117 protein-coding genes (2 of these 117 running past the window's edge) are annotated in these 109,739 nt (G+C 65.4%); 62 read left to right on the top strand and 55 right to left on the bottom strand.

The window, feature by feature from the left end:
* The 7 genes from IEX25_RS08585 to purC all read right to left on the bottom strand — a co-directional run.
* Window positions 1-1,200: the 5' portion of a glutamine synthetase family protein gene (locus IEX25_RS08585; protein ID WP_103171166.1), read on the bottom strand. 132 nt of this gene lie to the left of the window's left edge; the window shows 1,200 of its 1,332 coding nt (coding positions 1-1,200); it begins with the start codon at window positions 1,198-1,200; its stop codon lies off the left edge, out of view.
* Between the two features lie 3 nt (window positions 1,201-1,203).
* Window positions 1,204-2,028, bottom strand: a complete 825-nt coding sequence (locus IEX25_RS08580) for an ABC transporter permease (RefSeq protein WP_103171167.1) — start codon at window positions 2,026-2,028, stop codon at window positions 1,204-1,206.
* Entirely contained in the window at window positions 2,025-2,906 is an 882-nt protein-coding gene (locus IEX25_RS08575; RefSeq protein ID WP_103171168.1) for an ABC transporter permease, read from the bottom strand. The genes IEX25_RS08580 and IEX25_RS08575 overlap by 4 nt, the downstream gene beginning before the upstream one ends.
* A 45-nt stretch (window positions 2,907-2,951) precedes the next feature.
* Entirely contained in the window at window positions 2,952-3,674 is a 723-nt protein-coding gene (locus tag IEX25_RS08570) for a transporter substrate-binding domain-containing protein (RefSeq protein WP_103171169.1), read from the bottom strand.
* Between the two features lie 26 nt (window positions 3,675-3,700).
* The gene (locus IEX25_RS08565) at window positions 3,701-4,498 is read right to left on the bottom strand and encodes an ABC transporter ATP-binding protein (RefSeq protein WP_370463849.1); all 798 of its coding nucleotides are present in this window, start codon (window positions 4,496-4,498) and stop codon (window positions 3,701-3,703) included.
* Between the two features lie 81 nt (window positions 4,499-4,579).
* Window positions 4,580-4,819 carry a phosphoribosylformylglycinamidine synthase subunit PurS gene (gene purS, locus IEX25_RS08560; protein ID WP_103171170.1) on the bottom strand — a complete coding sequence of 80 codons (240 nt, stop codon included), beginning with the start codon at window positions 4,817-4,819 and terminating at the stop codon, window positions 4,580-4,582.
* Window positions 4,820-4,830: 11 nt separating this feature from the next.
* Window positions 4,831-5,592 carry a phosphoribosylaminoimidazolesuccinocarboxamide synthase gene (purC, locus tag IEX25_RS08555; RefSeq protein ID WP_103171171.1) on the bottom strand — a complete coding sequence of 254 codons (762 nt, stop codon included), beginning with the start codon at window positions 5,590-5,592 and terminating at the stop codon, window positions 4,831-4,833.
* 130 nt (window positions 5,593-5,722) lie between these two features.
* Here purC and IEX25_RS08550 point away from each other — a divergent pair, with 130 nt between their 5' ends.
* Complete coding sequence (locus tag IEX25_RS08550; RefSeq protein ID WP_103171172.1) at window positions 5,723-6,040, top strand: DUF1476 domain-containing protein; 318 nt, start codon at window positions 5,723-5,725, stop codon at window positions 6,038-6,040.
* A gap of 45 nt (window positions 6,041-6,085) precedes the next feature.
* Here IEX25_RS08550 and IEX25_RS08545 read toward each other — a convergent pair whose 3' ends face one another.
* From IEX25_RS08545 to IEX25_RS08535, 3 genes are read right to left on the bottom strand one after another with little or no spacing between them, the layout of a single operon-like run.
* Window positions 6,086-7,390, bottom strand: a complete 1,305-nt coding sequence (locus IEX25_RS08545; protein WP_103171173.1) for an MATE family efflux transporter — start codon at window positions 7,388-7,390, stop codon at window positions 6,086-6,088.
* Between the two features lie 9 nt (window positions 7,391-7,399).
* Complete coding sequence (locus IEX25_RS08540) at window positions 7,400-7,906, bottom strand: PaaI family thioesterase (RefSeq protein WP_370463848.1); 507 nt, start codon at window positions 7,904-7,906, stop codon at window positions 7,400-7,402.
* On the bottom strand, window positions 7,903-8,325 hold the full coding sequence (locus tag IEX25_RS08535) for a PaaI family thioesterase (protein ID WP_103171175.1): 423 nt from the start codon (window positions 8,323-8,325) through the stop codon (window positions 7,903-7,905). The genes IEX25_RS08540 and IEX25_RS08535 overlap by 4 nt, the downstream gene beginning before the upstream one ends.
* 133 nt (window positions 8,326-8,458) lie before the next feature.
* On the opposite strand from IEX25_RS08535, the gene IEX25_RS08530 reads away from it, so the two are divergent.
* From IEX25_RS08530 to IEX25_RS08505, 6 genes are all read left to right on the top strand, one after another.
* Window positions 8,459-8,839: a MerR family transcriptional regulator gene (locus IEX25_RS08530; protein ID WP_103171176.1), complete on the top strand. Its 381-nt coding sequence runs from the start codon at window positions 8,459-8,461 to the stop codon at window positions 8,837-8,839.
* A gap of 121 nt (window positions 8,840-8,960) precedes the next feature.
* A complete protein-coding gene (locus tag IEX25_RS08525; protein WP_103171177.1) occupies window positions 8,961-9,359 on the top strand; it encodes a MerR family transcriptional regulator in 399 nt (132 codons plus the stop codon).
* Window positions 9,360-9,363: 4 nt separating this feature from the next.
* Window positions 9,364-11,136: an acyl-CoA dehydrogenase C-terminal domain-containing protein gene (locus IEX25_RS08520; RefSeq protein WP_103171178.1), complete on the top strand. Its 1,773-nt coding sequence runs from the start codon at window positions 9,364-9,366 to the stop codon at window positions 11,134-11,136.
* Window positions 11,137-11,406: 270 nt separating this feature from the next.
* Window positions 11,407-12,048, top strand: a complete 642-nt coding sequence (locus IEX25_RS08515) for a glutathione S-transferase family protein (RefSeq protein WP_103171179.1) — start codon at window positions 11,407-11,409, stop codon at window positions 12,046-12,048.
* Window positions 12,045-13,256 carry an acetyl-CoA C-acetyltransferase gene (locus tag IEX25_RS08510; RefSeq protein ID WP_103171180.1) on the top strand — a complete coding sequence of 404 codons (1,212 nt, stop codon included), beginning with the start codon at window positions 12,045-12,047 and terminating at the stop codon, window positions 13,254-13,256. The genes IEX25_RS08515 and IEX25_RS08510 overlap by 4 nt, the downstream gene beginning before the upstream one ends.
* A gap of 14 nt (window positions 13,257-13,270) precedes the next feature.
* Window positions 13,271-15,454 carry a 3-hydroxyacyl-CoA dehydrogenase NAD-binding domain-containing protein gene (locus IEX25_RS08505; protein ID WP_103171181.1) on the top strand — a complete coding sequence of 728 codons (2,184 nt, stop codon included), beginning with the start codon at window positions 13,271-13,273 and terminating at the stop codon, window positions 15,452-15,454.
* Between the two features lie 87 nt (window positions 15,455-15,541).
* Here IEX25_RS08505 and proB read toward each other — a convergent pair whose 3' ends face one another.
* Together proB and obgE are read right to left on the bottom strand one after the other, a co-directional pair.
* Complete coding sequence (gene proB / locus IEX25_RS08500) at window positions 15,542-16,654, bottom strand: glutamate 5-kinase (protein ID WP_103171182.1); 1,113 nt, start codon at window positions 16,652-16,654, stop codon at window positions 15,542-15,544.
* Window positions 16,642-17,673, bottom strand: coding sequence for a GTPase ObgE (obgE, locus tag IEX25_RS08495; RefSeq protein WP_103171183.1), 1,032 nt, complete (start codon window positions 17,671-17,673; stop codon window positions 16,642-16,644). The genes proB and obgE overlap by 13 nt, the downstream gene beginning before the upstream one ends.
* A gap of 111 nt (window positions 17,674-17,784) precedes the next feature.
* Here obgE and IEX25_RS08490 point away from each other — a divergent pair, with 111 nt between their 5' ends.
* The 4 genes from IEX25_RS08490 to IEX25_RS08475 all read left to right on the top strand — a co-directional run bounded on the left by IEX25_RS08490 (window position 17,785) and on the right by IEX25_RS08475 (window position 22,616).
* On the top strand, window positions 17,785-19,185 hold the full coding sequence (locus IEX25_RS08490) for a protein adenylyltransferase SelO (RefSeq protein WP_103171184.1): 1,401 nt from the start codon (window positions 17,785-17,787) through the stop codon (window positions 19,183-19,185).
* A 90-nt stretch (window positions 19,186-19,275) separates the two neighbouring features.
* Window positions 19,276-19,962, top strand: a complete 687-nt coding sequence (locus IEX25_RS08485; protein WP_103171185.1) for an endonuclease/exonuclease/phosphatase family protein — start codon at window positions 19,276-19,278, stop codon at window positions 19,960-19,962.
* A gap of 69 nt (window positions 19,963-20,031) precedes the next feature.
* Window positions 20,032-21,306 (top strand): phosphopyruvate hydratase, encoded by a 1,275-nt coding sequence (eno, locus tag IEX25_RS08480; protein WP_103171186.1) that lies wholly within the window; start codon window positions 20,032-20,034, stop codon window positions 21,304-21,306.
* Between the two features lie 188 nt (window positions 21,307-21,494).
* Window positions 21,495-22,616: a TRAP transporter substrate-binding protein gene (locus tag IEX25_RS08475; RefSeq protein WP_103171320.1), complete on the top strand. Its 1,122-nt coding sequence runs from the start codon at window positions 21,495-21,497 to the stop codon at window positions 22,614-22,616.
* 114 nt (window positions 22,617-22,730) lie between these two features.
* Here the strand turns inward: IEX25_RS08475 and IEX25_RS08470 are convergent, their stop codons facing one another.
* Both IEX25_RS08470 and IEX25_RS08465 read right to left on the bottom strand, forming a co-directional pair.
* On the bottom strand, window positions 22,731-24,602 hold the full coding sequence (locus IEX25_RS08470; protein WP_103171187.1) for a TRAP transporter large permease: 1,872 nt from the start codon (window positions 24,600-24,602) through the stop codon (window positions 22,731-22,733).
* Window positions 24,599-25,243 (bottom strand): TRAP transporter small permease subunit, encoded by a 645-nt coding sequence (locus tag IEX25_RS08465; protein WP_103171188.1) that lies wholly within the window; start codon window positions 25,241-25,243, stop codon window positions 24,599-24,601. Before IEX25_RS08465 ends, IEX25_RS08470 begins: the two co-directional genes overlap by 4 nt.
* Window positions 25,244-25,662: 419 nt before the next feature.
* On the opposite strand from IEX25_RS08465, the gene IEX25_RS08460 reads away from it, so the two are divergent.
* From IEX25_RS08460 to IEX25_RS08440, 5 genes are read left to right on the top strand one after another with little or no spacing between them, the layout of a single operon-like run.
* A complete protein-coding gene (locus IEX25_RS08460) occupies window positions 25,663-27,264 on the top strand; it encodes a peptide ABC transporter substrate-binding protein (protein ID WP_103171189.1) in 1,602 nt (533 codons plus the stop codon).
* 9 nt (window positions 27,265-27,273) lie between these two features.
* Window positions 27,274-28,197 carry an oligopeptide ABC transporter permease OppB gene (oppB, locus tag IEX25_RS08455; RefSeq protein WP_103171190.1) on the top strand — a complete coding sequence of 308 codons (924 nt, stop codon included), beginning with the start codon at window positions 27,274-27,276 and terminating at the stop codon, window positions 28,195-28,197.
* Between the two features lie 3 nt (window positions 28,198-28,200).
* Window positions 28,201-29,127: an ABC transporter permease subunit gene (locus tag IEX25_RS08450; protein WP_188714691.1), complete on the top strand. Its 927-nt coding sequence runs from the start codon at window positions 28,201-28,203 to the stop codon at window positions 29,125-29,127.
* 1 nt (window position 29,128) lies between these two features.
* Window positions 29,129-30,115, top strand: coding sequence for an oligopeptide/dipeptide ABC transporter ATP-binding protein (locus IEX25_RS08445; protein WP_103171191.1), 987 nt, complete (start codon window positions 29,129-29,131; stop codon window positions 30,113-30,115).
* Window positions 30,112-31,137, top strand: a complete 1,026-nt coding sequence (locus IEX25_RS08440; RefSeq protein WP_103171192.1) for an oligopeptide/dipeptide ABC transporter ATP-binding protein — start codon at window positions 30,112-30,114, stop codon at window positions 31,135-31,137. The genes IEX25_RS08445 and IEX25_RS08440 overlap by 4 nt, the downstream gene beginning before the upstream one ends.
* 58 nt (window positions 31,138-31,195) lie before the next feature.
* Here the strand turns inward: IEX25_RS08440 and selD are convergent, their stop codons facing one another.
* Window positions 31,196-32,251, bottom strand: coding sequence for a selenide, water dikinase SelD (gene selD, locus IEX25_RS08435; RefSeq protein ID WP_103171193.1), 1,056 nt, complete (start codon window positions 32,249-32,251; stop codon window positions 31,196-31,198).
* Between the two features lie 97 nt (window positions 32,252-32,348).
* Here selD and hisF point away from each other — a divergent pair, with 97 nt between their 5' ends.
* From hisF to aat, 5 genes are all read left to right on the top strand, one after another.
* On the top strand, window positions 32,349-33,110 hold the full coding sequence (hisF, locus tag IEX25_RS08430; RefSeq protein WP_103171194.1) for an imidazole glycerol phosphate synthase subunit HisF: 762 nt from the start codon (window positions 32,349-32,351) through the stop codon (window positions 33,108-33,110).
* Window positions 33,107-33,421, top strand: coding sequence for a phosphoribosyl-ATP diphosphatase (locus IEX25_RS08425; protein ID WP_103171195.1), 315 nt, complete (start codon window positions 33,107-33,109; stop codon window positions 33,419-33,421). The genes hisF and IEX25_RS08425 overlap by 4 nt, the downstream gene beginning before the upstream one ends.
* 94 nt (window positions 33,422-33,515) lie before the next feature.
* The gene (accB, locus tag IEX25_RS08420) at window positions 33,516-34,025 is read left to right on the top strand and encodes an acetyl-CoA carboxylase biotin carboxyl carrier protein (protein ID WP_103171196.1); all 510 of its coding nucleotides are present in this window, start codon (window positions 33,516-33,518) and stop codon (window positions 34,023-34,025) included.
* Window positions 34,026-34,032: 7 nt separating this feature from the next.
* On the top strand, window positions 34,033-35,379 hold the full coding sequence (gene accC, locus IEX25_RS08415) for an acetyl-CoA carboxylase biotin carboxylase subunit (protein WP_103171197.1): 1,347 nt from the start codon (window positions 34,033-34,035) through the stop codon (window positions 35,377-35,379).
* Window positions 35,380-35,388: 9 nt separating this feature from the next.
* Complete coding sequence (gene aat / locus IEX25_RS08410) at window positions 35,389-36,018, top strand: leucyl/phenylalanyl-tRNA--protein transferase (protein ID WP_103171198.1); 630 nt, start codon at window positions 35,389-35,391, stop codon at window positions 36,016-36,018.
* Here aat and IEX25_RS08405 read toward each other — a convergent pair.
* From IEX25_RS08405 to IEX25_RS08385, 5 genes are all read right to left on the bottom strand, one after another.
* Window positions 35,985-36,335, bottom strand: coding sequence for a DUF2155 domain-containing protein (locus IEX25_RS08405; protein WP_103171199.1), 351 nt, complete (start codon window positions 36,333-36,335; stop codon window positions 35,985-35,987). The two genes, aat and IEX25_RS08405, sit on opposite strands and share 34 nt — an antisense overlap.
* On the bottom strand, window positions 36,332-36,796 hold the full coding sequence (mlaD, locus tag IEX25_RS08400; protein ID WP_103171200.1) for an outer membrane lipid asymmetry maintenance protein MlaD: 465 nt from the start codon (window positions 36,794-36,796) through the stop codon (window positions 36,332-36,334). Before mlaD ends, IEX25_RS08405 begins: the two co-directional genes overlap by 4 nt.
* Window positions 36,797-37,171 (bottom strand): NADH:ubiquinone oxidoreductase subunit NDUFA12, encoded by a 375-nt coding sequence (locus IEX25_RS08395; protein WP_103171201.1) that lies wholly within the window; start codon window positions 37,169-37,171, stop codon window positions 36,797-36,799. It abuts the gene before it with no gap.
* 147 nt (window positions 37,172-37,318) lie between these two features.
* Entirely contained in the window at window positions 37,319-38,584 is a 1,266-nt protein-coding gene (gene clpX, locus IEX25_RS08390) for an ATP-dependent Clp protease ATP-binding subunit ClpX (RefSeq protein ID WP_103171202.1), read from the bottom strand.
* A gap of 151 nt (window positions 38,585-38,735) precedes the next feature.
* Window positions 38,736-39,368 carry an ATP-dependent Clp protease proteolytic subunit gene (locus IEX25_RS08385; RefSeq protein ID WP_103171203.1) on the bottom strand — a complete coding sequence of 211 codons (633 nt, stop codon included), beginning with the start codon at window positions 39,366-39,368 and terminating at the stop codon, window positions 38,736-38,738.
* A 154-nt stretch (window positions 39,369-39,522) separates the two neighbouring features.
* Between IEX25_RS08385 and pth the strand changes: the two genes are divergently transcribed.
* From pth to IEX25_RS08370, 3 genes are read left to right on the top strand one after another with little or no spacing between them, the layout of a single operon-like run.
* Window positions 39,523-40,239, top strand: a complete 717-nt coding sequence (pth, locus tag IEX25_RS08380) for an aminoacyl-tRNA hydrolase (protein ID WP_103171322.1) — start codon at window positions 39,523-39,525, stop codon at window positions 40,237-40,239.
* 58 nt (window positions 40,240-40,297) lie between these two features.
* Entirely contained in the window at window positions 40,298-40,672 is a 375-nt protein-coding gene (locus IEX25_RS08375; protein WP_103171204.1) for a DUF2237 family protein, read from the top strand.
* Window positions 40,659-41,261 carry a DUF4893 domain-containing protein gene (locus IEX25_RS08370; RefSeq protein WP_158247934.1) on the top strand — a complete coding sequence of 201 codons (603 nt, stop codon included), beginning with the start codon at window positions 40,659-40,661 and terminating at the stop codon, window positions 41,259-41,261. The genes IEX25_RS08375 and IEX25_RS08370 overlap by 14 nt, the downstream gene beginning before the upstream one ends.
* 31 nt (window positions 41,262-41,292) lie before the next feature.
* On the opposite strand, the gene IEX25_RS08365 is transcribed toward IEX25_RS08370, so the two are convergent.
* From IEX25_RS08365 to rpsA, 7 genes are all read right to left on the bottom strand, one after another.
* A complete protein-coding gene (locus IEX25_RS08365; protein ID WP_103171206.1) occupies window positions 41,293-42,009 on the bottom strand; it encodes a hypothetical protein in 717 nt (238 codons plus the stop codon).
* Between the two features lie 59 nt (window positions 42,010-42,068).
* Complete coding sequence (gene trpB / locus IEX25_RS08360) at window positions 42,069-43,295, bottom strand: tryptophan synthase subunit beta (protein ID WP_103171207.1); 1,227 nt, start codon at window positions 43,293-43,295, stop codon at window positions 42,069-42,071.
* 47 nt (window positions 43,296-43,342) lie between these two features.
* Window positions 43,343-43,789: a GNAT family N-acetyltransferase gene (locus tag IEX25_RS08355; protein ID WP_188714690.1), complete on the bottom strand. Its 447-nt coding sequence runs from the start codon at window positions 43,787-43,789 to the stop codon at window positions 43,343-43,345.
* A complete protein-coding gene (locus tag IEX25_RS08350) occupies window positions 43,786-44,418 on the bottom strand; it encodes a phosphoribosylanthranilate isomerase (protein ID WP_103171209.1) in 633 nt (210 codons plus the stop codon). Before IEX25_RS08350 ends, IEX25_RS08355 begins: the two co-directional genes overlap by 4 nt.
* 3 nt (window positions 44,419-44,421) lie before the next feature.
* Window positions 44,422-44,841, bottom strand: a complete 420-nt coding sequence (locus IEX25_RS08345; RefSeq protein ID WP_103171210.1) for a LapA family protein — start codon at window positions 44,839-44,841, stop codon at window positions 44,422-44,424.
* A gap of 63 nt (window positions 44,842-44,904) precedes the next feature.
* Window positions 44,905-45,189: an integration host factor subunit beta gene (gene ihfB, locus IEX25_RS08340; protein ID WP_103171323.1), complete on the bottom strand. Its 285-nt coding sequence runs from the start codon at window positions 45,187-45,189 to the stop codon at window positions 44,905-44,907.
* A gap of 210 nt (window positions 45,190-45,399) precedes the next feature.
* Window positions 45,400-47,079, bottom strand: a complete 1,680-nt coding sequence (gene rpsA, locus IEX25_RS08335) for a 30S ribosomal protein S1 (RefSeq protein ID WP_103171211.1) — start codon at window positions 47,077-47,079, stop codon at window positions 45,400-45,402.
* Between the two features lie 283 nt (window positions 47,080-47,362).
* On the opposite strand from rpsA, the gene modA reads away from it, so the two are divergent.
* Genes modA through modC form a run of 3 tightly spaced genes read left to right on the top strand, consistent with a single transcriptional unit; the run spans window position 47,363 to window position 49,882 of the window.
* Window positions 47,363-48,100: a molybdate ABC transporter substrate-binding protein gene (modA, locus tag IEX25_RS08330; RefSeq protein ID WP_103171324.1), complete on the top strand. Its 738-nt coding sequence runs from the start codon at window positions 47,363-47,365 to the stop codon at window positions 48,098-48,100.
* Window positions 48,078-48,797: a molybdate ABC transporter permease subunit gene (gene modB, locus IEX25_RS08325; protein WP_188714689.1), complete on the top strand. Its 720-nt coding sequence runs from the start codon at window positions 48,078-48,080 to the stop codon at window positions 48,795-48,797. Before modA ends, modB begins: the two co-directional genes overlap by 23 nt.
* Window positions 48,794-49,882, top strand: coding sequence for a molybdenum ABC transporter ATP-binding protein (gene modC / locus IEX25_RS08320; protein ID WP_103171213.1), 1,089 nt, complete (start codon window positions 48,794-48,796; stop codon window positions 49,880-49,882). The genes modB and modC overlap by 4 nt, the downstream gene beginning before the upstream one ends.
* Here modC and IEX25_RS08315 read toward each other — a convergent pair.
* The 10 genes from IEX25_RS08315 to IEX25_RS08270 all read right to left on the bottom strand — a co-directional run bounded on the left by IEX25_RS08315 (window position 49,822) and on the right by IEX25_RS08270 (window position 62,924).
* Window positions 49,822-50,667: a metallophosphoesterase family protein gene (locus IEX25_RS08315; RefSeq protein WP_103171214.1), complete on the bottom strand. Its 846-nt coding sequence runs from the start codon at window positions 50,665-50,667 to the stop codon at window positions 49,822-49,824. The genes modC and IEX25_RS08315 overlap by 61 nt on opposite strands.
* Entirely contained in the window at window positions 50,664-51,614 is a 951-nt protein-coding gene (locus tag IEX25_RS08310) for a diacylglycerol/lipid kinase family protein (RefSeq protein ID WP_103171215.1), read from the bottom strand. The genes IEX25_RS08315 and IEX25_RS08310 overlap by 4 nt, the downstream gene beginning before the upstream one ends.
* Window positions 51,615-51,678: 64 nt before the next feature.
* A complete protein-coding gene (locus IEX25_RS08305) occupies window positions 51,679-51,879 on the bottom strand; it encodes a formate dehydrogenase subunit delta (protein ID WP_103171216.1) in 201 nt (66 codons plus the stop codon).
* On the bottom strand, window positions 51,869-52,693 hold the full coding sequence (fdhD, locus tag IEX25_RS08300) for a formate dehydrogenase accessory sulfurtransferase FdhD (protein WP_103171217.1): 825 nt from the start codon (window positions 52,691-52,693) through the stop codon (window positions 51,869-51,871). The genes IEX25_RS08305 and fdhD overlap by 11 nt, the downstream gene beginning before the upstream one ends.
* Window positions 52,694-52,696: 3 nt before the next feature.
* Window positions 52,697-55,603: a formate dehydrogenase subunit alpha gene (gene fdhF / locus IEX25_RS08295; protein ID WP_103171218.1), complete on the bottom strand. Its 2,907-nt coding sequence runs from the start codon at window positions 55,601-55,603 to the stop codon at window positions 52,697-52,699.
* Window positions 55,600-57,117, bottom strand: a complete 1,518-nt coding sequence (locus IEX25_RS08290) for a formate dehydrogenase beta subunit (protein ID WP_103171219.1) — start codon at window positions 57,115-57,117, stop codon at window positions 55,600-55,602. The genes fdhF and IEX25_RS08290 overlap by 4 nt, the downstream gene beginning before the upstream one ends.
* Window positions 57,114-57,590 carry a formate dehydrogenase subunit gamma gene (locus IEX25_RS08285; RefSeq protein ID WP_103171220.1) on the bottom strand — a complete coding sequence of 159 codons (477 nt, stop codon included), beginning with the start codon at window positions 57,588-57,590 and terminating at the stop codon, window positions 57,114-57,116. The genes IEX25_RS08290 and IEX25_RS08285 overlap by 4 nt, the downstream gene beginning before the upstream one ends.
* Window positions 57,591-57,677: 87 nt before the next feature.
* Window positions 57,678-58,565: a LysR family transcriptional regulator gene (locus tag IEX25_RS08280; protein ID WP_103171221.1), complete on the bottom strand. Its 888-nt coding sequence runs from the start codon at window positions 58,563-58,565 to the stop codon at window positions 57,678-57,680.
* Between the two features lie 18 nt (window positions 58,566-58,583).
* Window positions 58,584-61,706, bottom strand: a complete 3,123-nt coding sequence (locus tag IEX25_RS08275; protein WP_103171222.1) for an efflux RND transporter permease subunit — start codon at window positions 61,704-61,706, stop codon at window positions 58,584-58,586.
* A gap of 27 nt (window positions 61,707-61,733) precedes the next feature.
* On the bottom strand, window positions 61,734-62,924 hold the full coding sequence (locus IEX25_RS08270; protein WP_188714688.1) for an efflux RND transporter periplasmic adaptor subunit: 1,191 nt from the start codon (window positions 62,922-62,924) through the stop codon (window positions 61,734-61,736).
* A 202-nt stretch (window positions 62,925-63,126) separates the two neighbouring features.
* On the opposite strand from IEX25_RS08270, the gene IEX25_RS08265 reads away from it, so the two are divergent.
* Window positions 63,127-63,453 carry a DUF1330 domain-containing protein gene (locus IEX25_RS08265; RefSeq protein WP_103171223.1) on the top strand — a complete coding sequence of 109 codons (327 nt, stop codon included), beginning with the start codon at window positions 63,127-63,129 and terminating at the stop codon, window positions 63,451-63,453.
* Window positions 63,454-63,531: 78 nt separating this feature from the next.
* Window positions 63,532-64,281: a WecB/TagA/CpsF family glycosyltransferase gene (locus IEX25_RS08260; protein WP_103171224.1), complete on the top strand. Its 750-nt coding sequence runs from the start codon at window positions 63,532-63,534 to the stop codon at window positions 64,279-64,281.
* Here the strand turns inward: IEX25_RS08260 and IEX25_RS08255 are convergent, their stop codons facing one another.
* Complete coding sequence (locus tag IEX25_RS08255; protein WP_308421435.1) at window positions 64,282-64,935, bottom strand: sugar transferase; 654 nt, start codon at window positions 64,933-64,935, stop codon at window positions 64,282-64,284.
* 362 nt (window positions 64,936-65,297) lie between these two features.
* Here IEX25_RS08255 and IEX25_RS08250 point away from each other — a divergent pair, with 362 nt between their 5' ends.
* The 9 genes from IEX25_RS08250 to lexA all read left to right on the top strand — a co-directional run bounded on the left by IEX25_RS08250 (window position 65,298) and on the right by lexA (window position 74,142).
* The gene (locus IEX25_RS08250) at window positions 65,298-66,479 is read left to right on the top strand and encodes a toxic anion resistance protein (RefSeq protein WP_103171226.1); all 1,182 of its coding nucleotides are present in this window, start codon (window positions 65,298-65,300) and stop codon (window positions 66,477-66,479) included.
* Window positions 66,479-67,504, top strand: coding sequence for a DUF2927 domain-containing protein (locus IEX25_RS08245; protein ID WP_103171227.1), 1,026 nt, complete (start codon window positions 66,479-66,481; stop codon window positions 67,502-67,504). The genes IEX25_RS08250 and IEX25_RS08245 overlap by 1 nt, the downstream gene beginning before the upstream one ends.
* Before the next feature lie 55 nt (window positions 67,505-67,559).
* Complete coding sequence (locus IEX25_RS08240) at window positions 67,560-68,669, top strand: SPFH domain-containing protein (protein ID WP_188714687.1); 1,110 nt, start codon at window positions 67,560-67,562, stop codon at window positions 68,667-68,669.
* An 81-nt stretch (window positions 68,670-68,750) separates the two neighbouring features.
* Window positions 68,751-69,920 carry a TFIIB-type zinc ribbon-containing protein gene (locus IEX25_RS08235; RefSeq protein ID WP_440589942.1) on the top strand — a complete coding sequence of 390 codons (1,170 nt, stop codon included), beginning with the start codon at window positions 68,751-68,753 and terminating at the stop codon, window positions 69,918-69,920.
* A 13-nt stretch (window positions 69,921-69,933) separates the two neighbouring features.
* Window positions 69,934-70,845 carry a carbohydrate kinase family protein gene (locus IEX25_RS08230; protein ID WP_103171326.1) on the top strand — a complete coding sequence of 304 codons (912 nt, stop codon included), beginning with the start codon at window positions 69,934-69,936 and terminating at the stop codon, window positions 70,843-70,845.
* Between the two features lie 42 nt (window positions 70,846-70,887).
* Window positions 70,888-71,679 (top strand): indole-3-glycerol phosphate synthase TrpC, encoded by a 792-nt coding sequence (gene trpC, locus IEX25_RS08225; protein WP_103171230.1) that lies wholly within the window; start codon window positions 70,888-70,890, stop codon window positions 71,677-71,679.
* A complete protein-coding gene (moaC, locus tag IEX25_RS08220) occupies window positions 71,676-72,149 on the top strand; it encodes a cyclic pyranopterin monophosphate synthase MoaC (protein WP_103171231.1) in 474 nt (157 codons plus the stop codon). Before trpC ends, moaC begins: the two co-directional genes overlap by 4 nt.
* Window positions 72,146-73,324: a molybdopterin molybdotransferase MoeA gene (locus tag IEX25_RS08215; RefSeq protein ID WP_188714686.1), complete on the top strand. Its 1,179-nt coding sequence runs from the start codon at window positions 72,146-72,148 to the stop codon at window positions 73,322-73,324. Before moaC ends, IEX25_RS08215 begins: the two co-directional genes overlap by 4 nt.
* A 101-nt stretch (window positions 73,325-73,425) precedes the next feature.
* Complete coding sequence (gene lexA, locus IEX25_RS08210; RefSeq protein WP_103171327.1) at window positions 73,426-74,142, top strand: transcriptional repressor LexA; 717 nt, start codon at window positions 73,426-73,428, stop codon at window positions 74,140-74,142.
* 15 nt (window positions 74,143-74,157) lie between these two features.
* On the opposite strand, the gene hemC is transcribed toward lexA, so the two are convergent.
* On the bottom strand, window positions 74,158-75,090 hold the full coding sequence (gene hemC / locus IEX25_RS08205) for a hydroxymethylbilane synthase (RefSeq protein WP_370463845.1): 933 nt from the start codon (window positions 75,088-75,090) through the stop codon (window positions 74,158-74,160).
* 83 nt (window positions 75,091-75,173) lie between these two features.
* Here hemC and hemE point away from each other — a divergent pair, with 83 nt between their 5' ends.
* Window positions 75,174-76,202: a uroporphyrinogen decarboxylase gene (gene hemE / locus IEX25_RS08200; RefSeq protein ID WP_103171234.1), complete on the top strand. Its 1,029-nt coding sequence runs from the start codon at window positions 75,174-75,176 to the stop codon at window positions 76,200-76,202.
* Window positions 76,199-77,071, top strand: coding sequence for an EamA family transporter (locus tag IEX25_RS08195; RefSeq protein WP_188714685.1), 873 nt, complete (start codon window positions 76,199-76,201; stop codon window positions 77,069-77,071). Before hemE ends, IEX25_RS08195 begins: the two co-directional genes overlap by 4 nt.
* Before the next feature lie 6 nt (window positions 77,072-77,077).
* Here IEX25_RS08195 and IEX25_RS08190 read toward each other — a convergent pair whose 3' ends face one another.
* Together IEX25_RS08190 and hemF are read right to left on the bottom strand one after the other, a co-directional pair.
* Window positions 77,078-77,725, bottom strand: a complete 648-nt coding sequence (locus tag IEX25_RS08190; protein WP_103171236.1) for a LysE family translocator — start codon at window positions 77,723-77,725, stop codon at window positions 77,078-77,080.
* Window positions 77,716-78,570 (bottom strand): oxygen-dependent coproporphyrinogen oxidase, encoded by an 855-nt coding sequence (gene hemF / locus IEX25_RS08185; protein WP_103171237.1) that lies wholly within the window; start codon window positions 78,568-78,570, stop codon window positions 77,716-77,718. Before hemF ends, IEX25_RS08190 begins: the two co-directional genes overlap by 10 nt.
* 77 nt (window positions 78,571-78,647) lie before the next feature.
* On the opposite strand from hemF, the gene IEX25_RS08180 reads away from it, so the two are divergent.
* Window positions 78,648-79,067, top strand: a complete 420-nt coding sequence (locus tag IEX25_RS08180; RefSeq protein WP_103171238.1) for a hypothetical protein — start codon at window positions 78,648-78,650, stop codon at window positions 79,065-79,067.
* On the opposite strand, the gene IEX25_RS08175 is transcribed toward IEX25_RS08180, so the two are convergent.
* The 3 genes from IEX25_RS08175 to clpS are packed head-to-tail and all read right to left on the bottom strand — an operon-like array spanning window position 79,068 to window position 81,198.
* Window positions 79,068-79,874 (bottom strand): SDR family NAD(P)-dependent oxidoreductase, encoded by an 807-nt coding sequence (locus IEX25_RS08175; RefSeq protein ID WP_103171239.1) that lies wholly within the window; start codon window positions 79,872-79,874, stop codon window positions 79,068-79,070.
* Window positions 79,874-80,878 carry a class I SAM-dependent methyltransferase gene (locus IEX25_RS08170; RefSeq protein WP_229665103.1) on the bottom strand — a complete coding sequence of 335 codons (1,005 nt, stop codon included), beginning with the start codon at window positions 80,876-80,878 and terminating at the stop codon, window positions 79,874-79,876. Before IEX25_RS08170 ends, IEX25_RS08175 begins: the two co-directional genes overlap by 1 nt.
* Before the next feature lie 2 nt (window positions 80,879-80,880).
* Complete coding sequence (gene clpS, locus IEX25_RS08165) at window positions 80,881-81,198, bottom strand: ATP-dependent Clp protease adapter ClpS (RefSeq protein WP_103171328.1); 318 nt, start codon at window positions 81,196-81,198, stop codon at window positions 80,881-80,883.
* A 217-nt stretch (window positions 81,199-81,415) separates the two neighbouring features.
* Between clpS and IEX25_RS08160 the strand changes: the two genes are divergently transcribed.
* Window positions 81,416-83,059: a D-alanyl-D-alanine carboxypeptidase family protein gene (locus tag IEX25_RS08160; protein WP_229665102.1), complete on the top strand. Its 1,644-nt coding sequence runs from the start codon at window positions 81,416-81,418 to the stop codon at window positions 83,057-83,059.
* A 72-nt stretch (window positions 83,060-83,131) separates the two neighbouring features.
* On the opposite strand, the gene ccoS is transcribed toward IEX25_RS08160, so the two are convergent.
* From ccoS to IEX25_RS08140, 4 genes are read right to left on the bottom strand one after another with little or no spacing between them, the layout of a single operon-like run.
* Window positions 83,132-83,293: a cbb3-type cytochrome oxidase assembly protein CcoS gene (gene ccoS / locus IEX25_RS08155; protein ID WP_103171242.1), complete on the bottom strand. Its 162-nt coding sequence runs from the start codon at window positions 83,291-83,293 to the stop codon at window positions 83,132-83,134.
* Window positions 83,294-83,305: 12 nt separating this feature from the next.
* On the bottom strand, window positions 83,306-85,495 hold the full coding sequence (locus IEX25_RS08150) for a heavy metal translocating P-type ATPase (RefSeq protein WP_188714683.1): 2,190 nt from the start codon (window positions 85,493-85,495) through the stop codon (window positions 83,306-83,308).
* Between the two features lies 1 nt (window position 85,496).
* On the bottom strand, window positions 85,497-85,964 hold the full coding sequence (locus IEX25_RS08145) for a FixH family protein (RefSeq protein WP_103171244.1): 468 nt from the start codon (window positions 85,962-85,964) through the stop codon (window positions 85,497-85,499).
* Between the two features lies 1 nt (window position 85,965).
* Window positions 85,966-87,516 (bottom strand): RdxA/RdxB/FixG family protein, encoded by a 1,551-nt coding sequence (locus tag IEX25_RS08140; RefSeq protein WP_103171245.1) that lies wholly within the window; start codon window positions 87,514-87,516, stop codon window positions 85,966-85,968.
* A 168-nt stretch (window positions 87,517-87,684) separates the two neighbouring features.
* Here IEX25_RS08140 and IEX25_RS08135 point away from each other — a divergent pair, with 168 nt between their 5' ends.
* From IEX25_RS08135 to IEX25_RS08115, 5 genes are all read left to right on the top strand, one after another.
* Window positions 87,685-88,344, top strand: coding sequence for a glutathione S-transferase family protein (locus tag IEX25_RS08135; RefSeq protein ID WP_103171246.1), 660 nt, complete (start codon window positions 87,685-87,687; stop codon window positions 88,342-88,344).
* A 138-nt stretch (window positions 88,345-88,482) separates the two neighbouring features.
* Window positions 88,483-90,441, top strand: coding sequence for a DNA topoisomerase IV subunit B (gene parE, locus IEX25_RS08130; protein ID WP_188714682.1), 1,959 nt, complete (start codon window positions 88,483-88,485; stop codon window positions 90,439-90,441).
* 1 nt (window position 90,442) lies between these two features.
* Window positions 90,443-91,276, top strand: a complete 834-nt coding sequence (locus IEX25_RS08125) for a thymidylate synthase (RefSeq protein ID WP_103171248.1) — start codon at window positions 90,443-90,445, stop codon at window positions 91,274-91,276.
* A 3-nt stretch (window positions 91,277-91,279) separates the two neighbouring features.
* A complete protein-coding gene (locus tag IEX25_RS08120) occupies window positions 91,280-91,759 on the top strand; it encodes a dihydrofolate reductase (protein ID WP_103171249.1) in 480 nt (159 codons plus the stop codon).
* Window positions 91,760-91,777: 18 nt separating this feature from the next.
* Entirely contained in the window at window positions 91,778-92,206 is a 429-nt protein-coding gene (locus IEX25_RS08115; RefSeq protein WP_103171250.1) for a VOC family protein, read from the top strand.
* A 15-nt stretch (window positions 92,207-92,221) separates the two neighbouring features.
* Here the strand turns inward: IEX25_RS08115 and IEX25_RS08110 are convergent, their stop codons facing one another.
* On the bottom strand, window positions 92,222-92,722 hold the full coding sequence (locus IEX25_RS08110) for a MarR family winged helix-turn-helix transcriptional regulator (RefSeq protein WP_103171329.1): 501 nt from the start codon (window positions 92,720-92,722) through the stop codon (window positions 92,222-92,224).
* A 127-nt stretch (window positions 92,723-92,849) separates the two neighbouring features.
* A complete protein-coding gene (locus IEX25_RS08105) occupies window positions 92,850-93,140 on the bottom strand; it encodes a succinate dehydrogenase assembly factor 2 (protein WP_229665101.1) in 291 nt (96 codons plus the stop codon).
* An 85-nt stretch (window positions 93,141-93,225) separates the two neighbouring features.
* On the opposite strand from IEX25_RS08105, the gene IEX25_RS08100 reads away from it, so the two are divergent.
* Window positions 93,226-94,428, top strand: coding sequence for a pyridoxal phosphate-dependent aminotransferase (locus IEX25_RS08100; protein ID WP_103171251.1), 1,203 nt, complete (start codon window positions 93,226-93,228; stop codon window positions 94,426-94,428).
* Window positions 94,429-94,475: 47 nt separating this feature from the next.
* Window positions 94,476-94,859, top strand: coding sequence for a baeRF12 domain-containing protein (locus IEX25_RS08095; protein ID WP_103171252.1), 384 nt, complete (start codon window positions 94,476-94,478; stop codon window positions 94,857-94,859).
* 29 nt (window positions 94,860-94,888) lie between these two features.
* Here IEX25_RS08095 and IEX25_RS08090 read toward each other — a convergent pair whose 3' ends face one another.
* Entirely contained in the window at window positions 94,889-95,671 is a 783-nt protein-coding gene (locus IEX25_RS08090) for a 3-hydroxybutyrate dehydrogenase (protein WP_103171253.1), read from the bottom strand.
* 346 nt (window positions 95,672-96,017) lie between these two features.
* Here IEX25_RS08090 and IEX25_RS08085 point away from each other — a divergent pair, with 346 nt between their 5' ends.
* Genes IEX25_RS08085 through IEX25_RS08080 form a run of 3 tightly spaced genes read left to right on the top strand, consistent with a single transcriptional unit; the run spans window position 96,018 to window position 98,262 of the window.
* Window positions 96,018-97,796: an extracellular solute-binding protein gene (locus IEX25_RS08085; protein WP_370463844.1), complete on the top strand. Its 1,779-nt coding sequence runs from the start codon at window positions 96,018-96,020 to the stop codon at window positions 97,794-97,796.
* The gene (locus IEX25_RS20305) at window positions 97,793-97,921 is read left to right on the top strand and encodes a hypothetical protein (protein ID WP_256388064.1); all 129 of its coding nucleotides are present in this window, start codon (window positions 97,793-97,795) and stop codon (window positions 97,919-97,921) included. Before IEX25_RS08085 ends, IEX25_RS20305 begins: the two co-directional genes overlap by 4 nt.
* Window positions 97,921-98,262 (top strand): hypothetical protein, encoded by a 342-nt coding sequence (locus IEX25_RS08080; RefSeq protein WP_103171255.1) that lies wholly within the window; start codon window positions 97,921-97,923, stop codon window positions 98,260-98,262. Before IEX25_RS20305 ends, IEX25_RS08080 begins: the two co-directional genes overlap by 1 nt.
* 3 nt (window positions 98,263-98,265) lie before the next feature.
* Here IEX25_RS08080 and IEX25_RS08075 read toward each other — a convergent pair whose 3' ends face one another.
* Complete coding sequence (locus IEX25_RS08075; RefSeq protein WP_103171256.1) at window positions 98,266-98,592, bottom strand: YnfA family protein; 327 nt, start codon at window positions 98,590-98,592, stop codon at window positions 98,266-98,268.
* 115 nt (window positions 98,593-98,707) lie between these two features.
* Between IEX25_RS08075 and IEX25_RS08070 the strand changes: the two genes are divergently transcribed.
* Window positions 98,708-99,595 carry a cation diffusion facilitator family transporter gene (locus IEX25_RS08070; RefSeq protein ID WP_103171257.1) on the top strand — a complete coding sequence of 296 codons (888 nt, stop codon included), beginning with the start codon at window positions 98,708-98,710 and terminating at the stop codon, window positions 99,593-99,595.
* Here the strand turns inward: IEX25_RS08070 and xth are convergent.
* The gene (xth, locus tag IEX25_RS08065) at window positions 99,592-100,377 is read right to left on the bottom strand and encodes an exodeoxyribonuclease III (protein ID WP_103171258.1); all 786 of its coding nucleotides are present in this window, start codon (window positions 100,375-100,377) and stop codon (window positions 99,592-99,594) included. The genes IEX25_RS08070 and xth overlap by 4 nt on opposite strands.
* 64 nt (window positions 100,378-100,441) lie before the next feature.
* Between xth and IEX25_RS08060 the strand changes: the two genes are divergently transcribed.
* Complete coding sequence (locus IEX25_RS08060; protein ID WP_188714681.1) at window positions 100,442-101,014, top strand: hypothetical protein; 573 nt, start codon at window positions 100,442-100,444, stop codon at window positions 101,012-101,014.
* Here IEX25_RS08060 and IEX25_RS08055 read toward each other — a convergent pair.
* A complete protein-coding gene (locus IEX25_RS08055) occupies window positions 101,011-101,334 on the bottom strand; it encodes a HesB/IscA family protein (RefSeq protein ID WP_103171260.1) in 324 nt (107 codons plus the stop codon). The genes IEX25_RS08060 and IEX25_RS08055 overlap by 4 nt on opposite strands.
* A 78-nt stretch (window positions 101,335-101,412) precedes the next feature.
* Between IEX25_RS08055 and IEX25_RS08050 the strand changes: the two genes are divergently transcribed.
* From IEX25_RS08050 to IEX25_RS08020, 7 genes are all read left to right on the top strand, one after another.
* The gene (locus tag IEX25_RS08050; protein ID WP_188714680.1) at window positions 101,413-102,579 is read left to right on the top strand and encodes a deoxyguanosinetriphosphate triphosphohydrolase; all 1,167 of its coding nucleotides are present in this window, start codon (window positions 101,413-101,415) and stop codon (window positions 102,577-102,579) included.
* 76 nt (window positions 102,580-102,655) lie between these two features.
* Entirely contained in the window at window positions 102,656-103,078 is a 423-nt protein-coding gene (locus IEX25_RS08045) for an OsmC family protein (protein ID WP_103171262.1), read from the top strand.
* A complete protein-coding gene (locus tag IEX25_RS08040) occupies window positions 103,078-103,920 on the top strand; it encodes a transglutaminase-like domain-containing protein (RefSeq protein ID WP_103171263.1) in 843 nt (280 codons plus the stop codon). Before IEX25_RS08045 ends, IEX25_RS08040 begins: the two co-directional genes overlap by 1 nt.
* Window positions 103,921-103,975: 55 nt before the next feature.
* Window positions 103,976-104,872, top strand: coding sequence for a dihydrodipicolinate synthase family protein (locus IEX25_RS08035; protein ID WP_103171264.1), 897 nt, complete (start codon window positions 103,976-103,978; stop codon window positions 104,870-104,872).
* Between the two features lie 74 nt (window positions 104,873-104,946).
* Complete coding sequence (gene fumC / locus IEX25_RS08030) at window positions 104,947-106,341, top strand: class II fumarate hydratase (protein WP_188714679.1); 1,395 nt, start codon at window positions 104,947-104,949, stop codon at window positions 106,339-106,341.
* Window positions 106,342-106,405: 64 nt separating this feature from the next.
* A complete protein-coding gene (locus tag IEX25_RS08025) occupies window positions 106,406-106,597 on the top strand; it encodes a DUF4169 family protein (RefSeq protein WP_103171266.1) in 192 nt (63 codons plus the stop codon).
* Window positions 106,590-106,820, top strand: coding sequence for a ribbon-helix-helix domain-containing protein (locus IEX25_RS08020; RefSeq protein ID WP_103171267.1), 231 nt, complete (start codon window positions 106,590-106,592; stop codon window positions 106,818-106,820). Before IEX25_RS08025 ends, IEX25_RS08020 begins: the two co-directional genes overlap by 8 nt.
* Window positions 106,821-106,936: 116 nt before the next feature.
* Here the strand turns inward: IEX25_RS08020 and pheT are convergent, their stop codons facing one another.
* Complete coding sequence (pheT, locus tag IEX25_RS08015; RefSeq protein WP_103171268.1) at window positions 106,937-109,324, bottom strand: phenylalanine--tRNA ligase subunit beta; 2,388 nt, start codon at window positions 109,322-109,324, stop codon at window positions 106,937-106,939.
* 173 nt (window positions 109,325-109,497) lie between these two features.
* On the opposite strand from pheT, the gene IEX25_RS08010 reads away from it, so the two are divergent.
* A protein-coding gene (locus tag IEX25_RS08010) for a hypothetical protein (protein ID WP_103171269.1) crosses the window boundary here: on the top strand, window positions 109,498-109,739 show its 5' portion. Its footprint extends 1,000 nt past the window's final position; only the first 242 of its 1,242 coding nucleotides appear in the window; it begins with the start codon at window positions 109,498-109,500; the stop codon falls past the right edge of the window.

Below are 109,739 nucleotides of genomic sequence, written 5' to 3'. Positions count from 1 at the left end.
GGTGTGGAAGGCGTCTATCGCTTCGGCCCAAGTGGCGGGAAGCTGATCCAGGTGCTGGTCATAGGCATTCCCCTTGAAGGGTTCGGGCGCCTCAAGCTTTTCCAGCAAACCGTTCAACGCTGCCCCCAGGATCGCCGCGACGGTCAGGTATGGGTTCACATCGCCGCCCGCCACCCGATGTTCGATGCGCCGCGCCTTCGGACCCGATGACGGGATGCGGATCGCCGCCGTGCGGTTTTCATAAGCCCAGCCGATGCCGGTCGGCGCATGGGCATTGGGCACCAGCCGATCATAGCTGTTTTCATGCGGCGCGAACAGCAGCGTGGAACCCGGCATCGCGCGCAAGCATCCGGCCACGGCATGGCGCAGTTCGGCCGTGCCGTCTTCTCCGCCATTATCGAAGATGTTGCGGCCGTCCTTGTCGAGGATCGAGAAGTGCATGTGCATCCCGTTCCCTGAAAACGCCTCATAGGGCTTGGCCATGAAGCTGCCGGCGAAACCGTATTGGCGCGCGATGCCCTTGACCAGCATCTTGAACAGCCAGGTGTCGTCCGCGGCCTTCAACGGATCGGCCTGGTGCATCAGGTTGATCTCGAACTGGCCCGGCCCCGCTTCGGAAATCGCGGTATCGGCGGGAATGTCCATCGCCTCGCAGGCGTCGTACAGCGTGGTGAAGAACTGGTCGAAGGCGTCAAGCGCCTTGAGGCTGAGAACCTCGCCGCCGGTGCGGCGCTTGCCGGATCGGGGACTGGGCGGCACGCGCAACTGGCGGCCGGAATCGTCGATCAGGAAGAATTCCAGTTCGGTCGCCACAACGGGCGTCAGGCCGGCGGCCTGGTATCGTTCAACCACCCGCGCCAAGGCCTGTCGGGGATCGCCTTCATAGGGGCGGCCGTCGGGGTGGAACATCCAGATCGGCAGCAACGCGGTCGGTGCGTCCAGCCAGGGCATCGGCAGGAAGCCGCGTTCGGTGGGCAGCAGCAGCCCGTCGGGATCGCCTATCTCGAAGACCAGGGGGCTGTCCTCGACATCCTCGCCCCAGATATCCAGGTTGAGGACGGAATAAGGGAACTTGGTCCCTTCCTCGAGGATCTTGCTGGCATAGCGGGCGGGGATGCGCTTGCCGCGCGCGACCCCGTTCAGGTCGGCGGCAGCCACGCGGATGGTCTTGACTTCGGGATGTTCTTTCAACCAGTCCATGACTTACCGGATCACTTGCGGACGATAACGGATGCGCCGCGCCGCGCCGGGCAGGTGGCGGTTCAGGCGCCGGTTCACGATACCGAACAGGCCGATCAGCGCCAGGGTCGAGACGATGAAATAAAGCGCGACGATCGGATAGGCGATGAAGGGGTTGAAGGTCTGCCCCGCGAAATAGCTGGCATAATACAGGCTGTCGCCCCGCTGCTGAAAGGCCGGAAAGCCCGAAAAGAAGACCAGCGTGGTCGCGTGGAACAGGAAGATCGCCTCGTTCGTATAAGACGGCCAGGCCAGCCGCAGCATCGTCGGCCACAGCACGCGGCGGAACTTGGTCCAGCCGGTCATGCCATAGGCTTCGGCAGCCTCGATGTCGCCCTTGGGGACCGACATCAGCGCGCCGTGGAAGATCTGCGCGGAATAGGCGGCGGTGTTCAGCGTCAGCACGATCAGCGCGCCCGCCCAGGCCTTGGTCAGCCAGCTTGTCGCCACGGTGAAGCCGAAGATCTCGACCCCCGCGCGGGGCAGCATCACAAGGGCCTCGTAGGCCAGGAAGAACTGGATGAACAGCGGGCTGCCCCGGAACAGGAAGATGAAGCCCTCGGCGGGCTTGCGCAGCCAGGGGTTCGTGCTGGTCTTGGCAAGGGCAAGGCCAGTCGCCAGGAAGAACCCGAACAGCAGCGCAAAGAAGGCGAAATACAGGTTCCAGATCAGCCCGGATCCGATCAGGGTGAATTGCTGGCACAGCGTGAAGTCGCTGCGCGGCAGCAGCCGTTCGCCAAAGCCAAGCGACCGCAGGCCGTAATCCATGATCGTCTGCGCGCAGCTCACACGACACCTGCCTTGCGCTGCGCCTCGCCCGCCATGGTGGCCTGGCCTGCGGACAGGCGGCGGATCACCCGGTCAAGAACGCGTTCGGACACCCAGGTCATCAGCAGATAGAAGACCAGCACGGCCAGGAAGTAATACAGCCGCCAATCGGGATGCGGATAGGCAAAGGACGACGTCTTGGCCCCGCCCAGTTCGCGGGCCCAATAGACGATGTCCTCGATCCCCAGCAGGAACAGCAGGGGCGTCGCCTTGATGAGGATCATCCACAGGTTCGACAGGCCGGGCAGCGCATAGGTCCACATCTGTGGCACCAGGATCCGGCGGGTGACCTGTCGCTGCGTCATGCCGTAGGCCTCGGCCGTTTCAAGCTGCGCGCGGGGCACGGCCTGCATCGCGCCATACAGCACATTGGCCGCGAAGGCGCCGAAGACGACCGAGAAGGCGATCACGGCCAGCGTCATGGCATAGATGTCATGGACCCATTCGGGACTGGTGGACAGGGGCAGCTTGGCCGCCGCGCAGACGACGAAGTCGTTGCCCTGGCGCACCGGGGCGTCGCTGTCGCACAGCGCCTGATGCCGCAGCCACTCCAGGCCCTGATCCAGCGCGATCGGCACGAACAGGAAGAACACGATGTCGGGCACACCCCGTACCATCGAGGTATAGACCTTGCCGAACCACCGCACCGGCGCGATCCGCGACCGCGACGCCATCGCGCCGCCATAGCCGAACAGCAGCGCGATGGGCGCGGTAATCGCCAGCAGCAGCAGGACAACCCCGAAGCTGGCATAGAACAGCATATGCGTGCCCGTCGTCAGATAGCACGACAGCCAGGCAAGCCCGTCCAGCACCGAAGGGTCGCTGCAAAAGGAAAACATCATTCGTCCCGGTAAGGGCCGCGGGTCGTCCCGCAGCCCGTCAGATCATTCGTAGGTCTGCGCGTCGTCGCCGAAATGCTTGCGGATCAACTCGTTCAGGCTGCCATCTTCCTTCATCGCGGTGATGGCGGCGTCAAGTTTCTCGCGCAGTTCGGTATCGGACTGGCGCACGCCCACGCCGATGCCTTCGTCCAGGTTCACCTGTTCGCCGACAAAGACCAGGTCGTTGCTGTCCTCGACGAAGGGGCGCATCACCTCGTGGTCGCCGAAGCCCGCGTCGGCCTCTCCGTTGCGGACGGCGGCGAAGACCTGGTCGATGTTGGGGAATTCCAGCATGGTCGCGCCGGTTTCCGCGATATACGACGCCTGCACGGTCCCGGTCTGCACGGCGATCACGCCGCCTTCCAGGTCAACGCCATCCTGCAGCGCGACATAGGACGAGGGCGCGGGCGGAAGGTAATCCTGCGTGAAGGCGATGACGGCCTTGCGTTCCTCGTTGATGCTCATGGCGGCCATGATGGTGTCATAGTTCGACGACACCAGGTTCGGGATGATCGAATCCCAGTCGTTCTTGACCCAGGTGCATTCCAGTTCCGCGCGCCGGCACAGTTCGTCGCCCAGTTCACGCTCGAAGCCCGCGACCTCCCCCGCCTCGTTGATGAAGTTGTAGGGGGGGTATGCGCCCTCGGTCCCCATGCGGACGGTCTGGGCCATGCCCATGCCTGCGGTCAGCGCCAGGGCGGTCGCGGCAAGCAGCAGTTTCTTCATTCTTTCTCTCCTGTTGGACGTCTATTCTAATGCGCCATCGAGGCGCTGAGGAACTGGCGCAGCCGGTCGGTCTGCGGCGCGCCGAACAGCCGCTCGGGCGGGCCTTCCTCGGCGATCAGGCCCTGGTGCAGGAACACGACATGATCGCTGACATCGGCGGCCAGGCGCATGTCATGGGTCACGATGATCATGGTGCGATGTTCGGCGGCCAGATCCTTGATGACCCGCACGACCTCTTGCTGCAGTTCGGGGTCAAGCGCGCTTGTCGGTTCGTCGAACAGCAGCGCCTTGGGCTGCATGCACAGGGCGCGGGCGATGGCGGCGCGCTGCTGCTGGCCGCCCGACAGTTGCGCGGGCCAGGCATCGGCCTTGTCCCCGATGCCGACCTTGTCCAGCAGCGACCGGGCGCGGGCCTCGACCGTGGCGCGATCCTCGCGCAGGACGGTCACCGGCGCCTCCATCACGTTCTGCAGGATGGACATGTGGGACCACAGGTTGAACTGCTGGAAGACCATCGACAGGTTGGTGCGGAACCGCATCACCTGGGCACGGTCGGCAGGCACGCGGGCCATGCCCTGCCCCTTCCACCGGACCGGTTCGCCTTCGAAGCTGATCTCTCCGGCCTGGCTGTTTTCCAGAAGATTGCAGCAGCGCAGCAGCGTGGACTTGCCCGACCCCGAGGATCCGATCAGACTGACCACATGCCCGCGCGGCGCGGTCAGGGACACGCCCTTCAGCACCTCGACCTGGCCATAGGACTTGTGAAGCCCTTGGATCCGGATCACGGGCGCGGCGTCTTGCGGGCTGGCTTTATCGTTCATCATCGGCGCATTGGGCGATAATCCCGGCGCTTTTGCAACGGGGTCTGCGGGGCAACCTGCCGATAAACGCAGGTTGCCGCTGCGTCAGACGATCTCGACCGAGTATTTCTCGATCACGGTATTCGCCAGAAGCCCCTCGCACATCTTTTCCACCTCGGTCTTGGCCTGCGCCGCATCGGTCGCGTCCAGATCCAGTTCGATCACCTTGCCCTGGCGGACACCCGCCACGCCCTTGTGTCCAAGACCGCCAAGCGCGTGGCGGATCGCCTCGCCCTGCGGGTCCAGGACGCCATCCTTCAGCATGATCGTGACACGGGCTTTCATGGCGTCTTCCTTCAATTGATCGCGGTCGGCTTCAGGCTGGTGGTATTGGCGGGCATCAGGCCCAGGCGGCGCGCAACCTCGGTATAGGCGTCGGTCAGGTTGCCCAGGTCGCGGCGGAACACGTCCTTGTCCAGCTTCTGGTTGGTCTTCATGTCCCACAAGCGGCAGCTGTCCGGGCTGATCTCGTCGGCGACGATCAGGCGCATGAAATCGTTATCCCAGACGCGCCCGATCTCGATCTTGAAGTCGATCAGCTTGATGCCGACGCCATAGAAGACGCCCGACAGGAAGTCGTTCACGCGCAGCGCCAGCGACACGATATCGTCCAGATCCTGCTGGGTCGCCCAGCCGAAGGCAATGATGTATTCCTCGGACACCATCGGGTCGCCCAGTTCGTCGTTCTTGAAGCTGTATTCGACGATGGGACGCGGCAGCAGCGTGCCTTCCTCCAGCCCCAGGCGCTTGGACAGGGAGCCGGCGGCGAAGTTGCGCACGATCACTTCCAGGGGCACGATCTCCACCTGGCGGATCAGTTGCTCGCGCATGTTGATGCGGCGGATGAAATGATTGGGGACGCCGATATTCGTCAGCCCGTTCATGAAGAACTCGGAAAGGCGGTTGTTCAGGACGCCCTTGCCTTCGATCACGGCCTTCTTCTGCGCGTTGAAGGCGGTCGCGTCGTCCTTGAAGTACTGGACCAGCGTGCCGGGTTCGGTGCCTTCGTACAGGATCTTCGCCTTGCCTTCATAGATCTTCTTGCGGCGCGGTGCCATGGCGGGCGTCCTTTCGCATGTCCCTTATCCAAAGCGCCTTACCTCACAAGCGCACCCGGGGGCAATACGAGAGGCTTGCAAGCGGCCGTGGCCGGGATAACATCGGGGCCAAGACAACACGGAGGCCACGATGACCACCTTCGACGACCGCGAACGCGGTTACGAATCCAAGTTCGCGCATGACGCCAACCTGCGCTTCAAGGCCGATGCCCGCCGCAACCGCCTGCTGGGCGAATGGGCGGCCGGGCTTCTGGGCAAGACGGGCGACGACGCGCGCGCCTATGCGATGACCGTCGTGACCTCGGACTTCGAGGAGCCAGGCGAGGACGATGTGTATCGCAAGCTGGCGGCCGATCTGGAAGGCAAGGCGGGCGAGTCGGAAATCCGCACCAAGATGGCCGAACTGATGCAGGTCGCGCGCCACCAGATCATCGACGAAACGACGTGAAACCGCGCTGATCGTTCCAACAAGGGGGCCGGTCGGCCCCCTTTTTCATGCGGGCCGGGCCGCGGCTTCGGCGCGCGGATAGCGCAGCGCCATGGTCACGCCGCGCGACAGGTTCAGCACCATCAGCGCCGCCCACAGCCCATGGTTCCCCCAGACCGGCGGCAACAGCAGCACGGCGGCCAGGAAGGCCAGGGCCGACCAGATCATCGCCACCCGCATGTCGCGCGTCAGCGTCGCGCCGATGAAGATGCCGTCCAGCATCCAGGCTCCGACCCCGATCACCGGCGCAAGCCCCAGCCAGGGCAGATAGGCTCGCGCCTCGGCCCGCACCTCGGGGGATGTGGTCAGCAGGTCGATGATCGCGCCTCCGCAAAGCCAGAAGGCCAGCCCCAGGGCAAGCGCCCCTGCGACACCCCAGGCCGAGGCAAGGCGGGATGCCTGCCGCACCCCGTCCGGCTTGCGGGCGCCGACCGCCTGCCCCACCAGGCTTTCGGCGGCGAAGGCGAAGCCGTCCAGGGCATAGGCGGTGATCGACAGGAATTGCAGCAGCACCTGGTTGGCAGCCAGCGTCACGTCGCCCTGCCCCGCGCCCAGGAAGACAAAGCTGGTGAAGCTGGCCTGAAGCAGGACGGACCGGATCATGATGTCGCTGTTCACGCGTGCAAGGCGCGTCAGCTTGTCCCGCGCGAACAGCCCGGCCGCGTGCCAGCCCTGCGCCAAGGGCTTGCGGGTCATCCACAGCCCCAAGGCAAGCCCGCAATATTCCGACAGCAGCGTGCCGACGGCGACGCCGGGGACGCCCCATTCCAACCCCAGGACGAACCAGACTGACAGTACGACGTTCAGCCCGTTCTGGACCAGATGCAGCAAAAGCACGGATTTCGCCCGTTCCACCGCGATCAGCCAGCCGGTGATGGCATAAAGGGCGATGGTCGCGGGCGCCCCCCAGATGCGGATCGACAGGTAGTCGCGGGCCAAGGCCTCGACCGCGGCCGAGGTCGGGGCAATCCTGAACGCAGCCCAGAAGACCGCGCCCTGGATCAGGACGAAGCCCAGCCCCGCGGCCCCGGCTATCGCCAGCGCGCGCAGCAGATGCGCGCCGCTTTCGGCCCCCTGACCCGCGCCATGGCTTTGCGCCACAAGGCCCGATGTCCCCATCCGCAGGAAGCCGAAGATCCAATAGATCGAGGTTAGGATCACGGATCCAATGGCGACGGCCCCAATCGCCTCGGGCCGGCCCAGTTGCCCGATGACCCCGGTATCGACCAGTCCCAGCAAAGGCACGGTCGCGTTCGATATCACGATGGGCAAGGCGATCGCCAGAACCCGCCGGTTGGTCGGCCTGTCCATTCCGGCGGCCTAGCCTTGCGGCATCAGGAAATGGCCCGTCGCCTGCGCCATCAGCCGGGCGCGGTTGTCCTGCCATGCCTCGACCTGGACGCTGGCATAGCGCCGCCCCGACCGCACCACGCGCGCACGGGCATAGGCGTCGCGCGGCAGCCCGCTGCGCAGATAGTCCACGGTGAAGTCGATGGTCTTGGGCAGGCGCGGCGGTCCGGCCGCGACAGCCGCGTCGGGAACGGTGCGGCCGGACTCCATGTCCTCCCACATGGCGGCCCAGGCCAGTTCGATGATCGCGGTCGTTTCCAGGAACGCCGCCGTGACGCCGCCGTGGATGGCGGGCAGCATCGGGTTGCCGATCAGCTTTTCGTCATAAGGCAGGATCGCGGTCAACTCGTCCCCGCGCCGGTCGAAGCGGATGCCCAGCCATGTCAGATAGGGCACGCCGGACACAAGCGCCGCCAGGGCGGAATCGCGGCGGGACTTGATCCGGTCCAGGGGTTCGCGGCGGTCCATCGGCATCATCTTTCGACCGTGAAGGCGCCGGTGGCGGCGGCGACGGGATTGGCCTCGTCCTCGTCCAGGGCCACGGCCCGGACAAAGGCGACGGTCCGCGTCAGGTGATAGCACTCGGCCTTGGCCGTGATCCGCTGGCCCTTGGTGGCCGAGCGCATGTAGTCGATGCGCAGATCGATGGTCGCCGTCGAGGACGGACCCGACGGGTGCGACATCACCGCCGCCCCGCAACTGGTATCCATCAGCGCCGAAACCACGCCGCCATGAACCACGCCGCTGCGGGGATCGCCGACAAGATGTTCGGCCCAGGGCATGCTGATCGTGGCCGATCCCTTGCCCAAGGCATCGACCCGCATCCCCAGGGCGCGGGCATGGGGGATCGCCTCGATGAACTGCTGGGCGATTCGCGTCTGATCCGTCTCGGACATGCCTGTCTTCCCTGTGCCCCGGTCCATTGTCGCGCCACGCTATCCCCGACCGGCCCGCACGCTCAACCCCCGTCCCTTGCGCTTGGGCGCGCCAAGCGGATACCCTTGCGTCAGTTGCCACAGGAGGGGGCGGATGCCGGGCGAGCAGACGATCAGTTTCAAGGACATGTGCGCGCGCTTCGACGTCACGCCCCGAACGCTGCGCTATTACGAATATATCGAACTTCTGAACCCCCGGAAGGAAGGCCGCGCGCGCTTCTATGGACCGCGGGAAATCGCGCGCATGACCCTGATCCTGCGCGGCCGCCGGTTCGGCTTCTCGCTCGAGGAGATCCGGCAATGGCTGCTGATCTATGAACAGAAGGGATCGCGCGAACAGTATCAGGTCTGGCTGGATCTGGCCGACCGGCAGTTGAAGGTCCTGGATGAACAGATCGCCGACCTTCAGTCCGCCCGCACCGACCTGCAAGCCCTTCGTGAGACTGCGGCGCAGGAATTGAGCGACATGGGTTGACCCAGCGTCACGGTTGTCCTTGACTTCCCCTGTGACGCGGCGTCTTGCTTACGTTCGCGTCAACTTGCCCCTATATTGTGGTCAAGGACGGCAGACGGTGAATGAGGAGGAACCGCGATCCATGTCCGACGAGCTGATGACGATTCGCCAGATGTGCGATGCGTTCGGCGTAACCCCCCGCACGCTGCGCTTCTACGAGGCGCGCGAGCTGATCTTTCCCGAACGTCGCGGGCAGCATCGCCTGTATGACCGCCGGGACAGGGCACGCCTGACGCTGATCCTGCGCGGCAAGCGGTTCGGCTTCAGTCTCGAGGAAATCCGCCAGCTGCTCGAACTCTACGAGCCGGGCGGCACGAACAAGGCACAGATCGCCGCGACCATCTCGGTCGGACGGCAGCGCCTTGCCGACATGGAACGCCAATATGCTGAGCTGAGCGAGGCGATCGTCGATCTCAGATCCCAGCTTTCCGATGCAGAAACCCGTCTTGCCGCCGCGTCCAACGACACGACCACAGGGTAAAGCCATGACGATTTACATCCCGCCTGTCCGCGACATGCAGTTTGCGCTGCATGACGTGCTGAAGCTGTCGCAATCGGGCCTGCCGGGCCACGAGGATCTGGAACCCGAATTCACCGAGGCCATTCTTGAAGCTGCCGGCAAGCTGGCGGCCGAGGTTCTGGCGCCGCTGAATGCCGTGGGCGACAAGCAGGGCTGCCGGCTGGAGAATGGCGTCGTTCGCACCCCCGATGGCTTCGACCGGGCCTTCCAGGCGGTGAAGGAAGGCGGCTGGACTGCGCTTGACTGCGACCCGGAATACGGTGGCCAGGGGATGCCCTATGTGATGGGCGTCGCGACGGGCGAGATGTTCGTGTCGGCCAACATGGCCTTCAACATGTACCAGGGCCTGACCCATGGCGCCTATTCTGCGATCCACGCCCATGGGACGGACGAACAGAAGCAGACCTATCTGCCGAAGATGGTCGGCTGCGACTGGACGGGCACCATGAACCTGACGGAACCGCATTGCGGGACCGACCTGGGGATGCTGCGGACCAAGGCCGAGCCGCAGGACGACGGCAGCTATCTGATCACCGGGCAGAAGATCTTCATCTCGGCCGGCGATCACGACCTGGCGGAAAACGTCATCCACCTGGTACTGGCCAAGGCCCCTGGCGGGGGCGAGGGTACGAAGGGCATCAGCCTGTTCATCGTGCCGAAGTTCCTGGTGAACCCGGATGGATCGCTGGGTGAACGCAATGGCGTGACCGTCGGGAAGCTGGAAGAAAAAATGGGCATCCACGGCAACTCGACCTGCGTCATGAACTATGACGGCGCGAAAGGCTGGCTGCTGGGCGACCTGCACAAGGGGATGCGGGCGATGTTCACGATGATGAACGAAGCCCGGCTTGGTGTCGGCCTGCAGGGCTATGCCTGCGCGGTGCCCGCCTATCAGAACGCCGTCGCCTATGCCAAGGACCGCCTGCAGGGCCGCGCGGTCACGGGCCCCGTCAATGCCCAGGGCGCGGCCGATCCGCTGATCGTCCATCCCGACATCCGCCGTTCGCTGATGGACCAGAAGTCCTTCCTGGAAGGCGCCCGCATGCTGGCGCTGTGGGGGGCGCATCTGATCGACAAGGGCCACAATGGCGACGCCGATGCCGAAGGCCTCGTGTCCCTGCTGACCCCGGTGATCAAGGGCTTCCTGACCGACAAGGGCTTCGAGACGGCCGTGCTGGCCCAGCAAGTCTATGGCGGCCACGGCTATATCGAGGAATGGGGCATGTCGCAGTTCGTCCGCGATGCCCGCATCACCATGATCTACGAGGGCGCGAATGGCGTGCAGGCCCTGGATCTGGTGGGCCGCAAGCTGGCGCAGGACGGCGGCAAGCATGTCATGGCCTTCTTCGAGATGGTGAAGTCCTTTTGCAAGCGGCACGGCGAAAGCTCATTGGCCGCCGATTTCATCGCGCCTCTGAAGGCCGCGTCGAAGGATCTGCAAACGGCGGCCATGTTCTTCATGGAACGCGGCATGAAGAACCCCAACGACGCGCTGTCGGGCAGCTATGACTTCATGCACCTGTTCGGACACGTGACGCTGGGCTTCATGTGGGCGCAGATGGCCGTCGCCGCGCAAGAGGCGCTTGACGCAGGCAAGGGCGACGCAGCGTTCCTGAAAACCAAGCTTGCGACCGGACGTTACTACATGAAGCGGCAGTTGCCGATGACTGCGACGCATCTGGCGCGCATCCAGTCCGGCGCGGCCCCTGTCATGGAGCTTGAGGCAGAGGCATTCTGAAGCGGCGTGTGAGAAGGCAGGGTCGGAGTGGGTATTTGGACAACGAAGAAGCGGATGCGTCCCGGCCCCTCCTTCCTTCCGGTCGGTCCGGCATGTCTCAGCCAAGAACCGGGACGACTTCTCCGTTGACGGTCATCGGCTCCCCAGCCTGTACCGTAAGGCCATGATAAACGCCTTTAGATTGAAGAAGGGTTAATCCGCGCCTTCTTCGTTGCAAAAATACCCCGCGGGGGTCCGGGGGCGCGAAGCCCCCGGCGGTGGAGGAACAGGATGACCGCGCAACTCTGGTGCTTTGGCGAATCCGGCAATGCCTACAAGGCGGCCCTGACCATGGAACTGGCCGGCTATGACTGGACGCCCGTTTACGTGGACTTCTTCAACGGAGAGGCTCGCACCCCCGCCTTTCGGGCCATCAACCCAATGGGCGAGGTTCCGGTCTTCCGCGAGGGCGATTTGGTCCTGTCCCAGTCCGCCGTGATCCAGATGCATATCGCCGAACGCACCGGCAGGCTTCTGGGCAGCGACCGCAATGAAACCCTGCGTTGGCTGATGTTCGACAACCACAAGCTGTCCGGGCAGGCAGGTCCGGCGCGCTTTCTTCTGAACTTCCTGCCTGCGGACAGACGGCCGGTCGGGGCGGCGGAATATCTGCAAGGTCGGCTCAAGGCAGCCTACAGGGTGCTGGATGACCATCTGTCCTCGCGGGATTGGGTCGCCGACGCGGACCCCACGATTGCCGATGTCGCCTGCTGTTCCTATCTCTTCTATCCTGAGCCCTTCGGCTTTGACCGGAAGGACTGGCCCCATATCGACCGCTGGCTGGCCGCGATCGCCGACTTGCCCGGCTGGAAACACCCCTATGACCTGATGCCCGGCAATCCATCGGACCGGGCGCCCAAGGAGGACGCATGACCGACGCATTCATCTATGACGCCGCCCGCACCCCGCGCGGCAAGGGCCGCAGCGACGGCAGCCTGCACGAAGTCACCTCGCTGGCTCTGTCCGCCCGCCTGCTGAACGCCGTCAAGGACCGCAATGGACTGGAAGGCAACGCCGTCGAGGATGTGATCTGGGGCAATGTCACCCAGGTCAAGGAACAGGGCGGATGTCTGGCGCGCTCGGCGGTCCTGGCCTCGGATCTGGACGAACGCATTCCCGGCCTGTCGATCAACCGCTTCTGCGCAAGCGGGATGGAGGCCGTCAATCTGGCCGCGAACCAAGTCAAGGCGGGCGCGGGCAGCGGCTATATCGCCGGCGGCGTCGAGATGATGAGCCGCGTCCCCATGGGCAGCGACGGGGCGGCCATCGCCGTCGATCCGACGGTGGCGATGAACCAGTATTTCGTCCCGCAAGGCATCAGCGCCGACATCATTGCCACCGAATACGGCTTTACCCGCGAGGAAGCCGACAAGCTGGCCGTGGAAAGCCAGAACCGCGCCGCCCGCGCCTGGCAGGAAGGGCGCTTTGCCCGGTCCATCGTGCCGGTCAAGGACCAGAATGGGCTGACCATCCTGGACCATGACGAATACATGCGGCCCGGCACCACCATGGAGGATCTGGCCAAGCTGAAGCCCGCCTTCAAGGACATGGGCGAGGTGATGCCCGGCTTCGACAAGGTCGCGATGCTGAAATACCCGCATCTGGACCGGATCGAGCATATCCACCATGCCGGCAACAGCAGCGGCATCGTCGATGGCGCCGCCGCCATGCTGATCGGGAACGAGGAATTCGGCAAGGCCCATGGCCTGAAGCCCCGCGCCCGCATCCGTGCCACGGCCAAGATCGGCACCGATCCCACCATCATGCTGACTGGCCCGGTTCCGGTGACCGAGAAGATCCTGGCAGACAGCGGCATGTCCATCGGCGACATCGACCTGTTCGAGGTGAACGAGGCCTTCGCCGCCGTCGTGCTGCGCTTCATGCAGGCCTTCCAGGTCGATCCGGGCAAGGTGAACGTCAATGGCGGCGCCATGGCACTGGGCCATCCGCTTGGCGCGACAGGCGCGATCATCATCGGCACCCTGCTGGACGAGCTTGAACGGCAGGACAAGACCGTGGGCCTTGCGACGCTGTGCATCGCGTCCGGCATGGGCGCCGCCACCATCATCGAACGCGTCTGAGGGAGGCTGCGGACATGACTGACTTCATCATGAAAAAGGACGCCGACGGCGTCGCCGTCATCACCTGGGACGTGCCGGGCAAGTCGATGAACGTGCTGTCGCTGGAGGGTGCGGCCGAACTGGACGCCCTGATCGACGACGCGCTATCGGACGAGGCGGTCAAGGGCATCGTCATCACCAGCGGCAAGAAGGACTTTGCCGCCGGGATGGACCTCAATGTCATCGCACAGATGAAGGGGGGCGGCGCGCAGCAGGTCTTCGACGGGATCATGACGCTGCATCATGCCCTCCGCAAGATCGAGCGCGCGGGCATGGACCCCAAGACCCTCAAGGGCGGCAAGCCCGTGGCGGCGGCGCTGCCCGGCACGGCGCTTGGCATCGGGCTGGAACTGCCGCTGGCGACGCATCGCATCTTTGCAGCCGACAACCCCAAGGCCAAGATCGGCCTGCCCGAGATCATGGTCGGCATCTTTCCCGGCGGCGGCGGCACGATCCGCCTGTCGCGCAAGCTGGGCGCCATGGCGGCCGCGCCATACCTTCTGGAAGGCAAGCTGTCGGACCCGAAGAAGGCCAAGGCCGCGGGCCTTATAGACGAGGTGGTGGCCGATCCCGTCGCCGCTGCGCGCGAATGGGTGCTGAACGCCAAGGACGCGGATCTGGTCAAGCCCTGGGACCAGAAGGGCTACAAAATGCCAGGGGGCGAACCTTATCACCCGGCGGGCTTCATGACCTTCGTGGGCGCATCCGCCATGGTGAACGGCAGGACCATGGGCGTCTATCCGGCGGCCAAGGCGCTGCTTTCGGCGGTCTATGAAGGGGCGCAGGTGCCTTTCGATACCGCGCTCAGGATCGAGGCGCGGTGGTTCACCAATGTGCTGATGAACCCGTCCAGCACGGCGATGATCCGCAGCCTGTTCATCAACAAGGAGGCGCTGGAAAAGGGCGCGAACCGCCCCGAGGCACCGGACCGGTCGGTGAAGAAGGTCGGCATCCTCGGCGCCGGGATGATGGGCGCGGGTATCGCCTATGTCAGCGCCATGGCAGGCATCCAGGTGGTGCTGATCGACGCGAAGCAGGAGGCCGCCGACAAGGGCAAGACCTATTCCGAAGGCCTGCTGGACAAGGCCATCAGCCGCAAGAAATCGACCGAGGAGAAGAAGGCCGAGGTTCTGGGCCGTATCACCGCCACCACCGATTACGCCGCGCTTGAAGGCTGCGACCTGATCGTCGAAGCCGTGTTCGAGGATCCCGCCATCAAGGCCGAGGTCACGAAAAGGGCCGAGGCCGTGATCCCGCAGGACGCGATCTTCGCCACCAACACCTCGACCCTGCCGATCAGCGACCTGGCGAAGGCAAGCGCCCGGCCCGAGCAGTTCATCGGCATCCACTTCTTCAGTCCCGTGGACAAGATGATGCTGGTCGAGATCATCAAGGGCCAGCAGACCAGCCCGCGCGCGGTCGCCAAGGCGCTGGATTTCGTGCGCCAGATCCGCAAGACGCCGATCGTCGTCAACGACGCGCGGTTCTTCTATGCCAACCGCTGCATCATCCCCTATATCAACGAAGGCATCCGCCTGGTGGCCGAGGGGGTCAGCCCTGTGCTGGTCGAAAACGCGGCCAAGATGATGGGGATGCCGCTGGGTCCGCTGCAACTGGTCGATGAAACCAGCATCGACCTGGGCGTGAAGATCGCCAAGGCCACCCGCACGGCCATGGGGGATGCCTATCCCGACGGAAACGTGGACGAGGTGCTGTTCTGGATGGCCGACCAAGGCCGCCTGGGCCGCAAGTCGAATGCGGGCTTCTATGCCTATGGCGACGACGGCAAGCGGCAGGGTCTGTGGGACGGCCTCGCCGCGCGTTATCCGCAGTCGGACGATCAGCCGGACCTGACCACGGTCCAGCACCGGCTGATGTTCGTGCAAACCCTCGAAGCCGTGCGTGCCTTCGAACAAGGCGTGCTGGAGGACATCCGCGAAGGCGATGTCGGCGCGATCCTGGGATGGGGCTTCGCGCCTTGGACGGGCGGTCCCTTCGCCTGGCTGGACATGCTGGGCGCGGCCCGCGCGGTCGAGATCTGCGACAGGCTGTCGGCCGAACATGGCGAACGCTTCGCCGCCCCGCAGATGCTGCGCGACATGGCCGAAAGCGGGCAGTCCTTCTATGACCGCTTCGGCGCCGGCAAGAAGGCCGCCTGAACCATGCGAAACGCCCCGGCTGTTGTGGCCGGGGCTTGCCTTCATCCTGATGGGCAATCAGCCGTCGCCGCAGGCGAGGCGCGATCCCTACAAGGCCATGTCGTCGCGATGGACCAAGGCGGCGCGGCCGGTGTAGCCCAGGATCGCCTCGATTCGGTCGGACCGGTGGCCCGCGATGCGCCGCGCCTCGTCGGCGGTATAGCGGGTCAGGCCATTGGCCAGCGTCTCGCCCGAGGGGCCGGTGATCGCCACCGGATCGCCCCTGCCGAAATCGCCCACGATGGTGCGCACGCCCGCCGGCAGCAGCGACTTGCCCCGGCGTAGCGCCTCGACCGCGCCCTCGTCCACGACAAGCGCGCCCTTGGGCTTCATTGCGGCGATCCAGCGCTTGCGGGCAAGCTGGGGATCGCTTTCGGGCAGGAACCAGCTGCACCGCGCGCCACTCGCCACCGCCGATAGCGGGCGCATCACCGACCCTTCGGCAATCGCCATGGCGCAGCCCCCGGCAATCGCGGTGCGCGCGGCCATCAGCTTGGTCTTCATGCCGCCCTTGGACAGGCCCGATACCGGGTCGCCGCCCATGGCTTCGATCTCGGGCGTCAGGGCCTCAATCACTGGCAGGTGGCGGGCGGTCGGGTCGGTCTTGGGATTGGCGGTGTAAAGCCCGTCCACGTCCGACAAGAGCAGCAACTGGTCCGCGCCGCAGGTCACGGCAATCTGGGCGGCAAGACGGTCGTTGTCGCCAAAGCGGATCTCGTCCGTCGCCACCGTGTCGTTTTCGTTCACGATGGGCACGACGCCCAGGCCCAGCAGCGTCTGCATGGTCGCCCGGCTGTTCAGATAGCGACGGCGGTCAGCGCTGTCCTCCAGCGTCAGCAGCACCTGCGCGGTGGTCACGCCATGGGGGGCCAGCGCTTCCTCATAGGCGCGCGCCAGCCGGATCTGGCCCACGGCGGCGGCGGCCTGCGCCTGTTCCAGCGGCAGCGCGCCCCCCGGCAGGCCCAGCACCCGCCGTCCCAGCGCGATGGAGCCCGAGGACACCAGCACCACGTCGCAGCCCCGCCCGCGCCATAGGGCCACGTCGTCGCAAAGGCCGCGCAGCCAGTCGCCGCGCAAGCCCTGTTCGTCCACCAGCAGGGCCGAGCCGATCTTGACGACCAGCCGCCGCGCCTGCGTCAGCGATGGGCTTACGGCTGCCATGGCGCCTCGGGTTCGTCCTTGGCCTTGCGCCGCGTCGGCTCGATCTGCGTCCACAGCGCCCGCAGCACCTCGGTCACGCCCAGCTTGGCCACCCCCGACATCAGCAGCACCGGCCCGCCGATCTCGGCCTCCAGCGCGGCCCGACGTTCGGCGATGGTGTCGTCGTCTAGGGCGTCGATCTTGTTCAGCGCCGTCACGCGTGGCTTGTCCATCAGCACCGGGGAATAGGCCTCAAGCTCGGTCAGGATGGTGCGGGCGTCGGCCGCCACATCTTCCGAGGTTCCGTCCACCAGATGCAGCAGCACGTTGCTGCGTTCGACATGGCCCAGGAACTGGTCACCCAGGCCCCTGCCCTCGCTCGCGCCCTCGATCAGGCCGGGAATGTCGGCCATGACGAATTCGTATCCGTCGATGCCCACCACGCCCAGGTTCGGGTGCAGCGTGGTGAAGGGATAATCCGCGATCTTGGGCCGGGCGTTCGACACGGCGGCCAGGAAGGTCGATTTCCCGGCATTCGGCAGCCCCACCAGGCCCGCATCCGCGATCAGCTTCAGCCGCAGCCAGATGGTGCGTTCCACCCCCGGCTGGCCGGGATTGGCGTTGCGCGGGCTGCGGTTGGTCGAGGTCTTGAAATGCAGGTTGCCCCAGCCGCCATTCCCGCCGCGCGCCAGCAGCACACGCTGGCCGGGTTCGGTCAGGTCGGCGATGACGGTTTCCTCGTCCTCCTCCAGGATCTCGGTCCCGACGGGCACCTTGAGGGTGATGTCCTCGCCCGACTTGCCGGTCATCTGGCTGCCCATGCCGTGTTGGCCGGACTTGGCGAAGAAATGCTGCTGATAGCGGAAGTCGATCAGGGTGTTCAGGCCCTCGACCGCCTCGGCCCAGACATCGCCGCCATTGCCGCCGTCCCCGCCGTCGGGGCCGCCATATTCGATGAACTTCTCGCGCCGGAATGACACGCAGCCCGCGCCGCCGCCGCCCGAGCGGATATAGACTTTGGCGAGGTCAAGAAATTTCATGGGTCAGGCTCCTGTTCAAGGGAATGCGATACGCGCTTGGTTTCGGTCGTGCAAGGGCGCGGTCTGGCAATGCGGCAGACCCGCCCTATGTAAAGAACGAAGGAGACCCCGATGATCCACTTCGACAACAGCTATGCCCGTATGCCGGAAGGCTTCTTTGCCCGCGTGGCCCCTACGCCCGTGGCCGAGCCCAAGCTTCTGGCGCTGAACGAGGGGCTTGCGCGCAGGCTGGGCCTGGATGCCGGATGGCTCTCCGGCCCCGAGGGCGTGGCGATGCTGGCGGGCAATGCCGTGCCGCAGGGGGCGGACCCGATCGCCCAAGCCTATGCCGGCCACCAGTTCGGCGGCTTTGTCCCGCAACTGGGCGACGGCCGCGCGGTGCTGCTGGGCGAGGTCGTGGCCCCCGACGGCGCGCGCTTCGATATCCAGCTGAAGGGCAGCGGGCCGACCCCCTTCTCGCGCCGGGGCGACGGGCGGGCCTGGATGGGGCCGGTGCTGCGCGAATATGTCGTCAGCGAATTCATGCACGCGATGGGCGTGCCCACCACGCGCGCCTTGGCCGCCGTCGCAACCGGGGAAACGGTCTGGCGCGAAAGCGGCCTGCCGGGCGCCGTGCTGACCCGCGTGGCCGCCAGCCATATCCGCGTCGGGACCTTCCAGTATTTCGCGGTCCGGGGACAGGAAGACGCGCTTGCCGCCCTGACCGACCATGTGATCGCCCGCCATTATCCCGCGGCGAACGGCCCGCTGTCCTTGCTGGATCACGTCGTCGCCCGGCAGGCGGAAACCATTGCACATTGGATGGCGCTTGGCTTCATCCATGGCGTGATGAACACCGACAACATGGCGGTGTCGGGGGAAACCATCGACTATGGCCCCTGCGCCTTCATGGATGTGTATCACCCCGACACGGTGTTTTCGTCCATCGACCGGGGCGGGCGCTATGCCTGGGCGCAGCAGCCGCAGATCGCCGTCTGGAACCTGGCGCAGCTTGCCACCTGCCTGATCCCCCTGATGGGCGAACGCGACGCCGCCATCGAGGCCGCGACGAAATCGGTTCACGGCTTCGCGCCGATCTATCAGGCTGCCTGGCGCCGCCGCTTCGGCGAAAAGCTGGGCCTGACCGAAGCCGCCGACGTGCAACCCCTGGCCGAGCGCCTGCTGACCATGATGGCCCAGCAGCGTGCCGATTTCACCCGGGTTTTCGCCGGCCTAGCCGACGGTCGCGCGCGGGACGAATTCATCGACCGGGATGCCTTCGACGCCTGGGCGGCGGATTGGCAGGCCCAAGGCCCCGATCCGGACCTGATGCGTCATGCGAACCCGGTCCGCATCCCGCGCAACCACCGGATCGAGGAAGCCATCGCCGCAGCGGTGGCCGACGATCTTGGCCCCTTCCGCCGCCTGTTCGACGCCGTGACGCATCCGCGCGACGCGCGTTCGGAATGGGACGACCTGGCCCATGCGCCCCTTGCGGAACAGATCGTGCATCAGACCTTCTGCGGCACCTGATCAAAACGCGGGCACTGCGTCACCCATGACGCCCCAGGCCCTTGCGGCCACCCTGCCCCTGGCTATCCTGCGCCGATCACGAAAGGCGGCATGTTCTTGTTGAGACTGGCAAGCTACAATCTGCACAAATGCCGGGGCCTGACCGGCCCGCACGCGCCGGAACGCAACCTTGCCGTCATTGCCGCCCTGCGGCCCGACATCATCGCCCTGCAAGAGGTCGATTTCCGCCTGGGCGCCCGCCCCGAGGCCCTGCCCCGCCGGCTGATCCGCGAGGCCACCGGGCTGGTGCCCGCGAACATGGCGACGACGGGCGAAAACTCGCTTGGCTGGCACGGCCAGACCATCCTGATGCGCCCGGATCTGGCGGAACAGGCGGTGCTGCGCCGCCTGCCCCTTCCAGGGATCGAGCCGCGCGGGGCGGTGGTCCTGCGCCTGCCAAGACTGACGGTGATCGGGGTGCATCTGGGGCTTGCCCGGTCGTCGCGGCGCGCGCAACTGGCGCGGATCACGGCCCAGGCCGCGCGGATCGCGGACGACAACATCGTGCTGATGGGCGATTTCAACGAATGGCACGACAGCCGGGGGCTGGAATCGCTGGCGGGCTTTCGGGTCATCGCGCCGGGGCCGTCCTATCCAGCGCCCTTGCCGCAGTTCCGGTTCGACCGCATTGCCATGTCCCAGCACCTGACCCTGCTGCGTCAGGGCGTCTTTACCGGGGCCAATGCGCGCGACGCGTCCGACCACCTGCCCATCTGGGCCGAGATCGAGCAGCCCTGAAATTGCCGCTTTCGGCCTGACCCGGCGGCAGCTATGAAGGCGCCGACATCAGGCAACGGAGGGGCACCCATGACCGCCATCATCGACATCTTCGCGCGAGAGATCCTGGACAGCCGCGGCAACCCGACCGTCGAGGTCGACGTGACGCTGGAAGACGGCACGATGGGCCGGGCGGCCGTGCCCTCGGGCGCATCCACGGGCGCGCATGAGGCGGTCGAGAAGCGCGACGGCGACAAGGCCCGCTACATGGGCAAGGGCGTGCTGGAGGCCGTGGCCGCCGTGAACGGCGAGATCGCCGAGAACCTGATCGGCGAGGATGCGACCGAACAGCGCGCCATCGACGCAATGATGTGCGAACTGGACGGCACGCCGAACAAGGGCCGCTTGGGCGCGAACGCGATCCTGGGCGTGTCGCTGGCGGTGGCCAAGGCCGCGGCGGATGCGACGAACCAGCCGCTGTATCGTTATGTCGGCGGCACGGGCGCGCGGATCCTGCCGGTGCCGATGATGAACATCATCAATGGCGGGGAACATGCCGACAACCCTATCGACATCCAGGAATTCATGATCATGCCGGTCAGCGCGGACAACATCCGCGACGCCGTGCGCATGGGGTCCGAGGTGTTCCACACGCTGAAGAAGGAACTGTCGGCGGCAGGCCTTTCGACCGGGATCGGCGATGAGGGCGGCTTTGCGCCGAACCTGTCCTCGGCCCGCGACGCCCTGGACTTCATCCTGCGCTCGGTCGAGAAAGCCGGCTACAAGCCCGGCGACGACATCATTCTGGCGCTGGATTGTGCCTCGACCGAATATTTCAGGAACGGCAAGTATGAAATGGCGGGCGAGGGCAAGTCCCTGACCTCGGCCGAGAATGTGGATTATCTGGCCGCGCTGTGCGCCGACTATCCGATCCTGTCGATCGAGGATGGTTGCGCCGAGGACGACTGGGACGGCTGGAAGCTGCTGACCGACCGTCTGGGCGGCACCGTGCAGTTGGTCGGCGACGACCTGTTCGTGACCAATCCCGCGCGTCTGGCCGAAGGCATCGCCAAGGGCTGCGGCAATTCGCTGCTGGTCAAGGTCAACCAGATCGGCACCCTGTCGGAAACGCTGGACGCCGTGCGCCTGGCCGACCGGAACGGCTATACCAGCGTGATGTCCCACCGCTCGGGCGAGACCGAGGACGCGACCATTGCCGATCTGGCGGTCGCCACCAACTGCGGCCAGATCAAGACCGGCAGCCTTGCCCGGTCCGACCGGCTTGCGAAATACAACCAGCTGATCCGCATCGAGGAGATGCTGGGCGCCACCGCCGAATACGCAGGCCGCAGCATCCTGCGCTGATCCACACCCTTCGGGTCGCAGGGCCGTCCGCGTTCCGCGCGGGCGGCCTTATTTTTTGCGTGGCGGTGCCGCAGACTACTCGACAGACGGCAGACAAGCACTAAACTGCGACCCATTCGGGCCGGGAACCCGTGGGAGGCCATCCCGACAGCCCTATCGGAGGAGAGTTCATGAAAGATTCCAAGACGCTGCACCGCAGGTCGTTCCTGACAACGGCTTCGGTCGGCGGTGTCGCCGCCGCAGCCGGCGCCACGCTGGCAGCGCCCGCGATCGCCCAGGAGGCGCCCACCATCAACTGGCGCGTGGCGTCGTCCTTTCCGAAGTCGCTGGACACCATCTATGGCGGCGGAGAGGAGATCTCGGCGCGCCTGAAGGAAGCTTCCGACGGCAAGTTCAACCTGCAGGTCTTCGCCGCGGGCGAAATCGTGCCGGGCCTGGACGCCATCAACGCGGCAGGCGACGGCACCGTGGAATGCGCCCATTCGGTGGGCTATTACAACTGGGGCAAGGATCCGGCCTTCGCCTGCGGCGCCGACCTGCCCTTCACCTTCAGCGCGCGCGCCAAGGCTGCCTATAACTATCACGGCGGCGGCATCGACCAGTACAACCAGTTCCTGGAAACGGTCGGCCTTGTGGCCTTCCCCGCCGGCAACACCGGCGTCCAGATGGGCGGTTGGTACCGCAAGGAGGTGAACACCGTCGCCGACATGCAGGGCCTGAAGATGCGCATCTCGGGCCTGGCCGGGCGCGTGGTCGAGAAGCTGGGCGTCGTGCCGCAGCAGATCGCGGGCGGCGACATCTATCCGTCGCTTGAAAAGGGCACCATCGACGCCGCCGAATGGGTCGGGCCCTATGACGACAACAAGCTGGGCTTCCAGAAGGTCGCGCCCTATTACTATTACCCGGGCTTCTGGGAAGGCGGGCCGACGGTCAGCCTCTTCATCAACAAGGCCAAGTACGACGAGCTGCCCGCCCATTACAAGGCACTGCTGCGGACCTGCTGCCAGGCATCCGACCAGAACATGCTGGCCAAGTACGACTATCGCAACCCGAGCGCGCTGAAGGAACTGGCCGCGTCGGGCGCGCAGCTTCGCTCCTTCAGCGAAGAGATCATGAACGCGGCCTTCACCGCCGCGAACGAGGTCTATGCCGAGTTGTCCGCCCAGAACGAGCATTTCAAGCGGCAATACGAGGCGCAGTTGCAGTTCCGCGACGACTGGTACCTGTACAACCAGACGGCGGAATACACCTTCGATACCTTCATGATGATCCAGCAGCGCAACGGCAAGCTGGCCCCCACCCAGGGCTGAGATCGTTCTGACAGGACAGAACCGCCGCGGATCATCCGCGGCGGTTTTTTCATGGGCGCTTCCCAAAGAAAGCGACGGAAAGAAAAAGGCCGGGTCGAACCCGGCCTTTCGTTGTCAGTTGCTGCCGCCAAGACCCGGCGGCGGGCCGCCCAGGCCCAAGCCGCCGGGGGCGGGTGCCGGCTGCGGCTCGGCCGGGGCTGCGGGGGCAGGCGCGGCCGGTGCGCCAAGCCCCGGCGGAGGTGCGCCAAGGCTTGGGGGCGTGCCCCCCAGACCGCCCGACGGTGCCGTGGTGCCGCCGTCGGCGGGTGCTTGCTGGCCAAAGGGCGCACCCAGGCCGCCCAGCGATCCAAAGCCGCCGCTGCTGCCGCCCATCCCTCCGGCCGGGATTTCAAGCCGGATGTTCGATGTGTCCACCGGCGCCCCCTTGTAGTGCATGACCATGCCGGGGAAGGCGATCACCACGCCGATCATCACCAGCTGGATGCAGACGAAGGGCACGGCACCCCAATAGATCTGCCCGGTCCTGACCGGCGCCATGCGCTTCTTCGTGACCTTGTCGATGTATTCGCCCTTGGGCGCCACCGACCGCAGGTAGAACAGCGCAAAGCCGAAGGGCGGGTGCATGAAGGCCGTCTGCATGTTCACGCCCAGGATGACGCCGAACCAGATCAGGTCGATGCCCAAGGCCTCGGCCGCGGGGGCCAGCAGGGGCACGATGATGAAGGCCAGTTCGAAGAAGTCCAGGAAGAAGGCCAGCAGGAACACCATGATCGACACCACGATCAGGAAGCCGTATTCGCCCCCCGGCAGCGAGGTCAGCAGGTGTTCGACCCAAATGTGGCCGTTCACGCCATAGAAGGTCAGCGAGAAGACCCGCGCCCCGATCAGGATGAACATCACGAAGGCCGACAGCCGCGTCGTGGCGTAAAGCGCCTGGCGGATCACGTCCATCGACAGGCGCTTCTTGATGCCCGCCATGAACAGCGCGCCGACCGCGCCCATCGCGCCGCCCTCGGTCGGGGTGGCGATGCCCAGGAAGATCGTGCCCAGCACCAGGAAGATCAGCGCCAGCGGCGGGATCAGCACGATGATGACCTGCTGGGCCAGCCGCGACATCATGTTGATGCCGGTGGCCTTGTCCAGCAGCGCCACGACATAGATCACCGTCACCGCGATCACGAGGCCCCAGATCGGCGCGTCGGATGCATGGGCCGGACCCAGCCAGCGGGTCGTCAGCCAGAAGATCCCGCCCGCGACCGCCAGGGCCACGATCAGCGAGGTGACGCCCGACCCAAGGGTCCGCGCCTCTTTCGGCAGCGCGGGCAGATAGTGGGGCCGGATGATCGAGACCACGAAGATATAGAGCATGTAGAACCCGGTCAGCACCAGGCCGGGGATCATCGCGCCCTTGTACATGTCGCCCACCGACCGGCCCAACTGGTCCGCCAGCACGATCAGCACCAGCGACGGCGGGATGATCTGCGCCAGCGTCCCCGATGCCGCGATGGTGCCCGAGGCGATCCGCCGATCATAGCCATAGCGCAGCATGATCGGCAGAGAGATGAGGCCCATCGCGATCACGGATGCCGCGACGACACCGGTGGTCGCCGCCAGAAGCGCGCCCACGATGATCACAGCATAGGCCAAGCCGCCACGGATCGGGCCGAAAAGCTGGCCGATCGTGTCCAGAAGATCCTCGGCCATGCCGGATTTTTCCAGAACGATCCCCATGAAGGTGAAGAAGGGGATGGCCAGCAACGTCTCGTTTGCGACGACCCCCCCGAAGAAGCGGTCCGGCAACGCGCCAAGAAGCGGCCAGGAAAGGTTGATGGACCCGCCCGACAGCGGCGCAAGCTCCACCCCGATGACGAAGAACAGAAGGCCGTTCGCCGCCAGGGCGAAGGCGACGGGATAGCCGATCAGCAGAAAGACGATCAGCGAAACGAACATGATCGGCGCCATGTTCTGCGCGATGAGTTCCATCATTTGCGGGCATCCTCGCGCGTCTTGTCGACGGGAATGTCGGTCAGCGGGTGATTGGGATCGGCAAAGCCCGCCTGCTTCAACAGTTCCTCGTCCAGATCAAGCGGCGCGTGGTGGCCGGTGGGGGCGTTGTAATCGGGGATGATCCCACGCATCACGGCGATCTTCTTGATGATCTCGGAAATGCCTTGGAACAGCAGCAGCAGGAAGCCCGTGAACAGAAGCGCCTTGGCGGGCCAAAGGATCAGGCCGCCCGCGTTCATCGACATCTCTCCGGTGCGATAGGATCGCGCCAGCCAGGGCCAGGTCAGCCACAGCGTCAGCAGGACCATCGGCATCAGGAAGAAGATATGGCCCAGAAGCTCGATCCAGTGTTGCACGCGGCGCGACAAGGTGCCGAACAGGATGTCGATGCGGATATGTTCGTTTTCCAGCAGCGTATAGGCCGCGGCCAGAAGAAAGGCGCCGCCGTAAAGATACCATTGCAGTTCAAGCCAGGCATTCGACGAAACGCTGAACGCCTTGCGGATGATCGCGTTGATCGCGCTGACGAAGATCGCCAGCAGGATCAACCAGGATACATTCCTGCCGATCACGGTGTTGACGCGGTCGATGCCGCGCGAAAGGGCCAAAAGGCCGTTCATGAAGAAGTCTCCCCCAAGGGTCGGCCTTTTTTGGCCTTTTGACCGTTTGTTCGTTACTCGGCGGGTATGCGCGATGCAGAAAAACCGGTCAAGAATTTCGATGCCGGCGGAGCCTGTCGGCGGCGGCCGCTTGATCCGGCAGGCTGCCTGCACAGCCCCTGCTGCGATCAGGGTGCCATCGCCTCCCTCAGTGATTGCATGTGACGCCACGTCGCCACCATCGGCTGAACCGATCCAAGGGTCAGATTAATGACTGTTTTTCAGGTGCAAGCGTTTGGGCACGGCCCCATGCGCTGCCTGTTCGCTCACGCAGATGCAACCACCGCGCGCATGATCCAATCTTTACCCGCATCCATGTTCCGTTAGTCTGGGTGCCTTGCGCGCAAGCGAAAAGCCTTCATCGACAAGGGGAGACGCCGATGTCCAAGCTGTTCACCACAACCGCCCTTCTGGCCGCCCTGGCCCTGCCCGCCCAAGCTGTCCAGCCCGCCGAGGGCGAGACGCTGGCCGACAGCCAGACCTATACCTATTGGCTGCTGGATGCGATCAAGACGCTGGATCCGGCCAAGAACACCGATGTCGAAGGCTCGGACGTGCTGCGCCAGTTGTTCGAGGGGCTGATGAACGAGGACGCGACCGGCGGAATGATCCCCGGCGTCGCCGAAAGCCATACCGAAAGCGACGACGGGCTAACCCATACCTTCACCCTGCGCGACGCCAAGTGGTCGAACGGCGATCCGGTCACGGCGGGGGATTTCGTCTATGCCTGGCAGCGCGCGGTGAACCCCGAAACCGCGTCCGAATACGCCTGGTTCCTGGAACTGATGAACATCCGGAACGCCACCCAGATCATCGCGGGCGAAATGACGCCCGACCAGCTTGGCGTCCGTGCGGTGGACGACAAGACGCTGGAGGTCACGCTGACCACGCGCACCCCCTATTTCCTGAAGACGCTGTCCCACGCCACCACCTTCCCGGTGCCGCAAAAGGTCGTCGAACAGCATGGCGACGCCTGGACGCAGCCCGGCAACCTGGTCGGCAACGGCGCCTTCATGCTGGAAAGCCACAACCTTGGCGTGGACATCACCATGGTGAAGAACCCGAACTATTGGGATGCCGCAAACGTGGTGATGGAAACCGTGCGCGGCGTCACCGTGAACGACAACAATATCGGCCTGACACGTTACCTGGCGGGCGAACTGGACCGCGTGCAGATCCCGGCGGGCCAGTATCCGCGCCTGTCGCAGGAATATCCCGACCAGGCGATCTCGATCCCGTATTCCTGTTCCTATGCCTATGTCTTCAACGTGTCCGACAAGGGCCCCGAGGCGCTGAAGGACGTGCGCGTCCGCCAGGCGCTGACGCTGGGCCTGAACCGCGACATCATCGTGAACCAGGTGCTGCAAGGCGGCCAGAAGCCCGCCTATAGCTGGACCCATTGGGCGACCGAGGGCTTCCAGGCCCCGGATGCAGAAATCGCCACCATGACCCAGGAGGAACGGACCGAGAAAGCCCGCGCCCTGCTGACCGAGGCGGGCTATGGCCCCGACAATCCCCTGTCGCTGTCGCTGCAATACAACACCGACGAAAACCACAAGAAGCTGGCCATCGCCGCGCAGCAGTTCTGGAAGCCCTTGGGCGTGAACATCACGCTGAACAATGTCGAATGGAAGGTGCATACCGACCGGATGCAGAACCAGGATTTCGACATGGCCCGCTATGCCTGGTGCGCCGACTATAACGAGGCGACGACCTTCCTGGATTGGTTCCGCACCGACGGCTACAACTCGGGCAAGTGGTCGAACGCGGAATACGACAAGCTGATGGCGGATTCCAAGACGGCCGAGGATACCGCGCCGCTGTACAAGCGGGCCGAGGAGATCCTGGCCGAGGAAGTGCCCGCGGCCTTCGTCTATCACTATTCCAAGGTCGACATGATCAACCCGGCGATCAAGGGCATTCCCACGGAAAACGTAACGAATGCCTGGTATGCCAAGGATCTGTATCGGATCGCCCAGTAAGGCCCGCCCATGTTCGCCTTCATCCTGCGGCGGCTGGCGGTGGCGATCCCCACCTTGCTGGTGCTGATCGTGCTGTCCTTCCTGCTGATGCATCTTGCGCCCGGCGGGCCGTTCACCCAGGAACGCGCCCTGCCGCCGCAGGTGCTGGCGAACCTCAATGCGAAATACGGGCTGGACGACCCGCTGTGGCGCCAGATCTGGAACTATGTGTATGGCATCGTGGTCCATTTCGACTTCGGCCCCAGCTTCGTCTATCCCGACCGGACCGTGAACCAGTTGATCGCGGACGGATTCCCGGTGACGCTGACCTATGGCACGCTGTCCTTCCTGGCCGCGGTCCTTGTGGGCGTCACCCTGGGCTCGCTTGCCGCGATCCGGCAGAACAGCTGGCTGGACTATCTGGCGGTCGGCATCTCCATCGGCGCGCAGGTGCTGCCCAACTTCGTGATGGCACCGCTGCTGGTCCTGGTCCTGACCCTGTGGCTGGGCTGGCTGCCCGGCGGCGGGTGGAGCTTTTCGGACCCCTCGTTCTGGATCATGCCGGTGATCGCGCTGTCCACCAGCTACATGGCCTCCATCGCGCGGATCACACGGTCCTCCATGCTCGAGGTGCTGGGATCGAACCACATCCGCACCGCCCGGGCCAAGGGAATGCCCGAACGCCGCGTCATCCTGCGCCATGCGCTGCGCCCGGCGATGCTGCCGGTCGTCAGCTATCTGGGGCCGGTCTTCGTGTCGATGATCACCGGATCGGTCGTGATCGACATCTATTTCTCTACCGGCGGGATCGGCAAGGCCTTCGTGGACAGCGCGCTGAACCGCGACTACGCGGTGATGATGGGCGTTACCATCCTGGTGGGCGCGCTGACCATCCTGTTCAACCTGGTCGTCGATATCCTTTACGCCTGGATCGACCCGAAGATCCGGTACTAAGCCATGGTGATCGAACACGACAAGATGCGCTCGCTTGCCGCGCGGATGGCCCAGCCCGAGGTTCGGGGACGGTCCCCCTGGGCCGATGCCCGCCGCCGCTTTCTTCGCAACAAGGCGGCGATGGCGGGGCTGGTGATCCTGCTGCTGGTCGTGCTGTTCGCGATCTTCGGCAACCATCTGGCCGTCTGGTCGAACGAGGAGCTGGATTTCAGCGTCATGGGCCAGGTCGCGACCATGGGCCAGCCATCGCTAGAAAACGGGCATTACTTCGGCACCGACGATCTGGGCCGCGACCTGTTCGCGCGCACCGTCCAGGGCACGCAGGTCAGCCTGCTGGTGGGCCTTGTGGGGGCGGGCATCGCGGTGATCGTCGGCACGCTTTACGGCGCGGTGGCGGGCTATGTCGGCGGGCGCACCGACCAGGTGATGATGCGGACGGTCGATATCCTGATGTCGATCCCCTACATGTTCGTGCTGATCCTGCTGTTGGTGATGTTCGGGCGGTCGATGACCATGCTGTTTCTTGGCATCGGCCTGATTTCCTGGCTGGACATGGCGCGCATCGTGCGCGGCCAGACCCTGTCCTTGAAGAACCGCGAGTTCATCGAGGCCGCCCGCGCCACCGGCGTGTCCACCTGGCGCATCATCATCCGCCATATCGTGCCGAACCTGCTGGGCGTGGTCGCGGTCTATGCCACGCTGCTGGTGCCGCTCATGATCCTGACCGAAAGCTTCATCAGCTTCCTGGGCCTTGGCGTGCAGGAACCGCTGACCTCGTGGGGCGCGCTGATTTCCGAAGGCGCGGGCACCATGAGCTATGGCACCCTGTGGCAACTGGCCTTCCCGCTGTTCTTCTTCGTCATCACCCTGTTCGGCTTCTTCTTCGTGGGCGACGGGCTGCGCGACGCGCTTGACCCCAAGGAACGCTGACATGGCTCTTCTGGATATCCGCGACCTGTCGGTCCGCTTCCACACCCACGACGCCGAGGTTCACGCCGTCAACGATGTCAGCCTGACCGTCCAGCCGGGCGAGACGCTGGGCATCGTCGGCGAATCCGGGTCGGGCAAGTCGCAACTGGCCTTCGCGGTCATGGGCCTTCTGGCGCGCAACGGCCGTGCCTTCGGCAGCGTGCGGCTGGACGGGCAGGAAATCCTGAACGCCCCGCCCAAGGTCATCAACAGGGTCCGGGCCGAGAAGATCGCGATGATCTTCCAGGATCCGATGACCTCGCTGAACCCCTATATGCGCGTCTCGGACCAGATGGCCGAGGTTCTGGTCCTGCACAAGGGCCTGTCCAAGCGCGCGGCCGTGGCCGAATCCGTGCGGATGCTGGACGCGGTGCGCATTCCCGACGCCAAGGGTCGGGTGCGGCTTTATCCCCATGAATTCAGCGGCGGGATGCGGCAGCGGGTGATGATCGCGATGGCGCTGCTGTGCCGGCCCAAGCTGCTGATCGCGGACGAACCGACGACCGCGCTGGATGTGACGGTGCAGGCGCAGATCATGACGCTGCTGGCGGACCTGCAACGCGATCTCGGCATGGCGATGATGCTGATCACCCATGACTTGGGCGTCGTCGCCGGATCCTGTTCGCGGGTGGCGGTGATGTATGGCGGGCGCATCCGCGAACTGGGGCCGGTGGGTCCGGTCTTCGCCGATCCGGCCCATCCCTATACGCAGGGGTTGCTGTCGGCGATCCCGCGCATCGACACGGACGAAGGCGAACTGGCCGTCATCCCTGGACAGCCGCCCGACATGTCCCGCCCGCCGCAGGGCTGCGCCTTCCGGCCGCGCTGCGCCTATTGCCGCGACGACTGCGACAACCGCCCGCCGCTGGCGTCCTTTGCCCCCGACCGCTGGCGCGCCTGCTTCGCCCCGCTGGCGGAACTGCGCGCCGGAACGGAGAGCCGCCCATGACGACGCCCCTTCTTGACGTGCGCGACCTTCGCGTCAGCTTTCCCGTCCGGCAGGCGGGCGCGATGCCCTGGACGCGGCCCCGCCACCTTCATGCCGTCGGCGGTGTCAGCTTCACCCTGCAACCGGGCGAGACGCTGGGCGTGGTCGGCGAATCCGGCTGCGGGAAATCCACGCTGGCCCGCGCCCTGATCGGTCTTGTTCCCGCCACAGGCCGGGCCGAATGGCAGGGTGGGGCGGATCTGATCGGCCTGTCGGCGCGGCAGATGATGGCCTATCGCAGCCAGATCCAGATGATCTTCCAGGATCCGCTGGCCAGCCTGGATCCGCGCATGACCGTGGGCCAGATCATCGCCGAACCGCTGGTGACCCATCAGCCCGCTCTGCCCCGGTCCCAGGTTCGCGACCGCGTCAAGGCGATAATGGACCGGGTGGGCCTGCTGCCCAGCCAGATCAACCGCTATCCCCACGAATTCAGCGGCGGACAATGCCAACGGATCGGCATCGCCCGCGCGCTGATCGTGGAACCCCGGCTGATCATCTGCGACGAACCCGTCAGCGCGCTCGACGTGTCGATCCAGGCGCAGGTCATCAACCTGCTGATGCGACTGCAGGCCGATCTGGGCCTGTCGCTGATCTTCATCGCCCATGACCTGTCGGTGGTGCGCCACATCAGCGACCGTGTGATGGTCCTCTACCTGGGCAAGGTGATGGAGATCGCGCCCGCGCGAGACCTTTATGCCGATCCGCAGCACCCCTATACGCAGGCGCTGCTGTCAGCCGTCCCGGTGCCGGATCCCGCGCATGATCCCGCCGCGACCGTGGTGCCGCTGAAAGGCGACCTGCCTTCCCCCATGGACCCGCCCTCGGGCTGCGTCTTCCGCACCCGCTGCCCGCGTGCGGCACCCCGCTGCGCGGCCGAGGTGCCGGTCCTTGCCGGAGATCGCCACCAGACCGCCTGCCATTTCCCCGGCCCCTTCACGCCACAGGAAATCGTCCGCGCCCGCGCCACCGAAGCGGCCTGACCCGCCGCTTCTTCATCCAAGTATCCCTGCGAAAGGCATGGCGGACTTGCCCGCCAAGTCAGCCGACGACCATGTGCCCCGGCCCCTCGAAGGCGCGACCGATCACGGCGGCGTCTGCAAAGCCGTGGTCGGCAAAGATCGCCAGGGCGGCCTCGGCCTCAGCCTCGGCGCAGGCCACCAGCAGGCCACCGCTGGTCTGCGGATCGGTCAGCAGGGCACGATGGGTACCGGCAAAGCCCTGGGGCAGCACGACATCCGCGCCATAGCTGGCCCAGTTCCGCCCGGAAGCGCCGGTGACGTAGCCGGCGACAGCCAGATCGCCCACCCCCGGCAGCAGCGGCACGGCTGCCCAGTCCAGCCGCAACTCGCAACCCGATCCCCGCGCCATCTCAAGCGCGTGGCCTGCCAAGCCAAAGCCGGTCACGTCGGTCATCGCATGGACTCCTGGCAGCCGCGCCAGTTCCGGGCCAGGGGTGTTCAGCTTCGTCGTGGCCCCGACCATCGCACGATATCCATCATCCGACAGCGCGCCCTTCTTCAGCGCCGCGGACATCACGCCGACGCCCAGCGGCTTGCCCAGGATCAGGACGTCGCCCGGCTGCGCACCGCTGTTGCGCTTTACATGGGCGGGATCGACCAGCCCAAGCGCCACCAGGCCATAGATCGCCTCGACCGAGTCGATGGTATGGCCGCCGCCGATGGGGATGCCCGCCTCGCGGCAGGCCATGGCGCCGCCTTCCAGTATGCGGGCGATGGTTTCGCCCGACAGGGTGTTGATCGGCATTCCCACCAGCGACAGCGCCATGATCGGGGTGCCACCCATTGCATAAACGTCGCTGATCGCATTGGTCGCGGCAATGCGGCCGAAGTCCAAAGGATCGTCGACGATGGGCATGAAGAAATCCGTCGTCGCCACAAGCGCCTGCCGGTCGTTCAACAGGTAAACCGCCGCGTCGTCCGACGTCTCGATCCCCACCAGCAGCGCCTCGGGGACAGGCAGCATCGCCGTGCCGCGCAGCAAGCCCGTCAGCACGCCCGGCGCGATCTTGCAGCCGCAGCCGCCCCCGTGGGACAGGGATGTCAGGCGGGGTTCGGTCGTTTGCTGGTCGTCCATGGCAGTCTCCTTCGGTTCGCGCCACGCTATCACCGGCAGATCGGCTCTTCAACGAAGGCCCGTTTGCGCTTAGGACGGTGTCCGCAAGGAGAAGCCCATGCTCAAGACCCGCATCATCCCCTGCCTGGACGTGGCCGATGGCCGCGTCGTGAAGGGCGTCAACTTCGTGGACCTGATCGACGCAGGCGACCCGGTCGAGGCCGCCCGCGCCTATGACGCCGCGGGCGCAGACGAGATCTGTTTCCTGGACATCCACGCCACGCATGAAAACCGGGGCACGATGTTCGACCTGGTGACGCGCACGGCGGAACAATGCTTCGTGCCGCTGACCGTGGGTGGCGGCGTCAGGACGCATGACGATGTGCGGGCGCTGCTGCTGGCGGGCGCGGACAAGGTCAGCTTCAATTCCGCTGCCGTGGCCGATCCCGATGTCGTGGCCCGTGCCGCCGACCGATTCGGCAGCCAGTGCATCGTCGTGGCCATCGACGCCAAGACGGTCGCGGACGGCCGGTGGGAAATCTTCACCCATGGCGGCCGCAAGCCCACCGGCATCGACGCCGTGGAATTCGCCAAGCAAGTCGAGGCCAAGGGCGCCGGAGAGATCCTGCTGACCAGCATGGACCGCGACGGGACGCGCGCGGGCTTCAACATCCCGCTGACCCGCGCGATTGCCGATGCGGTGAACATTCCCGTGATCGCCTCGGGCGGGGTCGGCACGCTGGACCACCTGGTCGAGGGCGTGACCGAAGGGCGCGCCAGTGCCGTCCTGGCTGCATCCATCTTCCATTTCGGCACCCATACCATCGCCGAGGCCAAGGCCCACATGGCCGCCGCCGGCATCCCGATGAGGCTGACATGAGCGCGCTTCACGACCTGGCCGCCACCATCGCCGCCCGCAAGACCGCCGATCCCGACGGCAGCTGGACCGCGAAGCTGCTGGCCAAGGGCCCCGAGAAATGCGCCGAGAAATTCGGCGAGGAAGCAATCGAGGCTGTCATCGAGGCCGTCAAGGGCGACCGTGCCCGCCTGACCGCCGAGGCCGCCGACGTGATCTTTCACCTGCTGGTCATGCTGGCCGCCCGCGACGTCACGCTGGCCGATGTCGAAACGGAACTGGCACGGCGGGCGGGAACCTCGGGGATCGCGGAAAAGGCGTCCCGTCCGGCCTAGGCGGACAACCCTTCCCCTTGGCAGGGCTTGGAGTCTATAAGCGGGCAAATTGTTGCGGCAGGGCCGCGACCAAATAAACATGGCAGAGGACCGCATGAGCAACGATTCCCAGAACGGCAAGCATCACGAAGGCGACGTCGCTTTCATCCAGTCACTTGCGGAACTGTTGAATTCCAGCGACCTGTCCGAACTGTCGGTCAAGCGTGAATACGGCGAACATGACCGCCTGACGGTCAGCCTGTCCAAGCACGCCAGGCAGGTGACCTATGCCGCCCCCGTCGCGGCCGCTGCACCCGCCGCAGCGCCCCAGGCCCCGGCAGCTGCCCCCGCAGCCCAGCTTCCCGCCATCACCGAGGATCCGGCAAGCCTGCCGGGCGCCGTGACCTCTCCCATGGTGGGCACCGCCTATCTGTCCGCAGAACCCGGCGCCGCGCCCTTTGTCCAGATCGGTCAGGCCGTGGCCGAGGGCGACACGCTGCTGATCGTCGAGGCGATGAAGACCATGAACCACATTCCCGCCCCCCGTGCGGGCGTGGTCAAGCGCATCCTGATCGACGACGGCACCCCGGTCGAATTCGGCGCGCCCCTGATGGTCGTCGAGTGAGGCGCGGATGTTTGACAAGATCCTGATCGCCAACAGGGGCGAGATCGCCCTGCGCGTGATTCGCGCCTGCCGCGAGATGGGCATCGCGTCGGTCGCGGTTCATTCCACCGCCGACGCCGATGCGATGCACGTCCGCATGGCCGACGAATCGGTCTGCATCGGTCCCGCGCCCTCCTCGGCCAGCTATCTTTCCATGCCCGCCATCATCTCGGCCTGCGAGATCACGGGCGCGCAGGCGATCCATCCGGGCTATGGCTTCCTGTCGGAAAACGCGGCCTTCGTGCAGATGGTCGAAGACCACGGCATCACCTTCATCGGTCCCCGCGCGGAACATATCCGCATCATGGGCGACAAGATCACCGCCAAGGACACGATGAAGAACCTGGGCGTGCCCTGCGTGCCGGGCAGCGACGGCGGCGTCGATGACGTGGACCAGGCCAAGCGGGTCGCCGCCGGGATCGGCTATCCGGTCATCATCAAGGCCACCGCAGGCGGCGGCGGGCGCGGCATGAAGGTCGCCCAGGACGAGGCCGGCCTTGAGGTCGCCTTCCGCACCGCGCGGGCCGAGGCCAAGGCAGCCTTCGGCAATCCCGACGTCTATATCGAGAAATACCTGCAGCGTCCGCGCCACATCGAGATCCAGGTCTTTGGCGACGGCAAGGGCCGCGCGGTCCATCTGGGCGAACGCGACTGTTCCCTGCAGCGCCGCCACCAGAAGGTGCTGGAGGAAGCCCCTGGCCCCGCGATCAGCCCCGAGGAACGCGCGCGCATCGGCAAGATCTGCGCCGATGCCGTGGCCCGCATCGGCTATGCCGGCGCCGGCACCATCGAGTTCCTGTATGAAGACGGCGAGTTCTATTTCATCGAGATGAACACCCGCCTGCAGGTCGAACATCCCGTGACCGAGGCGATCTTCGGCGTCGATCTGGTGCGCCAGCAGATCCTGGTCGCCGCCGGGCAGGAGATGGAGTTCCGGCAGGAAGACCTGTCAATCCGCGGCCATTCCATCGAGGTCCGGATCAATGCCGAAAAGGTGCCGGGCTTCTCGCCCTGCCCCGGCCGGATCACCCAATACCATGCGCCGGGCGGGCTTGGCGTGCGCATCGACAGCGCGCTTTATGACGGCTATTCGATCCCTCCCTATTACGACAGCCTGATCGGCAAGCTGATCGTGCATGGCCGCGACCGGCCCGAGGCCCTGGCCCGGTTGCAGCGCGCCTTGGGCGAATTGATCGTGGACGGCATCGACACCACCGTGCCGCTGTTCACCGCGCTGTTGCAGGAACCCGATATCCGGTCGGGCAACTATTCGATTCACTGGCTGGAACGCTGGCTGGATCAGAAGTTCGGCTGAGCCTGGACCATGCTGACGCCCGCGCAATTGCTGCAAGGCTATGCGCAGGGCGTCTTTCCCATGGCCGAAAGCGCCCGCGATCCCCGGCTGTATTGGTATGACCCGCCGATGCGGGGGATCCTGCCCGTGGGCGGGGTCCATGCCTCTCGGTCGCTGCGACGCGACCTGCGCCGGGGCGGATGGTCGGCCCATCTGGACGGCAGCTTCAACGCGGTCGTGAACGCCTGTGCGGATCGGGGTACGACCTGGATCAATACCCCGCTGAAGAAGCTTTACCGCGACCTGTTCCGGGCGGGCTTCGCCCATGCCTTGGAGGTGCGACATGACGGCACCTTCGCGGGGGGTATCTTCGGCGTGACGCTGGGGGCGGCGTTCTTTGGGGAATCCATGATGTCGGCGCGGACGAACGGCTCGAAGATGGCCTTGCTGTGGCTGTCCAGCCACCTGGCACGCTGCGGCTTCACCCTGTTCGACACGCAGTTCCTGACGCCGCACCTGGAACGGATGGGCGGGCGAGAGATAACCCGCGACCATTATCGCCAGATGCTGGCCGATGCGCTGGGTCGGCAGGCGGACCTGCGGTCCTGCCGCCTGCCGTCAGCCGATCAGCTTTGGCAGGAAATCACCCATACGTCATAGCGGGCGTCGTCCAGGGCCGAGAGCGCCGGCGACGACGCGATCATCCAGCCGCTGAACAGGGTGACGTTCTGCGAAACATCGGCGATGGTCAGTTGCGCATAGGCATCCGAGCTGGGATCGCCCGCCGGATACCGGCATTCCCCCAGGCGGACCTGCAACCTGCCATAGCGGACTGCCTCCCCCACCAGGACGGGCAAATCCGTCGTCCGGCCCGATATCTTGTCCAATCCCCGAAGAAGGGCACCGTCCGCGCGGGCGACCTCTTGCGCGGCTGCCGGGGTGGTCAGGGCAGCGGCGAGCAACAGGGCGCGGATCATGGTTTTTCCCCGTCCCCAGCCTGGCTGTCCACGAATTTCATCATCAGCTGCAACAGGCTGACGGCGCCCTGCACGTCCTCGATCTCGTCGCCAGGGGCCAGATTGTCGGGGCTGCCGCCCGGCTGGATCTGGATATAGGCGCCACCAAGCAACCCATCCGACTGGATCAGCGCGGCACTGTCAGATGGCAGGGCAATATCCGCAGGAAGGCTCAGCCTGGCATCGGCCATGTAGGTGTCGGGGTTCAACGAGACGCTGGAAACCCGGCCCACGGGAACACCCGCCAGCCTGACCTCGGTCCCCACGGCCACGCCATCGACATCGGGAAAGGACGCCTTGACCTCATAGCCCGTTTCGCGGACAAATCCCTGGCCGAAACCCCACAACAGAAATCCTGCCGCGACCGCAAGCACCGCAGTGCCGGCCAGCATTTCCGCCCGATGTTCGGCAGCCGCCTTCATCTATTCCGGCTGCCAGGCATCATAGTCGCGGCGTGCGGGCTGGTCCGCCCGATACAGCGACCCTTCAGGGTAATAGGCGCCCTGCGTTCCCGTCATGTTTTCCTGATGGGGCTTTTCCCAGGGCTTGCGGGCCAGCGGAGCCTTGGTCGGCGGCTCGTCCCAGGTGTGATGCAGCCAGCCATGCCATTCCGGGCTAACCCGGCTGGCCTGCGATTCGCCGCTGTAGATCACCCAACGGCGCGATCCGTCCTTGTTCTGGTAGAAGACGTTGCCCTCGGCATCCTCGCCGACCTTGATGCCGTTCCGCCAGGTCCAGAACTGGGTATTGATGGTCTGGCTGTTCCACCAGGTCAGGGCGCGAAGCAGAAAGGACATGGGCTGGAACCTCTTATTCGTGGCTGGCGAACATATGACGCAAAGCGCATCGAAGATCCAGCCTGACTGATCTGCCACGCCCGAAGGTCAGGACCTGGCAGCAGTTGGCGTGACCCCAGGGGCGGCACTCCGCCTCTGGGTCAAGGCTCAGCCCGCCGAAGCTGCTTCCTTTTTCGGATCCGCATGGATCAGCAGGGGTTTGGCCGCGGCGTTGTCGACCGCCTCCTCGTTGACGACGACTTCCTCGACGCTGTCCATGCCGGGCAGTTCGAACATCGTGTCCAGAAGGATATCCTCCATGATGGACCGCAGGCCGCGTGCCCCGGTCTTGCGCTTGATGGCGCGCTTGGCGATGGCCTGCAGCGCGTCTTCCGTGAAGGTCAGCTGCACGCCTTCCAGATCGAAGAGGCGCTGATACTGCTTCACAAGCGCGTTCTTCGGCTTGGTCAGGATGATGATCAGCGCTTCCTCGTCCAGATCGGTCAGGGTCGCGATCACCGGCAGACGGCCGACGAATTCCGGGATCAGGCCGAATTTCAGCAAATCCTCGGGTTCAAGCTCCTTGAACAGTTCGCCCACGCCGCGGTCGTCGTTTTCCTTGACCGATGCGCCAAAGCCCATCGCCGTGCCCTTGTTGCGCTGCGCGATGATCCGGTCCAGCCCCGCAAAGGCGCCGCCGCAGATGAACAGGATGTTGGTCGTGTCCACCTGCAGGAATTCCTGCTGCGGATGCTTGCGGCCGCCCTGGGGCGGGACGCTGGCGACCGTGCCTTCCATGATCTTCAGAAGCGCCTGCTGCACGCCCTCGCCCGACACGTCGCGGGTGATCGAGGGGTTGTCGGACTTGCGGGTGATCTTGTCGACCTCGTCGATATAGACGATGCCGCGTTGTGCGCGTTCAACGTTGTATTCGCTGGCCTGCAGCAACTTCAGGATGATGTTCTCGACATCCTCGCCCACATAGCCCGCTTCGGTCAGGGTGGTCGCATCCGCCATGGTGAAGGGCACGTCCAAGATCCGGGCAAGGGTCTGGGCCAGCAGGGTCTTGCCGCAGCCGGTCGGGCCGATCAGCAGGATGTTCGACTTGGCCAGCTCGATATCGCCCTTGGCGCCGTGGTTCAGCCGCTTGTAGTGGTTGTGGACCGCGACCGACAGCACCCGCTTGGCATGTTCCTGGCCGATCACATAGTCGTCCAGGACCGCGCATATTTCCTTGGGCGTCGGCACGCCGTCGCCCGACTTCAACCCCGAGGATTTCGTCTCCTCGCGGATGATGTCCATGCACAGTTCAACGCATTCGTCGCAGATGAACACGGTCGGTCCCGCAATCAGCTTGCGCACCTCGTGCTGGCTCTTGCCGCAAAAGCTGCAATAGAGCGTGTTCTTGCTGTCACTGCCGGACTGGTTCGCCATCGTCCACGTTCCTTGATAGCCGCAGGTCTTTCAACCCGCAGGCGGCGCCGGTTGCCCTGTGCCGCATCTGAGTTGTCCGTGGCGAACAGGCCGCCACGGGTGTGTCCTTTATGTTAGGGTCGACGGAGGCCCGTCACAATCCCCAACAAGTCTATTTCTTCTCGGGTTCCGCCTTGCCGCGCGGCGCGACGACCTCGTCGATCAGGCCCCAGTCCTTCGCCTCCTCCGGCGACATGAAGCGGTCGCGCTCCAGCGCCTCCTCGACCTCGGCCAGGCTGCGGCCCGTGTGGGCCACATAGATTTCATTCAGGCGGCGCTTCAGCTTCTCGGTCTCGCGCGCGTGGATCAGGATGTCGGTGGCCTGGCCCTGGAACCCGCCCGAGGGCTGGTGGACCATCACCCGGCTGTTGGGCAGCGAATAGCGCAGCCCCTTTTCCCCCGCCGCCAGCAGCAGCGATCCCATGGATGCGGCCTGCCCCACCACCAGCGTGGAGACGCGCGGGCGGATATACTGCATCGTGTCATAGATCGACAGGCCCGAGGTCACGACACCGCCGGGGCTGTTGATGTACATGCTGATGTCCTTGTTCGGATTTTCCGCTTCCAGGAACAGCAACTGCGCGCAGATCAGCGTGGACATGCCGTCATGGACAGGTCCCGAGACGAAGATGATCCGTTCCTTGAGCAGGCGCGAGAAGATGTCATAGGCCCGTTCCCCGCGCGAGGTCTGTTCGACCACCATGGGGACAAGGGTGTTCATGTAGAATTCTGCCGGATCGGTCATCGTCTGTCCTTGCCTTGGATCCCTGCCTGCGCGATTCGTCAGGGCGCTGAACCCATCTGTTAGCCGCGAAAGGTTGACAGAGTCTTAGTAACGGGCAAGGTCCGCCGCAAGGCATGGAACGAAGATCGCCCTGATGCGGGGCCAGGAGGCAGGCGTGAAGCTGATCGTGGGACTGGGCAATCCCGGCGCGAAATACGCGGCGAACCGGCACAATATCGGCTTCATGGCCGTGGACAGGATCGCCGCCGATCACGGATTTTCGCCCTGGAAACCGCGCTTTCAGGGCCTGAGCGCCGAAGGCCGGCTGGGCGGTGCGCGCGTGACCCTGCTCAAGCCGCAGACATTCATGAACCTGTCGGGTCAATCCGTGGGCGAGGCGATGCGCTATTTGAAGCTGACCCCCGCCCAGGTGATCGTGCTGCACGACGAACTGGACCTGGCCCCCGGCAAGTGCCGCCTGAAGCTGGGTGGCGGGCACGCGGGTCATAACGGGCTGCGTTCGATCCACCAGCATATCGGCCCGGATTACCACCGGGTCCGGCTGGGGATCGGTCATCCCGGGCACAAGGACCGAGTGGCGGGCTATGTGCTCTCGGATTTCGCCAAGGCCGACGGCGACTGGCTGGACGACCTGCTGCGCGGCATATCCGACGGGGCAGAGGCCTTGGCCGCCGAGGACGGCACGAGGTTTCAGAACCAGGTCGCGGCCCGCACGCAGCCCGCCCGGAACAGCGGCACGATGCCCACCCCACCTGCCCCGGCCCAGTCTCCCCAGGTCCAGTCGCCCCCGGCCCCGCCAGCCAAGGCATCGCCGGACAGCCCTGCCAGCCTGGCCGACAAGCTGCGCCAGCTGACCGACCGCTTTCGCTGAGCCGGGGCTTGGCGGGCGTCCTGCGGGGCTGTAGCCTGCCAAGAGGGAGGATCGGGCAATGGAACCATCGCTGAACGTGCTGGGAACGCGGCTGGAACCGTGTTCGACAAAGCCGCTGACCGGGTTTTACCGCAATGGATGCTGCGATACCGGTCCAGGCGACACAGGCAGCCATACGGTCTGCGTGATCGTCGATGCGGAATTCCTGGCGCTATCGAAATATCTGGGCAACGACCTGTCCACGCCCCGTCCCGAATTCCGCTTCGACGGGCTGAAGCCGGGCGACCGCTGGTGCCTGTGCGCCGCGCGTTTCCTGCAAGCCGCACAGGAATTCGGGGCGCCGAAAGTCGTGCTGGAATCGACCCATGCGCGTGCCCTGGACATCATTCCCATCGAACTGCTGCGCGCCCATGCGGTCGATGCGCAGGGTTGAACTTCTGGCTCTTGCCGCGCTGCTGCTGCCGCTGCCGGTCCTGGCGCAGCCTCTGCCCGATGGGCCAGTGCCGCGCAGCGACGATCAGCGCAGGCTGTCCGAATACCACGCCGCGGCTGGAGAGGCGCTGCTGGGCGCCTTCGCGGTCGGTGATCCCGCGGATCTGGCCCTGTTGACGGCGGGCCTGGCCGGAGAGGCCCTTTCACCCGAGCGCGCGATCCAGGACATGGCCGGGGATTGGTCATGCCGGATGATCAAGCTTGGGGGTTTGCTGCCGATCACGGTCTACAGCCCTTTTCGCTGTACGATCAGCCCCGATGGCGGTTTTGAAAAGCTGACGGGGTCGCAGCGGACCAAGGGCAACATCCACCAGGACGGCGATCGGCTGATCTATCTGGGGACCGGGTTCGTGGCCGGTGACATGCCGCCATCATACGAGAATCTGCCGGCGCAGGTCGATCCGCAAGCCAGTCCGCAATTCATGCCCGAAATCGGCGTGGTAGAGATGGTTTCAGACAGGAAGGGGCGGGTCTTGTTCCCCGCCCCCTATCTTGAATCACGCTTCAACATTCTGCTGTTGAGCCGTTGAAAGAAATCCGTTTTTCGGTCCGGTCAACGAATCAGCCGTTGGACCCGGACCCGTCGGAACCGCCATCCGATCCACCACCGGAACCACCGTCTGAACCGCCATCGGAACCACTGTCCGAACCACTGTCCGATCCGCTGTCGGACCCGCCATCAGCGCCGCCGTCCGAGCCGTTGGCAGAACCGTCGGAACCACCGTCAGTCCCGGAACCAGGACTGCCCGTGTCGCCCCCATCGGCACCTTCTTCGCCCGTTCCGGATCCGTCATCACCGGTCCCGGCCTCTGCACCCTCCTCACCCTCGTTCCCGGCATCCGTGCCGCCGCTGCTGCCGCCCAGGACATCATTGGCGATATCGGATCCGCGATTGCTGGTGGCGTCGGGCTGTTCGCGCAGTTCGACCCCGTCGACCGATATCAGCGTGCCATTCGCGATGCTGTAGACCAGTTCGGTCGGTTGACCGTTGCGCTGCGCGCTGACGGTCATGATCGCCCCTTCGCGCAGGATATGAATGTTGGTGAACCCCTGAGACAGCAGCGTCTCGACCACGACCTGGTCGTTGTTGATCTGCTCTGGCAAGGGAAAGGCCGGGACGGCAACCGCCCCTACAGGGGGTTGGGGTTGCAGGGCGGGGTCCACGACAACGGCAGTATTGCCTCCGGGCGTTTCGACGACAGTCTGGGCCAGGGATGCGGTTGCCAGGAACAGGCCGGATGCGCCCGCAAGCGCAAGGCCAAGGGTCTTGTTGGACATGGTATCCTCCGATCATGCGGTCGGGGGACAAACCCCGTCCGCATGATCGTGGTTCCGCCTTAGGTCTTGATATCAAAGCCCAGATGCTTGGCGACGGTGAAGATGTCCTTGTCGCCCCGCCCGCACATGTTCATGACGATGATATGATCGCGCGGCAGGCCCGGCGCGATCTTCATCACATGCGCCAAGGCGTGGCTTGGTTCCAAGGCGGGGATGATGCCTTCCTGGGCGCAGCACAACTGGAACGCCTCAAGCGCCTCGGCGTCGGTGATGCTGACATATTCGGCGCGGCCGGTGTCGTTCAGCCAGGCATGTTCCGGCCCGATGCCGGGATAGTCCAGGCCTGCGCTGATCGAATGGCCTTCGAGGATCTGCCCGTCGTCGTCCTGCAGCAGATAGGTGCGGTTGCCGTGCAGCACGCCCGCGCGCCCGCCGGAAAGGCTGGCGCAGTGTTCCATCCGGTCATCGACGCCCTTGCCCCCGGCCTCGACGCCGATGATGCGGACATCCTTGTCGTCCAGGAAGGGATAGAACAGGCCCATCGCGTTTGACCCGCCCCCGATGGCGGCGATGATGGTATCGGGCAGACGGCCTTCGCGAGGCAGGATCTGTTCCTTGACTTCCTTGCCGATGATCGACTGGAAGTCGCGGACCATCGCCGGATAGGGGTGCGGGCCGGCCACGGTGCCGATGCAATAGAAGGTGTCGCGCACATTGGTCACCCAGTCGCGCAGGGCGTCGTTCATCGCGTCCTTCAGCGTGCCGCGTCCGCTGGTGACTGGCACGACCTCGGCCCCAAGAAGGCGCATCCGGAAGACGTTCGGCGCCTGCCGTTCCACGTCATGGGCGCCCATATAGACCACGCATTTCAGCCCGAAGCGCGCGCAGACGGTGGCGGTCGCCACGCCATGCTGGCCCGCGCCGGTTTCGGCGATGATGCGGGTCTTGCCCATGCGGCGCGCCAGCAGGATCTGGCCCAGCACGTTGTTGATCTTGTGGGCACCGGTGTGGTTCAGCTCGTCCCGCTTCATGTAGATCTTGGCGCCGCCCAGGTATTCCGTCAGCCGTTCGGCAAAGTACAGGGGCGATGGACGGCCGACGTAATGGGTCCACAGATCGTCCATCTGCGCCCAGAATTCGGGATCGGTCTTGGCGCGTTCGTATTCGGCTTCCAGGTCCAGGATCAGCGGCATCAGGGTCTCGCTGACGAAGCGGCCGCCATAGATGCCGAACCGGCCCTGTTCGTCGGGTCCGGTCTTGTAGCTGTTCACCAGATCATCGGCCATGGGATCGCCTTCACGGTTGGAATGGGTATTTGGACAACGAAGAAGCGTCAGAGCGTCTTCTTATATCCGATATGGCTGGGGGTGAAGCCCAGCCGGTCATAGAAGCGGTGCGCGTCCGTCCGCGCCCGGTTGGTCGTCAACTGCATCTGGGTGCAGCCGGCCGCCCTTGCACGTGCCTCGGCATCGGCCATCAGCTGGGCGCCGATGCCTTGTCCGCGCAGGTCGGATGCGACCCGCACGCCTTCGATCTGGGCGCGAAGGGCAGCGGCCACGGACAGGCCCGGAAGAAAGACGATCTGATAGCAGGCGATGATCCGGTCATCCAGCAGACCGACGACCAGATGGTTGCCGGTCTGGGCCTGCATGGCGTCGAAGGCAGCCAGATAGGGCCGCATGTCGGCCTTTTCCCGACCCTTTCCGAAAACGTCGTCGGCAAGCATCGCGACGACCGCAGGAACCTCGTCCCGTTTTGCCGCCCGGAAGCGGACCTTCATGACGCGGCGCTGATGAAGGCGCGGATCAGGGCTTCGTCCTTGACGCCGGGCTCGCTTTCCACGCCCGAGGACACATCGACGGCAGGCGCCCCGGTCAGGCGCACCGCCTCGGCCACGTTCTGCGCCGTCAGGCCGCCCGCGAGCATCCAGGGCCGCAGCCACTTGCGCCCGACCAGCAGGCGCCAGTCGAAGGACAATCCGTTGCCTCCGGGCAGGTCGGCATCCCTTGGCGGCTTCGCATCGACCAGCAGCATGTCGGCGACCAGACCGTAGTCGGTCAGCGCCGGCAGGTCAGAAGGATCGGACAACCCGACGGCCTTCATCACCGGCAGGCCGGTCAGGGACTTGATCCGGGCCACGCGGTCGGGGCTTTCGCTGCCGTGGAGTTGGATGATATCCAGGGGAACCTTTCCCAACACCTCGTCCAGCAGTTCGTCTGCGGGGTCCACGAACAGCCCGACCGACGCCACACCCACGGGAACATGGAAAGCCAGCCGGGCCGCTTCGTCCACGGAAACGGCACGCGGCGATTTCGGAAAGAAGACCAGCCCGACATAGCGCGCCCCGGCATCCGCCGCAGCCTCGATATGTTCGGGGCGACGAAGGCCGCAGATCTTGACCTGGGCCATCCCTCAGCGCCCGGCGGGCAGCGTCGTGCCGGGGGCGGGCTCGGCCGAGGCAATGGGACGCGCGGGTGTCGTGGCCCTGGGACGGTCCAGGATCGCCAGAACCTCGTCCTTGGGGGCGGCGTGACGGTGGCGCAGATGGCCCACCTCGTTTTCAAGGCGGGTGGCGCGGTCAGCCTGGGCACGGGCCTCGCGGCGGATATGGGCCTCTCGCAACCATTCCCAGACCAGGCCCGCCAGCATGCCCAGCGCGAACGCCAGGAAGATCACGAGGAACAGCGGCAGATCGACGGACCAGCGGCCGCCCAGGTATTGCCCGAAATTCGCAGGAAAGGCCGACAGTGTCACGATGTCACGGTTGGCCAGGGCCACCGCGATCAGGATGATCGCCAGTGCCGCCACGAAGATCAGTCGAAGAAAGCGCATGGGTTGTCCTTGGTTGCGGCGGCCGGATGCGGCGCGGTGTCCTTGCAGGGCCTTTTACGCCCTTCAGGCCTCTCCGTTCAACCGATCGCGCAACAGTTTTCCGGTCTTGAAAAAGGGAACGTATTTCTGATCGACATCCACGGCCTCGCCCGTCCGGGGGTTGCGGCCGGTGCGCGCGTCCCGCTTCTTGACGGAAAAGGCGCCAAAGCCGCGCAGTTCGACCCGGTCGCCCCGCGCCATGGCGTCGATGATTTCCTCGAACACGGTGTTCACGATCCGCTCGACGTCGCGCCGGAACAGATGCGGGTTTTCGTCAGCGATAAGCTGGATCAGTTCGGACCGGATCATCATCCCCCCAGGTGGCGTAACGGGCTAAACGGCATCGTTTGCTGAACTTGCGACAAGAAGGCAACGCAGGAAAAGGTTCCCAGTTTCATAGCGATGCCAGTTTTGCCCCCGCCTTGCAAGAGAGGTGAAATTCCCCTGCCCGTCCCGCAGGCACCAGAAAGCCCGCCCCGCATCTGCGGGACGGGCCATGTCAGGCAGTCAGCCGACCGATCAGCGGTCGCGGTTCAGCGCGGCGCCCAGGATGTCGCCCAGCGAGGCGCCCGAGTCGGACGAGCCGTACTGGTCGATGGCTTCCTTTTCCTCGGCGATCTCGCGGGCCTTGATCGACAGGCCAAGACGGCGGGTCTTGGTGTCGATGTTGGTGACGCGGGCATCGACCTTGTCGCCGACCTGGAAGCGCTCGGGGCGCTGATCCTGACGGTCGCGGGCCAGATCGCTGCGGCGGATGAACGACTTGACGCCGTTGTATTCCACCTCGACGCCGCCATCCTCGATCGCGGTGACCTCGACGGTCACGACCGAACCACGCTTCACGCCGTCAACGGCTTCGGCCATGTGTTCGTTTTCGATGGCCTTGATCGACAGGCTGATGCGCTCTTTCTCGACATCCACGTCCTGGACCACGGCTTTCACCACGTCGCCCTTGCGGAAGTCCTGGATCGCGTCTTCGCCGCGGGCATCCCACGAGATGTCCGACAGGTGGACCATGCCGTCGATATCGCCTTCGAGGCCCACGAACAGACCGAATTCGGTGATGTTCTTGACCTCGCCCTCGATGACAGTGCCCGAGGGATGGGCTTCGGCGAAGACTTCCCACGGGTTGCGCTGCGTCTGCTTCAGACCCAGCGACACGCGGCGCTTGGCTTCGTCGATCTCCAGCACCATCACTTCGACTTCCTGAGAGGTCGAGACGATCTTGCCCGGATGGACGTTCTTCTTGGTCCAGGACATTTCCGAGACGTGGACCAGACCCTCGACACCGGCTTCCAGTTCGACGAAGGCGCCGTAGTCGGTGATGTTGGTCACGCGGCCCTGGTGGACCGAGCCGATCGGGAACTTGTCGCCCACGGTATCCCACGGATCGGACTGCAGCTGCTTCATGCCCAGGCTGATGCGGTGGCTGTCCTTGTTGATCTTGATGACCTGAACCTTCAGGGTCTCGCCGATCGACAGGATTTCCGACGGGTGGTTGACGCGGCGCCAGGCCATGTCGGTGACGTGCAGCAGGCCGTCAACGCCGCCCAGGTCAACGAACGCACCGTATTCGGTGATGTTCTTGACGACGCCGTCCACGGTCTGGCCTTCGGTCAGGTTGGCGATGACCTCGGCGCGCTGTTCGGCGCGGCTTTCTTCCAGGATGGCGCGGCGCGACACGACGATGTTGCCACGGCGACGGTCCATTTTCAGGATCTGGAACGGCTGCTTCAGACCCATCAGCGGGCCGGCGTCGCGCACGGGGCGCACATCGACCTGCGAACCGGGCAGGAACGCAACGGCGCCGCCCAGATCGACCGTGAAGCCGCCCTTGACGCGGCCGAAGATGGCGCCTTCGACGCGCTCTTCATCGGCATAGGCTTTTTCCAGACGGTCCCAGGCTTCCTCCCGGCGGGCTTTCTCGCGCGAGATGCTGGCTTCGCCGCGGGCGTTTTCCACGCGGTCCAGATAGACCTCGACTTCGTCGCCAACCTTGATGTTGGGTTCTTCGCCGGGATTCGCGAATTCCTTGAGATCGACGCGGCCTTCCATCTTGTAGCCGACGTCGATGATGGCCTGTCCCGCCTCGATGGCGATGACGCGGCCCTTGACGACCGAACCTTCGTCCGGGGTGTCAATGTCGAAGCTTTCGTTCAGGAGGGCTTCGAATTCCTCCATAGTCGCTTTAGCGCACATATATGATCGGTTTCCTTTACGACGATTTTACTGGCCATGCGGTTGGCTCCGCCGGTCTTTATGGCTGCCTTCGGGAACGGCAAAGGGTCGCGGCATGACGCCCGACCCGTTCAGATGCGGCCTGTTCTGACCATCTCGCCCCTAAGACTGACCGCCATATAAGGGCGAAAAGCAGGAAACTCAACGCGAAAGTCACAAAACGGATATATCCATTGATAAGTACCGCTTGCAGGATCAGGATTGCAGGCGATAGGTTCGGGCGAACATATCGCCCGAGGTGCCGATGATCCGCCCCGCCCTTCTGCTTGCCCTGCTTGCCAGCCCGGCCATGGCAGATGACGTCACCGTCTTCGCTGCGGCCTCGCTGAAGAATGCCCTGGACGAGGTTGCGGCAGGGTTCATGCGCCAGACCGGCCATGACGTGACCATATCCTATGCCGGGTCGAACATCCTGGCCAAGCAGATCATCGAGGGGGCGCCCGCCGATCTGTTCATTTCCGCCAGCAAGGAGTGGATGGACCAGGTCGAGGAGGCGGGCATGGTTGAAAGGCGGGCCGATCTTCTGGGCAACCGCCTGGTGCTGGTCGCGCATGGCGCGGCGCAGCCGGTGCAGATTTCGCCCGATACCGATCTGGCCGGCCTGCTGGACGGCGGCAAGCTGGCCATGGCACTGGTCGATTCCGTTCCTGCCGGACAATACGGAAAGGCCGCCTTGGAACACCTTGGTCTGTGGGACGATGTCCGGGCCGATGTCGCGCAGTCCGACAACGTTCGCGCCGCCCTGGCCCTGGTCGCCACCGGAGAGGCGCCCCTTGGCATCGTCTATGCCACGGATGCGGCTGCCGAGGATGGCGTGACCATCGTGGGCGAATTTCCATCCGACAGCCACCCGCCGATCACCTATCCTGCCGCCTTGCTGACCGGCGCGTCGGACGATGCCGACCGGGCCTTTTACGACGCCTTGTCGGACAGCGCGGCAATGGCCGTCTTTGAACGGCATGGCTTCACGGTGCCGAACTGACGTGGCCGACTGGCTGACCCCCGAGGCATGGCAAGCCATCCGCCTGTCGCTGAAGGTGTCGCTGTGGGCGACGCTTGCCAGCCTGCCTTTCGGGATCCTGGTGGCCTATATTCTCGCCCGTTGGCGCTTTCCCGGCCATGGTCTGTTGAACGGGCTGGTGCATCTGCCGCTGGTGCTGCCGCCGGTCGTCACCGGCTATCTGCTGCTTCTGACCTTCGGACGGCGGGGCTGGGTCGGGCAATGGCTGGACCAGGTCGGCATCGTCCTGGCCTTTCGCTGGACGGGCGCGGCGCTTGCCGCCGCGATCATGGCCTTTCCGCTGATGGTCCGGGCCATCCGCCTGTCAGTCGAGGCCGTGGATCCCCGTCTGGAACAGGCGGCATCGACCCTGGGCGCGTCCCGTCCCTGGGTGTTCCTGACCGTGACCCTGCCCCTGATCCTGCCGGGCATCCTGGCGGGCGCGATCCTGGCCTTCGCAAAGGCCATGGGGGATTTCGGCGCGACGATCACCTTCGTCTCGAACATTCCCGGCCAGACGCAGACCGTGCCTTCGGCCATCTATGCCTTCCTGCAGGTGCCGGGGGGTGAAAGCGCGGCCGCCCGGCTGGTCCTTGCCGCCATCGCGGTCGCCTTGGGGGCGCTGTTCCTGTCGGAATGGCTGTCGCGGGCCGTTGCACGTCGGATCGGGGGGGCGTGATGCTGTCCGTCGCGCTGCGCCACCGGTTTGCGGATTTCACGTTGGACGCGGCCTTCGAAGCGCCGGACGGGTTGACGGCGCTGTTCGGGCATTCGGGATCCGGCAAGACCACGGTGGTCAATGCCGTGGCCGGGCTGCTGCGTCCCCATTTCGCCTGCATCACGGATGGGGACGCGGTGCTGACCGACAGCGAAGGGGGCATCTTCCTGCCGCCGCACCGGCGCGGCATCGGCTATGTCTTCCAGGACGCGCGGCTGTTTCCGCATCTGACCGTGCGGCAGAACCTGCTGTTCGGTCACTGGTTCACGGGCCGGGGGCGCAAGGCCGAACTGTCCCGTGTGGTGGACATGCTGGGCATCGGCGCGCTGCTGTCGCGCCGTCCCGCCGCCTTGTCGGGGGGCGAACGCCAGCGGGTGGCGCTTGGCCGCGCCATCCTGTCCCATCCCCGGATGCTGCTGATGGACGAGCCGCTGGCGTCCCTGGACCAGCCCCGCAAGGACGAGATCCTGCCCTATCTGGAGCGCCTGCGCGATCAGGCCGGGCTGCCGATCCTTTATGTCACCCACTCCCCGGCCGAGGTCGCGCGGCTGGCCACCACCATCGTCCTGATGGATCATGGCCGCGTCCGGGCATCCGGCCCTGCGGCGCAGATCATGTCAAACCCCGCGACCGCCCCGATGCTGGGCCTGGCGGATACCGGCGCCATCCTGACCGCCCGGATAAGGGGGCAGGATGCCGATGGGCTGACCTGGCTTTCGACCCCCGCCGGGCCGCTGTTCCTGCCCCAGGTCGCGGCGCCGGTGGGCCGCAGCCTGCGGCTGCGGATCCTGGCGCAGGACGTGATGATCGCGACCGTGCCCCCTCAGGGGATTTCAGCCCTGAACGTCATTCCCGCCATAATCCGCGACCTGACAGATGCCGAGGGCGGCGTGCTGGTGCGGCTGGACGCGGGCGGGCAGGCCATCCTGTCGCGGATCACCGCGCGTTCGGCCCGCAGCCTGGACCTGCATCCCGGCAAGCCGGTTCATGCCGTGCTGAAGGCTGTTTCCGTGGCGCCCGGCACGATCGGTTTTTCCGCCGGCTGATGGGCCAGCCAGACCCCGCTTTCGCGTGAAAAATATTCATGTTCGGGCGGATTGAACCCCCGGCCCATGGGCGCAATGTGGCGTTCGATGGTCAGGAATGTCCCTTCGATCTGCAGGACCGCGAATTCGTTCTGGCGGTCCGACAGCCGCCCGCACAGCGCGGTGCCCGCCTGCACCTGCAACAGCCCCGGATGCGCCGTCTGGTCCAGCATGGCGCCTGTCGCCCAGACATGCAGATGCCCCGACAAGGCGATCTGCGCCCCCGCGCGTTCCAGCCGCGCCAGGGCCTGGGGCGCGCGGCGCGACAGTTCCTTGTCCACCTGGGCCAGATGCTCCAACGGGTGATGCAGCGCCACGATGTTCATGCCGTTGGGATCAAGGCTGCCTTCCAGGCGCCGGATTTCGCCATTGCGGATGATGCCGCGCTGAACGGCACAGGGATCGACGCTGTTCAGGGACAGGACGCGAACCGGCCCGACCTCTCGGACCGGGGTCAGATCGGGGCCGACCGCATGGCGAAAGCCGCGCCAGGGCATGAGGAAACGGACCGGCAGGTTATACAGCGGCACGTCATGATTGCCGGGGATGACCAGCAACGGCGCCTGGATCCGTTCCAGAAAGGCAGCCCCCTGGGCATATTGCGAAGCGCGGGCGCGATGCGTCAGGTCGCCCGTGACGACCACAAGATCCGCCTGCGCGCCGTTCACGCGATCAAGCAGCGGTTCCACCAGATCCGGGCGGTGAAACCCGAAGTGCAGGTCGGACAGATGGGCGATGCGGATCACGCCTGCGCGTCCCTGGTCTTGTTGCTGCCATCCGCCGGAACCAGCACCCTCAGCGCGCCTTGGCGCACCTGGACATGGAACGGGCTTTCCATGCGCGTCTTTTCTCCGTCATGGGCGATCAGTTGCCGGGGCCTGTCGGTTTCGATGGTCAGGCTGTCGGTGACGATCAGGTCGAAATCGCTGTCCTTGGCGCTGAACCCGAAGGCCAGCCGAAGGGCCGACCGAAGCAGCGGCAAGGGCTTGCGCGCCTTGGCGATCAGAACGGCCAGGTTCCCGGCGCGGATCGCATCCGCCCCGTCCAGGCCGAAGGCCTCAAGCTGATAGGCGCTGCGGGCGATGAAGACCAGGGCCGTGGTGAACCGGCGTTCCCGGCCCTCGACGATCGCGGTCAGCCGCATCGGATTGCGCAGCCGGCGCATCGCCACCAGCACCGACCAATAGGCCGCCATCCGCGACCGGCCCCAGCGTTTGTAAATCCCTTCTCGGGTCTTCAGGATATGGGGGTAGGCGCCAAGGCTGACATTGTTCAGAAAGACCAGATCCCCGATCCGCCCGACGTCAACCGCACGAGGACGGGCATCCAGCAGGGTTTCAAGCCCTTCCTCGATGGTTTCACCCACGCCAAGATCGCGCGCGAAGTAATTGAACGTGCCCCCCGGCAAGACGCCCATCAGCGCATCCGTTTCCGCCAGGGCGCCCGCGACCGCGGACTGGGTGCCGTCGCCGCCCGCGGCGACGATGACGTCGAAGCCGTCCGCGACCGCCTGCCGGGCAAGGCGGCCCAACTGGTCGCCCTGACTTGTTTCACGCAATGCGAATTCGGCCACCCGATCCTGCAGGGCGGCGCGGATCGTGTCCGCCTGGTCGTCCTGCTTTCCCGATCCCCGGTTGCGGATCACGCACAGTCTGCAGGCTGAAAGATCGACCTTGTCGGCTGTATCGCGCATCTGCCACTCCGCTGCCTGTCACAGACAACACGGCGGGCCGCAGCGCGGTTTCACCCCCGCGACATCAAAGCCGCTGCGCCGCCTGTTCGACCGAGGGGCGCAGCCCTGTGCCCCCTGTCGCGATGTATGATTTCAACTGCTCGCGCATCCGAGGCTCCCAATAGTCCTTGAGATGGGCGGCGATCTTGTCGGGCGCGTCACCAGGCTGCGTGTCGAAAAAGGTGGCGATCTGGTTGGCCATGGTGACCATCTTCTCAGGCGACATCGGAAACCTCGGCGCGCAGCCGCTGGGGGTGGCAGAACAGGTCGAACCCCTCGCCGCGCGCAAAGGCGGCAAGGGTCAGGCCCGCGCCCTCGGCTAGGCGCAGGGCGTGCCGCGTGGGGGCAGAGACGGCGATCAGGATGGCGCAGCCCGCCATGACGCATTTCTGGACCATCTCGGTGGACACCCGGCTGGTCAGGACGATGGCGCCCTGCGCAGGGTCGATCCCTTGTCGCGCCATCGCCCCGATCAGCTTGTCCAAGGCATTGTGCCGGCCCACATCCTCGCGCGCCAGAACCACGCCCTGACCCGGCAACAGGAAGCCAGCCGCATGAACGGCCCGCGTCCGGTCATGCAGCGGCTGCCAGCCGCGCAGGGAGTCGGTGGCTGCGGCAATCTCCTGAACCGACAGGGCCGGACCGGCACCGGCCAGGCTGGGCAGCGACCGGACCGCAGCCTCGATGCTGTCGATGCCGCAAAGGCCGCAACCCACAGGTCCGGCCAGCGACCGGCGGCGGGCGGCAAGCTGGGCGCCGCGATCCTCGGCCAGCCACATCTGCGCCTCGATCCCCTTTTCATGGGCGATCACATCGCAACTGGCGATCTGGGCGGTGCCTGTCACGATCCCTTCGGTCAGCGAAAAGCCCATCGCGAAATCTTCGACATCCGCAGGTGTCGCCATCATCACGGCATGGGTCGATCCGTCATAGACCATGGCGATGGCCGTTTCCTCGGGCAGCGCGCGGGTCACCGCGACGCTGCTGCCGGGGCGATGATGAGTCGCATCCGTGGCCCCGAAGGGCTGTGGCAGGTCCATGTCCTACTCCGCGGCGGTCAGGATCCGCCGCGACCGCTCGGCCTGTTCGGCATAGCTTTCCTGCCATTCCGATGGACCGTTCGAGGGGCTGACCTGCACCGCCGTCACCTTGAATTCCGGGCAGTTCGTCGCCCAGTCCGAGAAATCGGTGGTGACCACGTTAGCCTGCGTCGAGGGGTGATGGAAGGTCGTATAGACCACGCCCGCCGCCACCCGGTCGGTCAGAACAGCCCGCAGGGTCGTTTCCCCCGCGCGGGATGCCAGCCGCACCCAGTCGCCATCGTTGATGCCGCGCTGTTCTGCGTCGTGGGGGTTGATCTCCAGCACATCCTCGGCGTGCCAGACGACATTCTCGGTCCGCCGGGTCTGCGCGCCGACGTTGTATTGCGACAGGATCCGCCCCGTGGTCAGCAGCAGGGGGAAGCGCGGGCCGGTGCGTTCGTCGGTCGCCACATATTCGGTGACCATGAAGTGTCCCTTGCCGGACACGAAGCCATCGACATGCATCAAGGGCGTGCCGTCCGGCACCTTCTCGTTGCAGGGCCACTGGACCGAGCCCTTCTCCTCCAGCAGTTCATAGGTGACGCCGGCGAAGCTGGGCGTGGTGGCGGCGATCTCCTCCATGATCTGGCGGGGATGGGTGTAATGCCAGTTCGCGCCCATGGCATTGGCCAGAAGCTGGGTCACCTCCCAGTCCTCGTATCCGTTGCGGGGGGCCATCACCTTGCGGACGCGGTTGATGCGGCGTTCGGCATTGGTGAAGGTGCCGTCCTTTTCCAGGAAGGTCGAACCCGGCAGGAAGACATGGGCGTAATTCGCGGTCTCGTTCAGGAACAGGTCGTGGACGATCACGCATTCCATCGCGGCAAGGCCCGCCGCGACATGCTTGGTATCGGGATCGGATTGCAGGATATCCTCGCCCTGGCAGTAAAGGCCCTTGAAGGTGCCCTCGACCGCCGCGTCCAGCATGTTCGGGATGCGCAGGCCGGGTTCGGGGTCGATCTCGCAGCCCCAGGCCTGCTCGAAGATCGCGCGGACATCGGGCAGCTTGACGTGGCGATAGCCGGGCAGTTCATGCGGGAAGCTGCCCATGTCGCAGGACCCCTGCACGTTGTTCTGGCCGCGCAGCGGGTTCACGCCCACGCCGGGGCGGCCGATATTGCCGGTCAGCATGGCAAGGTTCGCGATCCCCATCACGGTGGTCGAGCCCTGCGAATGTTCCGTCACGCCCAGGCCGTAATAGATCGCGCCATTGCCGCCCGCGGCATACAGACGCGCCGCCGCGCGCAGGTCGGCCGCGGGAACGCCTGTCAGCATCTCGACGTTTTCGGGCGCATGGCGCGGGTCGCTGACGAAATCGACATAGAACTGGAACTCGTCCCAGTCGCAGCGGGTGCGGATGAAGTCCTGGTCGAACAGCCCCTCGGTCACGATGACATGGGCCATGGCGGTGACGACCGCCACGTTGGTGCCGGGCTTCAAGGGCAGGTGGTAAGCCGCCTGGATATGCGGGGATCGCACGATGTCGGTGCGGCGCGGATCGACCACGATCAGCTTGGCCCCCTGGCGCAGGCGCTTCTTCAGGCGGCTGGCGAAGACCGGGTGTCCGTCGGTCGGGTTCGCGCCGATGACCATGACCACGTCGGCCTGTTCGACGCTGTCGAAGTCCTGCGTGCCGGCCGAAGTGCCGTAAGTTTTGCCCAACCCGTAACCGGTCGGCGAATGGCAGACGCGGGCGCAGGTGTCGGTGTTGTTATTGCCGAAGACCGCGCGGGTCAGTTTCTGTACCAGATAGGTTTCCTCGTTGGTGCAGCGGCTGGAGGTGATGACGCCCACCGACTTGCGGCCATACCTTTCCTGGATGCCCTTCATCCTGGCTGCGGCGAAGGACAGCGCCTCGGCCCATTCGACCTCCCGCCAGGGTTGGTCGATGGTCTCGCGGATCATGGGCTTCAGGATGCGGTCCTTGTGCTGGGCATAGCCATAGGCGAAGCGGCCCTTGACGCAGCTATGGCCCCGGTTCGCCTTGCCGTGCTTGTAGGGAACCATGCGCACCAGCTGGTCGCCGTTCAGTTCCGCCTTGAAGGAACAGCCAACGCCGCAATAGGCGCAGGTGGTGATGACGGACCGTTCGGGCGTTCCCAGTTCGATCACCGACTTTTCCTGCAGGGTCGCGGTCGGGCAGGCCTGCACGCAGGCGCCGCAGGACACGCAGTCCGAGGTCAGGAAGTCATCGCCGATGGCCCCCGCCTTGACACGGCTGTCGAAGCCCCGGCCTTCGATGGTCAGGGCAAAGGTGCCCTGCACTTCCTCGCAGGCGCGGACGCAGCGGGAACAGACGATGCACTTGGCCGGGTCATAGGTGAAATAGGGGTTGCTTTCGTCCTTGGGCGTGTAATGCGCATTCACTCCCACCCCGTCGCGCGGCGCGAAATGGTTGAGCAGCGTGTTCCCCTCGGGCGCCTTGTAGCGCACGTCGCGCAGGCCGACATTGCCCGCCATGTCCTGCAATTCGCAGTCGCCATTGGCCGCGCAGGTCAGGCAGTCCAGCGGGTGGTCGCTGATATAAAGCTCCATCACGCCCTTGCGCATCCGGCGCAGCTTGTCTGACTGGGTGTGGACGACCATGCCTTCCATCACCGGCGTGGTGCAGGACGCGGGCGTGCCGCGGCGGCCCTCGATTTCCACCACGCACAGGCGGCAGGAGCCGAAAGCCTCCATGTTGTCGCTGGCGCACAGCTTGGGGACCATGATCCCGGCTTCGGCTGCGGCGCGCATGACGGACGTGCCCTCGGGCACCGTCACGGCGATGCCGTCAACGCTGATCGTGACCGGCAGCCCGACCTTGGCGGGCGTGCCCATGTCGCGGTCGTCGCCCGGCGGGAATTGGGGGATGATGAAGTCTCTCATTCGGCTGCCTCCTGCAAGGTGGCGAAATCGTCGGGGAAATGGGTCAGGGCGGACATGACCGGAAACGGCGTGAAGCCGCCAAGCGCGCAAAGCGAGCCGTCCTTCATCGTCTCGCACAGGTCGGTCAGCAGCGGGATCGCGGCGGCGTCCCCTTGGGCGATGCGGTCGATGGTTTCCACCCCGCGCACCGCGCCGATCCGGCAGGGCGTGCATTTGCCGCAGGATTCAACGGCGCAGAACTCCATGGCAAAGCGGGCCATCCGCAGCATGTCGGCGGTGTCGTCGAAGACCACCAGCCCGGCATGGCCGATCAGCCCGCCGTTCCGGTCGAATTCCTCGTATCCCATCGGCGTGTCGAACTTCTCGACCGGCATATAGGCGCCCAAAGGGCCGCCGACCTGCACCGCCTTGACCGGGCGGCCGCTGGCGGTGCCGCCGCCAATGTCGTTCACGACCTCGCCCAGGGTCATGCCGAAGGCGGTCTCGAACAGCCCGCCGCGCTTGACGTTGCCCGCGATCTGCAGGGTCACAGTGCCGCGCGACCGGCCCAGGCCGAAATCGGCGTAATGCTGCGCGCCCTTTTCGAAGATCACCGGGACCGTCGCCAGCGAGATCACGTTGTTCACGACCGTGGGCCGCCCCAGAAAGCCTTGCAGCGCGGGCAGCGGGGGCTTGGCGCGCACGGTGCCGCGCTTGCCTTCCAGGCTGTTCAGCAGGCTGGTTTCCTCGCCGCAGACATAGGCGCCCGCGCCGGTGCGCACCTCCATGTCGAAAGCGCGGCCCGATCCCAGCACGTCGGGCCCAAGCAATCCCCGCTGCCGGGCGATCGTCACGGCCTGGGTCAGGATATGGATTGCGTCCGGATATTCCGACCGCAGATAGACATAGCCGCGCGTGGCGCCCACGCCCAGGCCCGCGATCGCCATTCCTTCGATCAGGGAAAACGGATCGCCCTCGATGATCATGCGGTCTGCGAAGGTGCCGCTGTCGCCCTCGTCGGCGTTGCAGACGATGTATTTCTGGGGGGCTTCCGCCTCGGCCACGGTCTTCCACTTGATGCCGGTGGGAAAGCCCGCCCCGCCACGTCCGCGAAGGCCGCTGTCGGTGACTTCCTGCACGATCTGCGAACCGGTCATTCCGATGGCGCGGCGCAGGCCAACCAGACCACCATGGGTTTCGTAGTCGTCCAGATCCAAGGGGTCGATCACGCCGCAGCGGGCAAAGGTCAGCCGGGTCTGGCGGGCGAACCAGTCGATGTCCTCGACCCGGCCCAGGCCGTTCAGCTTGCCGTCCAGCAGGTCGGGCACCTGGTCAGGGGTCACGTTCCCGTAACCGATCCGACCTTCGGGCGTGTCGATCTCGACCAGAGGTTCCAACCAGACCATGCCGCGCGTGCCGTTGCGGACGATCCGCACATCCAGACCACGCGCCTTGGCCTCGCGCGAAATCGCGTCGGCCACGTCGTCCGCGCCAAGCGCCTTGGCGGCGCTGTCCAGGGGGACAAAGATCTTCATGCGCCCACCTCGGCCAGGATGCGGTCCATGCGGGCGTCATCGACGCGGCCCACCACGCGCCCATCCACCATCGCGGCGGGGGCGCAGGCACACATGCCAAGGCAATAGACCGGTTCCACCGTGACCGCGCCATTGGGCGTGGTGTCATGCCAGCCAATGCCCAGCTTTTGCAGGGTGGATTCTGCCAAGGCATTGGCGCCCATGGACTGGCAGGCCTCGGCCCGGCAGATTTTCAGGACATGGCGGCCGGCAGGCCGGCTGCGGAAATCGTGATAGAAGCTAATGACGCCATGCACCTCGGCCCGGCCCAGGTTCAGGATATCCGCCAGGACCGGCACGGCAGCCTGCGGCACGAAGCCCCAGGTGTCCTGCAACGCGTGCAGCATCGGCAGAAGGGGCCCTTCCATCGAGGAAAGCGGAGCAACGACCCCGCGGATTTCCTCCTCGGAGGGGGCTGGCGCATTGGAATGCATCGGCTGGCCTTTCGACGAACGTTCTTCGTCATCAAATCAGGCGGACCATCCGCAAATCAATATCGTTGTTCCGTCAGTCGATAGAAATCATCTATCGCCGGCCATGCGCCGTGCCTCTGCCAGCAACGCCTCCAGGACGGGGGTGTGCGGCTCGCGCCAGGGCGCCACCAGACCCACCGCATGGCTGGCCCCTGCCCCGTCCAGCGGGATCATCCGAAGGGGTTTGCCCTCTGTCAGGAAGGCCGCAATGTCCTCGGGCAGGATGGTGATCCAGCCGCCTTCCAGCACATGCGCAACCAGCACGACGGTGGAACTGGATTCAACCGTGGCCTGGGGGGTCACGCCCGCCTCGATCAGGTTGCGGTTGATGATGCGGCGGTTCTGCATGTCGCTGGTCAGCAGGCACATCCGATGCCCTGACAGATCGGCCCAACCCACCCGGTCCTGACGGGCCAGAGGAGAGCTTTCGGCGCAGACCAGCATGTAGCGTTCGTCGTAAAGCCGCACCGTGCTGACGCGGCCCAGCGGTTCGTTGTCCAGATAGGAAATCCCCGCATCCACGGTCAGATCGTCGATCATCTGCAGGATCTCGACCGAGGTGCGCGACAGGATCGTCATGCCGACATTGGGATGCGCGGCGCCGAAGCGGGCGCTGATCCGCGCGGCCCAGGTTAGGGCCGTGGGGATGACCGCGATGCGCAACTGGCCCGACAAGCCGTGACGGGTGGCCCGCATCTCCTCTCGCAACTGCCGGGTATCGCCGACGATGCGCCGTGCCCAGACAAGCGCGGATTGCCCCTCGGGCGTCAGCCCGCCGAAGCGCGAGCCGCGAAAGATCAGCAGGACGCCAAGCTGTTCCTCAAGCTGCTTGATGCCCGCCGACAGGGTGGGCTGGGTGATACCCAGGCTTTCGGCGGCGCGACCGAAATGGCGTTCCTTGGCGACGGCCAGGAACATCTCCAGCTTGTCGATCATGCCGCCCCCCTTGCGGGATCACTGTGCAGGCGCGGCCTGCGCTTCGTCAAACTTGTCCTTGCGGCCCAGCAGACGACGCATCAGCACATAGAACAGCGGCGCGAACAGGATGCCCATCACGGTCGAGGCGATGGTCCCGCCGATCACCGTGGCGCCGATGGCGTTGCGGCCGTTGGCCCCCGCGCCCGTGGACAAAAGCAAGGGCAGCACGCCAAGCGTGAAGGCGATCGAGGTCATGATGATCGGGCGGAACCGCTGGCGCGCGGCCTCGACCACGGCCTTGAACAGGGGCACGCCGGCTTCGGACTGTTCGCGGGCGAATTCCACGATCAGGATCGCGTTCTTGCCCGTCAGGCCGATCACGGTCAGCAGGCCCACCTGGAAGAAGACGCCGTTGTCGAAGCCGCCAAGGTAGGCGCCGACAAGCGCGCCCAGCACGCCGATGGGCATGACCAGGATTACCGCCAGGGGGATCGACCAGCTTTCGTAAAGCGCGGCAAGGCACAGGAACACCGCCGCCAGCGACAGCGCGTAAAGCAGCGTCGTCTGGTCGCCCGATTCACGTTCCTCCAGCGACAGCCCGGTCCAGGCCACGGCAAAGCCGGGCATCTGGGCCACCAGCCGTTCGACCTCGGCCATCGCCTCGCCGGAACTGACGCCGGGCGCGGGGCTGCCCTGGATCTGCATGGACGGGATGCCGTTATAGCGGTTCAGGCCCTGCGGACCGAAGGTCCAGTCCCCGGTCGAGAAGTTCGAGAAGGGCACCAGGCCGCCCATGGCGTTCCTGACCCGCCATTTGTCGAAGTCGCTGGGGTTCGACCGCGAATCCGGTTCGCCCTGGACATAGACGCGCTTGATGCGGCCCCGGTCCACGAAGTCGTTGACGTAGCGGCCCGTCCAGGCGATCTGCAAAAGGTTCGCCACGTCGGTCGCCGTGACCCCCATCGCGCCTGCCTTGCGCCAGTCGATGTCCAGGTTGAACTGCGCCGCATCCTCCAGCCCGGATGGCCGGGCCTGAGCGATCAGCGGGCTTTGCGCGGCCATGCCCAGGAACTGGTTCCTCGCCTCGAGCAGTTGTTCATGCGACTGCCCGCCGCGCGCCTGCAGATAGAAGTCGAAGCCCGAGACGTTGCCAAGCTCGATCACGGAAGGGGGCACGATGGGAAAGACCATCGCGTCCTGGATCTGGCTCAAGGCGCCGAAGGCCCGGCCCGCGACGGCCTGCACCGATTGCTCGGGGTTGGGGCGGTCCTTCCAGTCCTTCATTCGCACGAAGGCGATGCCGACGTTCTGGCCCTGCCCCGCGAAGCTGAAGCCCACCACGCCGAACATCGAATCGACCGAATCCTTTTCCTGGGTCAGGAAGTAATCCTGCACCTGGTCCACGACGGCGGCGGTGCGTTCGGCGGTGGCCCCGGTCGGGCCCTGGATCAGGACGAACATGATGCCCTGATCCTCGTCCGGCAGGAAGCCTTCGGGCGTGCGCAGGAACAGCAGGACCATGGCCGCGCCGATGGCCGCATAGACCAGCAGCATCTGCAGGGGACGGCGCACGATCCAGCCGACCGCCCCGGTATAGCCATTGGTGGTGCGGTCGAAGTTGCGGTTGAACCAGCCGAACAGACCGCGCTTGCTGTGATGGTCCTTGGACCGCAGCAGCGTCGCGCAAAGGGCGGGGGTCAGGGTCAACGCCACCAGCACCGAAAGCCCCATGGCCGAGACGATGGTGATGGCGAACTGCTGATAGATCACCCCGGTGGAGCCGCCGAAGAAGGCCATCGGGACGAACACGGCCGACAGGACCAGGGCAATGCCGACCAGTGCGCCGGTGATCTGGCCCATGGACTTGCGCGTGGCCTCTCGCGGCTCGAGGCCCTCCTCCTCCATGATCCGCTCGACGTTTTCGACCACGACGATGGCGTCGTCCACCAGCAACCCGATGGCCAGCACCATCGCCAGCATGGTCAGCGTGTTGATGCTGAAGCCGAAGGCCGCCATGATGCCGAAGGTGCCCAGAAGCACGATGGGAACGGCCAGCGTCGGGATCAGCGTCGCCCGCCAGTTCTGCAGAAAGACATACATGACGATGAAGACCAGCACGATCGCCTCGATCAGGGTCTTCACCACCTCCTCGATCGAGATCTCGACGAAGGGCGAGGTGTCGAAGGGGATCACATAGTCCACACCCTCGGGGAAGAACTCGGCGAACTCCTCCATCCGCGCCTTGACGCGTTCGGCGGTATCCAGCGCGTTTGCGCCGGGCGCCAGGGACAGCGCCATGCCCGACGACGGCCGCCCGTTGTAATTGGCCAGCGTGGCATAGCTTTCCGCGCCGATCTCGACCCGGGCCACGTCGCGCAGCAGGACCAGGCCGCCGTTTTCCTCGGCCCGCAGGACGATCTGGCGGAAGTCCTCGGGCGTGGACAGCAGCGATTGCGCCGTAACGGTGGCGTTCAGTTGCTGCCCCTCGACCGTGGGCAGGTCGCCGAAGGCCCCGGCCGAGATCTGCGTGTTCTGCGCCGACACCGCCGCCACCACGTCCGAAGGCGCGATCTCATAGGCGGCCAGCTTGTCGGGATCCAGCCAGATGCGCATGGCATAGGGCGCCCCGAAGACCTGGACGCTGCCCACGCCTTCCACCCGGGACAGATCGTCCACCAGGTTCGAGAACATGTAGTCCGACAGGTCGGTCTGGTCGTAGTTTTCATTGCCGATCAGGCCGATGACCATCAGGAAGCCGGCGGTCGATTTCTCGACCACGACGCCCTGGCGCTGCACGGGTTCGGGCAGCAGGGGCGTCGCCTGGGACAGCTTGTTCTGGACCTGCACCTGGGCGATGTCCACGTCGGTCCCGGTCTCGAAGGTCAGCGTGGTGGACGACGACCCTGCCGAGGTCGAACTGGACGAGATGTAGCGCAGCCCGTCCAGGCCGGTCATCTGCTGTTCGATGACCTGCGTCACCGTGTTCGAAATCGTTTCGGCCGAGGCACCGGGATAGGTCGCGCGGATCGTGACCGAGGGCGGCGCGATCTGCGGATATTGGGCCACCGGAAGGGTCAGGATCGACAGGATGCCGATGCCCATGATGATGATCGAGATCACCCAGGCGAAGACCGGACGGTCGATGAAGAAACGGGCCATGATCTGTCGCGCCTTCGCTTTGTGGCGTCAGTTGGTGGATGCGGCTTCGGCCTGGGGGGCCGTCTGGTCGGCGGACGCGGTGGCGGCATGTTCCGCGCTGCCGCGTTCCTGGGGCGTCACCGGCGCGCCGGGCGCGATGCGCTGCACGCCCGAGACGATGATGCGGTCGCCTGCGGCCAAACCCTCGGTCACGACCCAGTCGCTGCCCTGGTCCTGCGCGATCTCCAGCGGGCGTTCCTCGACCACGTTCTGATCGTTCACGACCATGGCGACGGGACGGCCGCGCCGGTCTCGGCTGACACCCTCTTGCGGGGCAAGGATCGCGTCCTGCAACTGCGCCTGGGGGATATCGGCCTGAACGAACATGCCGGGCAGCAGCAGCCCGTCGGGATTGGCGAATTCCATCCGCAGTGTGATGACCCCGGTCGTTTCGTCCACATAGGGTTCTGCGGCGGTCATCGACCCGGTATGTTCATAAACGCTGCCATCGGCCAGGCGCAACGTCACGGTACGGTCCACGCCTTCGGGCAGCGCGGCATTGGGGCCCATCCGCTGCCACCGGATGATTTCGGCGGCCGATTGGGTCACGTCCACGCGCACCGGATCAATGCGGCGGATCACCGCCAGCGGACTGGCCTGGCCGGCGGTGACAAGGGCACCGTCACTGACCTGGGCAAGGCCGATCACGCCGTCGATGGGCGCGGTGATGGTCGTGCGGTCCAGGTCGATCTGGGCTGCCAGCAACTGCGCCTCGGCCGCCTTGACGGCGGCTTCGGCCGCATCGCGGGCGGCGATGGCCGTGTCCTGCGTCTGTTCGCTGGCGACGCGCCTGTCACGCAGGGCCACGACACGCTCGGCCTCTCTGCGTGAGGCATCGGCCTGGGCCTGGGCCTGGGCCAGGGAAGCCTGGGCCTGGGCCAACGCCGCTTCATAGGTGCGCGGGTCGATACGATAAAGCGGATCGCCCGCCGAAACCTGGCTTCCTTCCTCGAACAGGCGTTCGACGATCAGGCCGCCGACCTGGGGCCGCAGCTCCGCCTCGGCCGAGGCAACGACGCGGCCGGGCAGGCTTGACGTCAGGGTGATGTCCTGCGGCTGCAGGGTAACGACCGTGACGGCGGGGGGCGGCATGTCGCCGCCGGGCGCCTGGGCCGAGGCGCCAAGGGGGGCAGCCGCGACCATGCCGGCAAGAACAAGGAGTCGAGTCAGCGTGGCCATGCTGTCCGTCCGTTTGGATGAATAAACCGAAACCGGCGCCTGCCCTTCGCGCAAGGCAGTCTTTCGCCGCCGCACACGCTATCGTCAAGCGACGTGAAGGACAACGGGGTCAATGCGTTTTTGCGCGCCGGAACACGGCGTGCTTGCCTGATGCCCGTGCGGCAGGCAATCTGTCCCCGCAGTCAAAACGGGAGGGTTTTGCATGGCTGCCTATCTGATCGCCGACGTGACCGTCACCGAGGATTCCTGGGTGCCCGAATACGCCGCCCGCGTCCACGAGATCGCGGCCCGGCATGGCGGGCGCTATCTGTCGCGGTCCGGCAACATCGACACGCTTGAAGGAAAACCCTTGGGCAACACTCTGGTCGCGCTGATCGAGTTTCCGTCGAAAGAGGCCGCCCGCGCCTTTGCAAGCGACCCCGAATATGCCCCCTTCTCCCAGGCCCGCAAGGCGGGCAGCATCAGCAATTTCCACCTGATCGACGACACCGACCTGGCGGGCGGCATCCCCTATTTGCCGAAAGGTTGAACCGTCCGATTGCAGCGGCGGCGCAAAGCTGCAAGGAACGGTCGCGGTCATTCGGGGCCGTGCCAGGCGGGAACAGTCATGCAGTTTTCTTATGGTTCGTCGGTCATTCGGGTAAACATGCCCGATCATGCTGCGCTGCTGGCCGAAATCACCCGCCGCCTGCGCCGGGGCGAAGGTTTTGCCCTGGCGACCATCAACCTGGATCATCTGGTCAAGCTGCGGCAGGACGCCCGCTTCCGCGAGGCTTATTCACGCCAGGATCTGGTGGTGGCCGATGGCAATCCGATCGTCTGGCTGTCGCGGCTTGCCCGCAATCCGGTCGGGCTTGTGACGGGATCGGATCTGGTGATCCCCTTGGCGCAACTTGCCGCAGCCGAGGATGCGGGCCTTGCCCTTGTGGGAACGACCGAGGAAGCCCTGGACGCTGCTGCGACCGAAATCCAACGCCGCGCGCCAGGTTGCCGGATCGTGGCCCGGATCGCCCCGCCCATGGGCTTTGACCCGGACAGCGACGCGGCACGCGATCTGCTGATGCAGGTCCAGGACAGCGGGGCGCGGCTGTGCCTCCTGGCGCTTGGCGCACCCAAGCAGGAACGGCTGGCGGCGCGCGGTCGGTCCCTCGTGCCCGGTATCGGCTTTGCATCCATCGGCGCAGGGCTGGACTTCCTGGCAGGGAACCAGCGGCGTGCGCCGGAATGGGTCAGGCGGATCGCGATGGAATGGGCCTGGCGGATGCTGTCCGCCCCCAAGCGGCTGGTGCCGCGATATGCCCGCTGCGCCGCGATCCTGCCGTCCGAGGCGGTGGCGGCGTTGCGTCAGCGCCGCTGATCAGCAGCCCGTGCGGCCCAGCACCACGGACACCGTGCGCACAAGGATCGCCACGTCGCCAGCGAAGGACAGGCTGCGTTCATAGCGGTCGTCATACCAGGCGCGGGCTGCGAAGGTGGTCTTGTTACGCCCTGCCGTCTGCCAGAACCCGGTGATCCCGGGACGAAGCTTGTAATAACCATCGCCCGGATACATCGCCTGCTGGTCGGGCATCATGGGACGGGGCCCCACCAGGCTCATGTCGCCGGTCAGGACGTTCCACAACTGGGGCAGTTCATCCAGCGAACTGGCGCGCAGCATCCGGCCGAACCGTGTGACGCGGGGATCGTCGCGCAGCTTCTGCGTGCTTTCCCATTCCTGCCGTGCCTCCGGGTTCTGCGCCAGATAGGCGTCCAGCCGCTGATCGGCATCATGGACCATGCTGCGCAGCTTCCACATGCGGAAAATCCGCCCTTCGCGGCCGACGCGCTGCTGCGAGTAGAACGGGTTCCTGCCATCCAGCAGGACAATCAAGGCCAGAAGCACAACAAGCGGCAGGACGACCGGGGATGCCAGGACCACCAAAATCACATCCAGCGGCCGCTTGACCAGGCTGCGATACAGCCAGGTGCTGGATGCTTCGATCGAGGGAACGGCCGCAACATTGGCCAACACGACAGACCGAGACTTGACTGACATATTTACCTGCACTGAACACTAATAAAAACATGCCCTCGAAACCCCGAGGACGACAATCGGCAACAGGCAAAGATTAGCATCCGGACCGCCGGAAGAATATGCATAAAATTTGAAATGGTCGCAGAAAGACCTGACATTTTAGACAGGTACCCGGATGATCCTGCTTAACGCGCCTGCGCGGTGGCGTCGTCTTGATCCTGTTTCCCTGCCGCGCGAATCGCGCCAGTGACCCCTTGCACTGGCTGTGCATTTTCGGCTTCACTTGGTTGAACCGCGCCGCATCGGACCTATGCTGTGCTGCGACAAGCCTGTCCGCGACAGGGACAAGGAAGGAAGCCATGACCGACGAAACCCGCCGCCGGGCCGAGGAAATCCGCCGCGAAATCGAAACGGTGACTTCGGCGCCATTGCCGCAGCCCCAGGCCGACCCCTTGTCGGTCCGCGCCGCCGATCCGCAATTGACGGCCGAGATCCGCCGCCGCATGGACGAAATCGACCTGGGCGACAGCGGCTCGATCGTGCGCTTCGGCACCCGCGCCCAGGCGGGCCTTCAGGAAATCAGCCAGAAGATGCTGGCCGATGTCAAAAGCAAGGACGTCGGTCCGGCGGGCGAAAGCCTGCGCAGCATCGTCACCACCATCCGCGGCTTCTCGACCTCGGAACTGGACATGCGGCGGACGCGAAGCTGGTGGGAAAAGCTTTTGGGCCGGTCGGCGCCGTTCGCGAAATTCGTCGCGAACTATGAACAGGTCCAGACCCAGATCGACCGGATCACGGTGGAACTGGAACGTCATGAACAGACGCTTCTGAAAGACATCAAGGCGCTGGATCTGCTGTATGACCACACGCTGAACTTCTATGACGAACTCGCGCTGTATATCGCCGCGGGCGAGGAGAAGCTGCGCGAACTGGACAGCACCGCCATCCCCGAACTGGAAGCCCGTGTCAGGGCCGCCCCCGAGGAGGATCAGGTCATCCAGGCCCAGGCCCTGCGCGACCTGCGGGCGGTGCGCGACGATCTGGAACGCCGGGTCCACGACCTGAAGCTGACCCGGCAGGTGACGATGCAGTCCCTGCCCTCGATCCGGCTGGTCCAGGAGAACGACAAGTCGCTGGTGACGAAGATCAACTCGACCCTGGTGAACACTGTGCCGCTGTGGGAAACGCAGCTTGCCCAGGCCGTGACGATCCAGCGCAGCGCCGAGGCCGCGCGGGCCGTCAAGGAGGCCAGCGACCTGACCAACGATCTGCTGACCCGCAATGCCGACAACCTGCGACAGGCGAATGTCCAGATCCGCACCCAGACCGAGCGCGGCGTCTTCGACATCAACTCGGTCAAGGCCGCGAATGCCCAGCTGATCGCCACGATCGAGGACAGCCTGCGCATCGCCGACGAAGGCCGCGCCCGCCGCGCCGCTGCCGAAAGCGACCTGACCAAGATGGAGGCGGAACTGCGCGACACGCTGGCCCGCGCCACCGCGCAGCGGCAGGTGACGACGCCGGGGACGCCCGCACGGTGATGAAGCACGCAAGCGGACGGAAAGCTGTTCTATCCCTGCTGGGATTGCTGGTTCTGACGGCCTGCCAGGCGCCCGAACCCGCACCCCCGCCCGAACCTGCGCCGCGGCCTCTTGCGCGGCCTGCCGGACTTGAACCCTCGCAGGAAGCCTTGCGCAAGGCCCGCGCCGAACGCAACCGCGCGGCCAACGCCGCCGCCGCCGAGGCGCTTACCCAGGCCAGCATGGTCAGCACCGCGCAACGGGAGTTTTATGCCCGCGCCGAACGTGCCCTGCTTGACCAGGGCCGTTTGCGCCGCGACCGGGTGCCCCAAGATGCACCCATCGACGCCGATACCTTGACCCGGAACTTCATCGCCATCGCCTTGCGGGACGAATACGGCACCACCGGCATTCAACCGGGCAGCAAAGGGTCTCCGGCGCCCCTGCGTCGCTGGCAGGATCCGGTCCGCCTGCAGATCGAATTCGGGCAGGTCGTGGATGTCGCCACCCGCCGTGCCTATCGGGTCGAGGTCAGTCAGTTCGCCCAGAGACTTGCGCAGGCGACCGGCCACAACGTGTCGCTGACCGACAGTCGCGGCAATTTCATCGTCATGGTTCTTTCCGACGACGAACGCCGCGCCATCGGACCTCGTCTTGCACAACTGGTGCCGGGCATTCCGCCGAACGACATCGTCGTCATGCAGAACCTGGACGCCGACAATTTCTGCACGGTCTTCGCCTATTCGCGCGGTGCCGTCCCGGTCTATTCCAACGCCGTCGCCCTGATCCGGGCCGAGTTGCCGCCCCTGCTGCAAAGTTCCTGCATCCACGAGGAACTGGCGCAGGGCATGGGGCTTGCCAATGACAGTCCCCAGGCGCGCCCCTCGATCTTCAACGACGATGAGGAATTCGCCCTGCTGACCCGGCATGACGAATTGCTGCTGCGGATCCTTTACGACCGGCGCCTGCGTCCGGGCATGTCCGCGTCCGAAGCGGAACCCATCGTCCGCCAGATCGCAACCGAATTGCTGGCGCAAAGCATCTGACTTGCGCCACGCAGGGGCGTGGCCGCATAAGAGGGAACATCCGGCGGAGGCGATCATGGCGATTTTCGACATACTCGGCGGCGAATTCATCGAGGTCATCGAATGGACCGACGACACCCGCGACACGATGGTCTGGCGCTATCCGACCGTCGGCAACGCCATCAAATATGGCGCCAAGCTGACCGTCCGCGAAGGGCAGGCCGCCGTCTTCATCCATGAAGGCCAGCTTGCCGACAGCTTCGGTCCCGGCCTCTACATGCTGGAAACCAACAACCTGCCGATCCTGACGCGCTTGCAGCATTGGGACCACGGCTTCCGCAGTCCCTTCAAGTCCGAGATCTATTTCGTCAGCACGACGCGCTTCAACGACCTGAAATGGGGCACGCGCAACCCGATCATGGCGCGCGACCCCGAATTCGGTCCGGTCCGCCTGCGCGCCTTCGGCACCTATTCGATGCGCGTGACCGATCCCGCCCGCTTCATGACCGAGATCGTCGGCACCGACGGCGAATTCACCCGCGACGAGATTTCCTTTCAGATCCGCAACGTCATCGTTCAGGAATTTTCCCGCGTGATCGCCGGGTCCGGCATCCCGGTCCTGGACATGGCCGCGAATACGGACCAGTTGGGCAAGTTGGTCGCCCAGGCCATCGAGCCGACGATCGCGGCCTATGGCCTGTCGATACCCGAATTCTATATTGAAAACATCAGCCTGCCCCAAGAAGTCGAGAAGATGCTGGACAAGCGCACCTCGATGGGAATTCTGGGCGATCTGGACCGCTTCGGCCAGTATGCGGCAGGCGAGGCGATGGTGAACGCCAGCCAGAACCCCGGTACGGCGGGCGCCGGAATGGGTGCGGCCATGGGCGCGGCTATGGGCATGGGAATGACCCGGCCCGCGACGGGACCTTGGGGCAGCGTCCCCCAAGCTGGCGCCACGCCGCCACCCCTGCCCGGCCAGACCGGCACCGTCTGGCATGTCGCGCTGAACGGCGCGGCACAGGGGCCGTTCGACCTGGCGGGCCTGGAACGCCTGGCCACCGAAGGCCGCTTCGGGAACGAGACGCTTGTCTGGACACCCGGGCAGGACGGCTGGCGCAAGGCGGGTGACATTCCGGAACTGGGCAGGCTGTTCCCGACGATGCCGCCGCCGCTACCCGGCTGATCCATGCCGACGCCGCGGGCTGAACACCGCTATCCTTGCGAACAATGCGGGGCCAGTCTGCGTTTCCAGCCCGGCCAGCAGATGCTTGTCTGTGACTGGTGTGGACACAGGCAGGCCATCGGCGACGGCCCTGGTCGGGCGCCCGCACGCCAGACGCAAGGCGGTGCCGAAGGTGCCGACGCCATCCTGGCCGATCCTGAAACCGGCCGGGCGCTGCAATGGGACGCGGGCCACAAATCCCCCGATCTGGTCGAGATCCCCCTGGACCAGGGGCTGCGGCTGGACGCCGGGTCGGATCTGGCGGAGACCGTCCGGCTGCTGTCCTGCCCGAACTGCGGCGCGCAGGTCGAGATCGGCACCTCCATCCACTCGAACGTCTGCCCGTTCTGCGCCACGCCCGCCGTCACCGACACCGGCTCCAGCCGCAAGATCAAGCCCCAGGGCGTGCTGCCCTTTCTGCTGACCGAGGATCAGGCCCACAAGGCGATGCAGGACTGGCTGGGCGGATTGTGGTTCGCGCCGTCCGGCCTGACCGCCTATGCCCGGCGGGACCGACGGATGCGCGGCATCTATTCGCCCTATTGGACCTTCGATGCCCGCACCCGGTCGCATTATGTCGGTCAACGCGGCGATTATTATTATGAAACCGTCTGGGTCACGCAGCAGGTCAACGGCCGCAGCCAGCAGGTCGCGCGCCAGGTTCGCCGCACCCGATGGCGCCCGGCATCGGGCCAGGTCGCGCGGGATTTCAACGACGTTCTTGTGCTGGCCTCGGCATCGCTGCCGCGCAGGTTCGTGGACGGGTTGATGCCTTGGGATCTGTCCCACCTGCGCCCCTATCGGCCCGACTACCTGGCGGGCCTGGAAGCCGAAGCCTATACGATCCCGCTGGCCGAAGGTCACAAGACGGCAAGGGCGGAAATGGCCGGCGTGATCCTGAACGACGCCCGCCGCGACATCGGCGGCGACGAACAGCGCGTCGATCACATCCAGACCACCCATGCGGACGAGACGTTCAAGCACATCATGCTGCCGATCTGGACGGCTGCCTATCGCTATAACGCCAAAAGCTATCGCTTTGTCGTCAACGGCCAGTCGGGGCGGGTCATGGGCGAACGTCCCTGGTCGATCTGGAAAATCGCGGCGGCCGTCATTGCTGCTCTGGTTGCGGTAACGGCTTTCCTGTATCTGGCCGAGGCAGGGGGCTATATCGACCTGCATATGGACGATGTCGTCATCCAGGGTTTTTGATCGGGAGGGGATGATGATCCTGTGCGCGGGCGAATCGCTGATCGACATGGTGCCCGAAGACGGGGCGTTTCGTCCCCTGGCGGGCGGTTCGGTCTATAACACGGCCATTGCGCTTGGCCGCCTGGGCGAAGACGCCGCCTATCTGTGGCCGATCAGCCGTGATCCGTTTGGCGACGTGTTGCTGCGCCCCCTGTCCGAGGCAGGGGTGAACACCGACCTTTGTCCGCGCACGGACCGGCTGACGACGCTTGCCCTTGTGACGCTGACCGGGGGCGAGGCGCGCTATTCCTTTTATGACGAAGGCTCGGCCGGACGGATGCTGAAGCCCGACGACATCCCGGCCCTGCCTGAAGACATCCAAGCCATTTTCGCCGGCGGCATCAGCCTTGTCCCCGACCCTTGCGGCGCGGCCATCGAGGCGCTGATCGAAAGGAACGGCGACCGACTTCCGGTGATGCTGGACCCGAACATCCGCCCCTTTTTCGTAACCGATGCCGATGCCTATCGCGCGCGCCTTGCCCGCCTGATCGCGCGGGCCGATATCGTCAAGCTGTCGGGCGACGATCTGGAATGGCTTTATCCGCACGAAACCCCCGAAGATGCGGCTCGCAAGGTGCTGGAACAGGGTCCACGCCTGGTGCTGCAAACCGGCGGGGCTGCGGGTGCGCGGGCCCATTGGTCGGGAGACCCCGTCGTGGCACCTGCCATCCGCACGACGGTTGCTGATACCATCGGCGCGGGCGACACATTCAATGCGGGCGTTCTGGCAAGCCTGCGCCGTCAAGGCGTCCTGTCCAAGGCAGGACTGGCCGCCATCACGGCCGAACGGATCGCTGCCGCCCTGACGCTGGGCGCCCAGGCTGCCGCCATCACCGTTTCGCGGCCGGGTGCCAATCCGCCCTGGGCGCACGAAATGCCGGCCTGAACGCCCTTCCCGAAGCGCGCAAGCGGCGCTAGAACCGTTCGCATGAATATTCTGGACAAGATCAAGGCCTACAAGCTGGACGAGATCGCCGCCGCCAAGGCTGCCCGTCCCCTGGCCGATGTCGATGCTGCTGCACGCAACGCATCGCCCCCTCGCGGTTTTGCCCGCGCCCTGGCAGCCAAGGCTGCGACCGGTCCGGCACTGATCGCCGAAATCAAGAAGGCCAGTCCGTCCAAGGGACTGATCCGGCCCGACTTCGATCCTCCGTCGCTTGCACAAGCCTATGAGGCCGGAGGGGCGGCCTGTCTGTCGGTGCTGACGGATGGCCCCAGCTTCCAGGGTGCTCCTGAATACCTGACCGCTGCGCGAGAGGCTTGTTCGCTGCCTGCCCTTCGCAAGGATTTCCTCTATGACACCTATCAGGTGGCCGAGGCGCGGGCTTGGGGGGCCGATTGCATCCTGATCATCATGGCCTCGGTCGATGACGGCCTTGCGGCAGAACTTGAAGACGCAGCTTTCGGCTGGGGCATGGACGCCCTGATTGAGGTTCACGATGGCGCCGAACTGGATCGCGCGCTGCGATTGAAGTCGCCGCTGATCGGCATAAACAACCGCAATCTCAAGACCTTCGATCTGTCATTGGATGTAACGCGCGAACTTGCCCCGCGCATTCCCGCGGATCGCGACATCGTCTGCGAAAGCGGCCTGTTCACCCCTGCCGACCTTGGCGCGATGATGCAGGTGGGCGCCCGGCGCTTCCTGATCGGCGAAAGCCTGATGCGTCAGGCCGACGTGACCTCTGCGACACGGCATATCCTGGATGTCGCCGCATGAGCCTGACGCATTTCGATGCCTCTGGCAAAGCCCACATGGTCGATGTTTCTGACAAGGCCGTCACCGCGCGCGAGGCCGTGGCCGAAGGCTGCGTCACGATGCTGCCCGAGACGCTTGCCCTTGCCCAGGGCGGCGCAGCCAAGGGTGACGTGATGGGCGTGGCCCGGCTGGCCGGGATCATGGCCTCCAAGCGCACCGCCGACCTGATCCCGCTATGCCATCCCCTGCCGATCACCAAGGTTTCGGTCGATCTGGTCCCGGACCCGGCCTTGCCCGGTATCCGCGTCACCGCAACTGTCCGCACCACCGGCCAGACCGGGGTCGAGATGGAGGCGCTGACTGCCGTGTCCGTGGCCTGCCTGACCGTCTACGACATGCTGAAGGCTGCGGAAAAATCCATGGCCATCGGCAACATCCGTCTTGTCCGCAAAAGCGGTGGCAAGTCAGGGGATTACGAGGCTGACCTGTGATAACGGTGGAAGAGGCTCTGGCCCAGGTTCTGTCGCTGGCGCCGATGCCGGTGCCCGAGCTGGTGCCCCTTGATCAGGCATGGGGCCGCGTCCTGTTGGAACCCGCGATCTCGCGGATGACGCAGCCGCCCTTTGCAGCTTCGGCCATGGACGGCTATGCCATCCGTTCCTGCGATATCGGCCAACCGCTGACCGTCATCGGAGAGGCTGCCGCAGGACATCCCTATGCAGGGCCAGCAGTCGCGGGCATGGCCGTCCGGATTCTCACCGGGGCGCCTGTCCCGGATGGATACGACCGCGTGATCATGCAGGAAAATGTCCTGCGCGAAGGTGACCTGATCACGATCACGGATCCTGCAGGCGGGAACAACATCCGCCCGGCAGGAGACGATTTCCGGAAAGGCGACCAATTTGCACCCGGACGCCGGTTGCGCGCGGCCGATATTGCCCTGCTGGCCGCGATGAACATTCCTGCCGTCACCGTTTCCGCCCGCCCCCGCATCGCGATCCTTGCAGGAGGGGACGAACTGGTGTCACCCGGCACCGCCCCTGACCCCGGTCAGATCATCAGTTCGAACGACTTGGCCATCGCCGCCCTCGCCCGTCAATCGGGCGGAGAGGCGCAGATCCTTCCCATCGCACGGGATACCGAGGACAGCCTTCGCGCAGGGTTCGCAGCGGCCAAGGACGCCGATCTGCTTGTCACGATTGGCGGCGCTTCGGTCGGAGATCACGATCTGATTGGCAAGGTCGCCGCGGAACGGGGGCTGGACCTTGCCTTCCACAAGATCGCCATGCGTCCGGGAAAACCCCTGATGGCAGGCAAGCTGAACGGAAAGCCGATGCTGGGCCTTCCGGGAAATCCCGTCTCCGCAATAATTTGCGGAATGTTGTTCATGCAACCTCTGATCGCCGCTATGCAAGGATTGGATGACTCTCGACCCTTGCTGAAAGCACGGTTGGCCCAGGATCTTCCAGCCGAAGGAAACCGGCAGCATTATCTGCGCGCTGCCCTTCAGGATGGGGATGACCTGCCCTTGATCCGTCCCTTCCCCAGCCAGGATTCGGCGCGGTTGTCGTTGATGGCCCGCGCGGATGCCCTGTTGGTGAGGCCTGCGAACGATCCGCCTCGGGTCGCGGGGGATATCGTCGATTTCATGCCCCTGTCCGGCTGAGGATTAACTAAATTTTCAGTTCCTTATGCTCTGTTTGTTGACGCGATTCAGCTTGTGCGATAGAACAGAAAAGGAACAAGAAGATGCCGGGGATGAATGCGATGCTGACGAAAAAGCAGATTCAACTGCTGGATTTCATTCAGAAGCGCATGGCCCGCGATGGCGTGCCGCCGTCCTTCGATGAAATGAAGGAAGCCTTGGACTTGCGGTCGAAGTCCGGGATCCACCGGCTTGTCACGGCGCTTGAGGAAAGGGGCTTCATCCGCCGCCTTCCCCATCGGGCACGTGCCCTGGAAATCGTGCGTCTTCCCAATGCCCTGCTGGCCGATGCCGAAGTCGAGTCCGCTGCCTCCAAGCAAGGCTTCACGCCGCGCGTTGTGTCGTCAGCCAAGCCCCCGCGGCCCCGGGGGGCGATCACCATCGCCGACAGTCCCGCGGTCGAACTGCCGCTGATGGGCCGAATCGCCGCGGGTGTGCCGATCGAGGCGATTTCAGAGGTGTCGCATCATGTCGCCGTCCCCGGCACCATGCTGTCCGGACGCGAACATCACTATGCACTCGAGGTGCAAGGCGACTCGATGATCGAGGCCGGGATAAACGACGGGGACGTGGTGGTGATCCGGGAACAGGACACGGCCGATAACGGCGACATCATCGTGGCCCTGGTGGACGGCAGCGAAGCCACGCTCAAGCGTTATCGCCGCCGTGGGGGCATGATCGCGCTGGAAGCGGCGAACCCGACCTATGAAACCCGTATCCTGCCCGAGGATCGGGTGCGCATCCAGGGGCGCCTTGTCGGATTGATCCGCAGCTATTGATCCGGGCCTCACGCCTCAAAGATGGTCGAAGAACCCTTCGCCTGCCCGGGCCAGAAGTTCTTCGGCAAGATCGGCCCCCATTGCGGGTCCCTCGCTTACGCTGCCCTCTCGGTGACCGCTGATGGCGGCCGAGCCATCGGGCCGCAGGATCTCTCCCCGCAGCAGCAGGCTGTCCTCGCGAAGTTCGGCCAGACCGGCGATGGGTGTCTGGCACGATCCGTCCAGTCGAGCCAGGAACGCCCGTTCAGCATTGATGCGGTGGCCGGTTTCGACATGATGAATGGCCGCCAACAGTTCGGCTGACAGGCTGTCGCCTGCCCGCCTTTCCACGCCGATGGCGCCTTGCGCGACTGCAGGAAGCATCTCGGCCGGATCAATCGGGTCGCGCGCCACATGCAACATTCCCAGGCGCGACAGCCCCGCCATCGCCAGGAACGTCGCCACCGCGACGCCTTCGTCCAGCTTCTTCAGCCGCGTCTGGACGTTGCCGCGAAACTCGACCAGTTGCAGGTCCGGGCGGCGGTGGGCCAGTTGGGCCCGCCGTCGCAGGCTGGAGGTTCCGACAACCGAACCGGCCGGAAGAGCTCCGATCGACTGGACCTGCGGGCTGACAAAGGCATCGCGCACGTCCTCGCGCGGCAGCAGGCAGTCGATCACCAGTCCATCGGGCTGCAGCGTCGGCATGTCCTTCATGGAATGCACGGCGATGTCAATCTCGCCCGCGATCAACGCGTCCTCGATTTCCTTGGTGAACAGGCCCTTGCCGCCGATCTCCTTGAGAGGGCGGTCCAGGATCCTGTCGCCGGTGGTCTTGATCACGACGATCTGGAAAGCCTCGGGCGGCAGGCCATGGGCAGCGGCCAGCCGGTCCCGCGTCTCGTGCGCCTGGGCAAGCGCCAGCTTCGAGCCGCGCGTTCCGATTTTCAGGGGGCGTGTTTGGTCAGGCATCTGCATCATGACCCCGGCATAGCGACAGCGGGGCAGCTTGACAACGCCCCCCGCCTCGCCTTGAACGGGCCGCAGGAGGCCCCATGACCAAACTTCTCTTGCGTGCCCTGGCTGGCGAAAGCCTGTCCACCCCGCCGATCTGGATGATGCGCCAGGCCGGACGCTACCTGCCGGAATACCGCGCGACACGGGCGCAGGCCGGGGACTTTCTGTCCTTGTGCTACAACCCGGACCTTGCGGCCGAGGTGACGTTGCAGCCGATCCGCAGGTTCGGCTTCGACGCGGCGATCCTGTTTGCGGATATTTTGCTGGTTCCGCAGGCGCTTGGCGCGGATGTGTGGTTCGTCACGGGAGAAGGGCCGCGCCTGTCCACCATCACCTCGGCCGGCGATCTGGCGCGCCTGAAACCTGCCGATGCGATCCATGACCGCCTTGCGCCCGTATACGAGACGCTTCGCATTCTGACCCGGGAATTGCCTCGGGAAACCACGCTGATCGGCTTTGCCGGCGCGCCCTGGACTGTCGCCACCTACATGGTCGCCGGGCGCGGCACGCCGGACCAAGCCCCCGCCCATGCCTTAAAAGAACAGGACCGTGCGACCTTCACCGCGTTGATCGACCGCATCACCGATGCCACGATCCTCTACCTGTCTGCCCAGATCGAGGCGGGGGCCGAGGTCGTCAAGCTGTTCGACAGCTGGGCAGGCAGCCTGAAAGGCGCCGATTTCGATGATTTCGCCGTGGCCCCTGCGCGCCGGATCATCGCCGCGCTGAAGGAACGCCATCCCGACATTCCCGTCATCGCCTTCCCGCGAGAGGCGGGCGAACGCTATGTCGGTTTTGCGCGGGCGACCGGGGCCGATTGCGTGGCCCTGGATAATTCTGTCGATGTCGATTGGGCCGCGCGGCATGTGCAGACCGACGGCTGCGTGCAGGGCAACATGGACCCGCGGCATATGGTCACGGGCGGACCCGCCCTGGTGGCCGAGGCTCAGCGCATCACCCGCGCGCTGCGGGGCGGGCCGCATGTGTTCAACCTGGGTCACGGCATAACGCCGGACGCCAATCCCGATAATGTCGCCGCGATGATCGAGGCTGTCCGCAGCGCATGATCTGGGTCGCGGCCACGCTGATCGCGGCCACCGCGCAGACCGCGCGCAACGCCGCCCAGGCGGGGCTTACGCGGCAGATCGGCACCTTGGGGGCGACCGCCGTGCGGTTCGTCTTCGGCTTTCCCTTCGCGATCCTTGCCCTGGGCCTGACCGCGGTCTGGGTGCCGATCCCCCGGCCTGACGCGGCGGTTCTGGGGTGGGCCGCGCTTGGCTCCATGGCGCAGATCGCCGCGACCGCGCTGATGCTGGTCACGATGCGCGGCCAAGGGTTCGGCGTGGCCACGGCCTTGATGAAGACCGAACCGGTGACGCTAGCCTTGATCGGTGCCGTCTTGCTGGCCGAACCGCTTGGCCTGTCCCGGCTGGGCGCCATCGGCTTGGCGACGCTGGGCGTGGTTCTGGCATCCGGCGCGACCTGGTCCCGCATGGCCTGGAAGCCGATGGCCACGGGGATCCTGTCGGGCGCGCTGTTCGGGCTGTCTGCCATCGGCTTTCGCGGCGCGTTGCTGGCGCTGCCCGACGGAAGTTATGGCATCCGCGCGATCACGATCCTGGCGATTACGCTGGGACTTCAGACTGTCGCCATGGCGGCATGGCTTGTGCTGTACGACCGCCCTGCCCTGGCCGGGATCATGGCGCAATGGCGGGTTTCGCTGGTTGCCGGGCTTCTGGGCGCCTTTGCATCGCTGTTCTGGTTCATCGGCTTTGCCCTGACGCCTGCCGCCAATGTCCGAACCCTGGCCCTGGTCGAGGTCGTCATGGCGCAGGCACTGTCAGGCCGGGTATTCCGCCAAGCCGTCGCGCCGCTGCAACTGCTGGGAATGGGGCTGATCCTGGCAGGTGTCGGCTGGTTGCTGGCAGCGACGTGACACCCGTCAGGCAGCGGTCTTGAACGCAAGCCAGACAGCCACCCCGACCAGCATCAGTGACAGGATGCGCCGGGCAAGTTTTTGCCGCCGGGGATCGGCCAAGGCCTTGCTGGCAGTGCCGGCTGCGGTCACGATCCCCGCATGGATCGCCGTGGCGATCAGGACATAGATCAGCGACAAGGCGATCGCCTGAGGCATCACCGGGTGTTGGGGCGACAGGAAACCCGGCAGGACGGCGACATACAGGGCAAACGCCTTGGGGTTCAGCAGGTTCGTCACCAACCCGCGCCGGAAAAACCGGCCAAGGCTTGATCCGCGCGCAGCATGTTCCGGCGATTCTTCCGCGCCGCGCCAGCCGTCCCAGGCAAGCCACAGCAGATAGCCCACTCCGCCCCAGCGAAGGATCTGCCAGGCCCAGGCCGAGGCGGCAACCGCCGCACCCACCCCCAGGGCCGAGGCAAGCCCCACCGCCAGCAGGCCCAGGGCCACGCCAGCCACCGCCGCATAACCGGCGCGCCGCCCGTCGCCGACCGCCAGGATCGCCAGATAGGCCATGTTCGGACCGGGCGTGATCTCCATCAGGATCGAGGCCAGGACAAAGCCCCACAAGGCCGCTGGTTCGATCCCCGCGGGCAAATGCTGGATCAGATCCATTTCGCCAGGGGCGGCAGGCTCATCAGGACGGCATCGGCGTTGTGGCCGGTTTCCAACCCGAACTTGGTGCCCCGGTCATAGACAAGGTTGTATTCCGCATAAAGCCCGCGATGGATCAGCTGCGTATCGCGGTCTTCATCGGTGAAGGGGCGGTCCATCCGTGCCTCGGCCAGGGGCAGGAAGGCCGGCAGGAAGGCCTCTCCTACAGCGCGGGTGAAGGCGAAATCGGCCTGCCAATCGCCGGTGTTGAGGTCGTCGAAGAAGATGCCGCCCACGCCCCGCGCCCGGCCGCGGTGGGGAATGAAGAAATAGTCGTCGGCCCAGGCCTTGAAGCGGTCGTAATATGCGGCGTCGTGGGCGTCACAGGCGGCACGCAGGGTCGCGTGGAAATGGGCGGTGTCGTCGGCGTATTCGATGCAGGGATTCAGATCGGCCCCGCCGCCGAACCACCAGGCGCCGGGTGTCCAGAACATGCGCGTGTTCATGTGGACCGCCGGCGCATGGGGATTCTGCATATGCGCGACAAGGCTGATCCCCGAAGCCCAGAAGCGCGGGTCGGCGTCGATGCCCGGCACCCCGCGCGAGGCCATGGCGGCCTGGGCACGGGGGGCAAGGGTGCCGTGAACCTCGGACCAGTTGACGCCGACCTTTTCAAAGACACGGCCACCGCGCATGACCGACATCAGCCCGCCGCCGCCATCGTCGGCACGGGCAGTGGGCAGCACCTCGAAACGGCCCGGCATGGCACTGCCTGGGCCGCGATCCTCCAACGCCTCGAACGCTGCGACGATACGGTCGCGCAGGGTGCGGAACCAAGCGGCGGCAATGCGGCGTTCCTGTTCCATCGGCCTTCTCCAAACTTGATTTGCCACTCAGTTGGCGCGGCGTTAGCATCCGATAACCTGCTGTAAAGAGACCCGCCATGACCCGCAACACCGCCCTTGCCGCGACGCTGGCCCTGCCCTTCCTGGTGGCCGCCTGTGGCACGCCCCAGGAACGCTGCATCAGCAACAATACCAGCGAATACCGCACCGTCAGCAGCCTTCTGGCCGAGGTCGAGGGAAACCTGGCACGCGGCTATGCATGGGAGGAACGGCAGGTCGTGCGCGACCGCCTGACCCAGTGTCGCACCGTCTGGCGCGACAAGGACGGCAACAGGGTCGTCGGATACGAACCCTGCTGGCGCGATTACGTCGACACCCAACGCTATCGGGTTCCCATCGACCCGGCGGCAGAGGAACGCAAGCGCGACAACCTCGCCGCGCGACAAGAGAAGTTGCGCGGCAGGGCCGAAGCCGTCGTCCAGGCCTGCCGCGCCGCCTATCCCGAAGAACAGGGCTGATCAGACCGTCTGCACCGCCACGCGGTCGGCCAGGCTGCGCCCTCCGTCGACGGTCACGATCTGGCCCGTCACGAAGCGCGACGCATCGCTGGCCAGATACAGCACGGTATCGACCAGTTCGTCGGCCGGCGCGATGCGGCCCATGGGCGTTGCGGCAATGATGCGGTCGCGCAGGCCCGGCTTTTCGCGCAGCGAGTCCTGCAACTCATGGGACATCACGCTGCCAAAGCGGATGCCGTTCACGCGAATCCGGTGCGGCGCAAGGGCCAGGGCCATCCCGCGCGTCGCCTGTTCCTGTGCCGCATAGGCGATGGAATAGCCCAGCATGGTAGGAACCGGATGAAGCGCCGCAAGGGTCGAGACATTGACGATCGTGCCAGCCGTGCCGTCTTCGGGATCGGCCTCGGCCTGCTTGATCATGCGCTTGGCGACGATCTGCGTCATCCGCAGACCGGCCATCATGTTCTGGCGCAGCAATTGTTCCAGCACGTCCAGATCGGTGTCCAGCGGGTCCGACGCCTTGACCAGCCGATGCGCGTTCACCAGGATATCCACCCGGTCAAAGGCATCCAGCGTGGCCGACAGCAGGTTGGCGGTCGCCAGCTTTTCCGACATCCGTCCCGAAAAGCTGCGCACATGCGGGTCCCGTTCGTCGTAATCCGACATCGCCGTGGCCAATGCGCTTTCGTCCGTGTCCGCGAACATCACATGGGCGCCGCGTTCCACGAAGGACCGCGCGATGGCCAAGCCGATGCCGCGCCCGGCGCCGGTGACGATGGCCGTCTTGCCCTGGATCGACAGGCCCATCAGCGCCGGGCCTTGCGTGCTGCTCCGCGCCCGGCGCCCGTCGCCTCGATCACCTTGAAGCGGTTATCACCCTTGACCTCGGCCACCTGGCCAAAGTGCTGCGCAAGAACGGTTTCATAGGGCAGGTGCCGGTTCGCCACCATCCACAGCCGCCCCGCGCCGGTCAGAAGCCGCGCGGCTGCGGCGATGAAATCGGCACCGATGCGCGGATCGGCCACCCGCCCCTCGTGGAACGGCGGGTTCATGATGACCCCGTTCACGGGCTCGGACAGCGTGAAGTCCCGCGCATCGGCCCAATGAAACCGCGCACGCGGATCGGCGATGTTGTCGCGTGCGGATTCCAGCGCGGCATGATCCGCCTCGACCAGATGGATGACCTCGATCCCGGGACGGGCAAGGGCCTGCGCAGACAGCCATCCCCATCCCGCGCCCAGATCGACGACACGGGTCGGCATCCTGTCGGGCAATGCGGCAGCCAGCATGGCCGATCCCGGATCCACCCCGTCGGCCGAAAACACGCCGGGCCGGGTCACGAAACCCGGCGCGACTTCGTTGGCACGGGCCGTCCAGTCGGAAGGCAGCCAGTCACCTGAAGGCACTGTCAGGCGAAAGATCTTGCCATGCGCCTTGCTGTGCACCTCATCCACGGGCGCAAGGGCACGCATCTCTCGCAACACCGAATCGATGCCGTCGGTCTTTTGCCCGTCGATCCACAACGCAGCGCCGGGCGCCAAGCGGGACGCGGCATCGGCGATGCGGGCCCGCGCCTCGGTCTTGGATCGTGGCAGGATCACCAGAACCGCATCGAAACGGCCATCGACAACGGGGGCCACCTGAAACCCGCGTGCGGCCAAGGCGCGGTGATCGGGGAAATGACCCTGCTGGATACGCGTGCGGCCCGGATCCAGGGGCGACAGATCGTCCGCCCCCCGTGCGCCGATCACCAGAAAATCCCCTTCGGGAAGGCCATCCGAAAGGGCCAGGGCCAGACGAGTCGTTGTCACTGTTATTCTTTTTCCATCGTGCATTGCAGCGGGTGCTGCTGGCGTCGCGCCAGTTCCATCACCTGCGCGACCTTGGTTTCGGCGACCTCGTGCGAAAAGACACCGACGACCGCCACGCCCTTGCGGTGGACGGTCAGCATGATCTCGATCGCCTGGGCATGGGTCATGTTGAACAGCCGTTCCAGCACATGCACCACGAATTCCATCGGCGTGAAATCGTCATTCAGCATCAGCACCTTGTACATCGGTGGACGCTGCGTGCGCGTGCGGGGTTTGACGGCCAGTTCGATATGGTCGTCGGGTCCGTCGCCGTCTGTCATCCAGTGCGCCATGCTGTCCGGTCTGGTCATGCTGATCCTGTTACGCAAGCAATATAATCCATTTCACGCCCGATGAAACCCCGGCCAGGGTTGAGAGAGGACAGCAAAATACACCAAATGAACGGTTACATGACCGTGAATGCCGTGCTATTATCCGAATATTAAGCAAGGGCATGCGACAAACGACATGCCGTCCCGAGGCAGAGAGACCGCGACAGTGATCCGTATTACCCAAGCAGCCCGGCTGTGGGCTATTCTTCTGCTGGCCGTATTGGCTCCGGCGACGCTTTCGGCGGCACCCTTCGCCGCCTATGTGATCGACGCGCGCACGGGCCAGCCGATCTACAAGCAAAACGAGGATACGCGGCTGCATCCCGCGTCCCTGACCAAGATGATGACGCTCTACATGGCCTTCACGGCCGTGGAACGGGGGCAAGTCAGACTGGATTCGCAATTCCCCGTTTCCAGCAATGCTGCGGCCGAACCGCCGTCGAAGCTTGGCCTGCGTGCCGGGCAGCGGATCGAACTGCGCTATCTGATCCGCGCCGCCGCCATCAAGTCGGCAAACGACGCCGCCACCGCCATCGGCGAAGGCCTTGCGGGATCCGAGGAAGCCTTTGCCCAGCAGATGACCCAGATGGCGCGTGCCCTGGGGATGCGGAACACGAATTTCCGCAACGCCCACGGCCTGACCCAGGAAGGGCATTATTCGACCGCCCATGACATGACGATCCTGGGGCGGCGCCTGTTCTATGATTTCCCGCAGTATTACAACATCTTCTCGCGTCGTTCGGCGGATGCGGGGATCGCGCAGGTATCCTCGACCAACAAGCGGTTCCTGGATGCCTATGAAGGCGCGGACGGCATCAAGACGGGCTATACCCGCGCGGCGGGCTTCAACCTGACCGCATCGGCGCAGCGCGGAAACAAGCGGCTGGTCGCCACCGTCCTGGGCGGCACTTCGACCGCGCATCGCAACCAGGTCATGGCGCAACTGCTGGACGCGGGCTTCAGCCGCGTGCCGAATCGCGTGCGCGAAGTCCGGCCCGAGGCACCGCGCCTGCTGGCGCAGCGGGTCGTGCGCCGCGCCCAGGTCGCACCTTCGGCAGCCGCGACCGCGCCCGAGCCGCAGCGGCTGGTGCTTTCGGCCTCGGCCCCGCCCGTGCGGGTCAGCCGCCCTACCCTGGCATCGACGGCAGCCGTGGTCGAAACCGCGCCCGAGGCCGCGCCGGTGGGCGGGCTGTCCCTGACCGCAAGCGCCCGTCCCGTCAGCCGCCGCGCACCCGTCGCCGTGGCAGAGGCGCCGGCCGTCGAGACCGCGCCCGTGCCGCAATCGGCCAGCCTGGCCGCGCCGGTCCTTGCCGCTTCCGCCCGCCCGGTTCCGGCGCCACGTTCGCGCCCCACGGCCAGCATCGCCGCGCCCCAAGCCGTCAATCCAGGGGCAGAGCCTGAAGCCATCGCCCGTGCCGTGGCCGAGGCCGTGCCGCAGGACGGGGGCGCTTCAATGTCCCTGCTGGCCTCGCCCGCGCCGAAGCCGCGTTCGGAAACGGTCATCCTCGCCGCCATGGGCGAAGGCGACCTGGCCGACCCCGAGGCTTTGGAGATCGTGTCCCGGCCGTCCAACAGCGGTCGCGGCTGGGGCGTGACGCTGGGCATGTTCAAGTCCAAGGCCGAGGCCGAAAAGTTGCTGCTGCGCAGCGCCTTGCAGGATGGCGCGATCCTGGGCGGGGCACAGCGCCATGTCGCGGATACCAAGCGGGGCTTTCAGCCAAGCTTCGCGAACCTGACCAAGGCCAATGCGGAACTGGTCTGCGAACGCTTCATCAGCCGGTCCCAGGAATGCCAGGTGGTCGGGCGCTGAACGCCCGCCATCACCTTGACATGAAGAAGGGGCGGAGTGATCTCCGCCCCTTCTTCATGTCTGCCGGTGCCCTCAGTCCGGCTTGGGCCGGTCGTCCCACTTGTCGCTGAGGATGCGTTCGGCATCGCCCTTTGGATCCTCGAACTGACGCGACCGTAAGGCCCAGATGAAGGCGACAAGCCCCGCGGCGCCAAGGCCCAGCGATACCGGAATCAGGATGGACAGGATTTCCATGACGTTTCCTTTTCAATCCCGCAGCCGCAGCGCATTCAGCGTCACCGTAATCGAGCTGAGCGACATTGCCAGGGCCGCGATCAACGGCGTCACCATGCCCGCCACCGCCAGGGGCACCGCCACGATATTATAGGCGATCGAGATCGCGAAGTTTTCCTGGATGCGGCGGGTGGCACGGCGCGCCGTCGCGACCGCCTCGGCTACGGGCACAAGGTCGCTGCCGGTCAGCACCATGTCGCTTGCCACCCTTGCGGCGTCAAGGGCGCTTGCCGGCGAAATCGACGCATGGGCGCGCGCCAGCGCCGCCGTGTCGTTCAGCCCGTCGCCCACCATCAGCACGCGCGCGCCACCGGCGGCAAGATCGGCCACCATGGCTTCCTTGCCTTGAGGATCGACGGAGGCATGGAAATCCGTGATGCCAAGGCGCGCCGCCAGATCCGCAACGGCGGCCTGCCTGTCGCCCGAGATCAGCACGACCCGCAACCCCGCCTTGCGAAGCATGGCCACGCAATCGGCAGCCCCTGGGCGCAGTTCGTCGGTGAATTCAAGCCGGACCGGGGCATGGCCTTCCACTGCCAGCCAGGCCGCACTGGTGGGACGTTCCTCATCGTCCGCCAGGCCCAGCCAGTCGGCACGGCCCAGCCGGATCATCCTGCCCCGCCAATGGGCCGAGACGCCAAACCCCGGATGTTCGGTCACATCCGTCAGATCGGCAGCCGGGTGATCGGCCAAGGCGGCAGCCAGGGCCGCCGACAAGGGATGGGCGGAAGCCAGCGCCATGGCGCGGGCAACCGGACGCAAGCCGGTGGGCAGCGGATCGGCGCTGACCAGCGTGGGACGGCCCAGGGTCAGGGTGCCGGTCTTGTCGAAGACGACCGTATCGACCTCGGCCAGACGCTCGAGGGCGGTGCCGTCCTTGATCAGCAAGCCGCGCCGGAACAGCCGTCCCGATGCCGCCGTGGCGACCGCCGGAACTGCCAGGCCAAGCGCGCAGGGACAGGTCACGATCAGCACCGCCGCCGCGATGTTCACCGCCAGGCGCAGATCGCCGGTGGCCCAGATCCAGCCTGCGAAACTGCACAGGGCCATGAGGTGAACACTGGGCGAATAAAGCCGTGACGCGCGTTCCGCCAGCGATGTATAGCGCCCGCGTGCGGCCTCGGCGGCCTCGACAAGGGCGGTCAGCCGCGCCAGCGAGGAATCGCGGCCGGCCGCCGTCACGCGCAGGGTCAGGGGACCGGTCAGGTTCACCTCGCCCGCCGACAGCATCTGGCCGGGCGCCGCCAGCACGGGCAGGGTCTCGCCCGTCAACAGGGCGCGGTCGATCTCGGACCGGCCCTCGGTGATCTCTCCGTCGGCGGGGATGCGCGCGCCGGGGCGGATGCGGATCAGGTCGCCGGGGCGCAGGCTGGCCACGGGCACGGTCTGTTCTGCGCCATCGACCAGCAGCGTGGCGCGCGGAACCTCCAGCGCGGTCAGTTCGGCTGCGGCGGACCGCGCGATGGCGCGGGTGCGGTGATCCAGGTAACGGCCGATCAGCAGGAAGAAGCAGAGCATCGCCGCCGCGTCGAAATAGGCGTGATGGCCCGACTGCATCGTTTCATAGACGGAAATGGCGCTTGCCAGGATCAGCGCCAGCGAAATCGGCACGTCCATGCCCAGCCGTCCGACGCGGATCGCCGCCCATGCGCTGCGGAAGAAGGGCTGGCCCGCGAAGAACACCGTGGGAAGCGCGATGGCGCCGCTGATCCAGTGGAACAGGTCGCGCGTTGCGGATTCGGCCCCGGACCAGACCGCGACCGACAGGATCATGATGTTCATCATGGCAAAGCCCGACACGCCGATGCGCATCAGCAGGTCGCGGCCCTGCCGGTCGGCGGTGGTGGCCGACAAGGCGTCCGGGTCAAGCTCGTGGGCCTCGTATCCCACGCCAGCCAGGACAGGGATCAGGTCGTCGGCGTTCAGGCCCGGCGCATCCACGGTGACGCGGCGCAAGGTCAGGTTCACGCGCGCCGCCCGGACGCCCGGATGCGCGGTCAAGGCGGTTTCCACATCGGTGATGCAGGTTGCGCAATGGGCGGTCGGCAGGGAGAGGATCACCGTTCCCTGCGCCACGTCGGCCCGGTGCGCCAGACGTTGCGCCAGGGGCGCCGCGTCGCAGGCGGGACAGGCGCTGAAGCCGGATGCGGTCAGGTCGGTCATGTCAGTTCGCCCCGGATCTTGCGATATGGTCCAGCCGCTGCCGGAATGCCGTGCCATCGGGCGCGACCGCCTGGACGTGGATGTTCCAGGCCCCCGGCTCCAGCTTCAGCGGCGCGCGATAGATGCCGCCGCCTGCCTGTTCGAACTGGGGCGTCACATCGTCACGCTTGTGCGTGGGCCGCCCGATGGTGGCCGAGAAGTCGAGCAAGATGGGATGTGCGCCGGTGGCGTCCACGATCTCGATCACGATCTGCCCGCCGTCATAGCCGGCCTTCGCGGTCCAGCCCAGGTTCTGCTGGGCCGCACGCTCACGGTCGAACTGCTGCGAGGCGACGTAGCTGTTCTTGACCTCCAGCCCCGGAAAGCTGCCGACGGCCAGAAAGGCCATCACAAGATTGACGGCGATGATGACGCCGAAGGCCGACAGCGTGATGAAAAGGACATGACGTCCGGTAAGTTCCCTGGTCATCCTATTCACCCTTTCCGTGAAAGATCGTGCCGACCGATGCGGTCGTGCCGTCAACCTCGTCCCGGACGACCAGGTCAAGCTGTGTCGTCGCCTGGGTCGCGATCTCGGACCCGGCCGGCGCGGTGATGTAAAGCCTGCGGCTCAGCGTCTCGTCCGCGGGAACCTCGGCGATGGCGGAAGGCGCGCCCTCGACCGCGACGACAAGGCCGTCGGCGCCCTCGACCGCGAAGCTGAAGCTGCGGGCGTCGTGCTGCTTGTTGCGCAGGCGTACTTCATAGGTGTTGCGGATGGCGCCGTCCGACATGGTCACGAACAGCGGATTGCGCACCGGCGAGACGTTGAGGTCAAAGGGCGAGCGCACGAACAGCGCGACGATCAGCGCGACCCCGATCCCGGCCCACAGCGTGAAATACAGGATCGTGCGCGGCCGGAAGATATGCCGCCAGACCGATTTCGGCTGCGCGCCTGCGCGTTCGGCGGTCTCGTCCCTCAGCGCCATATAGTCGATCAGCCCGCGCGGCTTGCCGATCTTGTCCATGATCTCGTCGCAGGCGTCGATGCACAGCGCGCAGGTGATGCATTCCATCTGCTGTCCTTCGCGGATGTCGATGCCCATCGGGCAGACGTTCACGCAGGCCAGGCAGTCGATGCAGTCGCCCGCCGAATTGACGGGGATCGGACCGCCGACGCCGGTCGGGACGCCGGGATAGGGAACGGGCGGATACTTGCCCCCGGCGGCGGGACCTGCGGCATGGCTTTCCGCCTCGGCCTGGAAGGCCACGGCCGCGGGGCGGTGGCGCACGTTGGTCTTGCCGCGCGGCTCGCCCCGCCATTCGCGATAGGCGACGGTCAGCGTGTCCTCGTCCATCATCGCCGCCTGGATGCGCGGCCAGGGACAGGCATAGATGCAGATCTGTTCGCGGGCAAAACCCCCGAACAGGAAGGTCGTCCCCGTCAGGATCGCCATGGTGATATAGGCGACAGGATGGGCTTGGCCGGTCAGCAGGTTGCCCAGCAGCGTCGGCGCATCGGTGAAATAGAAGATCCAGGCCCCGCCGGTCATCAATGCGATCACCAGCCAGACGGCCCACTTGGCCAGCCGCAGGCGGATCTTCTGCGCGTCCCATTGCTGACGATGCAGGCGGATGCGGGCGTTGCGGTCGCCCTCGATCCAGCGTTCCACCAGGATGAACAGGTCGGTCCAGACCGTCTGCGGGCAGGCATAGCCGCACCACACGCGTCCCAGGGCACTGGTGAACAGGAACAAGCCCAACCCCGCCATGACCAGAAGGCCCGCGACGAAATAGAATTCGTGCGGCCAGATCTCGATCCAGAGAAAGAAGAACCGCCGGTTCGCCAGATCGACCAGGACGGCCTGGTCGGGCATGGTGGGACCACGATCCCAGCGCAGCCACGGCATGACGTAATAGATCGTCAGGGCCACCGCCATGACAATCCATTTGAGGTTCCTGAACCGCCCCTTGACGCGTTTCGGAAAGATCGGCTCCCGCTTGGCGTAAAGGCTGGGGTGGTCCAATTCGGAATTGGACATTGTAAGAATCGCTCCTGTTTCGCGACACCCGGTCTAGACCGGCCCGAAGGGCGATTCCTTGACCTGCATCAAACGACAGGGTCCGGCCACGCCTTGCGCAAGCCGCGGATCATCGCGCTTTCCGCCGGTCCTGCGCTGACGTAACCTGCGCCCAGGAAGGAGCTTTCCATGCTGACCATTCACGGCGTCACCCGTTCGCGCGCCTCTCGCATCATCTGGCTTTGCCACGAAATCGGGCTGGAGTTTCGCCAGGTTCCGGTCATCCAGGCCTATCGTCTGGCCGACCCGGACGCGCCGGATGCCCCCTTGAACACCCATTCCCCCGAATTCCTTGCCCTGTCCCCCGCCGGAACCATCCCGGTGATCGAGGATGACGGCCTGGTCCTGGGCGAATCCCTTGCGGCGACCCTGTATCTGGCGCGCAAGTACGGCGACGATCTTGGCCCGGCCGACCTGGCCGAGGACGCGCTGATGATGCAGTGGAGCTTTTACGCCGCCACCAGCGTCGAACCGGACGCCCTGACGATCCTGTTCCTGCACGCGCCGTCGCGCCTGCAATCGGGCGACGACCAGGCGATCGTTGCGAATGCCGCCGAACGGCTGATCCGCCCGCTGAAGGTGATCGAGCCGCATCTGTCCACGCACGAACATCTGGTCGGCGGACGATTTACCGTGGCGGACCTGAACCTGGCCGAGGTTCTGCGCTATGCCCAAGGTTACGGGGAACTGATGAGCCAGTTTCCGGCCGTCATGTCCTGGCTGGAACGATGCCAGTCCCGCTCGGCCTTCCGCAGGATGTGGGAGGCACGGCTGGCGGAACCCGAGTGAGATTGAAACGGACACAGGAACATCCGATATGGTGCACATATCCCGTCGGCGCGCTGCAACGCGGCCCTGTTCGGCGGGACTGGCCTTGACCCCGCCAGCATGAGATAGTCCCCCAACCAAGAACAAGAGCAGAACCCGATGGCCGACGACCTTCTTTCCGCAGTCGATGCGACCGACAGCTATTCCGCCGCCTCCATCGAGGTGCTGGAGGGGCTGGAGCCTGTGCGCAAGCGTCCCGGCATGTATATCGGCGGAACCGACGAACGCGCACTGCATCACCTTGTGGCCGAAATCCTCGACAACTCGATGGACGAGGCGGTGGCAGGCCATGCCAGCCGGATCGAGATGGAGTTGCTGGCCGATTACAGCGTGGTCGTGCGCGACAACGGCCGCGGGATTCCCATCGACCCGCACCCGAAGTTTCCGGGCAAGTCCGCGCTGGAAGTAATCCTCTGCACGCTGCACGCGGGCGGCAAGTTCTCGGGCGATGCCTACCAGACCTCGGGCGGCTTGCACGGGGTCGGCGCGTCCGTGGTGAACGCGCTGTCGGACAGCATGATCGTGCAGGTCGCGCGCAACAAGGAACTGTTCGAGCAACGGTTTTCGCGCGGCATCCCGCAGGGTCCGGTGGCCAGGATCGGCGCGGCCCCCAACCGGCGCGGCACCACCGTCACCTTCCATGCCGACGAGGAGATCTTCGGCCATCACCGCTTCAAGCCCGCGCGGCTTCTGAAGATGGTCAAGTCCAAGGCCTATCTGTTCAGCGGCGTCGAAATCCGCTGGAAGTCCGAGATCGACGACGGCGAAACCCCGCGCGAGGCGACCTTCCATTTCCCCGGCGGCTTGGCCGATTACCTGTCCGAAACGCTGCACGGCGCCAGCACCTATGCCGACCGGCCCTTCGCGGGCAGCGTCGATTTCCGTCGCCAGGGCGCGCCGGGCAAGGTGGATTGGGCGATCAACTGGACGCCCTCGCGCGACGGCTTCATCCAGTCCTATTGCAACACCGTTCCCACGCCGGAAGGCGGCACCCACGAGGCTGGCTTCTGGTCGGCGATCCTCAAGGGCGTGCGGGCCTATGGCGAACGGATCAACAACAAGAAGGCCGCGAACATCACGCGAGAGGATTTGCTGACCGGCGGCTGTGCGCTTGTGTCCTGCTTCATCCGAGAGCCGGAATTCGTGGGCCAGACCAAGGATCGCCTTGCCACGACCGAGGCCGCGCGCCTTGTCGAAAACGCCGTGCGCGATCATTTCGACACCTGGCTTGCGGCCGACACGAAGTCGGCGGGCGCGATCCTGGACTTCCTGATCCTGCGGGCGGACGAACGCCTGCGCCGCAAGCAGGAAAAGGAAACCGCCCGCAAGACGGCCACCAAGAAGCTGCGCCTGCCGGGCAAGCTGGTCGATTGCAGCGCCACCAGCCGCGACGGGACCGAGTTGTTCATCGTCGAAGGCGACAGCGCGGGCGGGTCGGCCAAGATGGCGCGCGACCGCACCAACCAGGCGCTGCTGCCGCTGCGGGGCAAGATCCTGAACGTGCTGGGCGCGGCCTCGACCAAGATGGGGGCGAACCAGGAAATCAGCAATCTTTGCCAAGCACTTGGCGTCGGAATGGGATCCAAGTTCAAGGTCGATGACCTGCGCTATGACAAGGTCATCATCATGACGGACGCCGATGTGGACGGCGCGCATATCGCCAGCCTGCTGATGACCTTCTTCTTCACGCAGATGCGGCCGCTGATCGACAAGGGGCACCTGTACCTGGCCTGTCCGCCGCTTTACCGCCTGACTCAGGGGGCGCACCGGGTCTATGTCGCGGATGATGCGGAAAAGGAACGGATGCTGGCCAAGGGCCTGGGCGGACGCGGCAAGATCGACGTGCAGCGCTTCAAAGGCTTGGGCGAGATGGACGCCAAGGATCTCAAGGACACGACGATGAACCCCAAGACCCGCAAGCTGATCCGGGTCAGCATCGACGATGACGAGGGGGGCGAGACCGGCGACCTTGTGGAACGCCTGATGGGCAAGAAGCCGGAACTGCGCTTCGAATACATCCAGGAAAACGCCCGCTTCGCCGAAGAACTGGACGTCTGAGATGCAGCAATATCACGACGCCCTGCGCATGGTTCTGGAACAGGGTCTTGAAAGCACCGACCGGACGGGCACCGGCACGATCAGCCATTTCGGGCTGCAATGCCGTTACCGCCTGTCGGACGGCTTTCCACTGGTGACGACCAAGAAGCTGCACCTGAAGTCGATCATCCACGAATTGCTGTGGTTCCTGTCGGGCGACACGAACATCCGCTATCTGCAGGAAAACGGCGTCTCGATCTGGGACGAATGGGCGGACAAGAACGGCGACCTCGGGCCGGTCTATGGCCGGCAATGGCGCCACTTTCCCAAGCTGGTGCCAAGCGGCCTTGACGCCGACGGTCGGCCGCTGTTCTTCGCGGGCCATGTCGATCAGATCGCGGATCTTGTGGAAGCGATCCGCAAGACGCCCGACTCTCGCCGCCTGATCGTGTCCGCTTGGAATCCTGGCGACGTGCCGGACATGGCGTTGCCGCCCTGCCATACGCTGTGGCAGGTGCGGATCCTGGCGGGCAAGCTGCATCTGCAACTGTATCAGCGGTCGGCGGACATGTTCCTGGGCGTGCCGTTCAACATCGCCTCCTATGCGCTGCTCCAGGTGATGCTGGCCCATGTCACCGGCTATGAACCGGGCGATTTCGTCCATTCCATCGGCGACGCGCATATCTATTCGAACCACCTGGATCAGGTGCGAACCCAGCTTGCACGGACCCCGAAGCCGCTGCCCCGGTTGCGCCTGCGCCGGGATGTGCAATCCATCTTCGATTTCCGTTTCGAGGATTTCGAGGTACTGAACTATGACCCCGACCCGGCCATCAAGGCCCCCGTGGCGGTCTGATCCATGCTGACCCTGATTGCAGCCCGCGACCGCAATGGCGCCATCGGCAAGGACAACGACATCCCCTGGCGCGCGCCCGAGGATCTGGCCTTCTTCCAGCGCGAAACCACCGGGGGCGCTGTCGTCATGGGTCGCAGGACCTGGGAAAGCCTGCCGTTCAAACCCTTGAAGAACCGCCTGAATCTGGTCGTGTCCTCCGACCTTGCTGTGGCCGAGAACGTCCTTCCCACGCCCCAGGCCGCCGTGGATCACGCGCATTGCCTGGGTCATCGCCGGGTCTATGGCATCGGCGGGGCCGGCATCTATCGGGCCCTGCTTCCCATGGCCGACCGGCTGTTGCTGACGCAGGTGGACCTGGCCGTCACGGATGCGGACGCGTTCTTTCCCGATTTCGACAAGGATCAGTGGCATTGCCTGGGTTCGCTGGTCTTGCGCCAGGACACGCCCTGCTGCACCCTTTTCGAATACTTGCGCCGCCGCTGACCCAACAGGAGGATCCCGATGAATATCCGCTACTTGCACACCATGGTTCGCGTCAAGGATCTGGACAAGACCATCGCATTCTTCAAGCTGCTGGGGCTGGAGGAGACGCGCCGGATCGACAACGACAAGGGCCGCTTCACCCTGGTCTTCATGGCCCCGCCGGGTCAGCCGGAATGTCCGGTCGAACTGACCTTCAACTGGGACGGGGACGAAGGTCTGCCCTCGGACAGCCGCCACTTCGGCCACCTGGCCTATCGGGTCGGCAACATCTATGATCTTTGCCAGAAGCTGATGGACGCCGGGGTCACCATCAACCGTCCGCCGCGGGACGGGCACATGGCCTTCGTGCGCAGCCCCGACAATGTCTCGATCGAACTGCTGCAGGAAGGCGATCACCTGCCCCCGGCCGAACCCTGGGCCAGCATGGAAAATACCGGCCACTGGTAAGGCGATACCCGCGGGTCAGTAGATATAGCGGATCTGTTCCAGCCAGAACCGCTCGATCCGGCGGCTTTGCAGGTTGACCTGCTCCAAGGGCGGGTCTTCCAGCACGCCGGACATGGCCAGCCCTTCGGCATGGCGCAGGAACAGGCGGTGGACCATGTCGCGGATCGCCTGTCCTTCCTGGGTCAGCTTGACCCGCACCGAACGGCGGTCCATGTCGCTGCGTTCGTGATGGACATAGCCCATCGTCACCAGCTTCTTCAGGTTATAGCTGACATTCGATCCCTGATACATGCCACGGGACCGAAGCTCGCCCGCCGACACCTCGGCCCCGCCGAGGTTGTAAAGGATCATGGCCTGTACGGGCGTCAGGTCATGTTGGCCCAGACGTTCGAATTCGTCCTTGACCAGGTCCAGCATCAGCCGGTGCAGCCGTTCCAGAAGCTGCAGGGATTCCAGATAGGCTTCGGTCGTGTCTGCCAGATCCGGCAGAGCCTGAACGTCGGCCTGGGGGCGCATGTCGCGCGGCGCGGGGGAAATCATGGCGTCTTGCGGTCCTGATTTGTTCCTCATGACCCGACATTGCCGCAAAAATCAAAATCTTCAGTTAATGCAACAGAACTTCCCGGCAAGAATAGGAAGAATTTTATCGAACCGGCCTCAGCCGTTCCGCGGCATGATCCGCGACCCGATCCAGGATCGCACTGATTTCGGCAGGGCCGCGATTGGTCCCGCCATTCACCCGCGCCGTCACCCACAGATAAAGATCCTGGTCGTTTTCAGACAGCATGGCCTCATAGATATCCAGTTCGGCCGAATTCAGCGATGCCAGTGGCCCATCGGCGAAATGGCCCAGGATCAGGTCCATTTCCTTCATGCCCCGGCGCCAGCTGCGCATCTTCAGGCGGCGCAGACGGGTTTCAGCCGATTCGATCATTCTTCCATCCTTCCGCGACGCTTGCCGTCCTGGGAACCGCAGCATAATCCATGCGGGCAAGACGTTCAAACCAGCAAGGACCGCCATGGGTTTCCTGTCCGACCGCCTGAGCCGAATCAAGCCCTCGCCAACGATTGCGATGACGACCCGCGCGGCCGAATTGCGGGCGAAGGGACGCGACATCATCAGCCTGTCCGCCGGGGAACCGGACTTTGACACGCCCGTCCATGTCCGCGGCGCGGCCAAGGCCGCCATCGATGCGGGGCACACGCGCTATACCGCCGTGGATGGGACGCCATCGCTGAAACGCGCGATCAGCGACAAGTTCGCGCGGGAAAACGGGCTGGATTATGCCCCGTCGCAGGTCACGGTGGGCACGGGCGGCAAGCAGATCCTGTTCAACGCGCTGATGGCGACGCTGGACGAAGGCGACGAGGTGATCATCCCTGCCCCCTATTGGGTCAGCTATCCCGACATGGTGCTGCTTGCCGGGGGCAAGCCGGTCATCGTCGAATGCGGGATTGATCAGGGCTTCCGCCTGACACCTGAGGCACTTGAGGCCGCGATCACGCCGCGCACGAAATGGCTGATCCTCAACTCGCCCTCCAACCCGTCTGGAGCGGGATACGACCGCGCGGCCATGCAGGCGCTGACCGAGGTGCTGCTGCGCCATCCGCAGGTCTGGATCCTGTCGGACGACATCTATGAACACCTGGTGTTCGACGGGTTCGAATTCGTCACCCCTGCCCAGGTGGAGCCGCGCCTGAAGGACCGCACCTTGACCATGAACGGGGTCAGCAAGGCCTATGCCATGACAGGCTGGCGCATCGGCTATGGCGCCGCACCCGAGGGGTTGATCAAGGCCATGGCGAAACTGCAGTCGCAATCGACCTCGAACCCCTGTTCGGTCAGCCAGTACGCAGCCGAGGCGGCGCTGACGGGACCCCAGGACTACATCACCGAAAGCCGCGCGGTCTTTCAGCGCCGGCGCGACCTGGTGGTGGCCGGGCTGAACGCCTGCCCCGGCATCGACTGCCCGACACCGCAGGGGGCGTTCTATGTGTATCCGTCGATCAAGGGGCTGATCGGCAAGACCTCGGCCGCAGGCGCCACGATCACGGATGACGAGGCCTTCGCGAACGCGCTGCTGGATGAAACCGGCGTTGCGGTGGTGTTCGGCGCAGCCTTCGGCCTTTCGCCACATTTCCGCATCTCTTACGCGACCAGCGACGAACAGTTGACCGAGGCCGTGAGCCGCATCCGGCGCTTCTGCGAAGGGTGCAACTGACGCGTGTGACCCTGCGTTACCGGATCTGGTAACGACAGGAGATCACGATGCTGCCTCATGACACTCTGGTTGTCGTGACCGACGGCCAGTCGGCGACACTGTTCCGCAATGCCGCCAAGCACGGCATCGAGTTGTCTGAGACCGAACGGATCACACTGGACAGCATGAGCCAGCACAAGGCGGGTGACGCCAGTCCGGGCATCGTCGCTGCGGGCGATCCTGCCGTGTTTGCGGCCCGGCTTGCCGATCACCTGAACGACATGGTGCTGAAGCACAAGGCAGATGACGTCGTCATCATCGCGGATCCGCCCACCCTGGGGGTGTTGCGCAAGCGGTATCACAAGGAACTGCAATTCCGCCTGCGCAGGGAAGTGGCCAGGAACCTGACGAATTCCGACCTTCGCGCCATCGAGGACGCGCTGTCCTTATAGGCAGCGGCCCTTGATGCCGGCGGCTTTCGTCACAAGGCGGTCCAGCCCCCATCGACGCTGATGGCCGTGCCGGTGATCTGGGCCGCGGCGTCGCTGCACAGGAAGGCCGTCGTATCCCCCAACTGTTCGACGGTGACGAATTCCTTGGACGGCTGGCGTTCCAGCATGACCTTCTGGATCACCTCCTCGCGGCTCATGCCGTATTCCTTCATCGTGTTGGGGATCTGCGCCTCGACCAGCGGCGTCAGGACATAGCCAGGGCAGACCGCGTTGCAGGTGATCGCCTCTTTCGCGGTTTCAAGGGCGGTGACCTTGGTGAACCCGACGATCCCGTGCTTGGCCGCCACATAGGCGGATTTGAAGGCGCTTGCCGTCAGCCCGTGGGCGGACGCGACGTTGACGATGCGCCCCCAGCCCGCGGCACGCATCATCGGCAGGGCCGCTGCGGTCGTGTGAAAGGCCGAGGTCAGGTTGATCGCGATGATCGCGTCCCATTTCTCGACCGGAAAGTCTGGGATCGGCGCGACATGCTGGATGCCCGCGTTGTTCACCAGGATGTCGCAGCGTCCCGCCCGTTCGATCAAGGCCCGGCATTCGTCGCCCTTGGACATGTCCGCCTTGATATAGCGGACGGTGACGCCATGGTCCCGCGCCAGGGACTCGGCCAGGGCATGATCCTCGTCCCGGTCCGTGAAACTGTTCAGGACGATATCCGCCCCCGCCATGGCCAGGCGGTGCGCGATGCCCAGCCCGATCCCAGAGTTAGAACCCGTCACGACTGCGGTTTTACCGCCTAGAAACTTTTGAAACATCGCCCCCCTCCTGACTGTCGGCTTTAACAGGGCGCAAGGCCCCAGCCGTTTGCAGGTGCAGCATGGGGAAAAAAAAGCGCCCGCACAAGGCGGGCGCAAGTCATGAGGCAGGTTTCATACAGGCAAGAAACCTATCGAGCAGTAAGCCATTTATACGCTAATGCCTGTCAGAGTCCAACGAAGAAGTTCGACCCGGCATTGACGATCCCGGTTCAAGTCAGTTGAATTTGTATCGAAAAGAAGAAAATCGAGCAGACAGGCAATGAAATTCTTAAGAAACCTTAACAAATCTGCGGTTATCCGTGCCTTGTGCCTGATATCTGGCGGTTTTCTGACTGTTGCATCAATGCCGCTTGAAGGGCGTGCCGAACCGGCCCACGGGCTTGCAATGTATGGTCAGCCTGCTCTACCTCAAGGATTCCAAGCACTCCCCTACGTCAACCGCGACGCGCCCCAGGGCGGAATGATTCGCTTGGCCGAACCGGGGGGCTTCGACTCGCTCAAGCCCTGGGTGCTGAAAGGCAATGCAGCATGGGGCGTCGGCGTCCATGTCGCCGAGACGCTGATGTATCGCAGCCTTGACGAACCCTTCACGCTTTACGGACTTCTGGCGCAGTCTGTCGAAACGGCACCGGACCGCAGTTGGGTGGAATTCACCCTGCGCCCCGAGGCGCGTTTCTCGGACGGATCGCCCGTGACCGTCGAGGACGTGATGTGGTCATACGAGACGCTGGGGACGCAGGGGCATCCGCGCTATCACGGTGCCTGGTCCAAGGTCGCGAAGATGGAGCAGACCGGCCCCGCCCGCATCCGTTTCACCTTTTCGGAAAACGACCGCGAACTGGCGATGCTGATGGGGCTGCGGCCGGTCCTGAAGAAGGCCCAGTGGGAAGGCAAGGACTTCTCGGCCTCGGGACTGGAGGCGCCGATCGGCTCCGGTCCCTATGTCGTGGACCGGGTCGATCCGGGGCGCATGATCACCTTCCGGCGCGATCCCGATTACTGGGGCAAGGATCTGGCCGTCAACCGGGGGCGCAACAATCTGGACGTGATCCGCTATGACTATTTCGGCGATGCCAACGCCATGTTCGAGGCCTTCAAGGCGGGCGAGGTCACGGTCTGGCGGGAACTGTCCGCGAACAAGTGGGACCAGGAATACAATTTCCCCCTGATGACGCGGGGGGATGCGGTCAAGGCGGAAATCCCCAATGGCCGCCCGTCTGGGATCATGGGGCTGGTGATGAACACCCGCAACCCGCTGTTTGCCGACTGGCGGGTCCGTCAGGCCATGATCGAGGCCTTCAACTTCCGTTTCATCAATGCCACGCTGAACGGCGGCAAGGACCGGCGGATCACCTCGTATTTCGCGAATTCCAGCCTGGCGATGCAGCCCGGACCCGCGACCGGCCGGGTGGCCGAATTGCTGGCGCCCTTCTCGGCGGACCTGCCCCCCAGCACCATCGAGGGCTATGCCCTGCCCGAGGGATCGGACCGCGCGCTTGACAGGGCGGGCCTGCGGCGGGCGATCGCGCTGCTGTCGGACGCGGGATGGACCGTGCAGGACGGCGTTCTGCGGAACGCAGATGGCCGCCCCTTTGCCTTCGAAATCCTGCTGAACCAGTCCGGCACCGCCATGCGCACCGCGTCCGAGACCCAGCAGATCGCCGATATCTATGTCCAGGCGCTGCGGAACCTGGGGATGCAGGTGCGCATCACCTTGCTGGATCCGGCGCAGTTTGTGCAGCGCACCAATGAGTTTCAGTTCGACATGACCTGGTATGAACGCGCCCTGTCGCTGTCGCCGGGGAACGAACAACTGCTCTATTGGGGGTCCGAGGCTGCGGACCAGCCCGGCAGCCGCAACTGGATGGGCATGAAAAGCCCGGCGGCCGATGCCGTCATCGCCGCCATGGTCCAGTCTGAAACCGACGAGGATTTCACGTCGGCCGTTCGCGCCCTGGATCGAATCCTAACCGCAGGGCGTTACGTGATACCGGCCGGGTTCTCGCCGGTCTCGCGGCTGGCCCATGCTGCGGACCTGCGGTATCCTGCCCAGACAACGCCACTTTACGGAGATTGGCCGGGCTTCCTGCCCGAGCTGTGGTGGCAGGAGGCAGAAGAATGAAGGCAGTCTTGGGCATGCTGCTGGCCTGCACGGTGCTGGCTGGCTGCAATACGGTCGCTGGGGTCGGTGAGGACATCACCGGAATTGCAAACTGGGCGCAATCCTCGATGGGAGGCGGATACTGATGAAATGGAGCCATGTGCAGCAGAATTGGGCTGCGTTCTACGAAGCGATCGTCGAGAAGTGGCCCGAGGTCGACGAAACCGACCTTGATGAAATCGACGGCGATCAGCGCGCCTTCGTGGCCTATCTTGCCGAGGCGACCGGCCAGGAACCGTCCGAAATCCGCGAGGAATTGCGCGAATGGCTGGCCGGAGAGATTCCGTCGGACGTGGTCATGGATCCGACGCATGACAACCATTCCATCGCGCTCAGCGCCAAGTATGTGGGCGAGGGCGAGGATGAATATGCCGATGACGCCCGCTTCGGCGATGACGACGAATATCCTGACGACGGTGACAACTGACCGTCAGGCGGCGCGCGGTCCCCACAGGATGACCGCGGCGCCCGCCAGGCAGATCGCGGCGCCCATCACATCCCACTGATCGGGCCTGCGCCCTTCGGCCAGCCAAAGCCACAGGAGCGATGCGGTGATATAGACGCCGCCATAGGCCGCATAGGCCCGTCCCGCCTGATCGGCCGGGCTGAGCGACAGGACCCAGGCAAACAGCGCCAGCGAGGCCATGCCGGGCACCAGCCACAGCGGCGACTTGTCCAGCCGATACCACGCCCAGAAGGCGAAGCAGCCGGCGATTTCCGCCAAGGCGGCAGTCAGATAGATCGCAAGCACCTGCATCCGACCCGTCTAACGACGGCTTGCGGCGCCGTCCAGCACGCCTTTCCAGTTGCAACTGGGGGCGGGTTCTGCCACATGCAGCCCGACGGGGGGCATGGCATGAAGGACCGTCGCGATGAATCGCACCATCAAAATTGCCCTTGGCAGCATCGCAGTCGGGATCGTGGTCCTGGGGCTGAAGACCCTGGCCTGGCACATCACGGGATCGGTCGCGCTTCTGTCGGACGCCCTTGAAAGCACCGTCAACGTGGCGACGGCGCTTGCCGCGCTGATCGCGATCCGCATCGCCCAGCGTCCGGCCGACCGCGGCCATCCCTATGGGCACCACAAGGCCGAATTCATGTCGGCCGTCCTGGAAGGCGTGATGATCATCGTCGCGGCCCTGCTGATCCTCGAGGAGGCTTATCACGGCATCCGCGACCCCCAGCCCATGGACGCCCCGGTCAATGGTCTGCTGATCAATGCCTTCGCGGGCTGCATCAACGCCTGCTGGTGCTTCGTGCTGATCCGCCACGGCCGCCGCCTGAAATCCCCGGCGCTTGTCGCCGACGGCCAGCATCTGCTGTCGGATGTCATCACCTCGGCCGGAGTGATCTTCGGCGTGTCGATGGCCGTGATCTCGGGCTATCCGATCCTTGATCCGGTGCTGGCGGGGCTGGTTGCGATCAACATCCTGTGGTCGGGATGGAAGGTGATGGCGGTTTCCCTGGGCGGTCTGATGGACAGGGCGGTGCCAGAGGATCTGCTGCGCGATATCCGCACCACCATCTCGGACAACGCCGATGGGGCGATCGAGGCGCATGACCTGCGGACCCGGCACGCGGGCAGCATGACGTTCATCGACTTCCATCTGGTCGTGGACGGCGAAACCCCGGTGGCCGAGGCCCACGCCATCTGCGACCGGATCGAGGCCGCGTTGAAACGCCGCTTGGATGACGCGCAGATCACCATCCATGTCGAACCCGAACACAAGGCCAAGCATTCGGGCGTGCTGGTGCTCTAGGCCGCCAGCCTGACCCAGACGGGCACATGGTCGCTGGGCTTTTCGCCGGCGCGGGCCTCCTTGTCGATGCCCGTCTCGACCAGCAGGTCTGCGGCTTGGGGCGACAGCAGCAGGTGGTCGATGCGGATGCCATCGTCCTTGGCCCAGGACCCGGCCTGATAATCCCAGAAGGTGAAGGGACCGCGCGTGGACCAAGGATCGCGGATGCGGACGGCATCGGTCCAGCCCTGGTTCACGATCCGCCGGAAGGCCTCGCGGCTTTGCGGCAGGAACAGGGCGTCATCAACCCAGGCCTGCGGCCGGGCGGCGTCGCGCGGTTCGGGGATGATGTTGAAATCGCCCAGCATCACCACCGGAAGTTCGCTTTCCATCAGTTCTGCGGCACGCAGGCGCAGGCGTTCCATCCAGGCCAGCTTATAGTCGTATTTCGGCCCCGGCGCCGGGTTGCCGTTGGGCAGGTAAAGCCCCGCGATGCGGACCGCCTGGCTGCTGATGACGGTGGCCTCGATATAGCGGGCCTGTTCGTCGGCCTCGTCGCCAGGCAGGCCCCGCGTCACGTCCTCCAACGGCAGCTTGGACAGGATCGCCACGCCGTTGAAGCCCTTCTGGCCGTGGGTTTCGACGGTCCAGCCCAGATCCTCGAAATGGGCACGGGGAAAGCCCTCGTCCACGGACTTGATTTCCTGAAGGACGACCAGATCGGCGCCCGATCCCGCCAGCCAGTCGGTCAGTGCCTGAATCCGGGCCTTGACGCCGTTGATGTTGAATGTCGCGATTTTCATGCGCGCATCTTTATCCGCCCCCCGGCGATTGGCAACCGGGGTCGGGACACCTACCTTTCACCCTATGCGCCGCCTGATCGCCCTTCTGCTGACGATAGCCCTCGCCCTGCCTGCCCTGGCGCAGGACCGGCCGCGCGCGGGGCTGATGTGGAACCGCAGCGGGCTGCCCGCGACCCTGCCACTGGTCGTGCAGACCCTGCCCGGGCGCGACTATGCGCTGTTCCTGTCGCCCGACATCGGGGGCGATCCGGTGATGGCGGGTTATATCCACGGCGGCACGTTCTTCCGCCTGCTGGTGCCGCCGGGCACCTGGACCATCCGCTTTGCCCATGGCACCGACTGGCAGGGAGAGGATGCGCTGTTCGGTCCCGACACCGAATGGACCCAAGTCGCGGAACCCATGACCTTCGGCGCATCGGTCGCGCGCAAGCACGGCTATATCATCCGCCTGATCGAGACCGAGGGGAAGGTGCGCGTCGCCTCATCGGGTGCGCTGGACCTGTGCCAGGGCCTGACGATAACGACGGAGGTGATCGAACTGGACGACGAACTCAGGGATGATCGGAACCGCCTGCCCACCCCCGGCCTGCGGCGGCTGGAGATCGACGTGGATACCCGCACCCGGGTCTGCGGCTAGATCGAGAAGGACGTCCCGCAGCCGCAGCTGGACGAGGCGTTGGGATTGTCGATCACGAAGCGCGCGCCGATCAGTTCATCGGCAAAGTCGATGACGGCCCCTGCCAGATAGGGCAGCGACACCGGATCGACCACGACCTTCTGGCCCGCGCCTTCCAGCACCAGGTCGTCGGCCTCGGCCTGGTCCAAGCGGATGTCGTATTGGAAACCCGAACAGCCGCCGCCCGACACGGCCACGCGCAGCGGGCGGACCTCGCCCGAATCGTTGATCTCGGCCAGGCGGGCAAAGGCGCGTTCGGTGACTTTGGGGGGCAGGTTCATGGGTCGTTCCCGTTTTCGTCGGCAGTGCCTAAATATAGTGTCCACCAGACCTGTTGCAAGGAAGGCCCTGCCCCCCTGATGTCCAGTGCGATCGCCCCTTACGCCTGCCAACCCGAAGCCAGCCGCGGGCGGCTGCACCCGGAACGCATGTCCACCTTCCGCAGCCCCTGGCAGCGCGACCGCGACCGGATCATCCATTCCAGTGCTTTTCGCCGGCTGAAGCACAAGACCCAGGTCTTTGTCGAACATGACGGGGAAGCCTATCGCGGCGATTATTTCCGCACCCGCCTGACCCACACGATCGAGGTCGCCCAGGTCGCGCGCACCATCGCGGGCGCGCTTGGCCTGAATACGGACCTTGCCGAAACCGTGGCGCTTGCCCATGACCTTGGCCACCCGCCCTTCGGCCATACCGGGGAAGACGCGCTTGCCGCCTTGATGCAGCCCTATGGCGGCTTCGATCACAACGCCCAGGCGCTGCGCATCGTCACGCGGCTGGAACGGCATTACGCCGATTTCGACGGCCTCAACCTGACATGGGAGGCGCTGGAGGGCATCGCCAAGCACAACGGCCCCGTGACCGGCCCCCTGCCCTATGCCCTGGCCGAGGTGAACGCCGACTGGGATCTGGAACTGCACACCAATGCCAGCGCCGAGGCTCAGGTGGCGGCCGTCGCCGATGACGTGGCCTACAACCACCACGACCTGCATGACGGCTTGCGCGCCGAACTGTTCACCGAGGATGAACTGGCCGAACTGCCCGTGGTCGGCCCCGCCTTTGCCGAGGTTGACTATCTTTATCCCGGCCTCGACCCGACCCGCCGCCGCTACGAGGCGCTGCGCCGCGTCTTCGGCGTCATGGTGGAAGACGTCATCGCCGTGGCCCAGAACCGTCTGGCCGGGTTGCAGCCGCAATCGGCGCAGGAAATCCGCGACATGGACGGGCCGATCATCCGCTTTTCCAAGCCGCTGTATCAGAACATCAAGGCGATCAAGTCCTTCCTGTTCACGCGCATGTATCGCGCGCCTTCCGTCGTGGTGGAACGCACCAATGTCACGGCGATGCTGAACGACCTGTTCCCGCTGTTCCTGCACGATCCCGGCCAGATGCCCGATCATTGGAGCGATCTGGCCCGCAAGGCAGGCGACGAAACCGCCTGCGCCCGCATCGTTCTTGATTACGTCGCAGGCATGACCGACCGCTTCGCCATCGCCGAACATCAGCGGCTGTTCCCCGGCCGCTGATATTTCCGCAAGCCGCGAACCTCTGCCCCTTCCGCGCGTTCAGTCGCCAAAGGATGAGCGCAGAAAGGACATCGCGATGGTCACACGCAGCGGATCGGCCACCTGGCAAGGCGGGCTGAAGGACGGCACGGGCACGGTATCGACCCAGTCGGGGGCCCTGGACGGCCTGTCCTATGGCTTCAACAAGCGTTTCGGCGAAGAGCCCGGCACCAACCCCGAGGAACTGGTCGGCGCGGCCCATGCGGCTTGCTTCAGCATGGCGCTGTCGAACATGCTGTCCGAGGCCGGCATCGGCAACATCGACATCAAGACCACGTCCCGGATCACCCTGGACAAGGACGGCGACGGCTTCACCGTCACCAAGGCGCATCTTGTGACCCAGATCTCTGGCGACGGCGACAAGGCACAGATCGAGGAACTGGCGCAGAAGGCCAAGGCAGGCTGCCCCATCTCGAAGCTGCTGAACGCCGAGGTCACGATGGACGCGACGGTCGCGTGATGCGTATCCGGATCGGGCACGAGATGACGATCGAGGTGCCGCAGGACACGCCGCTGATCAGCCTGACGACACCGGAAACGGCCCGGCACCGCGACTATGTCTTCCCCGAGGATGCAAGGACGATCCCCTCGGTCCCGGTCCAAACCTATGTCGATCGCTTCGGCAACATCTGCCGGCGCATGGTGGCGCCGGCGGGCAGCTTCACGATCTTCAGCGACATCACCCTGAACGACCCCGGCACGCGCGACGAGGCCGATTTCGGCGCCGCCGAATGGGCGGTCGAGGCCCTGCCACCCGAGGTCCTGGGCTACCTGACCGCCTCGCGCTATGTCGAGGTGGACCTGGTCAGCGACGAGGCCTGGCAGTTGTTCGGCCATGTCGCGCCCGGATGGAATCGGGTGCAGCATATCGTGGACCATGTGAACGGCAGCATGGTCTTCGACTACAAGCTGGCCTCGCAGTTTCGCACCGCCGCAAGCGCCCGACAGGACGGCGTGGCGGTCTGCCGCGACTTTGCGCATCTGACGCTGGGCTATCTGCGGGCGCTGAACATCCCGGCCCGCTATGTCAACGGCTATGTGGGCGACATCGGCGTGCCCGCCGCCGCCGCGCCGATGGATTTCGCCGCCTGGATCGAGGTCTTCCTGGGCGGCAAGTGGTGGACCTTCGATCCACGCAACAACCAGCGGCGGATCGGCCGGGTCGTCGTCGCGCGGGGGCTGGACGCGGCCGACGTGCCGCTGCTCAACACGTTCGGCACCCATACGCTGACAGGCTTCCGCGTCTGGTGCCATGCTGTCGACGACTTCGGCAACGAACTGGACGGGATGCTGTTCGCCTGACCTTGCATTGGCCCCGTCTCTGTGACCACCTGCCCCCCCAGGGCAGGATCGCATCATGACCGTCTTCAAGGGCCTTTCCGCATTTCCCATCACGCCCGCCGACGCCGACGGCCGCGTCATGCTGCCCGACCTTCAGCGAATCCTGCGCCACGTCGCAGAGGGCCGGCCGGATTCGATCTGTGTGCTGGGCAGCACGGGCGGCTATGCCTATCTTGACCCGGACCAGCGGCGCGCCGTGGCGGAAGCGGCCGTGGCCGAACTGGCCGACCGCGTCCCGGTGATCGTGGGGGTCGGCGCGCTGCGCACGGACACGGCCGTGGGCCTTACCCGCCACGCGGCCGATCTTGGGGCCGCCGGGCTGCTGGTCGCGCCCATGTCCTATACCCCGCTGACCGAGGATGAGGTCTTCCACCATTTCGCCGCCATCGCCGCGGCCAGCGACCTGCCGGTCTGCATCTACAACAATCCCGGCACGACACATTTCACCTTTTCCACCGCGCTGCTGGCCCGGCTGGCAACCCTTCCCACCGTCCGGGGCGTGAAGATGCCGCTGGTGTCCTCGGGCGACTATGCGAGCCAGATCGCCGAACTGCGCGCCGCCCTGCCAAAGGGCTTCTCGGTCGGCTACAGCGTCGATTGGGTTTGCGCACCCGCGATGCTGGCGGGGGCGGATGCCTTCTACAGCGTCGCCGCAGGGCTGTGGCCCGATCCGATGCTGCGGCTGGTGCGCGCGGCGCGGCAGGGCGACGCGGCCAAGGTCGGACGGATCGACGCGACACTTGCGCCTTTGTGGGACCTGTTCAGGACGCGCAGCAGCTTTCGCACCGTGCATCACGCGGCAAACCTGATGGGCCTGACCCAGGCCCAGCCGCCGCGCCCGATCCTGCCCCTGTCTGACCATGACGACACACTTCGCGCCGCCATCGCCGCCCTGGACACCCGCCAGCATTAGCATACCGTTGCATACCGATTGCCTATCGCGCGCGCGGCGGATAGAACCCCGCGAAATTGCGAGGGAGCCTTCCGATGACCAAGACCCGCACCGAAACCGACAGCTTCGGCCCGCTGGAGGTTGACGCCAGCAAATACTGGGGGGCGCAGACGCAGCGCTCGATCCAGAACTTTCCCATCGGCTGGGAACGCCAGCCGGTCGCGATCATCCGCGCGCTTGGCGCGATCAAGCTGGCAGCGGCCCGCGTGAACCAGGCCAATGGCGATTTGGACCCGTCCATCGGCAAGGCCATGGAACAGGCCGCGACCGAGGTCTTCGAGGGCAAGTTCGACGACAACTTCCCGCTGGTCGTCTGGCAGACGGGGTCCGGCACGCAGTCCAACATGAACGCGAACGAGGTCATCTCGAACCGCGCGATCGAGATCCTGGGCGGCGAGATGGGCAGCAAGAAGCCGGTCCATCCGAACGACCATGTGAACATGGGCCAGTCCTCGAACGACACCTTCCCGACCGCGATGCATGTCGCCATCGGCATGGTGGCCCGCGACACGCTGATCCCCGGCCTGGAAAAGCTGCACAAGGCCTTGGTCGCGAAGTCCGAAGAATTCAAGGACATCATCAAGATCGGCCGCACGCATACGCAGGATGCCACGCCCCTGACCCTGGGCCAGGAATTCGGCGGCTATGCCCATCAGGTCGCCAAGGGCATCGAGCGCGTCAAGCTGGCGCTGACCGACATCTATGAGTTGGCCCAAGGCGGCACGGCGGTCGGCACCGGGCTGAACACGAAAAAGGGTTGGGACACGGCCATTGCGGCGGAAATCGCCAGGATCACCGACCTGCCCTTCGTAACCGCCCCCAACAAGTTCGAGGCCCTGGCCGCGCATGACGCGATGGTCTTCTTCTCGGGCGCGCTGAAGACGGTCGCGGCATCCCTGTTCAAGATCGCCAATGACATGCGCCTGCTGGGATCGGGGCCGAGATCCGGCCTGGGCGAACTGATCCTGCCGGAGAATGAGCCGGGATCGTCCATCATGCCGGGCAAGGTCAACCCGACCCAGGCCGAGGCGCTGACCATGGTCTGCGCCCATGTCATGGGCAATGACGCGGCCATCGGCTTTGCAGGGTCGCAGGGGCATTTCGAGTTGAACGTCTATAACCCGATGATGTCCTATAACGTGCTGCAGTCGATGCAGCTTCTGGGGGACGCGGCGGGCAGCTTCACCGACAACATGGTCGTGGGCACCCAGGCCAATATCCCGCGGATCGAGAAGCTGATGAAGGAATCGCTGATGCTGGTGACGGCCCTGGCGCCCACCATCGGCTATGACAACGCCACCAAGGTCGCCAAGACCGCGCATAAGAACGGCACCACCCTGCGCGAGGAAGCAATCGCCCTTGGCTTCGTGGATGGCGAGACCTTCGACCGCGTTGTCCGCCCCGAGGACATGATCAGCCCCAAGGGCTGATCGGGCTTGACCTGATCGGGCCGGGGCGCGTTATGCTGACGCGTCCCGGTTTTTCATTGGACCCATGACCAAGATCATCAACCTGCGGCAGGCCCGCAAGCAGCGCGCCCGCGACGACAAGCGCGCGGCGGGCGATGCCAACGCCGCCAAGTTCGGCGAGGCGAAGCCCCTGCGCGATGCGCGCCAGGCCGAGGCCGCGCGCGCGGACCGCATCCATGACGCGCACCGGCTGGACGATCCGCAAGGCAATGATTGACCTGCCGCCGATGACGCCCCCGGCCAAGCGGTCGGTGACCATCGACGGGCACCGCACCTCGGTCTCGCTGGAGGATGCGTTCTGGCGGGGCATCGCGGATGCGGCCCGCGCGCGGGGCATGACCCGCGCCGAACTGATCGGCCGGATCGACCACGCCCGCCCGCCCGAGGTGGGGCTGGCGACGGCCCTGCGCCTGTTCGTGATCGCAGAGTTGCAGCGTTAGCCGGGGGCTGTCTGCCCCCGCTCGGGCCTGCCGGCCCCTTCCTCACTGAAAAAGGTCCACTGGACCTTTTTCCGGGCGTTAGGAAGCCCCGAGGATATTTGGACCAAAGTGAAGGCTCAGGCGCGCAGGGTGCCGCCGGTCGCCTTCTGGACCTTGTCGATGATCTTCTGGCTGACGGCCTCGATTTCCGCATCCGTCAGGGTCTTGTCGCGCGGCTGCAGGCGCGCGGTGATCGCGATGGACTTGCGCCCGCCTTCAAGGCCAGTGAACTGGTCGAAGACCGTCACGCTGTCGATCAGCGCCTTGTCCGCCCCGGCGGCGGCGTTGACCAGGGTCAGCGCCTCGACCTGCGGATCGACCACGAAGGCGAAGTCGCGTTCGACCGCCTGCAGTTCCGAAATGGCAAGGGCCGGGCGGGTTGCCGTCTTGGCCTTGGGGAAGGGCACGTTGGCGATGCGGACGGTGAAGGCCACGGCCGGGCCCTTGACATCGAAGGCGCGCAGGATGCGGGGATGGATTTCCCCGAAGGTCGCCAGGACATTCGGGCCCAAGGCGATGTTGCCCGCGCGGCCCGGATGCCACCATGGGTCCAGCTTGCGGTTCACCTGCACCTTGGCGGGCGCGCCGATGGTGGCCAGCACGGCCTCGGCATCGGCCTTGGCATCGTAGAGGTCCACCTTGCGGCGGCTGCCGAAGGGATCGCGCGGCGCCGTGTTGCCGATCATCAGGCCCGACAGTTGCGTCGCCTGTTCGCCCGGCTCGCCGCCTGCGAAGACCGGACCCAGTTCGAACAGCGCCAGATCCGCGCTGCCGCGCGCCTGGTTGCGGGCAGCGGCTGCCAGAAGGCCGGGCAACAGGTCGGGGCGCAGATGCGTCATCTCGCTGCTGATGGGGTTTTCGACCCGCACCGCATCCGTACCGCCGCCGAACAGCGCGGCCGCGTCGCTGTCGATGAAGCTGTAGGTCACGCATTCGTTGTAACCCAGCGCCGCCGCCTGCCGCCGCGCCGCGCGTTCGCGGACCTGCAGCGGGGTCAGGACCGGCTGGGGCACGCCGGGACGCGGACGCGGCAGAGGCTGGCCCTGCAGCCTGGTCAGGCTGGCGATGCGGGCGATCTCCTCGACCAGGTCGGCCTCGCCCAGGACGTCGGGGCGCCAGGTCGGGACATGGGCCATGTCGCCTTCCATGCGGAAGCCGAGCGCGGTCAGGGTGGCGCGCTGTTCATCCGCCGGGATGTCCAGGCCGACCAGGCTGGCGGTGCGGGCGGTGTCCAGGAGATAGGCGCGCGCGGTGTCGGGAACGGCGCCGGCCTCGACCACCTCGGAGGGCTCTCCTCCGCACAGATCCAGGATCATCCGCGTCGCAAGTTCCAGCCCCGGGCGGGTGAAGGCCGGGTCCACGCCGCGTTCGAAGCGATAGCGGGCGTCGCTGTTGATCTTCAGCGCGCGGCCCGTGGCCGCGATGGCGATAGGATCCCAATAGGCGCTTTCAAGGAAAACCTCGGAAGTGTCTTCGGAACAACCGGAATGTTCGCCCCCCATGATGCCCGCGATGCTTTCGGGGCCATTCGCGTCAGCGATCACCATGGCCCCTTCGGGCAGGGCATAGGTCTTGCCGTCGAGGGCCAGGATCTCCTCTCCCGCCGCAGCCGGACGGACCGCCAGATCCCCCGATACCTTCGCCATGTCAAAGACATGCAGCGGCCTGTTCAAGTCATAGGTGAACAGGTTGGTGATATCGACCAATGTGTTAATCGGGCGCAGCCCGATGGCGCGCAGGCGCTGTTGCAGCCATTCGGGCGCGGGGCCGTTCCTGACGCCCCGGATCACCCGGCCTGCGAAATAAGGGGCCTTGTCGGCAATGGCCGGGTCGATGCTCACGCCGACCGGACTGGGGAAGTGCCCAGGAACCACAGCATCCGCCACGGGCTTCAGCACGCCCAGGCCGCGCGCCGCCAGATCGCGGGCGATGCCGTGGACGCCAAGCGCATCGGGCCGGTTCGGCGTGATCTTGATATGGATCATCGGATCGACCTTTTCCGGCGCGTTCTGCGCCAGCCAGTCCACGAAGCGTTGTCCGACCTCGCCCGAGGGAAGCTCGATGATGCCGTTGTGTTCGTCCGACAGTTCAAGCTCGCGCTCGGACGCCATCATGCCGTGGCTCTCCACCCCGCGGATCTTGCCTACGCCAAGAGTGGTGTCGATGCCGGGCACATAGTCGCCGGGCTTGGCCAGCACCACCGTGATCCCCTCGCGCGCGTTGGGGGCGCCGCAGACGATCTGCTTCTCGCCCTCGTCCGTCAGCACGCGGCAGACCCGCAGGCGGTCGGCGTCGGGATGTTGTTCCGCGTGCAGGATGCGGGCCAGGGTAAAGCTGCGCAGCTTGGCGGCGGGATCGCGCACCTCCTCGACCTCGAGGCCCAGGTCGGTCAGCGCCTCGGTGATCTGATCCAGGGTCGCGTTCGTATCGAGATGCTCTTTGAGCCAGGAGAGGGTGAATTTCATGACGCAGCTTTCCGTTTCGCGCCGCAGGGGCGTTTGCCTGCGTTGAACCGTTCCACGGCGGGATGGTCAAGCGTCAAGCCGAGTTTGGCGGAATTAATGTCGGCCCGGATTGCCCGGCCCCTTCCGTAATGCAAGAGTTCGCCCGAAACCGCCATCCTACCACGGAGTAGATCATGCCCCATCCCCGCCCACCTGTTCTGGCCGGACTGGTTCTTCTGGCCGCCACAGGTCTTGCCTTGCCTGCGACCGCGCAGATCTGCGGCGAGGATGCACAGTGGCTGGGGGCAGAGGCTGACGGGGATGTTTCCACCAGCGAAACGCCCCTGGTGACTGCGGCCGACGTTGCGGCGGGCCAGCGGGCGTTCTTTGCCTTTCGTGTCAGCGGCGACGCCCTTGCGCTGCGTGTCGAGGCAGA

The sequence above is a fragment of the Paracoccus acridae genome, from assembly GCF_014642735.1.
GTDB classification, from domain to species: domain Bacteria; phylum Pseudomonadota; class Alphaproteobacteria; order Rhodobacterales; family Rhodobacteraceae; genus Paracoccus; species Paracoccus acridae.
Note: the sequence above shows the minus strand (reverse complement) of the source record. Positions and strands in the feature narration are given on the sequence as shown.

What these genes read in the sequence shown, in the direction of transcription:
- IEX25_RS08405 (WP_103171199.1), bottom strand. Translation starts at nt 36,335, where the DNA reads ATGATCCGCGCCCTGTTGCTCGCCGCTGCCCTGACCACCCCGGCAGCC.
- selD (WP_103171193.1), bottom strand. Translation starts at nt 32,251, where the DNA reads ATGGACGACCAGCAAACGACCGAACCCCGCCTGACATCCCTGTCCCAC.
- IEX25_RS08565 (WP_370463849.1), bottom strand. Translation starts at nt 4,498, where the DNA reads ATGATGAACGATAAAGCCAGCCCGCAAGACGCCGCGCCCGTGATCCGG.
- rpsA (WP_103171211.1), bottom strand. Translation starts at nt 47,079, where the DNA reads ATGTGCGCTAAAGCGACTATGGAGGAATTCGAAGCCCTCCTGAACGAA.
- IEX25_RS08285 (WP_103171220.1), bottom strand. Translation starts at nt 57,590, where the DNA reads ATGCATTCCAATGCGCCAGCCCCCTCCGAGGAGGAAATCCGCGGGGTC.
- IEX25_RS08235 (WP_440589942.1), top strand. Translation starts at nt 68,751, where the DNA reads ATGCTTGTCTGTGACTGGTGTGGACACAGGCAGGCCATCGGCGACGGC.
- IEX25_RS08035 (WP_103171264.1), top strand. Translation starts at nt 103,976, where the DNA reads ATGACCGTCTTCAAGGGCCTTTCCGCATTTCCCATCACGCCCGCCGAC.
- IEX25_RS08535 (WP_103171175.1), bottom strand. Translation starts at nt 8,325, where the DNA reads ATGTCCGAGACGGATCAGACGCGAATCGCCCAGCAGTTCATCGAGGCG.
- IEX25_RS08425 (WP_103171195.1), top strand. Translation starts at nt 33,107, where the DNA reads ATGAGCGCGCTTCACGACCTGGCCGCCACCATCGCCGCCCGCAAGACC.
- trpB (WP_103171207.1), bottom strand. Translation starts at nt 43,295, where the DNA reads ATGGCCGATGATCTGGTGAACAGCTACAAGACCGGACCCGACGAACAG.
- hemE (WP_103171234.1), top strand. Translation starts at nt 75,174, where the DNA reads ATGACCAAACTTCTCTTGCGTGCCCTGGCTGGCGAAAGCCTGTCCACC.
- IEX25_RS08575 (WP_103171168.1), bottom strand. Translation starts at nt 2,906, where the DNA reads ATGTTTTCCTTTTGCAGCGACCCTTCGGTGCTGGACGGGCTTGCCTGG.
- IEX25_RS08370 (WP_158247934.1), top strand. Translation starts at nt 40,659, where the DNA reads ATGCGCAGGGTTGAACTTCTGGCTCTTGCCGCGCTGCTGCTGCCGCTG.
- IEX25_RS08545 (WP_103171173.1), bottom strand. Translation starts at nt 7,390, where the DNA reads ATGGACAGGCCGACCAACCGGCGGGTTCTGGCGATCGCCTTGCCCATC.
- IEX25_RS08365 (WP_103171206.1), bottom strand. Translation starts at nt 42,009, where the DNA reads ATGTCCAACAAGACCCTTGGCCTTGCGCTTGCGGGCGCATCCGGCCTG.
- IEX25_RS08140 (WP_103171245.1), bottom strand. Translation starts at nt 87,516, where the DNA reads ATGTCCAATTCCGAATTGGACCACCCCAGCCTTTACGCCAAGCGGGAG.
- IEX25_RS08260 (WP_103171224.1), top strand. Translation starts at nt 63,532, where the DNA reads ATGCAGTTTTCTTATGGTTCGTCGGTCATTCGGGTAAACATGCCCGAT.
- IEX25_RS08045 (WP_103171262.1), top strand. Translation starts at nt 102,656, where the DNA reads ATGGTCACACGCAGCGGATCGGCCACCTGGCAAGGCGGGCTGAAGGAC.
- IEX25_RS08110 (WP_103171329.1), bottom strand. Translation starts at nt 92,722, where the DNA reads ATGCGCCCCCAGGCCGACGTTCAGGCTCTGCCGGATCTGGCAGACACG.
- ihfB (WP_103171323.1), bottom strand. Translation starts at nt 45,189, where the DNA reads ATGATCCGGTCCGAACTGATCCAGCTTATCGCTGACGAAAACCCGCAT.
- IEX25_RS08530 (WP_103171176.1), top strand. Translation starts at nt 8,459, where the DNA reads ATGCCGGGCGAGCAGACGATCAGTTTCAAGGACATGTGCGCGCGCTTC.
- fdhD (WP_103171217.1), bottom strand. Translation starts at nt 52,693, where the DNA reads ATGGACCTGCCACAGCCCTTCGGGGCCACGGATGCGACTCATCATCGC.
- IEX25_RS08470 (WP_103171187.1), bottom strand. Translation starts at nt 24,602, where the DNA reads ATGATGGAACTCATCGCGCAGAACATGGCGCCGATCATGTTCGTTTCG.
- accB (WP_103171196.1), top strand. Translation starts at nt 33,516, where the DNA reads ATGAGCAACGATTCCCAGAACGGCAAGCATCACGAAGGCGACGTCGCT.
- IEX25_RS08040 (WP_103171263.1), top strand. Translation starts at nt 103,078, where the DNA reads ATGCGTATCCGGATCGGGCACGAGATGACGATCGAGGTGCCGCAGGAC.
- IEX25_RS08310 (WP_103171215.1), bottom strand. Translation starts at nt 51,614, where the DNA reads ATGCGCGATACAGCCGACAAGGTCGATCTTTCAGCCTGCAGACTGTGC.
- IEX25_RS08230 (WP_103171326.1), top strand. Translation starts at nt 69,934, where the DNA reads ATGATCCTGTGCGCGGGCGAATCGCTGATCGACATGGTGCCCGAAGAC.
- xth (WP_103171258.1), bottom strand. Translation starts at nt 100,377, where the DNA reads ATGAAAATCGCGACATTCAACATCAACGGCGTCAAGGCCCGGATTCAG.
- IEX25_RS08180 (WP_103171238.1), top strand. Translation starts at nt 78,648, where the DNA reads ATGACCCGCAACACCGCCCTTGCCGCGACGCTGGCCCTGCCCTTCCTG.
- IEX25_RS08275 (WP_103171222.1), bottom strand. Translation starts at nt 61,706, where the DNA reads ATGGCCCGTTTCTTCATCGACCGTCCGGTCTTCGCCTGGGTGATCTCG.
- IEX25_RS08305 (WP_103171216.1), bottom strand. Translation starts at nt 51,879, where the DNA reads ATGTCGCCTGAGAAGATGGTCACCATGGCCAACCAGATCGCCACCTTT.
- IEX25_RS08485 (WP_103171185.1), top strand. Translation starts at nt 19,276, where the DNA reads ATGTTCTTGTTGAGACTGGCAAGCTACAATCTGCACAAATGCCGGGGC.
- IEX25_RS08175 (WP_103171239.1), bottom strand. Translation starts at nt 79,874, where the DNA reads ATGGGCCTGTCGATCCAGGGCAAGACGGCCATCGTCACCGGCGCCGGG.
- IEX25_RS08075 (WP_103171256.1), bottom strand. Translation starts at nt 98,592, where the DNA reads ATGCAGGTGCTTGCGATCTATCTGACTGCCGCCTTGGCGGAAATCGCC.
- hemC (WP_370463845.1), bottom strand. Translation starts at nt 75,090, where the DNA reads ATGCCTGACCAAACACGCCCCCTGAAAATCGGAACGCGCGGCTCGAAG.
- IEX25_RS08490 (WP_103171184.1), top strand. Translation starts at nt 17,785, where the DNA reads ATGATCCACTTCGACAACAGCTATGCCCGTATGCCGGAAGGCTTCTTT.
- modA (WP_103171324.1), top strand. Translation starts at nt 47,363, where the DNA reads ATGATCCGCCCCGCCCTTCTGCTTGCCCTGCTTGCCAGCCCGGCCATG.
- accC (WP_103171197.1), top strand. Translation starts at nt 34,033, where the DNA reads ATGTTTGACAAGATCCTGATCGCCAACAGGGGCGAGATCGCCCTGCGC.
- oppB (WP_103171190.1), top strand. Translation starts at nt 27,274, where the DNA reads ATGTTCGCCTTCATCCTGCGGCGGCTGGCGGTGGCGATCCCCACCTTG.
- obgE (WP_103171183.1), bottom strand. Translation starts at nt 17,673, where the DNA reads ATGAAATTTCTTGACCTCGCCAAAGTCTATATCCGCTCGGGCGGCGGC.
- IEX25_RS08570 (WP_103171169.1), bottom strand. Translation starts at nt 3,674, where the DNA reads ATGAAGAAACTGCTGCTTGCCGCGACCGCCCTGGCGCTGACCGCAGGC.
- IEX25_RS08050 (WP_188714680.1), top strand. Translation starts at nt 101,413, where the DNA reads ATGTCCAGTGCGATCGCCCCTTACGCCTGCCAACCCGAAGCCAGCCGC.
- trpC (WP_103171230.1), top strand. Translation starts at nt 70,888, where the DNA reads ATGAATATTCTGGACAAGATCAAGGCCTACAAGCTGGACGAGATCGCC.
- moaC (WP_103171231.1), top strand. Translation starts at nt 71,676, where the DNA reads ATGAGCCTGACGCATTTCGATGCCTCTGGCAAAGCCCACATGGTCGAT.
- IEX25_RS08520 (WP_103171178.1), top strand. Translation starts at nt 9,364, where the DNA reads ATGACGATTTACATCCCGCCTGTCCGCGACATGCAGTTTGCGCTGCAT.
- IEX25_RS08055 (WP_103171260.1), bottom strand. Translation starts at nt 101,334, where the DNA reads ATGAACCTGCCCCCCAAAGTCACCGAACGCGCCTTTGCCCGCCTGGCC.
- fumC (WP_188714679.1), top strand. Translation starts at nt 104,947, where the DNA reads ATGACCAAGACCCGCACCGAAACCGACAGCTTCGGCCCGCTGGAGGTT.
- mlaD (WP_103171200.1), bottom strand. Translation starts at nt 36,796, where the DNA reads ATGAAGGCGGCTGCCGAACATCGGGCGGAAATGCTGGCCGGCACTGCG.
- fdhF (WP_103171218.1), bottom strand. Translation starts at nt 55,603, where the DNA reads ATGAGAGACTTCATCATCCCCCAATTCCCGCCGGGCGACGACCGCGAC.
- IEX25_RS08505 (WP_103171181.1), top strand. Translation starts at nt 13,271, where the DNA reads ATGACTGACTTCATCATGAAAAAGGACGCCGACGGCGTCGCCGTCATC.
- modB (WP_188714689.1), top strand. Translation starts at nt 48,078, where the DNA reads ATGGCTTCACGGTGCCGAACTGACGTGGCCGACTGGCTGACCCCCGAG.
- IEX25_RS08245 (WP_103171227.1), top strand. Translation starts at nt 66,479, where the DNA reads ATGAAGCACGCAAGCGGACGGAAAGCTGTTCTATCCCTGCTGGGATTG.
- IEX25_RS08100 (WP_103171251.1), top strand. Translation starts at nt 93,226, where the DNA reads ATGGGTTTCCTGTCCGACCGCCTGAGCCGAATCAAGCCCTCGCCAACG.
- aat (WP_103171198.1), top strand. Translation starts at nt 35,389, where the DNA reads ATGCTGACGCCCGCGCAATTGCTGCAAGGCTATGCGCAGGGCGTCTTT.
- purC (WP_103171171.1), bottom strand. Translation starts at nt 5,592, where the DNA reads ATGGCACCGCGCCGCAAGAAGATCTATGAAGGCAAGGCGAAGATCCTG.
- IEX25_RS08070 (WP_103171257.1), top strand. Translation starts at nt 98,708, where the DNA reads ATGAATCGCACCATCAAAATTGCCCTTGGCAGCATCGCAGTCGGGATC.
- IEX25_RS08460 (WP_103171189.1), top strand. Translation starts at nt 25,663, where the DNA reads ATGTCCAAGCTGTTCACCACAACCGCCCTTCTGGCCGCCCTGGCCCTG.
- IEX25_RS08355 (WP_188714690.1), bottom strand. Translation starts at nt 43,789, where the DNA reads ATGAAGGTCCGCTTCCGGGCGGCAAAACGGGACGAGGTTCCTGCGGTC.
- IEX25_RS08095 (WP_103171252.1), top strand. Translation starts at nt 94,476, where the DNA reads ATGCTGCCTCATGACACTCTGGTTGTCGTGACCGACGGCCAGTCGGCG.
- eno (WP_103171186.1), top strand. Translation starts at nt 20,032, where the DNA reads ATGACCGCCATCATCGACATCTTCGCGCGAGAGATCCTGGACAGCCGC.
- IEX25_RS08190 (WP_103171236.1), bottom strand. Translation starts at nt 77,725, where the DNA reads ATGGATCTGATCCAGCATTTGCCCGCGGGGATCGAACCAGCGGCCTTG.
- IEX25_RS08150 (WP_188714683.1), bottom strand. Translation starts at nt 85,495, where the DNA reads ATGACCGACCTGACCGCATCCGGCTTCAGCGCCTGTCCCGCCTGCGAC.
- lexA (WP_103171327.1), top strand. Translation starts at nt 73,426, where the DNA reads ATGCTGACGAAAAAGCAGATTCAACTGCTGGATTTCATTCAGAAGCGC.
- IEX25_RS08120 (WP_103171249.1), top strand. Translation starts at nt 91,280, where the DNA reads ATGCTGACCCTGATTGCAGCCCGCGACCGCAATGGCGCCATCGGCAAG.
- IEX25_RS08395 (WP_103171201.1), bottom strand. Translation starts at nt 37,171, where the DNA reads ATGTCCTTTCTGCTTCGCGCCCTGACCTGGTGGAACAGCCAGACCATC.
- IEX25_RS08465 (WP_103171188.1), bottom strand. Translation starts at nt 25,243, where the DNA reads ATGAACGGCCTTTTGGCCCTTTCGCGCGGCATCGACCGCGTCAACACC.
- IEX25_RS08195 (WP_188714685.1), top strand. Translation starts at nt 76,199, where the DNA reads ATGATCTGGGTCGCGGCCACGCTGATCGCGGCCACCGCGCAGACCGCG.
- IEX25_RS08550 (WP_103171172.1), top strand. Translation starts at nt 5,723, where the DNA reads ATGACCACCTTCGACGACCGCGAACGCGGTTACGAATCCAAGTTCGCG.
- IEX25_RS08060 (WP_188714681.1), top strand. Translation starts at nt 100,442, where the DNA reads ATGCGCCGCCTGATCGCCCTTCTGCTGACGATAGCCCTCGCCCTGCCT.
- clpX (WP_103171202.1), bottom strand. Translation starts at nt 38,584, where the DNA reads ATGGCGAACCAGTCCGGCAGTGACAGCAAGAACACGCTCTATTGCAGC.
- IEX25_RS08510 (WP_103171180.1), top strand. Translation starts at nt 12,045, where the DNA reads ATGACCGACGCATTCATCTATGACGCCGCCCGCACCCCGCGCGGCAAG.
- IEX25_RS08445 (WP_103171191.1), top strand. Translation starts at nt 29,129, where the DNA reads ATGGCTCTTCTGGATATCCGCGACCTGTCGGTCCGCTTCCACACCCAC.
- hisF (WP_103171194.1), top strand. Translation starts at nt 32,349, where the DNA reads ATGCTCAAGACCCGCATCATCCCCTGCCTGGACGTGGCCGATGGCCGC.
- clpS (WP_103171328.1), bottom strand. Translation starts at nt 81,198, where the DNA reads ATGACAGACGGCGACGGACCCGACGACCATATCGAACTGGCCGTCAAA.
- IEX25_RS08115 (WP_103171250.1), top strand. Translation starts at nt 91,778, where the DNA reads ATGAATATCCGCTACTTGCACACCATGGTTCGCGTCAAGGATCTGGAC.
- IEX25_RS08105 (WP_229665101.1), bottom strand. Translation starts at nt 93,140, where the DNA reads ATGATCGAATCGGCTGAAACCCGTCTGCGCCGCCTGAAGATGCGCAGC.
- pheT (WP_103171268.1), bottom strand. Translation starts at nt 109,324, where the DNA reads ATGAAATTCACCCTCTCCTGGCTCAAAGAGCATCTCGATACGAACGCG.
- IEX25_RS08250 (WP_103171226.1), top strand. Translation starts at nt 65,298, where the DNA reads ATGACCGACGAAACCCGCCGCCGGGCCGAGGAAATCCGCCGCGAAATC.
- IEX25_RS08440 (WP_103171192.1), top strand. Translation starts at nt 30,112, where the DNA reads ATGACGACGCCCCTTCTTGACGTGCGCGACCTTCGCGTCAGCTTTCCC.
- IEX25_RS20305 (WP_256388064.1), top strand. Translation starts at nt 97,793, where the DNA reads ATGAAGGCAGTCTTGGGCATGCTGCTGGCCTGCACGGTGCTGGCTGGC.
- proB (WP_103171182.1), bottom strand. Translation starts at nt 16,654, where the DNA reads ATGGCAGCCGTAAGCCCATCGCTGACGCAGGCGCGGCGGCTGGTCGTC.
- IEX25_RS08020 (WP_103171267.1), top strand. Translation starts at nt 106,590, where the DNA reads ATGATTGACCTGCCGCCGATGACGCCCCCGGCCAAGCGGTCGGTGACC.
- IEX25_RS08270 (WP_188714688.1), bottom strand. Translation starts at nt 62,924, where the DNA reads ATGGCCACGCTGACTCGACTCCTTGTTCTTGCCGGCATGGTCGCGGCT.
- IEX25_RS08085 (WP_370463844.1), top strand. Translation starts at nt 96,018, where the DNA reads ATGCCGCTTGAAGGGCGTGCCGAACCGGCCCACGGGCTTGCAATGTAT.
- IEX25_RS08080 (WP_103171255.1), top strand. Translation starts at nt 97,921, where the DNA reads ATGAAATGGAGCCATGTGCAGCAGAATTGGGCTGCGTTCTACGAAGCG.
- hemF (WP_103171237.1), bottom strand. Translation starts at nt 78,570, where the DNA reads ATGGAACAGGAACGCCGCATTGCCGCCGCTTGGTTCCGCACCCTGCGC.
- ccoS (WP_103171242.1), bottom strand. Translation starts at nt 83,293, where the DNA reads ATGGAAATCCTGTCCATCCTGATTCCGGTATCGCTGGGCCTTGGCGCC.
- IEX25_RS08265 (WP_103171223.1), top strand. Translation starts at nt 63,127, where the DNA reads ATGGCTGCCTATCTGATCGCCGACGTGACCGTCACCGAGGATTCCTGG.
- IEX25_RS08090 (WP_103171253.1), bottom strand. Translation starts at nt 95,671, where the DNA reads ATGTTTCAAAAGTTTCTAGGCGGTAAAACCGCAGTCGTGACGGGTTCT.
- IEX25_RS08025 (WP_103171266.1), top strand. Translation starts at nt 106,406, where the DNA reads ATGACCAAGATCATCAACCTGCGGCAGGCCCGCAAGCAGCGCGCCCGC.
- IEX25_RS08385 (WP_103171203.1), bottom strand. Translation starts at nt 39,368, where the DNA reads ATGACCGATCCGGCAGAATTCTACATGAACACCCTTGTCCCCATGGTG.
- parE (WP_188714682.1), top strand. Translation starts at nt 88,483, where the DNA reads ATGGCCGACGACCTTCTTTCCGCAGTCGATGCGACCGACAGCTATTCC.
- IEX25_RS08515 (WP_103171179.1), top strand. Translation starts at nt 11,407, where the DNA reads ATGACCGCGCAACTCTGGTGCTTTGGCGAATCCGGCAATGCCTACAAG.
- IEX25_RS08450 (WP_188714691.1), top strand. Translation starts at nt 28,201, where the DNA reads ATGGTGATCGAACACGACAAGATGCGCTCGCTTGCCGCGCGGATGGCC.
- IEX25_RS08240 (WP_188714687.1), top strand. Translation starts at nt 67,560, where the DNA reads ATGGCGATTTTCGACATACTCGGCGGCGAATTCATCGAGGTCATCGAA.
- IEX25_RS08145 (WP_103171244.1), bottom strand. Translation starts at nt 85,964, where the DNA reads ATGACCAGGGAACTTACCGGACGTCATGTCCTTTTCATCACGCTGTCG.
- IEX25_RS08350 (WP_103171209.1), bottom strand. Translation starts at nt 44,418, where the DNA reads ATGGCCCAGGTCAAGATCTGCGGCCTTCGTCGCCCCGAACATATCGAG.
- IEX25_RS08375 (WP_103171204.1), top strand. Translation starts at nt 40,298, where the DNA reads ATGGAACCATCGCTGAACGTGCTGGGAACGCGGCTGGAACCGTGTTCG.
- IEX25_RS08525 (WP_103171177.1), top strand. Translation starts at nt 8,961, where the DNA reads ATGTCCGACGAGCTGATGACGATTCGCCAGATGTGCGATGCGTTCGGC.
- IEX25_RS08345 (WP_103171210.1), bottom strand. Translation starts at nt 44,841, where the DNA reads ATGCGCTTTCTTCGACTGATCTTCGTGGCGGCACTGGCGATCATCCTG.
- IEX25_RS08290 (WP_103171219.1), bottom strand. Translation starts at nt 57,117, where the DNA reads ATGAAGATCTTTGTCCCCCTGGACAGCGCCGCCAAGGCGCTTGGCGCG.
- purS (WP_103171170.1), bottom strand. Translation starts at nt 4,819, where the DNA reads ATGAAAGCCCGTGTCACGATCATGCTGAAGGATGGCGTCCTGGACCCG.
- IEX25_RS08280 (WP_103171221.1), bottom strand. Translation starts at nt 58,565, where the DNA reads ATGATCGACAAGCTGGAGATGTTCCTGGCCGTCGCCAAGGAACGCCAT.
- IEX25_RS08540 (WP_370463848.1), bottom strand. Translation starts at nt 7,906, where the DNA reads ATGATGCCGATGGACCGCCGCGAACCCCTGGACCGGATCAAGTCCCGC.
- IEX25_RS08135 (WP_103171246.1), top strand. Translation starts at nt 87,685, where the DNA reads ATGCTGACCATTCACGGCGTCACCCGTTCGCGCGCCTCTCGCATCATC.
- IEX25_RS08125 (WP_103171248.1), top strand. Translation starts at nt 90,443, where the DNA reads ATGCAGCAATATCACGACGCCCTGCGCATGGTTCTGGAACAGGGTCTT.